At 44.8% G+C, this 115,343-nt stretch carries 82 protein-coding genes, 1 tRNA gene and 2 pseudogenes (1 of these 85 only partly in view); 35 read left to right on the forward strand and 50 right to left on the reverse strand.

Annotated features, from left to right (window positions below; all coding sequences use genetic code 11):
- Both ZYMOP_RS04390 and ZYMOP_RS04395 read left to right on the forward strand, forming a co-directional pair.
- The gene (locus ZYMOP_RS04390) at positions 1–642 is read left to right on the forward strand and encodes an aminotransferase class IV (protein ID WP_041581974.1); all 642 of its coding nucleotides are present in this window, start codon (positions 1–3) and stop codon (positions 640–642) included.
- A 120-nt stretch (positions 643–762) separates the two neighbouring features.
- On the forward strand, positions 763–1,965 hold the full coding sequence (locus ZYMOP_RS04395) for a pyridoxal phosphate-dependent aminotransferase (RefSeq protein ID WP_013934151.1): 1,203 nt from the start codon (positions 763–765) through the stop codon (positions 1,963–1,965).
- A gap of 90 nt (positions 1,966–2,055) precedes the next feature.
- Here ZYMOP_RS04395 and pgmG read toward each other — a convergent pair whose 3' ends face one another.
- The 3 genes from pgmG to ZYMOP_RS04410 form a co-directional block, all read right to left on the reverse strand.
- Positions 2,056–3,435, reverse strand: a complete 1,380-nt coding sequence (gene pgmG, locus ZYMOP_RS04400; RefSeq protein ID WP_013934152.1) for a phosphoglucomutase/phosphomannomutase PgmG — start codon at positions 3,433–3,435, stop codon at positions 2,056–2,058.
- Between the two features lie 154 nt (positions 3,436–3,589).
- Entirely contained in the window at positions 3,590–4,270 is a 681-nt protein-coding gene (locus tag ZYMOP_RS04405; RefSeq protein WP_013934153.1) for a J domain-containing protein, read from the reverse strand.
- 116 nt (positions 4,271–4,386) lie between these two features.
- A complete protein-coding gene (locus ZYMOP_RS04410; RefSeq protein WP_041581976.1) occupies positions 4,387–5,169 on the reverse strand; it encodes a division plane positioning ATPase MipZ in 783 nt (260 codons plus the stop codon).
- Positions 5,170–5,648: 479 nt separating this feature from the next.
- Here ZYMOP_RS04410 and thiE point away from each other — a divergent pair, with 479 nt between their 5' ends.
- Positions 5,649–6,365: a thiamine phosphate synthase gene (gene thiE, locus ZYMOP_RS04415; protein WP_013934155.1), complete on the forward strand. Its 717-nt coding sequence runs from the start codon at positions 5,649–5,651 to the stop codon at positions 6,363–6,365.
- Between the two features lie 105 nt (positions 6,366–6,470).
- On the opposite strand, the gene ZYMOP_RS04420 is transcribed toward thiE, so the two are convergent.
- From ZYMOP_RS04420 to ZYMOP_RS09555, 5 genes and pseudogenes are all read right to left on the reverse strand, one after another.
- Positions 6,471–7,067, reverse strand: coding sequence for a YcbK family protein (locus tag ZYMOP_RS04420; protein WP_013934156.1), 597 nt, complete (start codon positions 7,065–7,067; stop codon positions 6,471–6,473).
- A gap of 440 nt (positions 7,068–7,507) precedes the next feature.
- Positions 7,508–8,323, reverse strand: coding sequence for an inositol monophosphatase family protein (locus ZYMOP_RS04425; protein WP_013934157.1), 816 nt, complete (start codon positions 8,321–8,323; stop codon positions 7,508–7,510).
- A complete protein-coding gene (gene efp / locus ZYMOP_RS04430) occupies positions 8,323–8,886 on the reverse strand; it encodes an elongation factor P (protein ID WP_013934158.1) in 564 nt (187 codons plus the stop codon). Before efp ends, ZYMOP_RS04425 begins: the two co-directional genes overlap by 1 nt.
- A 164-nt stretch (positions 8,887–9,050) precedes the next feature.
- Positions 9,051–10,253 (reverse strand): cystathionine beta-lyase, encoded by a 1,203-nt coding sequence (gene metC, locus ZYMOP_RS09550; RefSeq protein ID WP_049778882.1) that lies wholly within the window; start codon positions 10,251–10,253, stop codon positions 9,051–9,053.
- A 33-nt stretch (positions 10,254–10,286) separates the two neighbouring features.
- Positions 10,287–11,093 (reverse strand): annotated as a pseudogene (locus tag ZYMOP_RS09555) (sulfurtransferase); the annotation flags it as partial.
- A 185-nt stretch (positions 11,094–11,278) separates the two neighbouring features.
- Here ZYMOP_RS09555 and queF point away from each other — a divergent pair.
- Positions 11,279–11,722 carry a preQ(1) synthase gene (gene queF / locus ZYMOP_RS04440; protein WP_013934160.1) on the forward strand — a complete coding sequence of 148 codons (444 nt, stop codon included), beginning with the start codon at positions 11,279–11,281 and terminating at the stop codon, positions 11,720–11,722.
- 24 nt (positions 11,723–11,746) lie between these two features.
- Here the strand turns inward: queF and ZYMOP_RS04445 are convergent, their stop codons facing one another.
- From ZYMOP_RS04445 to ZYMOP_RS04465, 5 genes are all read right to left on the reverse strand, one after another.
- The gene (locus ZYMOP_RS04445) at positions 11,747–12,265 is read right to left on the reverse strand and encodes a DUF3035 domain-containing protein (RefSeq protein WP_013934161.1); all 519 of its coding nucleotides are present in this window, start codon (positions 12,263–12,265) and stop codon (positions 11,747–11,749) included.
- Positions 12,266–12,352: 87 nt separating this feature from the next.
- Positions 12,353–12,883 carry a signal peptidase II gene (gene lspA / locus ZYMOP_RS04450; RefSeq protein WP_013934162.1) on the reverse strand — a complete coding sequence of 177 codons (531 nt, stop codon included), beginning with the start codon at positions 12,881–12,883 and terminating at the stop codon, positions 12,353–12,355.
- Positions 12,880–15,711, reverse strand: coding sequence for an isoleucine--tRNA ligase (gene ileS, locus ZYMOP_RS04455; RefSeq protein ID WP_013934163.1), 2,832 nt, complete (start codon positions 15,709–15,711; stop codon positions 12,880–12,882). Before ileS ends, lspA begins: the two co-directional genes overlap by 4 nt.
- A gap of 96 nt (positions 15,712–15,807) precedes the next feature.
- Positions 15,808–16,743, reverse strand: coding sequence for a bifunctional riboflavin kinase/FAD synthetase (locus tag ZYMOP_RS04460; RefSeq protein ID WP_013934164.1), 936 nt, complete (start codon positions 16,741–16,743; stop codon positions 15,808–15,810).
- Positions 16,744–17,059: 316 nt separating this feature from the next.
- Positions 17,060–17,569, reverse strand: a complete 510-nt coding sequence (locus ZYMOP_RS04465; protein ID WP_013934165.1) for a dihydrofolate reductase — start codon at positions 17,567–17,569, stop codon at positions 17,060–17,062.
- Positions 17,570–17,702: 133 nt separating this feature from the next.
- On the opposite strand from ZYMOP_RS04465, the pseudogene ZYMOP_RS09720 reads away from it, so the two are divergent.
- The 3 genes and pseudogenes from ZYMOP_RS09720 to ZYMOP_RS04475 all read left to right on the forward strand — a co-directional run.
- Positions 17,703–17,828 (forward strand): annotated as a pseudogene (locus tag ZYMOP_RS09720) (carbamoyl phosphate synthase preATP-grasp domain-containing protein); the annotation flags it as partial.
- Between the two features lie 228 nt (positions 17,829–18,056).
- A tRNA-Pro gene (locus ZYMOP_RS04470) sits at positions 18,057–18,133 on the forward strand.
- A gap of 198 nt (positions 18,134–18,331) precedes the next feature.
- A complete protein-coding gene (locus ZYMOP_RS04475; RefSeq protein ID WP_013934166.1) occupies positions 18,332–18,595 on the forward strand; it encodes a WGR domain-containing protein in 264 nt (87 codons plus the stop codon).
- A 111-nt stretch (positions 18,596–18,706) separates the two neighbouring features.
- On the opposite strand, the gene budC is transcribed toward ZYMOP_RS04475, so the two are convergent.
- A complete protein-coding gene (gene budC / locus ZYMOP_RS04480; protein WP_013934167.1) occupies positions 18,707–19,462 on the reverse strand; it encodes a meso-2,3-butanediol dehydrogenase in 756 nt (251 codons plus the stop codon).
- A 486-nt stretch (positions 19,463–19,948) separates the two neighbouring features.
- Between budC and ZYMOP_RS04485 the strand changes: the two genes are divergently transcribed.
- Together ZYMOP_RS04485 and cls are read left to right on the forward strand one after the other, a co-directional pair.
- Positions 19,949–20,341, forward strand: a complete 393-nt coding sequence (locus tag ZYMOP_RS04485; RefSeq protein ID WP_013934168.1) for a hypothetical protein — start codon at positions 19,949–19,951, stop codon at positions 20,339–20,341.
- A gap of 74 nt (positions 20,342–20,415) precedes the next feature.
- Complete coding sequence (gene cls, locus ZYMOP_RS04490) at positions 20,416–21,825, forward strand: cardiolipin synthase (protein ID WP_013934169.1); 1,410 nt, start codon at positions 20,416–20,418, stop codon at positions 21,823–21,825.
- Positions 21,826–21,860: 35 nt separating this feature from the next.
- On the opposite strand, the gene ZYMOP_RS04495 is transcribed toward cls, so the two are convergent.
- Together ZYMOP_RS04495 and ZYMOP_RS04500 are read right to left on the reverse strand one after the other, a co-directional pair.
- Entirely contained in the window at positions 21,861–22,358 is a 498-nt protein-coding gene (locus tag ZYMOP_RS04495) for an L-2-amino-thiazoline-4-carboxylic acid hydrolase (protein WP_013934170.1), read from the reverse strand.
- A 38-nt stretch (positions 22,359–22,396) separates the two neighbouring features.
- Positions 22,397–23,539 (reverse strand): amidohydrolase, encoded by a 1,143-nt coding sequence (locus ZYMOP_RS04500; RefSeq protein WP_013934171.1) that lies wholly within the window; start codon positions 23,537–23,539, stop codon positions 22,397–22,399.
- Positions 23,540–23,771: 232 nt separating this feature from the next.
- Here ZYMOP_RS04500 and ZYMOP_RS04505 point away from each other — a divergent pair, with 232 nt between their 5' ends.
- The gene (locus ZYMOP_RS04505) at positions 23,772–24,584 is read left to right on the forward strand and encodes a pyrroline-5-carboxylate reductase family protein (protein WP_013934172.1); all 813 of its coding nucleotides are present in this window, start codon (positions 23,772–23,774) and stop codon (positions 24,582–24,584) included.
- Positions 24,585–24,653: 69 nt separating this feature from the next.
- Here the strand turns inward: ZYMOP_RS04505 and ZYMOP_RS04510 are convergent, their stop codons facing one another.
- Positions 24,654–25,670: an SDR family oxidoreductase gene (locus ZYMOP_RS04510; protein ID WP_013934173.1), complete on the reverse strand. Its 1,017-nt coding sequence runs from the start codon at positions 25,668–25,670 to the stop codon at positions 24,654–24,656.
- A 374-nt stretch (positions 25,671–26,044) separates the two neighbouring features.
- On the opposite strand from ZYMOP_RS04510, the gene ZYMOP_RS04515 reads away from it, so the two are divergent.
- The 3 genes from ZYMOP_RS04515 (at position 26,045) to ZYMOP_RS04525 (ending at position 29,927) form a co-directional block, all read left to right on the forward strand.
- Positions 26,045–27,796, forward strand: a complete 1,752-nt coding sequence (locus ZYMOP_RS04515) for a capsular polysaccharide export protein, LipB/KpsS family (protein WP_013934174.1) — start codon at positions 26,045–26,047, stop codon at positions 27,794–27,796.
- A gap of 70 nt (positions 27,797–27,866) precedes the next feature.
- Entirely contained in the window at positions 27,867–29,141 is a 1,275-nt protein-coding gene (locus ZYMOP_RS04520) for a glycosyltransferase family 4 protein (RefSeq protein ID WP_013934175.1), read from the forward strand.
- A 234-nt stretch (positions 29,142–29,375) separates the two neighbouring features.
- The gene (locus tag ZYMOP_RS04525; RefSeq protein ID WP_013934176.1) at positions 29,376–29,927 is read left to right on the forward strand and encodes a Dabb family protein; all 552 of its coding nucleotides are present in this window, start codon (positions 29,376–29,378) and stop codon (positions 29,925–29,927) included.
- 83 nt (positions 29,928–30,010) lie between these two features.
- On the opposite strand, the gene ZYMOP_RS04530 is transcribed toward ZYMOP_RS04525, so the two are convergent.
- A complete protein-coding gene (locus tag ZYMOP_RS04530) occupies positions 30,011–31,036 on the reverse strand; it encodes an aldo/keto reductase (RefSeq protein ID WP_013934177.1) in 1,026 nt (341 codons plus the stop codon).
- Between the two features lie 276 nt (positions 31,037–31,312).
- On the opposite strand from ZYMOP_RS04530, the gene ZYMOP_RS04535 reads away from it, so the two are divergent.
- The 3 genes from ZYMOP_RS04535 to ZYMOP_RS04545 all read left to right on the forward strand — a co-directional run bounded on the left by ZYMOP_RS04535 (position 31,313) and on the right by ZYMOP_RS04545 (position 33,670).
- Entirely contained in the window at positions 31,313–32,140 is an 828-nt protein-coding gene (locus tag ZYMOP_RS04535; RefSeq protein WP_162094006.1) for an AraC family transcriptional regulator, read from the forward strand.
- A gap of 183 nt (positions 32,141–32,323) precedes the next feature.
- Entirely contained in the window at positions 32,324–33,325 is a 1,002-nt protein-coding gene (gene hemH, locus ZYMOP_RS04540; RefSeq protein WP_013934179.1) for a ferrochelatase, read from the forward strand.
- Between the two features lie 39 nt (positions 33,326–33,364).
- Positions 33,365–33,670: a ribbon-helix-helix domain-containing protein gene (locus tag ZYMOP_RS04545; RefSeq protein WP_013934180.1), complete on the forward strand. Its 306-nt coding sequence runs from the start codon at positions 33,365–33,367 to the stop codon at positions 33,668–33,670.
- On the opposite strand, the gene ZYMOP_RS04550 is transcribed toward ZYMOP_RS04545, so the two are convergent.
- Positions 33,667–34,416, reverse strand: coding sequence for a PepSY-associated TM helix domain-containing protein (locus ZYMOP_RS04550; protein WP_013934181.1), 750 nt, complete (start codon positions 34,414–34,416; stop codon positions 33,667–33,669). The genes ZYMOP_RS04545 and ZYMOP_RS04550 overlap by 4 nt on opposite strands.
- Before the next feature lie 160 nt (positions 34,417–34,576).
- Positions 34,577–36,220 carry an exodeoxyribonuclease VII large subunit gene (xseA, locus tag ZYMOP_RS04555; protein WP_049778864.1) on the reverse strand — a complete coding sequence of 548 codons (1,644 nt, stop codon included), beginning with the start codon at positions 36,218–36,220 and terminating at the stop codon, positions 34,577–34,579.
- Here xseA and purD point away from each other — a divergent pair.
- Together purD and ZYMOP_RS04565 are read left to right on the forward strand one after the other, a co-directional pair.
- Entirely contained in the window at positions 36,219–37,472 is a 1,254-nt protein-coding gene (gene purD, locus ZYMOP_RS04560) for a phosphoribosylamine--glycine ligase (RefSeq protein WP_013934183.1), read from the forward strand. The genes xseA and purD overlap by 2 nt on opposite strands.
- A gap of 215 nt (positions 37,473–37,687) precedes the next feature.
- On the forward strand, positions 37,688–38,467 hold the full coding sequence (locus tag ZYMOP_RS04565; protein WP_013934184.1) for a hypothetical protein: 780 nt from the start codon (positions 37,688–37,690) through the stop codon (positions 38,465–38,467).
- 62 nt (positions 38,468–38,529) lie between these two features.
- On the opposite strand, the gene ZYMOP_RS04570 is transcribed toward ZYMOP_RS04565, so the two are convergent.
- Together ZYMOP_RS04570 and ZYMOP_RS04575 are read right to left on the reverse strand one after the other, a co-directional pair.
- Positions 38,530–39,864, reverse strand: coding sequence for a hemolysin family protein (locus ZYMOP_RS04570; RefSeq protein WP_013934185.1), 1,335 nt, complete (start codon positions 39,862–39,864; stop codon positions 38,530–38,532).
- Positions 39,865–40,206: 342 nt separating this feature from the next.
- Positions 40,207–40,698 (reverse strand): nucleoside deaminase, encoded by a 492-nt coding sequence (locus ZYMOP_RS04575; RefSeq protein WP_013934186.1) that lies wholly within the window; start codon positions 40,696–40,698, stop codon positions 40,207–40,209.
- A 234-nt stretch (positions 40,699–40,932) separates the two neighbouring features.
- On the opposite strand from ZYMOP_RS04575, the gene rpmB reads away from it, so the two are divergent.
- From rpmB to lgt, 3 genes are all read left to right on the forward strand, one after another.
- Positions 40,933–41,220, forward strand: a complete 288-nt coding sequence (gene rpmB / locus ZYMOP_RS04580) for a 50S ribosomal protein L28 (RefSeq protein ID WP_013934187.1) — start codon at positions 40,933–40,935, stop codon at positions 41,218–41,220.
- A 662-nt stretch (positions 41,221–41,882) separates the two neighbouring features.
- The gene (locus ZYMOP_RS04585; RefSeq protein ID WP_013934188.1) at positions 41,883–43,331 is read left to right on the forward strand and encodes a sugar porter family MFS transporter; all 1,449 of its coding nucleotides are present in this window, start codon (positions 41,883–41,885) and stop codon (positions 43,329–43,331) included.
- Between the two features lie 217 nt (positions 43,332–43,548).
- On the forward strand, positions 43,549–44,415 hold the full coding sequence (lgt, locus tag ZYMOP_RS04590; protein WP_013934189.1) for a prolipoprotein diacylglyceryl transferase: 867 nt from the start codon (positions 43,549–43,551) through the stop codon (positions 44,413–44,415).
- Here lgt and ZYMOP_RS04595 read toward each other — a convergent pair.
- Both ZYMOP_RS04595 and ZYMOP_RS04600 read right to left on the reverse strand, forming a co-directional pair.
- The gene (locus tag ZYMOP_RS04595) at positions 44,408–45,652 is read right to left on the reverse strand and encodes a DUF445 domain-containing protein (protein ID WP_252507397.1); all 1,245 of its coding nucleotides are present in this window, start codon (positions 45,650–45,652) and stop codon (positions 44,408–44,410) included. The genes lgt and ZYMOP_RS04595 overlap by 8 nt on opposite strands.
- Before the next feature lie 137 nt (positions 45,653–45,789).
- A complete protein-coding gene (locus ZYMOP_RS04600; protein ID WP_013934191.1) occupies positions 45,790–46,935 on the reverse strand; it encodes an efflux RND transporter periplasmic adaptor subunit in 1,146 nt (381 codons plus the stop codon).
- Positions 46,936–47,271: 336 nt separating this feature from the next.
- On the opposite strand from ZYMOP_RS04600, the gene ZYMOP_RS04605 reads away from it, so the two are divergent.
- Entirely contained in the window at positions 47,272–48,051 is a 780-nt protein-coding gene (locus tag ZYMOP_RS04605) for an SIMPL domain-containing protein (protein WP_013934192.1), read from the forward strand.
- 43 nt (positions 48,052–48,094) lie between these two features.
- On the opposite strand, the gene ZYMOP_RS04610 is transcribed toward ZYMOP_RS04605, so the two are convergent.
- From ZYMOP_RS04610 to ZYMOP_RS04620, 3 genes are read right to left on the reverse strand one after another with little or no spacing between them, the layout of a single operon-like run.
- Entirely contained in the window at positions 48,095–49,672 is a 1,578-nt protein-coding gene (locus tag ZYMOP_RS04610) for an efflux transporter outer membrane subunit (protein ID WP_013934193.1), read from the reverse strand.
- The gene (locus tag ZYMOP_RS04615) at positions 49,669–52,812 is read right to left on the reverse strand and encodes an efflux RND transporter permease subunit (RefSeq protein WP_013934194.1); all 3,144 of its coding nucleotides are present in this window, start codon (positions 52,810–52,812) and stop codon (positions 49,669–49,671) included. Before ZYMOP_RS04615 ends, ZYMOP_RS04610 begins: the two co-directional genes overlap by 4 nt.
- A 3-nt stretch (positions 52,813–52,815) precedes the next feature.
- Positions 52,816–53,979, reverse strand: coding sequence for an efflux RND transporter periplasmic adaptor subunit (locus ZYMOP_RS04620; protein WP_013934195.1), 1,164 nt, complete (start codon positions 53,977–53,979; stop codon positions 52,816–52,818).
- 229 nt (positions 53,980–54,208) lie between these two features.
- Between ZYMOP_RS04620 and ZYMOP_RS04625 the strand changes: the two genes are divergently transcribed.
- From ZYMOP_RS04625 to aroE, 3 genes are all read left to right on the forward strand, one after another.
- A complete protein-coding gene (locus ZYMOP_RS04625) occupies positions 54,209–54,841 on the forward strand; it encodes a TetR/AcrR family transcriptional regulator (protein ID WP_013934196.1) in 633 nt (210 codons plus the stop codon).
- Positions 54,842–54,943: 102 nt separating this feature from the next.
- Positions 54,944–56,884 carry an amidohydrolase family protein gene (locus ZYMOP_RS04630; protein ID WP_013934197.1) on the forward strand — a complete coding sequence of 647 codons (1,941 nt, stop codon included), beginning with the start codon at positions 54,944–54,946 and terminating at the stop codon, positions 56,882–56,884.
- Between the two features lie 115 nt (positions 56,885–56,999).
- Positions 57,000–57,851, forward strand: a complete 852-nt coding sequence (gene aroE / locus ZYMOP_RS04635; RefSeq protein ID WP_013934198.1) for a shikimate dehydrogenase — start codon at positions 57,000–57,002, stop codon at positions 57,849–57,851.
- A gap of 172 nt (positions 57,852–58,023) precedes the next feature.
- Here aroE and ZYMOP_RS09645 read toward each other — a convergent pair whose 3' ends face one another.
- Positions 58,024–58,803: a cold-shock protein gene (locus ZYMOP_RS09645; protein WP_041581708.1), complete on the reverse strand. Its 780-nt coding sequence runs from the start codon at positions 58,801–58,803 to the stop codon at positions 58,024–58,026.
- Between the two features lie 272 nt (positions 58,804–59,075).
- On the opposite strand from ZYMOP_RS09645, the gene ZYMOP_RS04645 reads away from it, so the two are divergent.
- The 5 genes from ZYMOP_RS04645 (at position 59,076) to rpoN (ending at position 63,522) form a co-directional block, all read left to right on the forward strand.
- Positions 59,076–59,693, forward strand: a complete 618-nt coding sequence (locus ZYMOP_RS04645) for a ribonuclease D (protein ID WP_041581993.1) — start codon at positions 59,076–59,078, stop codon at positions 59,691–59,693.
- A 48-nt stretch (positions 59,694–59,741) separates the two neighbouring features.
- Positions 59,742–60,374: an LPS export ABC transporter periplasmic protein LptC gene (gene lptC / locus ZYMOP_RS04650; protein ID WP_252507398.1), complete on the forward strand. Its 633-nt coding sequence runs from the start codon at positions 59,742–59,744 to the stop codon at positions 60,372–60,374.
- Positions 60,374–60,934 (forward strand): LptA/OstA family protein, encoded by a 561-nt coding sequence (locus tag ZYMOP_RS04655; RefSeq protein WP_013934202.1) that lies wholly within the window; start codon positions 60,374–60,376, stop codon positions 60,932–60,934. The genes lptC and ZYMOP_RS04655 overlap by 1 nt, the downstream gene beginning before the upstream one ends.
- Before the next feature lie 235 nt (positions 60,935–61,169).
- The gene (lptB, locus tag ZYMOP_RS04660; RefSeq protein ID WP_013934203.1) at positions 61,170–61,952 is read left to right on the forward strand and encodes an LPS export ABC transporter ATP-binding protein; all 783 of its coding nucleotides are present in this window, start codon (positions 61,170–61,172) and stop codon (positions 61,950–61,952) included.
- A gap of 46 nt (positions 61,953–61,998) precedes the next feature.
- A complete protein-coding gene (gene rpoN / locus ZYMOP_RS04665; protein ID WP_013934204.1) occupies positions 61,999–63,522 on the forward strand; it encodes an RNA polymerase factor sigma-54 in 1,524 nt (507 codons plus the stop codon).
- 91 nt (positions 63,523–63,613) lie between these two features.
- Here rpoN and metK read toward each other — a convergent pair whose 3' ends face one another.
- The 12 genes from metK to ZYMOP_RS04735 form a co-directional block, all read right to left on the reverse strand.
- Entirely contained in the window at positions 63,614–64,792 is a 1,179-nt protein-coding gene (metK, locus tag ZYMOP_RS04670; protein ID WP_013934205.1) for a methionine adenosyltransferase, read from the reverse strand.
- A gap of 187 nt (positions 64,793–64,979) precedes the next feature.
- Positions 64,980–66,563 (reverse strand): apolipoprotein N-acyltransferase, encoded by a 1,584-nt coding sequence (gene lnt / locus ZYMOP_RS04675; RefSeq protein ID WP_013934206.1) that lies wholly within the window; start codon positions 66,561–66,563, stop codon positions 64,980–64,982.
- A gap of 241 nt (positions 66,564–66,804) precedes the next feature.
- A complete protein-coding gene (locus ZYMOP_RS04680) occupies positions 66,805–67,449 on the reverse strand; it encodes a heme exporter protein CcmB (RefSeq protein ID WP_013934207.1) in 645 nt (214 codons plus the stop codon).
- The gene (ccmA, locus tag ZYMOP_RS04685) at positions 67,446–68,102 is read right to left on the reverse strand and encodes a heme ABC exporter ATP-binding protein CcmA (RefSeq protein ID WP_013934208.1); all 657 of its coding nucleotides are present in this window, start codon (positions 68,100–68,102) and stop codon (positions 67,446–67,448) included. Before ccmA ends, ZYMOP_RS04680 begins: the two co-directional genes overlap by 4 nt.
- A 59-nt stretch (positions 68,103–68,161) precedes the next feature.
- Positions 68,162–69,529, reverse strand: a complete 1,368-nt coding sequence (locus ZYMOP_RS04690; protein ID WP_080558582.1) for a sensor histidine kinase — start codon at positions 69,527–69,529, stop codon at positions 68,162–68,164.
- 89 nt (positions 69,530–69,618) lie between these two features.
- A complete protein-coding gene (locus tag ZYMOP_RS04695) occupies positions 69,619–70,296 on the reverse strand; it encodes a response regulator transcription factor (RefSeq protein WP_013934210.1) in 678 nt (225 codons plus the stop codon).
- Between the two features lie 233 nt (positions 70,297–70,529).
- A complete protein-coding gene (dld, locus tag ZYMOP_RS04700; protein WP_013934211.1) occupies positions 70,530–72,263 on the reverse strand; it encodes a D-lactate dehydrogenase in 1,734 nt (577 codons plus the stop codon).
- Positions 72,264–72,403: 140 nt separating this feature from the next.
- On the reverse strand, positions 72,404–73,588 hold the full coding sequence (locus ZYMOP_RS04705) for a beta-barrel domain-containing protein (RefSeq protein ID WP_013934212.1): 1,185 nt from the start codon (positions 73,586–73,588) through the stop codon (positions 72,404–72,406).
- Complete coding sequence (locus tag ZYMOP_RS04710) at positions 73,581–75,728, reverse strand: type I secretion system permease/ATPase (RefSeq protein WP_013934213.1); 2,148 nt, start codon at positions 75,726–75,728, stop codon at positions 73,581–73,583. Before ZYMOP_RS04710 ends, ZYMOP_RS04705 begins: the two co-directional genes overlap by 8 nt.
- Positions 75,725–77,134, reverse strand: coding sequence for a TolC family outer membrane protein (locus ZYMOP_RS04715; RefSeq protein WP_013934214.1), 1,410 nt, complete (start codon positions 77,132–77,134; stop codon positions 75,725–75,727). The genes ZYMOP_RS04710 and ZYMOP_RS04715 overlap by 4 nt, the downstream gene beginning before the upstream one ends.
- Positions 77,135–77,200: 66 nt before the next feature.
- Positions 77,201–100,003, reverse strand: a complete 22,803-nt coding sequence (locus ZYMOP_RS09210) for an Ig-like domain-containing protein (protein WP_013934215.1) — start codon at positions 100,001–100,003, stop codon at positions 77,201–77,203.
- Between the two features lie 376 nt (positions 100,004–100,379).
- Entirely contained in the window at positions 100,380–100,835 is a 456-nt protein-coding gene (locus ZYMOP_RS04735; RefSeq protein WP_013934216.1) for a RidA family protein, read from the reverse strand.
- A 202-nt stretch (positions 100,836–101,037) separates the two neighbouring features.
- Between ZYMOP_RS04735 and ZYMOP_RS04740 the strand changes: the two genes are divergently transcribed.
- Positions 101,038–101,400, forward strand: coding sequence for a response regulator (locus tag ZYMOP_RS04740; protein WP_013934217.1), 363 nt, complete (start codon positions 101,038–101,040; stop codon positions 101,398–101,400).
- A gap of 134 nt (positions 101,401–101,534) precedes the next feature.
- Here ZYMOP_RS04740 and rpmG read toward each other — a convergent pair whose 3' ends face one another.
- The gene (rpmG, locus tag ZYMOP_RS04745; protein WP_013934218.1) at positions 101,535–101,702 is read right to left on the reverse strand and encodes a 50S ribosomal protein L33; all 168 of its coding nucleotides are present in this window, start codon (positions 101,700–101,702) and stop codon (positions 101,535–101,537) included.
- A 346-nt stretch (positions 101,703–102,048) separates the two neighbouring features.
- On the opposite strand from rpmG, the gene ZYMOP_RS04750 reads away from it, so the two are divergent.
- Positions 102,049–102,540: a Dps family protein gene (locus ZYMOP_RS04750; protein ID WP_013934219.1), complete on the forward strand. Its 492-nt coding sequence runs from the start codon at positions 102,049–102,051 to the stop codon at positions 102,538–102,540.
- A gap of 69 nt (positions 102,541–102,609) precedes the next feature.
- On the opposite strand, the gene hslU is transcribed toward ZYMOP_RS04750, so the two are convergent.
- Positions 102,610–103,905 carry an ATP-dependent protease ATPase subunit HslU gene (gene hslU, locus ZYMOP_RS04755; protein WP_013934220.1) on the reverse strand — a complete coding sequence of 432 codons (1,296 nt, stop codon included), beginning with the start codon at positions 103,903–103,905 and terminating at the stop codon, positions 102,610–102,612.
- Between the two features lie 29 nt (positions 103,906–103,934).
- Complete coding sequence (gene hslV / locus ZYMOP_RS04760; protein ID WP_013934221.1) at positions 103,935–104,489, reverse strand: ATP-dependent protease subunit HslV; 555 nt, start codon at positions 104,487–104,489, stop codon at positions 103,935–103,937.
- A 533-nt stretch (positions 104,490–105,022) separates the two neighbouring features.
- Here hslV and ZYMOP_RS04765 point away from each other — a divergent pair.
- Entirely contained in the window at positions 105,023–105,298 is a 276-nt protein-coding gene (locus ZYMOP_RS04765) for an HU family DNA-binding protein (protein WP_013934222.1), read from the forward strand.
- A gap of 274 nt (positions 105,299–105,572) precedes the next feature.
- Entirely contained in the window at positions 105,573–106,409 is an 837-nt protein-coding gene (locus tag ZYMOP_RS04770; RefSeq protein ID WP_013934223.1) for a TorF family putative porin, read from the forward strand.
- Here the strand turns inward: ZYMOP_RS04770 and queG are convergent.
- From queG to ZYMOP_RS04805, 7 genes are all read right to left on the reverse strand, one after another.
- Positions 106,406–107,548 carry a tRNA epoxyqueuosine(34) reductase QueG gene (gene queG / locus ZYMOP_RS04775; protein WP_013934224.1) on the reverse strand — a complete coding sequence of 381 codons (1,143 nt, stop codon included), beginning with the start codon at positions 107,546–107,548 and terminating at the stop codon, positions 106,406–106,408. The two genes, ZYMOP_RS04770 and queG, sit on opposite strands and share 4 nt — an antisense overlap.
- A gap of 285 nt (positions 107,549–107,833) precedes the next feature.
- Positions 107,834–108,100, reverse strand: coding sequence for an ATP synthase F1 subunit epsilon (locus ZYMOP_RS04780; RefSeq protein WP_013934225.1), 267 nt, complete (start codon positions 108,098–108,100; stop codon positions 107,834–107,836).
- A 63-nt stretch (positions 108,101–108,163) separates the two neighbouring features.
- Positions 108,164–109,618: a F0F1 ATP synthase subunit beta gene (atpD, locus tag ZYMOP_RS04785; RefSeq protein WP_013934226.1), complete on the reverse strand. Its 1,455-nt coding sequence runs from the start codon at positions 109,616–109,618 to the stop codon at positions 108,164–108,166.
- 26 nt (positions 109,619–109,644) lie between these two features.
- Positions 109,645–110,541: a F0F1 ATP synthase subunit gamma gene (locus ZYMOP_RS04790; protein ID WP_013934227.1), complete on the reverse strand. Its 897-nt coding sequence runs from the start codon at positions 110,539–110,541 to the stop codon at positions 109,645–109,647.
- 34 nt (positions 110,542–110,575) lie between these two features.
- Complete coding sequence (gene atpA / locus ZYMOP_RS04795; protein WP_013934228.1) at positions 110,576–112,105, reverse strand: F0F1 ATP synthase subunit alpha; 1,530 nt, start codon at positions 112,103–112,105, stop codon at positions 110,576–110,578.
- Between the two features lie 2 nt (positions 112,106–112,107).
- Complete coding sequence (locus tag ZYMOP_RS04800) at positions 112,108–112,662, reverse strand: F0F1 ATP synthase subunit delta (RefSeq protein WP_013934229.1); 555 nt, start codon at positions 112,660–112,662, stop codon at positions 112,108–112,110.
- A gap of 452 nt (positions 112,663–113,114) precedes the next feature.
- A complete protein-coding gene (locus ZYMOP_RS04805; protein ID WP_013934230.1) occupies positions 113,115–114,146 on the reverse strand; it encodes an Mrp/NBP35 family ATP-binding protein in 1,032 nt (343 codons plus the stop codon).
- A gap of 482 nt (positions 114,147–114,628) precedes the next feature.
- Here ZYMOP_RS04805 and ZYMOP_RS04810 point away from each other — a divergent pair, with 482 nt between their 5' ends.
- Positions 114,629–115,343: the 5' end (the start) of a Do family serine endopeptidase gene (locus ZYMOP_RS04810; protein ID WP_013934231.1), read on the forward strand. 866 nt of this gene lie beyond the right edge of the window; only the first 715 of its 1,581 coding nucleotides appear in the window; the start codon lies at positions 114,629–114,631; its stop codon lies beyond the right edge, outside the window.

The following is a 115,343-nucleotide window of genomic DNA, read 5'->3' on the forward strand; positions in this document are numbered from 1 at the left end:
TTGATCGATTGGCAAAAATATAGTGCGCTCACAGAAGTGATGCGCTTTGAACCTCTTGCGGGCATTTCAGCCTTAGATCAACATTTGACCCGATTAGAAAATTCTGCCGAGCGGCTCGGTTTCATCTATAATCGACATGATGTGCGCAATCGCCTCCACATGGCATGTTTTCCGCTTACATCTCCTCAGTTTATACAATTGGCTATTAACTATACAGGACAAATTGTTATTGAGATAATGCCTCAGCAAACAGGCCCCACAAAAACCATCGGCTGTTACTCTATAAAAAGAGCTTTATCCTCTGATGATAAACGGCTGTATCATGCGCTTACGCCAAGACCTTTTTATTCAGAAAAAGCTTTTGAAAATTTAAATGAAAATAAAGCAGACGATACTGTCTGGTTAGCGGTGGATTCAAAAAATTATCCGACAGAAACCGCTTTCGGTAATATCTTTGTTACGCACAAAAATGAATTATTAACCCCGCCCCTCTCGCTTGGTTTAGTACCAGGCCTTCTTAGACAGGCTTTGCTAGACAGTCATCAGGCAAAAGAAGCCAAAATCACGATCAAGGATCTACAATCAGGTTTTCTTATCGGTCATGATCTGTTCGGACTAGTCAAGGCAAAATTACTTCGCTAAAAATCCGCCGCATGGCAAGCAATATAGAGGTTACACTCTAAATCTTACCTATCAACAAAGGATACTATTTCAAAAGACGGATAATTTTTCTGTCCGCCGCTTTTCCTGAGAGGAAAAAAGATGGTTCACGTTTCAGCCGCCCTTTCTCGTATTCAACCCTCTCCGACGATCCTGGTGACCAGTCGGGTGATTGAACTTAAATCAAAAGGGGTGGATATTATTACACTTGGAGCGGGTGAACCTGATTTTGAAACGCCAGAGTTCGTCAAACAAGCGGCGATTCAGGCCATTCATGACGGGAAAACGCGCTATACCAATGTTGATGGTACTGCAGAATTAAAAGAGGCCATCGCTGGAAAATTCAAACGAGATAATCATCTGACTTATAGTCATGATGAAATCTCGGTGGGTTCTGGTGGTAAACATGTCCTGTTTAATGCGTTAACAGCAACCCTTGATCAGGGTGATGAAGTCATCATTCCGGCCCCTTACTGGGTCAGCTATCCTGATATCGTGCGTTTTTGTGGGGCAAATCCCGTTTTTATTCAGGCGACCCTTCAACAAAACTATAAAATCACGCCGGAACAACTTGAAAAGGCGATTACAAAGAAAACGCGTTGGTTCGTTTTTAACTCTCCCAGCAATCCGACAGGCGCAGCCTATAGTGCAGAAGAGATAAAAGGATTGGCAGAAGTCTTACGCCGCCATCCTCATGTTTGGATTTTATCAGATGATATTTATGAACATATCATTTTTGATAATTTCCGTTTTGCTACGATAGCCGAGGTCGCACCTGATCTTTTCGATCGCACTTTAACGCTTAATGGCTGTTCAAAGGCCTACGCGATGACTGGGTGGCGGATTGGTTTTGCCGGTGGACCAAAAGCCCTTATCAAGGCAATGGCGAAACTTCAGTCCCAATCAACTTCCAACCCTTGCTCTATTTCACAAGCCGCCGCAGTAGCAGCTTTAAATGGGCCACAGGAATTTTTGAATGACTGGTCGTCAGACTTTGCCCGACGTCGCAATCTAGTTGTCGAAGGTTTAAACGCTATAGAAGGTATATCCTGCCCAAAACCACAAGGCGCTTTTTATGTGTATCCTGACATTTCGGCGCTTATTGGACGGAAAATGCCTTCTGGTAAAGTGATCGAAAAAGATCAAGACTTCACAACGTATCTCATTGATGAAGCCAATGTTGCCGTTGTCCATGGGGAAGCTTTTGGTCTCTCTCCGGCATTCCGAATCAGCTATGCAACCTCAACAGAAATGTTAAAAAAGGCGCTTGAACGTATTCAAACGGCAGTGTCACGGTTAAGCTGACCCTTAACACCTAACAGGCTTATCCCCTTCTATCAAAACAGCCGGAATTTCCGGCTGTTTTGACATCATCCTTAGGGATACCGCCTTATATCAATGTGTTGTTGTGACAGGCTCAATGCCCGACTTTTTCAATTGATCATTTAACTGGGCAATCAGACGATCAAGGGCAGCTTGATCTCGTCCTTCAGCCCGCGCAACCAATACATCTTGCGTATTGGAAGCCCGTAACAACCACCATCCATCTTTAGTAGTCACGCGCACCCCATCAATGGTGTTTACGTCAGCATTTTCTGCTGTTAACCGCCCTAGAACCTCACCGATTACGGCAAATTTACGCGTTTCAGAAGCTTGGAAACGTAATTCAGGCGTATTAACCATTTTAGGCATTGCCTTGCGGATTTTAGTCAATGAACCGCCCATATCATTGATAGCACTAATCAATCGAATAGCCGCATAGATACCGTCATCAAAACCAAACCACTGATCGGCAAAAAAGATATGGCCACTCATTTCACCAGCCAAAGGTGAATTTGTCTCTTTCATCAAAGTCTTGATCAAGGAATGGCCAGTACGTCCCATCAAAGGCTTGCCGCCTAATTCCTTTACGCGATCAAATAAAGCCTGACTGGCCTTAACATCGGCGATGATAGTCGCATTCGGATGACGCTTTAAAACCGGTGCAGCTAAAATAGCTAGAATCTGATCACCCCAAATTACGTGCCCTTCACTGTCAACGGCACCGATACGATCAGCATCACCATCAAAAGCAAAACCAAAGTCCAGCTTTTCTTCTTTTACAAGATTTTTTAGATCTTCGAGATTAGCCTCGACGGTGGGGTCAGGATGATGATTAGGAAAACTGCCATCAACATCTGTATAGATAACATGATGTTCACCGGGTAATTTTTTAATCAGTTTTTCAATAACGGGGCCACCTGCACCATTACCCGCATCCCAACCAATCCGGAAAACACCCCCTTCATATCCCTGAAGAAGACGATTGACATAAGGCTCTATGATGTCAGCCGTTTCTACACCACCACGGCCTTTTTCCCAGTCGCTTTTTTCAGCTAAGATACCAATGTCACGGATATCTTTTCCAAAAAAAGAATTATGCTTCAATACCATCTTGAAGCCATTATATTCCGCCGGATTATGACTGCCAGTGATCTGAACACCGCCATCAACCTTCAAGGTAGCCTCAGCAAAATACAGCATGGGTGTAGAAGCCATACCGATATTGACAACATTGACCCCAGATTCTGTTAAGCCTTTAATCAAGGCACGCGCAAGCGTCGGGGAAGAGGTGCGCCCATCATATCCTACGGCGACCCGATGGCCACCAGCACGAAGAAGGCGTGTGGCAAAGCCTCGGCCAATCGCATAGGCATCATCAGGGCCAAGGGTTTCACCTACAATGCCGCGAATATCATATTCGCGCAGTATGGTCGGATCAAATTTATGGGACATAAAAACTCCTATCGGAACGCATCGCGTTTAGAGATCACCCTTATAATCATAAAAATCAAGAAAAGCCGTATTGAAAAACACTGTTAAATAAGGCTTCTCTTAAATCATCGGATTATCAGATAAGCATTCTTACGCCGAGTTGTAGGTAAACAGCTTAACGTGGATTGAATTTTAATAAAATATCGCGCGCAACATTCACATAGCGCGCCAATTCTTCGGTTCCGCCTGCATCGGGATGGACCAAGGCTATTAATTGATGATAAGATTTTTTTATGGTCACCTTATCGGCTTTTTCGCTCAGTTCAAATAAATGCAAGGCCTCGGTTCTATTCTTAGGCACACCTAAACGGTGAATACGCGCAAGGACATCTGCGCGCTTATTTATCTTTAAATCTGGTTTCTGCGGAGCAGAAGAAGGAGAAGCCGGTTGTTTTTTCTCCGGCTGTTTTGCATAAGATGGATTATTTCTCGGGGGAACATACGACGATTTTTGCTGGTAATTTTTTTCGTTTACGCCAGACTTAGGTTTTCTAGCTTGATAAGGCTGATAAGAGCCATTCTTACTAAATTCGGCATAAGCAGAAGAAAATGAAGCTCGAAATGAATTTTTTTTCGTTTTCTTCCGTATAGAACCATGCTGACGACGTTTTATTATCCAAAGAGAAGCCCCTGCTATAGCTAAAAAAGCGGGTAATACTTCCCCTCGAACCAGTAAAGAAAAGCCTCCCAAGCCTGCAATCAAGGCAGCAAGATCTCCGATACGAAGCGCCGCCGGTACAGGGCGGCACCAACTCCATACCGCTAAAGCTAAAGCTAATAGCGTTAAAATCTGCATGCGCTTAAAGCCATCCTCCAGTGCCGCTTTAAAAGAGGCCCTATCCGACCCTAAATGATTATTATAACCCTATTTATTAAAATTACCTTTATTTTAAATAATGGGTTTTCTGGGTCTTAAGATACCATCGCACGCACAGGTAAATTAAGGCCTGAAACAAGTTCTCTTAGCTCTTGTCTGGCTGCAACATGCGCCAATCCGGTATTTCCTAAAGCCTTCATATCCAATAGCGTGAGCCCTTGCGGAAAAAGTTCACGATAAATTACCCGTTCGCTCAAACCAGGATTGATACGAAACCCTACTCTTTTTGATAATTCTGTCATGGCAGAAGCAACATGACGCATATTACGCGCTTCAAGATGCTGAAGTCGATTTCTCAAAACGACCCAATCAACGGTCACACCATCTCGTTTGCCCCGTGCCTTTCGCGCTTCCCAAACTAATTCAGCATAAAAACTAGGCCGCTTAATACGATAGGTTTCAGGATCGACCTGACCAATCAGATCAAGATCAACAAAGCTATCATTAATAGGTGTTACCAGACTATCTGCACGTTCAAGGGCATGACGAATATCAGACGAATTACGACCGGGCGTATCGACAATAATAAAATCATGCTCTTTAGCTAAATCATCCAAAAGGACGCCTAAATCCTCACCCTTGTCTGGATCAAAAACCTTGGTTGTCGGTATCAGTAGATCTAGGCCTAAACGCTTTACCGTTGCCGCACGATTTTCCATATAACGGGCAAAGGTGCGTTGTCGGGTATCAAGGTCAACCGCCGCAACTTTCTGTCCTTTTGTACTAAGGGCAATAGCGACATGTACAGCCGTAGTCGATTTTCCAGATCCCCCCTTTTCATTCGCAAAAACAATGAAATAAGCGTTATTCGCTGACATCTTTTCTTCGGCCTTTCTTGTACGCTTTTCCGTTTTGGGCTCTTGATTCATGCCGCAGGCTTTACTCTAAATATATTAAACTTATTTTTTAGGATGCCTATGATGCTTGGGTAGCGTTATACGTAATCATACGAAAATAATTATAAACAGTTCATGCCTTCATTATCTGTGACTATAAATGAGGATAGAGCAGAAGAGAAGGCAAGAAAAAATCCTATAAAGCAATTAAATCACATAATTTTTATAGGATTAGAATTACCTAAGCCCAGTTTAAAACCCATAATATAACATCCCGATAGTAAGGTAAGGCCATCCTGGAAAATTATAGAAATAACAATTTTAAAATTGATTATCTTTTATACAGAAACACTTAAATCCCTTACAACCTTAGAAAATCTAGCAAGCCTTATGATGATAGTTCTTGGAGATAACATCATATTTGCCCGATACTCTAAAATCAGGATTGAAGGAAAAGATTAATGCCAGAAAATAACATTCTCAACGAAGATCAGGATGAAGGTTTAGAGGCGTTTAAAGAAAATTATCAACGCCCGAAAGACAATCCTTGTGGCCTTTATCTTATATCTCCTCCCGAAATTGATGCCAGCTTTACAGACCGTTTAGCAAAAGCCTTTGATGGCGGACCAGTTTCAGCTTTTCAGCTTCGTTTAAAAGGGATTAATGAACATGCCATAGCCCGATTGGCAGAACCCTTACAAAAATTATGTGAAGAACGGGATGTGGCCTTTATCATCAATGATAGTGTTTCATTGGCTAAAAGATTAGGCGCTGATGGGGTCCATCTTGGGCAAGGTGATGGCGATGCTGCTGAAGCCAGAGTCATTCTCGGCCCCTCTGCCCAAATTGGAGTTACCTGCCATAATAGTCGCCATTTGGCGATGGAAGCTGGTGAAAAAGGCGCCGATTATGTAGCCTTTGGGGCCTTTTATCCCACGACGAGCAAAGAAGTTCGCCACTATGCCAAGCCCGAAATCCTTTCATGGTGGGCGACATTGTTTGAACTCCCTTCGGTTGCCATCGGAGGCATTACAACAGCCAATGCAGGTGTTTTAGTCAAAGCAGGGGCTGACTTTATCGCTACGTGCGCTGGTGTATGGAAAGCAGAAGAAGGCGAAACAAAGGCCGTAGAAAACTTTAATGCGCTTTTTACGGCTACTATGAGAGGGGATGCCTAAATTTCTAACCTATCGGGTTAGTATCCTCATTAAACCACGAAAAAAGCCTGCATTCAAAATATCAGGCCTTTTTCGTGGTATCTAAGAACGGTATTTTAAGCTTTTTTATCCTCTCCAGCTTCGAACAGGCCCTGTATCAACGTGAATAAAACCATCTTCAGGATAATAGCCCACGCCCCCTTGTTGGTTAAATTCCGCTGCCATCCGAAGGCGCGCCAAGGGGACACCTGGCATCGCAATATCGGTAGCCTTTCCTAATAAATGCTGGCTATGGGTTGCTACACCGCTATGTCGGCCTCGCCTTTCGTGAAGCATACGATTGGTAAGCGGAGAGCGATAACCGCAAATCAGATCAAAAGGTTGATTAGGCGATATATCAAGACGATCTCGAATACTTACCAACAAATTTAAAAGATCGGTATCAACCTCGGTAATATCTCCCGTACGCCAATCTCTTAAACCATGATTAATTTCAGCGAGCCCACGCTCATCATAGCCGTGTTTACCAAAAAAACGGGCATCAATACGTTCGTCCGTATGAACATTACGAAAAGCCAGCCGCTTCTCGCTGGAATTATCCCAGTGAAGAAAATCAGACCCCGGCCGATGCAAAGAAGCATGGGCCTTTTTTGCTGTAACCGCCGCCCCACCCAGAGCAACGAAGCCAGTTAATAACTGGCGACGATCAAGCTGTCTCTTCATTCGCCACCTCAATCCTTACAGTCATGCGATTTAAATCTTCATTCCGCTAACAAGGAAAGAATCTACACATCCTTTGGATTTGCCATAAAAAACTTGACAAAGTATTACACAAAAAAATTTTGGGAAAAATTTTTGAAAAAAACCAAAAAACTTTTTCGGTGATTGAGACTATCATAGGGTAAGTTATACTATTTCGGGAATAATCAATCTGTACCTTTTATCGTGAGATCGGCACGTTTTATCCCCTGCGAAGATAAAGACTTCACAAAGTTCCATAAATTTAAAAAAAAATATAAAATTTTGATTTTATTCAAAGTTAGCTAAAGCACTCAATTTCTATTGAGTCGTCTATTGAAACGTATTTTTATATTTTAACTAAACCAACAAAAAAGCGGCAACAAATTGACTTTGCTGCCGCTTTAAAAAGACATTTTTTAAATTTAGATATTTTTTAAAGCGGTTGCGACCAGACGGTGTAATTTAGAATGAAGCCCGCCATTAGCCGCTAAGAATTCGCGCCGTTCGACCGGCCTATCGCCTCCACGGAAATCGGTTACGAATCCGCCCGCTTCTCGTACCAACAGCATACCAGCGGCGACATCCCAAGGATAAATATCCGCTTCCCAGTAAGCATCGAAACGACCAGCGGCAACCCATGCCAAATCAAGCGCTGCAGCCCCAAAGCGTCGGGTGCCGGCAACTTCCGGGGCAATCTGGCGGAAAATAGCCTGCCACTGATCAAAATCACCATGACCGGCAAAAGGGATACCCGTTGCAATCAAAGCTTCGTTAAGGTTGCGGCGGGAAGAAACCCTTAAACGGCTGTCATGCAACCAAGCGCCGCGTCCCTTTTCAGCCCAAAAACTTTCATCAGTGATTGGCTGATAAACCAAAGCTTGGGTGATTTCACCCGTGCCATCAGCTTTTGGCTCTTCTACCGCGATAGAAATAGCAAAATGCGGAATAGCATGTAAAAAGTTAGAGGTTCCATCCAAAGGATCAACAATCCAGCGGGGTTTCGTCGGATCACCCGGAATAGAACCGCTTTCTTCTCCTAGAAATCCCCAATCAGGACGAGCATGTTTCAAGACTTCATAAAGCGTCTGCTCGGATCTTTTGTCAGCAATTGACACAAAATCCGCAGGGCCTTTACGACTAACCTGTAAATGCTGCACTTCACCGAAGTCACGACGCAGAAGTGGGCCTGCTTTTCGAGCAGCCCGTTCCATTACACTAATAAGACCAGAAGTAGCCATTAGTCAGCCCGCTTTACATATTCTTGGCTGTTGACATCTACAATGATACGGGTACCTGCCGTAATATGCGGCGGAACCATAACGCGCACCCCATTATCAAGAATAGCAGGTTTATAAGATGAAGAGGCCGTCTGCCCTTTAACAACAGCATCCGCTTCAACAATTTCAGCTTCAACCTGCTCGGGTAACTGCACTGAAATAGGTTTCTCGTCGTAAAGTTCCATGACAACATCCATACCATCTTGCAAGAAGGGTACGGAATCACCCAATAAATCCTTAGGTAAAGAAATCTGTTCGTAGGTTTCTTTGTCCATAAAGGTCAACATATCACCATCTGCGAACAGATACTGAAAATCTTTTGTGTCCAGTCGTACACGTTCAACGGTTTCAGCGGAACGAAAGCGAACATTATTTTTACGCCCGTCGATCAGGTTTTTCATTTCCACTTGCATATAAGCGCCGCCCTTACCGGGTTGCGTATGCTGAATTTTCGCAGCCCGCCACAAGCCACCTTCATATTCGAGGATATTGCCGGGCCGAATATCGACGCCACTGATTTTCATGTCGGTCTCGCGATTTTATAAAAGAATAAGGGTAAGCCATAAAATATGGCTCTGTTACCCTTTCTCTCTAGCGATCATAGGAATGATTGGAAAGTCTGTTTCCGGCCTGTTTTCATAGAATAACAAGCCGGAAAGTATATTTTCAGAAAGGGCTGCTTTTGAATTTAAGATTTATTCTTGGATATCTGAAAGCGCTTCAAGCCGAAATCAAGATCAGCAATCAGATCATCGGGATCCTCAAGACCAATATGCAAACGAACGGCTTGCCCCACGGCATGCCAACTTGTTGCTGTCCGAATAGGTGTAGGATCAATCGGCAAAGCTAAACTTTCGTAACCGCCCCAAGAGAAACCAATACCAAAATGTTCCAGACTATCAATTAAAGCGGTTCGATCTTTTTCTTTGCCACCATCAAGAATAAAACTAAAAAGTCCTGAAGATCCTTTGAAATCACGATGCCAGAATTCATGCCCAGGACAAGATGATAACGCGGGATGTAAAACCCATGCTATTTCAGGCTGCTCATCCAACCAATGGGCTACTTTTAAAGCATTTTTTTCATGGGCTTTTAAGCGGACCTCTAACGTCCGAAGACCTCGCAAGGCCAAGGATGCATCATCGGGGCTGACATATTGTCCAAACAATAAAGTAAGCCGCTTTAATTTTTCAAAATGGCTTGGGGCAGCGGTAACAGAGCCCATCATCACATCGGAATGACCTGTGATATATTTAGTGCACGCCATAACAGACAAATCAATACCATGCCGGATTGCTTGAAAAAATAAAGACGTTGCCCAGGTATTATCAAGGATAGTGGTAATAGAATGTTGATGGGCTACTTCACAAATGCCCGGAATATCCTGCACTTCAAAAGTCAGACTGCCTGGACTTTCCATGAAGATAGCTCGTGTATTTTTGGTAAATAAATCTTCAATATTTTTACCGATCAACGGATCGTAATAGATAACGTTGATACCCTTTGATTTCAAAACGGTATCACAGAAAACCCGTGTAGGCTCATAGCAACTATCAACCATCAACAACTCATCGCCAGGATCCAAGGCACTTAAAAGCGCCATAGCAAGAGCGGCAACACCTGATGGGTAAAGGAAGGTTGATTCTGCCCCGGGTTCCAGCTCAGTTAAAGCTTCAGATAATGCCCATTGGGTAGGCATCCCGCGACGGCCATAATAGAACTGCTTTTCGGGATGACGGCTTGCTTCTTGTAATTCGGCTACCGAATCAAAAAGAATAGTAGACGCACGCCATACGGGCAGATTAACGGCAGAACCACCCTTCCCTCTTACCCATTCACGGCGTCGACCTGCTGTTATTAAACGCGTTGAATCTCGTATTGCAGGGCCCAATTCTTTGGGGGTATCAGGATCAGCGCCCCACTCGTCCCATGCACCATCATAAAGCGAGACGTCACGCTTTCCTAAAAGACGTGCCGCAAAAAGGAGAACGGCGGCCGTTCTGCCTGCACCACAGGTAAATAATAAAGGCTGATCAAGATTTATCCGACTGCCTGCAAAAATCTGACTGATTTTATCAGGTGTCTTCCACAAGCCACGACTATCAAATAATATTTCATAAGGAAGATTCAAACTATGGGGAATATGGCCGGGTGCCAAACCGGGCTTTGGCATTTCTTCGCCACTAAAAAGCGCCGGAGAACGCGCATCCACTATTACTTCATGGCCTGCTGAAATATTCTCCATTACCTGATTACGGGTACGGATAAGCGCTTCATTACGATGCAACTGTAAAATAAGCGGTGAATTAGGTATAACAACGCCGGATTCAACAGGAAGACGCTCTTGCTCCCAGCGTGAAAATCCACCATCTAATATCATAACATGATGATAGTCATGTAAGGCAAAGAGCCACCATGCACGGGCAGAACAATGAAGCGAAGAATTATCATAAATAACAATAAGATCGTCAGGATCTAATCCAAGCCGCCCAAATTCATATTCAATTTTTTCGATGCTCGGCACCATTCGAGGTAGAGTCGATGTCTCTTCACTTAAAGCCGCATTATCAAGAAAAAGGGCGCCAGGGATATGGGCCTTACAATAGGCTTCATAGGCCGTCATATTAGAATCAGGTGGATAAACACCAGCATCAATAATGTGTAATCGGGGGTTGGCTAAATTACGATAAAGCCATTCTGGTGTTACCAAAAGCTTCATAGATCGACTCATCCTGATGGCTATTTCTGAAATAAAATTTCATTTCAAAAACTTTTTATTTGCATGTTAAAAATAATTAATTTGACTTTAAATAATAAAATTACATCAAAAACACTCTGCATTATTATCGATTATAGATTTAATTTCGCTCTTATTTTTTCTATTCTCCTCTTATTAATAAAAAGATAAAGAAAAATATGGAAACAACACATTTAGGTAAAACCAGTGCCCTTCCGGATTCTCCCGAAAAGGCCATTCTTGATTATGTCCCTAATCCACGACCGGGACAACGGTATCTTATTCGCTTTGCTGTTCCGGAATTTACGTCGCTTTGTCCCGTGACAAGCCAGCCAGATTTTGCCCATCTCGTTATTGATTATGTCCCCGACAAGCTGATTGTAGAATCTAAATCGCTTAAATTATTTCTGGGATCTTTTCGTAACCATAATGCTTTTCATGAAGATTGCACAGTATCAATCGGCGAAAGGTTATTTACGGAAATGAAGGCCGAATGGTTGCGTATCGGTGGCTATTGGTATCCACGCGGGGGCATTCCGATTGATGTTTTCTGGCAAAGCGGCCCCCCGCCTTCTGGTTTATGGCTACCAGATCAAGGGGTACCCCCTTATCGAGGGCGCTGATACTTCAAATCAAGAACAAGCCTACTATTCGGGTGGGCTGTTCTTATAAACGATGGTAGGCACATTGGGTCTGTCTTGGCCTCCGGCTTTTACAACTGCCAAATCATCCTCTTTTGCAGGTGAAGAAACAATATCGCTTGTCAGGCCACCCTTATTAACAGTCTCGGTTTGGGCATCACTGACAGAAGTACGGATACCGGGTTGAGCCAAACGCGCCGAAGCTTTTTCCAGTAAACCTCTTTCTGCTGCGGCTTTTACGGCAGGTTGACCAAACATCACCGCTAAAGCCTGCGTAGAGCTATCGGTGTCTTGAGGACGAGGCGTTCCCGGCTTGGGGGGAGATAGTGTAAAGTCTGGTGGAATAACCAAAGGTTGCTGGCGAGAAGCTTCTAACTCTCTGGCATTGGATGTCGCAAAAACGCCGGGCCTTGACTTATTACTATGTGTACAACCCGCCGTAATCACTGTCATCATCCCCATGATGATAATACCGGATATCCTTAAAAATGGGGTAACAGGATTATTCTTGGTCGTTTTTATCATCGCATTAAAAGCTCCAGCAAGGACAAACAGATAGCTAATCTATTTTATCAAGGCATCATGAACGGAAATAATATTTACTTCAAAAAATTAAAAAGTCTTATTATTCTTATCTTTTGGTGCGCATAGTGACTGTAAAATAAGCCAGACAACCCCACAGCTGATAGCAGCATCAGCTACATTAAAGACCAAAAACGGATGCCAGTTGCCAAAATGCAGATCCAGAAAATCAACCACTGCACCTGATCTTATCCGATCGCTGATATTACCTATAGCCCCACCTAATACAAGACCGAGCGCAAGAGCCACCGTAATTTTTCGCTCACGCAGAATGCCCATAGTCACGATACAAGCAATCGTAACCGTTAAAGCGACAAGAATCCAACGCCCCATATTGCTATCAGCCGTTAAGAATCCCATCGATATGCCATAATTCAAAACCCATTTCAGATCGAATATAGGTAAAATTCGAATTTGTAACCGCTCTGGCAAAGCCAAAGGCCCAGCAACATAATATTTGCTTAACTGATCAAGAAACAGGCTTATCAGAGCAACCAGAAAACCGGCTGCCCTGACTTTTGTCTTGCTTATCTTGTTAGAAAAATCGGGGCTATTTATCACGCATCCTCACCGACAACGGTCTGACAACGTTCACAAAGGGCACCCTCTTCATGAACTTCAGGAAGATGCTGCCAACAGCGGCCACATTTATGACTTTCCGTGCGTTCTACTTCAATAGCCTTATCGCCTTCCTCTACCAGTTTGATTTTAGCCGTAATGCATACTTCAGAAAAATCGACAGAAGACAAAATCTCGGCTGTATGGGCATCAACCGGCAAAATCACCTCGGCTTCAAGACTTGAACCGACGATTTTTTCACGCCGTAAAGGCTCGATTTTCTCCGTGACAATCTGACGTTGCTCACGAATAACATTCCACTTTTCGCCCAAATCGCCATTCTTCCAATGGCTATCAATATCCGGCCAAACGGATAAATGCACAGAACCGGCTTCTGGAAAACGATGCGACCAAACTTCTTCAGTCGTAAAGCATAAGATAGGCGCTGCATAACGCACTAAAGCATGGAACAGAATATCCAGTACGGTTCGATAACCCCGACGCGCTTCGCTACCTTCTGGTAAAGCGGGGCCAACATCACAATAAAGACGATCTTTCCGAATATCAAAGAAGAAGGCAGAAAGATCATTATTCACAAAATCTGATAACAGCCGGAGATAGCGATTAAAGGCAAAACTATCGACAGCTAGATGGAGTTCTTGATCTAACTCGGCCAATAAATGCAAGATATAACGTTCTAATTCTGGCAATTTTTCAACAGCGACGCGCTCTTCTTCCGAGAAATCTTCTAAAGCGCCTAAAAGATACCGGAAACTATTACGCAGCTTACGATAGCTATCAGAAGTACCTGATAAAACTTCCTTACCGATACGAACATCATCGGTATAATCAGTAGAAGCTACCCACATACGAAGAATATCAGCACCGCTTTCATTGATCACCTTTAAAGGATCAATAACATTACCCACCGATTTCGACATTTTCCGACCTTTACCATCAAGGGTAAATCCATGTGTCAAAACGGCTTCATAAGGGGCATATCCGCGGGAACCACAACATTCTAACAAAGAAGACTGGAACCAACCACGATGTTGATCCGATCCTTCCAAATAAAGCTGGGCACGCGTGCCTTTCCCATAACGGGCTTCTATAACAAAGGCATGGGTTGATCCAGAATCAAACCAGACGTCCAAAATGTCGGTAACAGGTTCATAATCTTCAACATTATATTGACTACCCAGAAAGGCCTGATGGTCGGCTTTAAACCAGACATCAGCGCCGTCTTCACGGAAAGCCGCCAAGATACGCGCATTCACTTCGGGATCACGCAGATAATCACCGCTTTTACGATGAACATAAAGCGCGATAGGCACCCCCCATGCTCGTTGACGAGAAATAACCCAATCTGGACGACCTTCAACCATCGCCTGAATTCGGTTTTTCCCCTTGGCCGGAAACCAGCTTACATCATCAATAGCTTTTAAAGCGGTATCCCGCAGAGTTTTGCCTGCGATTGCCCCTTTTTCTACCGGACGATCAAGCGCAATAAACCATTGCGGCGTACAACGATAAATTAACTTGGCTTTGGAACGCCAACTATGGGGATAGCTATGGTGCAGAACAGACGTTGCCAATAAAGCCCCAACGGCCGTTAAATCGCTACAAATAGGTCCATCCGCAGCATTGATTTTAGGGGAGATAACAAGGCCTTCGCCCCCCATCCATAACCAATCTTCACGATAGCGCCCGTTATCTTCAACAGCAAAGACGGGTTCAATGCCATGCGCTTTACAGAGCAAGAAATCATCTTCACCGTGATCAGGGGCCATATGGACAATGCCGGTACCCGCATCCGTGGTTACGAAATCACCAGCCAAAAAAGGACGAGGCTCTGCAAAAAAGCCTCCTTTTTCATACATAGGATGCTGAGCGATACTGCCTGCCAGCTGTGAGCCCAAACCCTGCCACAAGACAGGCGCATCCCCTTCAAAACCGATCCGCTTTAAACTGGCGGCTAACAACGGTTCTGCAAAAAGATAATGCCGACCGGCGACATCAACCAAAACATATTCAATATCGGGGCCATAAGCGAGCGCCCGATTAACCGGAATAGTCCAAGGGGTGGTCGTCCAGATAACTGCATAGCCGCCGACTAATTCCGGAATTTTACTGTCTGTTATTTTGAAAGCTAAATCAATGGTGGTAGAATCGACATCAGCATAGTCCACTTCCGCTTCTGCCAAGGCCGTTTTTTCGATCACTGACCACATAACAGGCTTGGCACCCCGGTAAATCTGACCACTTTCTGAAAAGCGCATCAGTTCACCAGCGATAATAGCCTCTGCATCGTAATTCATCGTCAAATAAGGGGTATCCCATTCCCCCATGACGCCTAAACGCTTAAATTCCTGCCGTTGCGTATCGACCCAATGCACCGCATATTTACGACATTCCTGACGGAACTGAACCGCATCGACATCCTTATCGACATTCATTTTTTTCTTGCGGTATTGTTCTTCCACCTTCCACTCGATGGGGAGGCCATGACAATCCCAGCCCGGAATATAAGGGGCATCTTTTCCTAAAAGAGTCTGACTACGCATGACTATATCTTTTAGAATTTTATTCAGAGCATGACCGATGTGAATATCACCATTGGCATAGGGAGGGCCGTCATGGAGAATAAAGCGTGGTGCGCCCTTACGTTGTTCACGCAACTGCTGGTAGAGATTTTCTTCCTGCCAACGCGCGAGGATAGCGGGTTCCTTTTGGGCAAGACCCGCCTTCATTGGAAAAGAAGTGCGTGGCAGAAAGACAGTAGGACGCCAGTCACGTGCCTTATCGGCATCGACAGATTTTTGATCGGACATAGATTAAGCTCTGATACGAAACGGAATAGAAAGGAGAGTTATCCTTAATGTAAAGCCTTCAAGGAAGAAACCAGCATTTTCTTTTATCTCTCATTATTATCCTGCATATTCCGTTAAACAGGCGCGCGCGACTTCACAATCTTCGGCAATTTGCTGTATTAACGCATCCATTCCATTAAATTTTTGTTCAGGCCGCAAGAAAGCTATTAAAGATACGGCAATATTCTGGCCATAAATATCGCCTTCCCAATCAAAAAAACAGGGTTCCAGCCATTCCGTTGGCGGCGAAAAACTGGGACGAATACCTAAATTGGCAGCCCCATTCAAACAACGGCCATCTGGCAACTGCCCCCTTACGGCATAAATACCATAAGCCGGTCGGACATAATCGCCCATTAAAAGATTAGCGGTCGGGAAACCTAACTGGCGACCCACCTGATTGCCATGTTGCACGACACCTTCAATAGTGAAAGGACGGCTTAATAACCGAGCGGCGGTTACCGGATCACCTTTTTTCAAAGCTTCCCGGATTCGGGTTGATGAAATGGGGCCATCTTGGTCACTAACCGGCATAATCGTATCAACAGAAATATCTAGGGCTTCACTCATGTCTTGTAATAGACGTGTCCCGCCCTTTCGCCCTTTTCCGAAAGTGAAATCATCACCTGTCACAACACCTGCCGCTTTTAGATGGCCGATCAGTTGCTGATTAACGAAGTCCTCAGGGCTCAATCCGGCCATTTCCTCGGAAAAACGAATGACAAAAGTCGCATCCGCTCCTGCTTTCTCAAAAAGGCGTGCCCGCTGAGGAATAGTCGTTAACGCAAAGGGCGGTGCATCAGGACAGAAAAAGCGGATAGGATGAGGATCAAAGGTCGCAACAATAGCGGGCCGACCTTCTGAATGGGCGCGCGCAACAGCGGCGGCTACAACAGCTTGATGACCGAGATGAAAACCATCAAAATTACCAAGGGCAACAATGGCTCCATGCAGATGGTCAGGAATCGGGGCATCACTAAAAAGACAGGTCATAGTCTCAATTACAGATAAAATACGGCGCTACCCATTATAGATTACTTACAAAAATAATCTTTAGGTAAAAATGGCATAGCAAAGCTATTCAAAAAGAAAAGCCCTGATACTCTCTTTACAGAATAATCTTTTGCAAAAAACATTCATAATAAAACAAAATATATAAAAATTAAAAATTGAATTAGATATTTTTTCAAAAAACTTCATTATCAATGATATTTTTTAATAAAATTAAAAGTACATCTCTAAATTTTCGTTAATTTTACATGATTCTTATTTTATTAATCAATAGATTCTTAATTTATTATTTAGCATTTTATGGCATTATTTTTCGTTTCATAAAACGCTTAAAACAAAAAGCAGGTTGCCCTGATTCCGCATCATAATCTTGCTGACTTTCTAAAGAAAAACCAGACATATCGGGTAAGTCCACATAGGTATCACCCGTATAGTCTTTTTCAATTTCAGTGAGTTCAATATAATCCGCTAAAGACCAACTTTGTTTAAAAATTTGGGCACCCCCAATGATCGCTATTCTAGAACTGTAACGGAGGGCTATTTCAATGGCCTGATCAAGATTATGAGCAACCTCACATCCTTCTGCTTGCCAATTCATATTATGGGTCAAAACAATATGAGGTCTATCGGGCAATAACCCGGGCAGACTTTCAAAAGTTTGCCGCCCCATAATCATAGGGTGATTGATTGTTAAACGTTTAAAATGCCTTAGATCTGCCGGAATATGCCATGGCATTTTATTTTGGTGTCCAATAACGCCGTTTCGAGCCCGGGCCAGAATAAGCATAATTTCAGGTTGAATGGTCATAGATATAAGGCTCATACAAAAAATAAATCCCTTTGAAAGAATAATTTCAAATAGGCATGATGTGTCCCTAACTTTTTCCCTTTTACCTTTATGCAGGCAATCTCCCTTTACACAGGCTTACAAAACCGTCTGAGAAGAGGACTATCGGGTCATTTTAGTTAATTCTAATCCGGTCATAATCATGACCGATCCCGATAAAGCGGTCGAGATCTATATCGAACCGATTACGCTAGAAATCATTGCCTACATTACTGAAAAAGGCATTCTAATAGGCGGTTACCTACTGTTAAGTGAATAGAACGCTTTAAATACCGAATTTAGCTTTGGTATGTGACGGTAGGTCAGAGAAACTCAGCCATGAAACAATGAGATGCATATATAGCGAATTTGATATTTTTTTGACAATTCTGCTTGCCAGACGATATTCTAGCCTATAAGAGAGCCTCCATCAGGATGCGATAGGCGAAATGCTTATCTTTTACTCCGTCGGGGAGTAGCTCAGCCTGGTAGAGCACTGCCTTCGGGAGGCAGGGGCCGGAGGTTCGAATCCTCTCTCCCCGACCACTACTTTATACCAAGCCTTAAAATTTCTCTTTAAAGCTATTTATCACCTTGCCCAATATAGCTTAGCTAGTCCTTGGTCTTTACGCCTCCACCGCATTTCGAGGCATCATCACAAGTAAGAATAATAATAACAAAAGCAATTTACAAATAGGTAATTTTATATTTTAATAAGATTAACTATTATTATAGATGTGAATAATGCCGATGGATGCATTAGCTACCATTTTTCATCTCGAATATATTGATCCTGACCGCAATATGTATCGGTACTATCATCTTTATCTAGCACCAAATCTCTTTAAAGAGTGGAGCCTTTTACAAGACTGGGGGCGTATTGGGCAACGTCAGAAACATAGCTTTCGGCAAATTAAAATTTTCTCACAGTATCAACAGGCTAAAAGACTGTTCGACACTATAATTCATAACAAAAAGAAACGTGGTTATACCCCGATTACTGTATAAACCTTAATAGGTTGGCATTTTTACAAGAAAATGCTCATTTTATACCATAAAAAATGGCGGTATTCTTAATACAACACCGCCATTTATAAATTAAATTCACAGAGTTTAAGATTAACCCAATCGAGGCTGCCCATCAGAGGCCGTTGCGCCTCCATCAACCGGCAAATTTACGCCGGTAATGAAACCAGCATCATCACTAGCCAGAAAAGCGATCACAGAAGCGATTTCTTCAGGCTGAGGAATACGGCCTAAAGTCACGCGATCAGTAAATTTAGCTTGTGCTGATTCTGGCCAGCTTGCAGCCATATTAGTCTTAACAAGACAAGGGCAAACCGAATTAACGCGAACACCCGCACTACCATGATCTAAAGCCAAAGCGCGGGTCAAATTGACGACAGCACCTTTGGTGGTACAGTAATAAACCATTCCCCAATCGGCTCCCAAACCAGAAACCGAAGCGGTATTAACAATACACCCCTTAGACTTTAACAAGTACGGCATGGCAAACTTTGCACAGTAAACAACGCCATCAATGTTAACACTGGATAATTTTTTCCAGTCTTCCACCGAAGAATCTATAATATTACCCGTAATAAGAATACCGGCATTATTGATAAGAACATCAATCTTACCGTATTTTTTGGCAACGGCTTCCATCATTTGCTTAACAGCTTCAGGGTCCGATACATCAATTTTATAAGAAATCGCGCGCCCACCCGGTAAAGATTGCGCCACCTTTTCGGCGTCTTCTACTTTCCAATCGGCCAAGACTACCGTAGCACCTTCCGAAGCAAAACGTTCTGCGGCAGCTTTCCCAATACCATTACCGCCACCGGTAATAATAATAATTTTATTCTGAAATTTCATTGTACACTCCTGACATAGTCAAAAGGTAAAATATTTTATTTAACGAAAATAATTATTTTTTAAATTTTACAAAAAATATTTTTATTCCCATTATTTAAAATATTAAACCTATCAAGTTATCTTATGTCAGGTAAAACGCCTATTTTTTAAAGCAGTTCCACTTTATAAAAAAAATTTTACATTTAAAAATATATATTATTGTAAAATTTAACTTAAAAATGATTAAAGAAATCATAGTAATAAACAAAATATAAAAATAAATATCCTAATTTTATAGAATAGGTATAGTTATCACCAATATTAATAATTTAGCATATCAACATAATAATATTAAATTTATTAAATATAAATAATTTATTAATTAAAAACTAATTTTTATAATTATATTTTAATAATGTAAAAATCGCTTTAAATTTATTAACAAAAATTATTTATAAAAGACAAAATCTCATAATATGCGTAAAACAACAAAAAAGGATGCGTGTTATGCGAATAAAAAATAATATAAAGGCAGGTACTTTAGCCAGTATTATCCTAATATTAGGCGGTTGTGCTTTAGCAGATGAACGAAAAGTCATGGCTAGTCATCATCGGGTTTACTACCGATGTGATGATGGGCGGGGTATGGATGCTTTATTTCGAGATCTTACCCACGATGTCCAGCTCACATTTATGCATGGCCCCGTTCTTACCTTAAAACAGGTGCAAACCAGTAATGATATTCGTTATGCAGATATGACGCATCGTTTGATTGTACAAAATAAACAAATTCTATGGACAAACGGACGCAATGCTAAACCTATGCCTTGTTATGCAGATGATACCATGCTTATGGATCAATCCATAGATCATCTTTCATCGCCTTTTTCAGAACCATAGGATAGGCTTCTGTTTATTTTTAGAAATGTACATTTTTATTTATTTCTTTGTTGTATGTCTGGCATTACCATCCGATGACTTTTGGAAGTTTAGTTGAATTACTGGCATGGGGAATTCGGCTGGTAATGCTGGTTGTGGTCCCCATGAGGCGGACTCCCCAAGCAGCCAGTAGTTGGTTATTATTAATTTTTTTCCAACCGGCATTAGGCCTTCTTCTCTACCTTTTAATCGGTCAGGCGCGATTTCCATCATGGCGCGCAGAGCGGTTTGCAAAACTTAAACCCTTTTTAGAAGAACAACGGGCAAAATTAAAGGATACCGTCGCCCTATTGCCTTCTTCCTCTGAAAATGCCGCTTCCCTTGCCGAACGTCTAGGTCATATGCCCGCGCTTAAGGGCAATCGGATGCTCTATATTTCTGATTATCAGGCGCTCTTTGATCACTTGGTAACCGATATCGATCAGGCCCAGAACCACGTCCATTTAGTTATCTATATTTTTGATACCGATAAATCGGGTCAACAAATCATCGCTGCCTTGGGACGGGCAGCGGCACGCGGCGTTAATTGCCAAGTATTAATTGACGCTTTGGGGTCACGGCGTTCCGGAAAACAGGTTATTGAACGCTTGAAAGCTCTGAATGTTGAAGCGCGGGAAGCGTTACCTTTTCGCTTATTAAGGGGGCGAACCCGTGGTGACATGAGAAATCACCGTAAGCTTTTCATTATCGATGGAAAAATCGGTTATGCGGGTTCTCAAAATATCATCAATCGTGACTGGCGGCCTAATGTTATCAATCAGGAGCTAACAATTAGAGTAGAAGGCCCCATTGTCTTCGAAATGGAGACACTTTTTGCAATTAACTGGTATTTAGAAAGTGGTGAGCTGCCCCACAAGATGCGTTCCATTCCGCATATAATCCCGCCTGAAGAAGGGCCTCATATTTTGCAGTTATTACCCAGCGGGGCGGATTATTCGCTCGCCGGTTTTGAAACCATGTTAGTCTCAGGCATCTACGTCGCCAGAGAAAAAGTTGTTATCGTAACGCCTTATCTTATTCCTGACAGTGATTTACTGGTAGCCTTGAAAACAGCGGCCTTACGGGGTGTGACTGTTAACATTATTGTCTCTAAAATTGCAGATCAGCTTTTAGTCAGCCTTGCACAAAAAAGTTATTATCAAGAATTATTAAATGCCGGTATTCACATTCATCGTTATCGAGACAAATTACTTCATGCCAAACATATTAGTGTTGATAAAAGATTGGCTATGGTGGGTTCTAGTAATGTAGATATTCGCTCTTTTCTCTTAAATGAAGAAGTTAGTCTTATTCTCTATGATGAAGATGCTATTTCCCAGCTAAGAGATATTGAAATAGACTACCTCAAAAATTCAGATGAGCTGGATAAAAATGCGTGGCGTCGCCGTCCACGTCACCATAAAATTATGGAAAATTTAGCCCGTCTTGTTAGCCCACTCTTATAAAGCGATTCTAATTAAATAGCTTAATCTTCAAAAATTTATACTTTCTCAGAACCCGTATTTGACTTTAAATGATAGCGAAAATTACAGAAAGCTGCGCCCTGCATGATAGTTTGGGTACGGCTCATTTCAATATCAGGATTATAACCTTCAATAAAATGGGCATCACGGGTGCAAGAGAGAATACTACCGATTTCTCCAAGTTCCATGGCCTGATACATTTCGGCATAGCGACAACGGGTGACATTATAGTCAAGTCGTTGATCATCACTCGTCAATAACTCGACCTTCAAAGCGTCATCGGCCTCCCAAAGATATTGCATAGCGGCAAAATTTTTAAGTGTAGCCCCACTCTTCTGTTTTTGAGCCATAGATTGGCCGGCCTTGATCGCATCCGAAGCAATCGCTTCTTCTAAAATGGCTTGTGCTTTTTCTTTTCCCACATGACGTTTCATAGCAGCATAGATGGGCTTAATAATCTCCGCCTCAATCCGACGACGCTCCAAAATACCCATTTTCTCTTTTGGCTTTGTCACGAGACATCCCTTTCGTTAAAAAAGTGTCTTTAATAGGATTAAGCCTCGCCGGCCTTCTCTTTCAAATCGGTTAAAGCCGCTATAGCCAACTTTGCATAATATTCAGCCGCTGGAAAAATAGCCTTTTCATCAATATTAAAGCCCGGATGATGGAGAGTTTCAGGACTACCGGTGCCGATATTAAAGAAAACACCCGGTCTATAATGCAAATAATAGGCAAAATCCTCACCGCCATTATTAGCTTTGACGTCATGGACTTTGTATCCGAAATCTTGGGCGATCTTTTTGGAGAAGTCGGCCCAATAAGGGGTATTAATGACGGCAGGCGGCCCTTCATGCCAGATAAATTCAGCTCCCACACCCATGGCTTTTGCCATATAATAAATGACATCCGTCATCCGGCTTTGAATTTCTTTGCGTAATTCTCGACTATGGGTTCTGACAGTGCCTTCTAAGGCTGCTTTTTCAGGCAAGATATTCCACCCACTTCCCGCATTGAAACGGGTTACACTAATAATAGCCGATTCATGACTGGAAACATTACGACTAACAATTGTCTGCAAGCTATTAATAATTTCTGCGGCGGCCACAATAACATCTGTCCCGTTTTCTGGATAAGCCGCATGGGCACCGGTACCTGCCAAATTGATCTCAAAACGATCGACATTGGCCATAATGGCCCCATGACACGTACCGAATTCGCCAACAGGCATAGACGGCGCATTATGAAAACCAAAAACAGCGGACACATTTTCTAAAACGCCCGCTTTGATAAGCTGTAAAGCACCGGAATAGTTTTCTTCCGCAGGCTGAAATAATAAACGTACAGTGCCGGTTAATTCAGCTTCCTGTTCTTTTAACAGTAAAGCCGCCCCTAACAGAACAGCTGTATGGAAATCATGTCCACAAGCGTGCATTTTGCCTTTTTCTTGTGATGGACAAACGGCCTCTGAATTTTCTTCAATCGGTAAAGCATCAATATCGGCCCTTAAGGCGATAATGGGCTTACCTGACCCGATTTCGGCCACGACGCCCGTTTTTAATCCATAGGATATAACCCGAATATCGGCTTCTTTCAGCCAATGGATCAATCTTTCGGTTGTCTTGAATTCTTCACCGGATAACTCAGGATGCTGATGTAATTCACGACGTAAAGAGATCAGTTTTTCTTCTAAGTTCACGTTTGACCTCACTATCTGAAAAACAATTCAGCTTTTTATAAAGATAGACCTATTCCCATGAAATTGAAAACCGAATATTTTTTCTAAGGATTAATGAAGGTAGTATTAGCCTATCTGTTTAATAATAAAATGTTTTTAGTAATAAAATAAGGATCATATACCCTTATTATAAAAATAACGTTAGAATCTTTACGATCAATTAAAGTATTCTTTTTTAAAAAGAGAAAAACAAATGAGCCAAATTCACTTTATTGGTAGCGGGCAAATGGTTGAGGCCATTATACGCGCGATGATTACCCATGAATCAGCTACCCCAAAAAATATCACGGCTTACGATATTCGTCCCGAACGAAAAATTGAATTGGCCAATCGCTATCGAATTCTAACGCTCGACAAAAAAGAAGATAATATTGAAGCTATCAAGCAAGCCGATATTATCGTTATCGGAGTGCGTCCACAGGATAATATAGCGGCAATTGGCAAGGACATCACTAAATATGCCCAAGAAAATGCCCTCATTATTTCTATTGTAGCCGGTGTTACGCTGGCACAGTTAGAAAAAATGGTCGCTGCTAAAAAAGCTATTGCACGGATTATTCCCAATACCCTGACTGATACAGGGCTTGGATATAGTGGCATTGCTATTAATAAACGCGCCGATAAAGAAAGCGTCGAAAAATTTGTGTCGGGTTTTGGGAAAGCCCTCTTTTTAGAAGAATCGCTCATTGATATATTTACAGGCTTTGGGGTCTGTGGCCCCAACTATATCTATTATTTCATCGAAGCGCTCGTGGATGCTGGCGTGCTGGCCGGTTTGCCACGTGAAATGGCATGGAAAACCACTATGGAAAATATGATCGGTGCCGTCAAAATGCTTGAATTATCAGGCAAACATCCGCGCCAATTATTAGATATTAATAACTCACCTGCTGGCGTGGGGATGCACAGTCTTTTTGCTCTAAATGAGAGTAATTTTACCGCTGGTTTACAAAAAAGTGTTCTGTCTGCTGTAAAAAGAACGACAGAATTAGGCCAAAAGAAATAAGCATAATCGTACATAGTCAAAGAAAGGCAGAGTGTGCGCTCTGCCTTTTTTCAATACAGATTACTTTAATTAAAAAATCTGAGCACAACCGGTTTCACCATAAACTTCACCAGTAACATAACTATTTTCGGCACAGGCCAAAAAAACATATACGGGAGAAATTTCAATAGGCTGCCCCGGACGTTTTAGCGGGGTTCCAGAGGCAAATTGAGTATAAGCAGAAGAAGGCTGCCCTCCCGAGACCTGAAGCGGTGTCCAGAATGGTCCCGGTGCTACAGCATTAACGCGAATACCATTAGGGGCGAGCTGAATAGCTAAAGCGCGCGTAAAGTTAGCTATGGCCGCTTTACTGGTGGCATAGTCTAAAAGAATGGCCGAAGGCTTATAGGCTTGCGTCGAAGCGGTATTAATAATAGCGGAACCCGCTGGCATAATGCGAAGGGCTTCTTTACACAGCCAGAACATAGCATAGACATTGGTTTTCAACGTTTCATCAAAGTCAGCAGTAGAAAGAGTCAAAATAGACTCATTATAATGCTGATGACCTGCAATATTGGCCAAAATGTCGAGACCGCCCAACCGTTTAGCGGCTTCTTGAACTAACTGAATACAGAAATTCTCATTCCGCAAATCACCCGGCAAGGCAAAAACTTTATGCCCTTCGCCTTGAAGTAAAGAGACGACTTCACGAGCATCTGATTCTTCTTGGGGAAGATAATTAATAACAATATCAGCACCTTCACGCGCATAAGCGATAGCGGTGGCTCGTCCAATGCCAGAATCGCCGCCGGTAATCAGCGCTTTGCGTCCCTGTAATTTACCAGAACCCCGATATGATTTTTCGCCATGATCTGGCCGCGGAATCATTTTATTAGCCAGACCTGGCCAAGGCTGATCCTGTACCGCAAAAGGAGCTCGAGGATAGGCTTCACGAGGATCAAAAAAGGTTTTACCTCCCGTAACGGCGGGATCTTTATCTCGGTTAGCCGCCGAAGCAGCCCCCCCTAGACCTGATGCTAAACCAGCTACAGCTAAACCTGTCATTACGCCCCGTCGTGCTTCCGAAATAGTTGTATCATTCGACATCAGAGGTATCTCCCTTTATTTATGCTGTTTTAACCCCAAGAAAAAACCTTATTTCCCCGCGAATAATCGCCCTCTTCTTTAAAGGATTTGCTCTTCTTCTGGTCTCAGATCCCATCAATTCGATAAAATCTAATTTATAAAAAAACAGGTCAACCAAGATATAGTTGCAAAGAAAAATACCCCCTATTGGAGAAAACAGAAGGAGATATTTGTCAAAAATTTATCTTAATCATTGAAAATAAGTATAAATTTTATAATTTATAATCATCAAATCTAAATAGATGACCGTCACAATTTCTTGAAATATTCCTTTGTTTTTTTTTGCTCTTAATGGCTAACAACAGGCTGTAATAAATCGGCTTCATGGAAAAAAAATGCCAGCACTTTTGCCTTTTTTGCGTCCCCCTCCCTTTCCTCATGCGAAAATTGTTATCCAAGACTTTGTAAAACAAAAAATAACAGTAGAAACCTTTCAGCAAACCGATTTTACATCTTCACTTTCAGCTGACGAAAAACAGCATATTCAGATTTTGAAGGAACAACTTTTAAAATCACAGGTAGGCGGTAATTTCTGGTCACCGTCCATGCCCTTTTCGTCTATTAAAAGGCGAGCCATTATGGTGCAGGATACAGTCGAGATAGCTTATTTTGAAGAGAACGTCCGTCCCATGGAGGGGGATATTTTCCTGTTGCCCGATCACCCGAAAATCAAACCTATTGCCCAAAAATTAAGAAAAAAAGATAGAACGATTCACATGGGCGACTTCAACCCGTGGAGCCTATTAAACCAGACCCATGAAATTTTTATCAGCAAGCAGCATAATCTCTACATTGATATTGGATTAATTGCCCTTTTAGGGAATATTCCCCTCACTGAATTTTCTGAGAAAACGAAAACACAAACCCCTTTTTCTAATCCCAACGGACAAATACTCGATCAGTGGATAAATCAGTTATTAATCCAACAAACGGAATATTATGATATTTTTACAAAACAATCGACATCCCCCCAAGAAGCCATCAAACAGCTTATCGATTGGCGAATAATAATAGAAAGTAACCGTCCTATTAAGGCGGCTTGCGGCATGGCATGGTGGAAAAAACAAGCTATTCGCAGCTTTCTATGGTCTGGAGAGACTACGCCCCTAGCCATGCCGAATAAAACGGCGAAGGCCTTATCTTATCTTGAAAAACCAAAAGATACTATTGCGCTATGGCCTTCGCGTGAACCGAAAGGATTGAGAGAACAAGTTTTAAAAAAAGAAGGTCATATTGACGAAGTAGAAGATGGTTTTATCCGATCCGTGGGATTGGGTAGTGGCTTGCATCCACCTCTTTCAATCGTAGTTGATAAACAAGGCATTTATTACGATCCCAATCATCCTTCTGATATTGAAACCTTATTCAATGAAACTGATTTTTCACCTTTACTCTTAGAGCGCGCCGAAAATTTGATAGCGCAGATTAAAGCGGCTGGCATCAGCAAATATATGGGAGATAGAACAAGGGGAAAACTCGATCTTCCCCAAGGGCGCCGCAAAATTTTAGTAACCGGACAGGTAGAAGATGACCGTTCCGTCAAGTTGGGCGGGGGCGATGTAAAAGGCAATCTGGATTTATTGTGTCGGGTAAGAAACGCCGAACCCGATAGCTATATTATTTTTAAACCGCATCCTGATGTAGAAGCAGGCCACCGGAAAGGGTTTGTCGCTCAAGAGGAAGTCGAGCAATATGCAGATGTAATCATCCGAAATTATCCTATTAATGCTTTTTTTGACCAGATAGATGCTATCCATGTTTGGACTTCGCTGGCTGGTTTTGAAGCCTTACTACGGGGCTGTGAAGTGGTTTGCCATGGGATACCATTTTATGCAGGATGGGGATTAACGCATGATCTTGGTGTTATCCCGAATAGGCGAAAACGCTGTCTGACTTTAACAGAGCTTGCAGCCGTGACACTTATTCTCTATCCGCGCTATCTCGATCCAGTAACGGGGATGCCCTGTTCACCGGAAATTCTGATAGAAAGACTGATAAAAACACCCAAGGCCAAAATGACATTGGTAACAAGACTACGTCAGCTTCAAGGCAGGATTTGCTCAATAATAGCTTGGTATCGGCATTAAACCCTTATAAATTTGAAATACTGGACAATATTAGATCATAGGTAAGCCTGGCAAGGTATAAGGATGATTGATGGCAGAAACGAGTTCTTCAGATCAGGCCTTGGACAGCAAAAATGATTCCCAAGATGGAGAGATTATTCTTGATCTCTCATGGTTAACACAACAGGCTCGGTGTGGATTTGTCCCTGATGGTATCAGCCGTATTGAAATCGCTTGGGCAAAGCTTCTTATAGGATGGTTTTCTGATAGAATATCCTTTGGGCGGTTAAATAATGTGGGGCATTATGGTCATTTATCACAAGGCGCTGTTCTTAAGCTGATAGAGCAGACTGAAAAAGAATGGCAGAAAGCCAACACCCAAAGTTTTCATCGTCCGTTAAAATTAGCCTTTAATCGGGTAGAGGCTTTATTTAAATTATGGCCGCATCGTTTCAATGCAACGAATGGCATCCGAATTCTTTTACAATGCTCACCCCATCACTTAGATGATGGAACGACTATCAAAAACATTATTCAAAAGGAACAAGCGCGTTTTGTTTGTCTTCTCCATGACACCGAAGCGCTGGATTATCCTGAATATATAAAACCACAACAATTTCAGCGTTTGCAACGCCGCTTAAAAAATATCGCGCAATATGCAGATTGTATTATTTCTGATAGCGAAGCGACGCGTAATCGCTTTTTGCCGTTCATGGCAGAAGCAGGCCGTACTATACCAATAACAACTGTTCCCCTCGGTGCTGATGGCATGGTAAGCGCGCCGACAAAGCAAAACCCGCCCATTCAGCCTAAAAGTGATAAGCCGGAAAGACCTTATTTTCTCTGTATAGGCCCTATTCATGATGGCACGAATTACGAAATGTTGTTTGCCATTTGGAAGCGATTAATCAGCCGGTGGGCAGAAAAAACCCCTGACTTATTGATTGTTGGTCAAGATAAAGGCGAAAATCTGCGTCTAAAGTCCATGCTTATGCGGAACCCCGTTCTTCAGAAACATATTCATTTTCTAGGCGCCTGTAACGATCAGATATTAAATCAGCTAATATTACAGGCAAGGGCCTTATTAAAACCATCAATATTTACCCATCAAGGCCTATCCATTGCCGAAGCTTTACGACATGGATTACCCGTCATTGCCAGCGATTTGCCCGTTTATCGTGAAATAAGCAGTAATATGGCGGACTATATTGATCCCCTTAATGGCAGTTCTTGGGAAGAAGCTATTACCGATTATATGGCGCCATTTTCGCCACGTCGTCAGACGCAAGTTATGCGTTTAAAAGGATGGCATCCTATTTTATGGCAAGACCATATGCGAAAAGTGCTTGCAGTCATCGCTGGTTAGCAGTCGGTTAGCAGTCGGTTAGCAGTCGGTTAGCAGTCGGTTAGCAGTCGGTTAGCAGTCGGTTAGCAGTCGGTTAGCAGTCGGTTAGCAGTCGGTTAGCAGTCGGTTAGCAGTCGGTTAGCAGTCGGTTAGCAGTCGGTTAGCAGTCGGTTAGCAGTCGGTTAGCAGTCGGTTAGCAGTCGGTTAGCAGTCGGTTAGCAGTCGGTTAGCATAAGTCTAAAAGATAAGGTATCAATGAAAATAATGCCAAAACATGCCTGTTTAGGCATAGTATTTATAACAGCCTGTATAACGCAAGGGGCAACGATGGCGCAGGGACAAGTCGAGCCAGTAAAATCATTAAGTCACGCCGCTGTAACAGCACAAAAACTATTAGACGAAGTCGGAAAAGCCCAATTTACGTCCCCTGATTTTAGACCGGGATTAGTCCGGCATGTCGTCATGTTCCGGTTCAATCAACAGACTACCGCTGTAGAACGGAAAAAAGTCACAGAACACTTTTTGGCATTAGCTACATTATCGCGTCGTCCTGATGGCCGATCCGTTGTCGTTTCGATTGAAACCGGCGCACAAAATAGCGGTGAGAATGCAGATTTAGGTTTAGAACAAGGGTATCTGGTTACCTTTAATTCTGAAGGTGACCGTAACTATTATGTCGGGCAACCGCTTGTCAAAGATCCCGCTTTCTTTGATGCTGCTCATGAAAAATTTAAACAATTTGCAGGCCCCTTCCTAGCAGAAGCGGTCGTCTTTGATTTTAGCGTAACAAGTAAGAAACCTGCTTAAAATTTTCTGGGAACAGCCCTATAGTATGGGTCTTTCCGTATGAAATTATACCTTATACGCAAAGACCCATTTTCCAGATAAGTTTAATCGAATTGTCGATATTGACCTTGTCGTTCAAGCATCCACCCCGGATATTCTGCGTCTAGCTGGCTTGCTTTATCCAGCATTTCAAGACTTTCTTCATCTAAAACTATCTTCGTCGAACCAATATTATCTTGAAGCTGATCAAGACGTTTAGCACCGATAATAATACTGGTTACAACTTTTTGATGAAGCAACCATGCCAAAGCTATTTCAGCAACAGAACAATCCTGTTTCTCAGCAACCTTTCGCATCACCTCTAATAAAGGGTAACCACGCGTTAAATTAACCGGCGGGAAATTAAAATCAGATCGGCGGCCTTCTTTCTCACCTTGCGCATGGGCCTTATATTTACCGGATAAAAAGCCTCCCGCCAGAGGGCTCCAAACCATTAACCCTACATTTTCAGAAAGAAGCATCGGGACGATTTCACGTTCCAAATCACGCCCAACAATAGTGTAATAGGCCTGCAAAGAAGCAATAGACGACAACCCACGATAACGGCTAATATCAACTGCCTTCATCACCTGCCATGCCGCCCAGTTAGAAAGACCAATATAACGAATATAGCCCTGTTTTACGAGATCATTCAAAGCTTCAAGCGTTTCTTCTATCGGTGTATGACTATCAAAACCATGTATCTGATAAAGATCAATATAATCCGTGCCAATTCGCTTTAAACTCGCCTGTATCGCAGTCATAATATGACCGCGCGAGGCACCCCTATCATTAGGGCCTTTTCCCATGATGCCAAACACTTTACTGGCGATTACGGTCTCTTCGCGGGCAATCCCCAGATTGCGTAAAGACTGTCCCAAGATTTGCTCGGATTGCCCACCACAATAAACATTGGCAGTATCTAAAAAATTTATGCCTGCATCAAAAGCTGTTTTAACCAAGAGATCCGCGCCTTCTTGATTAACGCCGGATATATCACCCCAGAATCCTTCTCCAGCGCCGAAAGTCATAGTACCAAGACACAGTTCAGATACCATCAGACCTGTATTACCCAAAGTTTTATAGTGCATGACAGTCCTCTTTTCGAATGACTCTTTTAATGTAAGGTAAGGTCTTCATGTCCCTCGCCTTTGATCTGGCTATCACTATAAATACTGTTCTAAAAAAAGGAGATCCGCGATCCTCGCATAGTCTTGCACGATTCTATCATAATGCAGGATTTCTCTCATTCTTAAAAAGGCGGTAATTTAAGGTGATGACAAGTGACCGATTGACGCTTTTAAAAAATCAGACCGAACGACAATGGCAAAAATATGGGCGAACACCCCCTATTGAGGGTCTTATTCTTGAAAAAACGGCTTATCCACCCCGCACGCTTAGTAAGCTATCCCGCATTTTGTGTTATCTTGCAGGGCGAAAAAACCGTTACTCTTGGAAGGGAAAGCTTCCACTATAAGGCAGGCGAATATCTGATTGCCTCAATGGAGCTTCCAACGATCGCTAAAGTTACCAAGGCAACCTCAAAAGATCCCTATATCGCCTTATGTCTTACGATTGAGCCTGCCTTCATCGCCGAATTATTAGTACAGTATCAACCTAAAATCTCTATAAAAGACCAAGCGGTCAGGGGTATAGTCGTTAGTGCATTAAAGGAAGAAATGATAGATGCGCTTCTTCGCCTCACGACTCTTTTAGATAAACCTGAAGATAGACCTGTCTTACTATCTTTGATTAAAAAAGAAATTACATGGCACCTTATTAAAGATGGACAACAAGCTATTCTACTGCGTCAAATCGGACTGAAAGATAGTAATATTACTCGCATTGCTCAGACTGTAGCATGGATAAGACAGCATTATACCGAAAAGCTCAATATTCCTACGTTAGCACAACAGATTAATATGAGTTCAGCCTCTTTTTATCGTCATTTTAAAATGGTTACGACCTTATCCCCAATACAATTCCAAAAACAAATCCGACTACAACAAGGGCGTTCTTTGTTAATCGCGCCAGAATCAGAGGTTGCCACAGTGGGGTATCAGGTCGGCTATGACAGTCCTTCCCAATTTAGCCGCGATTACCGTCATTTTTTTGGTGTTTCCCCGCGCAAAGATGCTGAAAATCTACGGGCAGCACTCGGCCTTTCAGAAGACGCTATAATAAAAAATGCTTGATTTTATATCTTACAAAACAACATCTATTTTCAATCAAGATTTTAATATTTTTAAGAAACATTGAATTATACCAAACGTTATACAGAATAATATTATGTGATATAAATCTTACTATCTAAATATAGCTCTCAATTTTAGAGAGATAATATTATTATTTTTTACTTTTTTAAAAGAAATTCATGAATGAATAAAATAGACGTATTGTCAGATAATCCTAAAAAAATAGGTGTATTACTTGTTAATCTGGGTACCCCCACTGCTCCAACGGCCAAAGCCCTTCGCCGTTATCTTGGACAATTTTTATCAGATCGGCGCGTTATCGAAATACCGCCCTTGTTATGGCAACCTATTTTGAGGGGCATTATCTTACCTTTTCGCGCCCCTAAATCAGCCCATGCCTATGCCAGTATCTGGACAGAAAAAGGGTCACCTCTTGCGGTTATCACGCAAAATCAAGCCCATATTTTACAGCAAAGAACGCCTAATTCTATCATCGTAGAGTATGCTATGCGTTATGGTGCACCTTCTATTAAGGATCAGATTAACCATTTAATAGAGCAAGGCTGTCGCCATCTGTTGCTAGCCCCCCTTTATCCGCAATATTCTGCCGCCAGCACAGCTACTGTTCAAGATGAAGCCTATCGCAGTTTACAAAAAATGCGTTGGCAACCTATATTCCGAAGCCTTGCGCCCTATTACAATCATCCCGATTATATTAACGCGCTCAAAGCTTCTATTGAAACGCAATTAGAAGCCTTGGACTTTGTGCCGGAGGCTTTATTGTTAAGCTATCACGGTATGCCAGTGAAAACGCGCGAGCAAGGTGATCCTTATTATGACCAATGCATCGCGACGAGCGCAGCGCTCAGCAAAGTTTTAAATCTAAAGGTGATTACTAGTTTTCAATCCCGTTTCGGTACCCAAAAATGGTTCAGTCCTGCGACGGCTACAATCTTAAAAGATTTTCCAGCACAGGGAATAAAAAAATTGGTGGTGGCGATGCCCGGATTTTCTGCAGATTGTCTGGAAACTTTGGAAGAAATTGCGATAAGAGGACAGCAAAATTTTATCGAATCCGGTGGCGAAAATTTTGCAACGCTTCAATGTCTTAATGATAGCGAAGAAGGTATAACTATGCTCGAAAGCCTTATAAAACAGGCATTATCTGGCTGGATAAAAGAATAATAGATTATGATTAACCTGTGATCTACAATAGGGGACACTATGGTTTCGCTTATATCCCCTTCAGACTCACCTATTGAAAAAATCCCTTATCAAGGGCCAATCAAGCGTTCCGTGATGATTGCAGGGCATTCAACCTCGGTTAGTTTGGAACCGATTTTTTGGCATGCATTGGAACAAGCCGCTTATCAAAAACAGTTACCGCTTAATGCACTTATTGCCCAAATTGATGCGGAAAGGATGCTTGCTGAAATTCCTCCGAATTTAGCAAGCGCCCTACGCGTGTGGTTATTCTTCTATTATCAGAAAAAAAATCTTCTCGAAGAATTTTCGGCTAAAACATTCTAGCTATGAAAAATCATCACAATAATGATGATAGGTATAACGACCCCAGCGATAACAAGCGGCCATGTTGAGGGACGTTTCTTGGCATGAACTTGTAAAAGCCACAAACCGCTGATGGAAAAAACGAGGCAGGCTATGGCTAATAAATCCATAAACAGTTTCCATACGGCATTAGTACCAGACCCCCGATGTAAATCGTCGGCAAAACCAATCCAGCCTCTGGACGTATATTCGTAATGAAGATGACCGTTATCACGCTCAATCAATAATTTTTCGCGGCCCCCTAATTTGGGTGCCATGAAATAAACAAAATCCTTGGTCCATGTTGCCTGTTTTCTTACAGGGAAATTATTCTCTTTTAACCATTTAGAGACATCATCCGGCAAAGCCTGATGAATTTCATTCGCGGTAAGACGGCTCCAATCAACGTCCCCATTGTCTTTTATAGGCTTGGATAGAGACATCTCTTTTAAGGGTTGTTGTAAAGACGCAAGCAATTGGGGTGGAATATTAGCTCGCCTTTGCGTGGTGGTCATGTGGGGGGCAAAAATGCCGTCATCATGATTAAGCATAAAGCCTGTCGCTGCAAAGAAGATCATTGCAACACAGAAAAGAGCAGCACTCACCCAATGCCATAAGCGAACCTGCTTTATTAAAGTATTATAAAAAGGAGGCTGTTTCTTTTTTTTAGCCTTATCAGGGCTAGGATACACTTTTGTAGCAGAAGAATTATGAAAGGATAAACTCATCAAAGCATCCCAATTGAAAGACAAAAAAACTATTTGGCAATAAATGTCATTATTATAATAAAATACTATTATAATTATATTAAGATCAACAATATGACATAAAAAAACAACATTTTTAAATAACTATATTCTAAAATATAGTAAAATTTAAAAATTATCTTTATAATAAATTGGGTTGATCGTCAGAAGGGCTACGCTTGGAAAGCTTGTTGGGGGATGGCTGCGGTCTAATAACAGACGGTATAACGGGCAAAGTCCCATCATGGAAAATCAGCGTTAACAGGGACTGCTGGCGCGCTTGTTCTGCATTACAAATAGTCTGGCCTTCTTTATTCTCGACGCGGGCATAACCCTTTGCCAAAATCTTATCGGGATGCGCTTGTTCTGCAATTCGCCATAATTGGTTTACTGTTTTCTCCATGGTATCAAGCCGTGCCGATATTCTATCAGGCTTAATAATACAGCTCGCCAGACGGTCATATTTTTGTTGCCAGCTCCGTTTCAGTAAAACAGGCTTCAGCTTGTTACGGATAAAATCCAACTGCATGGCTGTGCGGGCAAGCTTATGCTGATAAGCGCTTACTAAACGTTGATGCGCGATCACAACTTTTCGTTGCTCTTGCATAATCAAATGCTGTCTTGAAGGTAAACGACAGGCTGACAAGCGTGCCTGTTCACGGGCAATACGGGAAACTAATAGGGCGGGTCGCAAAGTTGCGGCACAAGCAGCCATTTTATGATAGGCTACCGCCAACCGATCCGTCATGCTTCGCTTGAAATGCTCCGTTTCATCATCAAAACGTTGCATAAAAGGGGCTAGTAATCGTTCTGAAGCTGGTAAGCGACGGCTGATGCCCTGCAATCGCTCATTTGATAAATGGTAATAGCGATTTACAGCATTATTCATCCGTAAATGAAGCGCCTTCAACTGGGATATTAATTCACTTTTGACAGGAACAGCTAATTCTGCAGCCGCTGTTGGCGTGGGGGCCCGTAAATCCGCAGCGAAATCGCAAAGTGTTGTATCGGTTTCATGCCCCACCGCCGAAATAATCGGAATTGAACATTCCGCAACCGCACGAACGACAACTTCTTCATTGAAGCCCCATAAATCTTCAAGCGAGCCGCCCCCACGCGCAACAATCAACAGATCAGGACGTGGAATTATAGACTTAGCTTCTAAGGCAGAAAAACTACGAATAGCCGCTGCAATTTTTTCCGCTGACTGCTCTCCTTGAACAGGGACAGGCCATAAAATCACATGAGAGGGACAGCGATCAGCCAGACGATGGAGAATATCACGAATAACGGCACCAGAAGGCGAACTTACAACCCCGATAACTTGCGGTAAGAAAGGTAAAGCTTTCTTTCGCTGTTGATCGAACAATCCCTCTTCTGCTAAAGCACGCCGCCGCCGATCAAGGAGCGCCATCAATGCCCCTTGCCCAGCAATTTCCAGTCGTTCAATGACTAATTGATAACGGGAACGTCCGGCATAAGTCGTAAGGCGACCTGTTGCGATAACTTCCATTCCGTTTTCAGGCAGGAAACCAATATGGGAAGCCACACCACGCCAGATAACAGAATCCAATACTGATTTGTCATCTTTCAAAGCCAGATAACAATGGCCTGATCCCGCTCTTGTAAAACCAGATATTTCGCCTCTAACCCGAATATGGCTAAAGGCGTTTTCTACTGTGCGTTTTAAAGCACCAGAAATTTCGGAAACAGAAAAAGCACGAACATTGTCTGTTTCACCGGAGTCGTCTATCAAATGCGTGCCATCAAAAGAGAAAGAGTTCATGAACGTCCTGCTTATCGGAACCGGAGGCCGCGAACATGCCTTAGCATGGAAAATCGCCCAGTCGCCTTCACTTGATACATTATACGCCACAACAGGCAATCCCGGTATTGCTAAACTGGCAAAACCAGCAGACCTTATCGTAACCGATCATAAGGCTGTCGTCGATTTTTGTAAAAACCATAAAGTCGATTTGGTGATTATCGGACCGGAAGCGCCCTTGGTCGATGGCCTTGGCGACAGTTTAAGAGCGGCAGATATAGCGGCTTTTGGGCCGGACAAAGCCGCCGCCCAGTTAGAAGGTTCAAAAGGATTTACGAAAGACCTTTGTGCCCGCTACGATATTCCAACAGCGCGCTATCAGCGTTGCCGTAATGCCCTTGAGGCAAAAGCGGCACTTAACGATTTTGGCTTACCCGTGGTTATCAAGGCAGACGGCCTTGCAGGGGGAAAAGGCGTTATTATCGCTGAAAGTCGGACAGCAGCGGAAACCGCGATTGACGAAATGACGGCCGGCTCTTTTGGAAAAGCAGGCTTAGAAATTGTCGTCGAAGAATTTATGCAAGGGGAAGAGGCTAGCTTTTTTGCGATTAGCGATGGTCAAAATGTCTATCCCTTTGGAACAGCGCGGGATCATAAACGTGTAGGGGATGGCGACACGGGTCCCAACACGGGCGGTATGGGGGCTTATAGTCCGGCGACCCGTCTTACAGCCGATATTGAACAGCAAGTGATGCAACGCATTATTGTGCCCACTGTTCAGGCCATGAAACAAGAAGGCGCGCCTTTTATTGGTATTCTTTATGCAGGCCTTATGCTCACAAAAGAAGGGCCAAAATTGATCGAGTATAATGCGCGTCTTGGCGATCCAGAATGCCAGTTACTGATGTTACGATTAGAAGACGACATTTTACCATTATTTTATGCCGCAGCTCAGGGGCAATTAGAAATACAACCTGCGCCCCGCTTCTCATCGGATCATGCGGTGACCGTTGTTATGGCAGCAAAAGGCTATCCGGCATCGCCTGTCAAAGGGGGCTCTATTCAAAAAATAGAAGATGCTGAAAAATTGGGCGCGATCGTCTTTCAGGCTGGGACAAAACTGGACGGAGAGATATTGAAAGCCAATGGTGGGCGGGTGTTAAATGTTACCGCCACGGCTAAAGACTTTAAATCTGCGCGGGCACTGGCCTATCAGGCAGTTGCGGCCATTGATTATCCTGATGGCTTCTGGCGGAAGGATATCGGATTATAAAAGTTGGTAATGGATAGCCTTTGTTTTTCCTAACAGAGGCTATCTTTCAATATCCCCTATCAAAAAATGACCCATAAAAACGACAAGACTAGTATTCTTGGTTTTCAGAAAAAGAATTAGGGCGCTTCACCCTTCTTATTCAACAGAATATCCCTAACTATGAAGCAGATATAGCAAACTTACCCTCTATTTTGATGTTCAAGGAGTAGAATAACGTGACCACAACCCAACTGATTGCGCTGGGGGCGCTGGTTGTCGTTCTCGCCATCGCTGTGATTGTCGCTTTTTTGGCAACCCGTCGCCAAAAACCGATAAAAGTCACAGAAGAAAAGCAAGATACCCAACCCCCTAAGCTTCAGCGAACCTTTGAGCCCGTTGTTCAACCCCCGGCCTATCAAAATTCACCCTTGGCAGAAAAAGAAAAGCAGCCTGTTGTTTCGGAAAAGGCTTCCCCATCAGAAGCTTATAAAACAAAGCCTTCTTCTAAAGAGGTTATTTCCGATAAAAAATTGACTTCTGCGACGCCTGTCTCAGAAGATACGGTCAAACCAGTCGAGCCAACACCGCCTTTAACGAAAACGCCTGTCAAAAAACCAGAGACAGAGTCTTCAGAAGAAAGCCCCAAAAAAGATGATATAAAATCCTCGCCCATAACGGACACGCAGGCGCCTAAAAAAGCAGTAGAAGCTAAAAAAGATATAAAGGCAGAGGTTCACACGCCCACTGTCCCGACAGACAGCAATAGTGCAACAGCCGATAAGTTAACGCTCATCAAAGGCCTAGGCCCCAAGGCAAACAAAATTTTGATAGGAATGGGGATCAACCGTTTTTCACAGATTGCGGCATGGAGCCAAGAAGATATTCTCCGTATTGATCCGCAAATGGGGGCTTTCAGCGGCCGTATCGAGCGCGAACATTGGGTAGAACAGGCTCAATTATTAGCCGACAATAATATCGAAGCTTTTGAAGCCAAGTTTGGTGCGCTTCATCGCTAAAAATGCAATTGGAAACGAAAATTATCTCTTCAAAAAGCCGGTATCCATTACCGGCTTTTTAGTTAAACATGTTCTAACGCGTGATCCGCAACGCGAGAAGCACCAATTTTTTCAATCTTATGACCCGTTATATCTAAAATTTCAAACTGCCAGTCATGGGCCGAAAAACGTTCCCCTACAGTTGGCAAATGACGCAGGACAGAAAGTGCAAAACCAGCCACGGTGGCATAATCCCGATCTTCATCCAGTTCAAAATTCAGCTTATCGGCCATCTGATCTGCCGATAATGAACCTGAAATGATATAATGACCATCTTTATCCTCAATAATGCTCGGATCGTTTTTACCCCCAGCATCAGAGACAAAATGACCACTCATGGCCGCTAATAAGTCAGCTGGGGCTACCACGCCTTCAAAATGGCCATATTCATCATGAACCATCCCCAAAGGCACTTCTGCCAGACGCAGGCTATCCAAAGCAGCCATAACGGTCGTTTGATCTGGGACAACCGGGGCCGAGCGCATCAAACGTTTCAGGTCTAATTTTTCGCCCCGCATTAAGGCGCGAACAATATCACGAGAATGAACCACCCCGATAATATTATCGACCGAACCAACAGCGACAGGCATCCGGCTATGAGGCATAGAAGCTAGATTTCTTGAAATAGTCGGAACATCGGCATTCATATCCAACCATCCGACTTCGGTTCGTGGTGTCATAATCTCACGAACAGGCCGATCAGCTAAACGGATAACGCCCGAAATAATCTGACGTTCATTTTCTTCAATAACACCCGCTTGAAAGGCTTCTGTAATGGTTAGTCGAACTTCTTCTGCGGTAACCTGATTATGGGTCTCTCGATCCATACCAGCCAAACGGAAAACAATCGCACTCGATTTATCAAGTAGCCAAACAGCCGGTGCCGTAATCCGAGAAAGCCATAAGACAGGAAGCGCAGTAACAGCCGCAATCTGTTCAGGGGCCCGTAACGCCACTTGTTTGGGTACTAACTCCCCGAAAATAAGGGAAAAATAGGTCGTTACGACAATAGCAACAGCAAAACCCCATACCGATGCATTAGGAACACCCAATAAAGCCAGTCGCTCCCCGATAGGGCCGCCTAGGGTTTCCCCCGAAACAGCACCGGCAAGGGTGCTAATCCCTGTAATGCCTACCTGCATCGTGGAAAGGAAACGTCCGGGATGGGCACTCAAAGCCAAGGCCGCCTTAGCGCCCCTGATCAGATTGCCCTTTTGGGTCATCGCTTCCAGTTTTGGCCGACGGGAAGAAATGATAGCCAATTCGGACATAGCGAATAGGCCGTTAAACGCAATCAGCGCTACAAGAAGCAGGCAATCATGCCACGGAAAAGCTGTTAGGGAGGGGTGTGGTGTCACGGTTCTAAAAATATATAAATGATGTTCTTCATGCCTTTTCTTTTATATCAAGACAATAGAAAATAAACAGCACAGGCCAAAAAAATTAATAAACAGTTTTTCCAGTTTTACTGGAACAATACTCAATTTATAATGGCCATTATAGAATCTGCAATAGAATTTATTTTACTAAAAATGAGATAATTTTATCTTAAAAACACCTAAAAACATTTATAATGCATTGTTTTATCAGCAAAGTATAACAATGCTATAAAGTTACCAATACAACCTATCTATAATTTTCTATTTTAAAGCAACAAACCCAATCGTTTTAAAATTTTTCAGTGTCTGTTATCTTCATAATCAAGAAGAAACGCTCTTTTTTTGTCTTTTTTTCTGAAAAAAATGTCGAAGTAATTCGGCTGCCTCTCGACCGCCTAAATCATTGTAAATCTCAGGGCGATGGTGACTAGTAGGCTGGAAGAATAACCGAGGACCATAAAGAACAGCGCCTCCCTTAGGGTCATCAGCCCCAAAATATAAGCGGCGAATACGGGCTATAGAGATAGCGCCTGCACACATCGCACAAGGCTCCAACGTCACCCATAAATCACATTGTTCAAGGCGACTATTACCCAAAATAGCCGCCGCCTGTCTTAATGCTCTTATCTCGGCATGCCCTGTGGGATCTGTAAAAGGTGGTTGCATGGCATTAGCAGCCGAAGTGATTATTTTCCCATACAGCGTAACAACAGCCCCGACAGGTACCTCCCCTTGTTCGCCTGCTTTTCGCGCTTCTAAAAGAGCAAGACACATCGGTTCAGGTAAAGGAAAAGGGTTAATACTTTTGTCCATCTTAGTCTTTTTAGAGCGTTAATATAAGATCAGTTGAAGAATGTCATAAAAAACCATAGCATCTGCTGATAAATTTGCTATATCAGCCCATTAAATAGCGCGGAAACGCCTTCCTTGCTTGACGAATCCGGCAAGGCAAGCTATCCGCCGATGCTTTCCATAGGGGAATGATCACGGGCTTAGGATGATATCTGTCTGTCTGTCGATCCTCCCGGCCATTCAGGATGAGAGAAAATGTCGCGCATTTGCGAACTGACCGGCAAAGGCCGCCAGGTAGGCAACAATGTGTCCCACGCCAATAATCGGACGAAGCGGACTTTCCTGCCAAACCTTCAGAATGTTACTCTGATTTCCGATACGCTTGGTACCGGTGTTAGCCTTCGGGTTTCTACCCACGGCCTGCGCTCGGTTGAACATGTCGGAGGTCTGGATAACTGGTTATTAAAGACCAAGGACGAAAAGCTTTCTACGCGTGCACGTAAAGTAAAGCGTGAAATCGCAAAGAAGCGTGCGGCTGCCTAAGCTTATTCCGTTGCGGCCAGAGCGGTAGAACTGATAAGGTTTTTACCTCACTCTGGCTCCGGATAAATTTTAAAATTTTTTACGCGTATGCTGCTTTCAGTATGCGCTTTTTTGTGTTGTCCTACCTCTTGAACAAGTTCTTTTGCTCTCATTAATGAGAAGCGCATTTCTTACTTTTTTAAAAAAAGAGCGCGCCTCTATTCTGGCTCGCTTAACCCCTCTTAATTGCACGTTTTTTTGCTACCCCACAGAAAAATTTAGAACAGGAATATGGTATAAAAATGGGCATTTAAAATGATTTATAATCTTCATTTTTATAATATAAAAAAAAGATATTTCTGCGCTATAAATTATCCTTGCCTTTAAGGTTTTTGGAACAAATTTGCTTTCCAAGATTTTTTATGTATAATGCTGACAAAATGGAAGGATTGCCCTTCTTCAATTTTCCTGTCCTTTTGTCTAAGCCATCTATCATTTTTACAATGCATAGGGTTTAAAATAAATAAATATATAAACATATTAGATGTTTAATTTTATTTATTCTTAACATTACTTGTTGTGGTAATATTAATTACTATTAAAAAAAGAGTTAAATAGTAGTTTATATTCTTAAAAGACAATATTTTGCGAAAGGACGCTAAAAACCAAGGATATATTTCTATATGAATAACAATTCAGGAGTAGAAACCAATGTCCAGAACAATGTTAGAAATACAGTATCCGATTATATAGGATCACAAATTTATTTATTGGGAACAGTTCTGGTTACAGCGATTGCTGGTTTTCTATATGGGTATGATACGGGTATTATTTCGGGTGCTTTAATTAATATTGCACGTGATTTTAGTCTTAATCCTCATCAACAAGAAATTATAACCAGTATTCTTCTATTTGGCGCTGTAATCGGGTCACTAGTCTGCGGCCGCCTTTCTGCCTATCTTGGCCGTCGTCATATGATCATGATAGTTACCGCAATATTTGGCGTCAGCGTCATTGCAGCCGGTCTTGCCCCTTCTGCTTTTTGGCTAGGCACCGCCCGTTTAATCTTGGGTTTTGCTGTTGGCGGGTCTTCACAGGTTGTACCAGTCTATATTGCCGAGTTAGCCCCGGCAGCAGAACGGGGACGGATGGTTACTTTTTATAATATTTCCATTGGTCTTGGTATTCTTGCCGCGGGCATGGTGGGGGCCTTTTTGCAAGAAGAATGGACATGGCGCACGATGTTTAGCGTTGCCGCTATTCCTGCTGCCGTTCTTCTTTGTTCTATGATGATGCTTCCGGAAAGTCCCCGCTGGTTAGTGCGTCAGGAACGGGTAGAAGAAGCCCGCGATATGCTCGATACTGTTAGAGAGACTTCCCATGAAGTGACGCGCGAATTGCGTTCTATTGAGAAAATCAGCAATCGCACCAAGGAAGAATCACAAGACGGCTGGAAAGCTTTGAGTGAACCTTGGGTTCGACCTGCTCTGATTGCAGGATTAGGGGTGGCTGCCTTTACCCAGCTGTCGGGTATTGAAATGATGATCTATTATACGCCGACTTTTTTACGGGATTCTGGATTTACCGAACAAATGGCCTATTATTCGGCTTTGGGGGTGGCTGCAATTTATGTAATCATGACAACCCTTGGTAAATTACTGGTCGATCATGTGGGTCGTCGTCGTCTTTCTCTTGTCATGATGCCCTTTGCCGCGCTTAGTCTTATCGCGCTTGGAATTGCCTTTAACTTACCAGGGGGCGCATCAGAACATCGTTGGCTAATTTTAAGCTGTCTCTTTGGCTTCATGATTTTCAATGCCGGCGGTATTCAGGTTATCGGTTGGTTAATTGGCGCAGAGGTCTATCCACTTTGTATTCGCGCGCGTGCAACGAGTTTACATGCTGCAACTTTATGGGGTTCCAATCTTATCCTTACCTCAACCGCTTTAACGATGACGGGTTGGCTTGGTATTGGGGGATCAATGTGGTTTTACGGCGCCTTAAATGCGTTAGGCTTTATATTCGTCTACTTCATGGTGCCAGAGACTAAAGGGCGCAGTCTTGAAGAAATCGAAACCAGCTTAAAAGAAGGCACCTTTTTACCTAAAAAACACATCGCTCTGTTCAAATAATATAATAATTTTGAAAAGCCGGTCCTTTTCCAAAGGAAGAGGGTCGGCTTTTTCTATTAAGAGCATACACCCATTTTCCGCTACAGACCTTCGATAAGGCTTAAGGCTAAGCATTTTGCTCTATTTTGAGAATAACCTTTAAAACATTAGCTTATTTTTCTGCTATTTTTCAGTAAAGTAAATTTTCTGATTTTATTCTCTTTCGAAAGGGTAATCTGTGCCATTCGCTTTTATCAACTGGATGAAAAGCGCTATCCATTTTGACTCATTAGGATTATCGCCTATCGCCCTTGACCTCGGCATCTGGCATCTTTTTGGATTAACCTTTCACCCTATGATCCATTGGTATGCTCTGGCTTATATAGGAGGCATCCTTCTAGCTTGGCGGTATGTGCTCCTCCTTTTAAAGCAACCGGGTGCTCCTATGACCCCCATACAAACCGAAGATCTCGTGTTTTGGGCAACATTAGGTATTTTAGTAGGGGGACGGTTAGCGTATGTCTTTTTTTATCAACCTTCAATGCTCAGCACGCCTTCCGAAATTCTAAAATTATGGGAAGGCGGTATGTCCTATCATGGAGGCATGGTAGGTGTTTTTCTGGCTATCTGGTGGGTTAAATGGAGAAATGGACTAAGCTGGCTTAGAATAGCAGATTATATTGGGTGTGCGACGCCTATTGGTCTTTTCTTGGGGCGCATAGCCAATTTTATTAATGGCGAATTATGGGGACGGCCTAGCACCCTGCCATGGGCTATTATTTTTCCACAAGCGGGCCCCCTTCCCCGTCATCCCAGCCAACTTTATGAAGCCGGATTAGAAGGCATTCTTCTTTTTATTTTTCTTAATTGTATGTTTTTTGCTACTAAAGCGCGCCTTCAACCGGGTAAACTCGCAGGATTTTTTCTAGTTGGGTATGGTCTATCACGTTTTATCGTTGAGTGGTTTCGCGAACCAGATGTCCAATTGGGCACCCTTTCTTGGGGGCTTACTATGGGACAAACGCTAACAATTCCTATGGTTTTAGCCGGTTTATGGCTCATTCTGACCGCTTCTAAACGACCTCCGGTCTTTGCAGCTAACTAATCAACTGATTAAAAGCATGTAATAGCAAACCGATACTCCCTCCGACAAAAGTTCCAGAAAGGCGGATGTAATGAAGTTCATTGCCGACCGCCTTTTCTATACGTCCCGCGACAATATCGCCGTCCCATCCTTCGACCGTATCTGTAATCAAGCGGGTAATCTGATGGCTATGGGGCACAATAACACCGACAATAATACGCCGAAAAGCGCGATTGATAGCGGTTTTTATCTGCTCATCCTCTGTAACGGCTCGTCCCCAAGCTGCGACTAAGGCTTTTAATTGTAAACTTCTTTTAGAAGCCGATGTATCTTCATGCTTATCCAAGAAAAATTCACGCGTCAGATTTTCTATTTTTTCTCTTAATCCCAGATAAAAGGTAGGATTATCAACCATTGTGTTTTTAATCTTATCAATTCTTCTTTGAACAATAGCGTCTTCTTGAATTTTCTCAGCCCATGAAAATAAAGTTTCATTGAAACGGAGCCGTAAAGGATGCTCTGGATTAACCATCATCTCATTAACAAGACGGGTGATTGCCTCATAAATACTGTCCGCTAGACGATTATCCAATCCAGTCCAACGCAGGAAACTGCCAGAACGTTCGCTAACCATTTCTCTAATCATGCTTTCGTGATGGGCCAACCAATCAGCAAAAGAACGAAGAATCCCAGAAATAAGGGTAATATGGGTACCCTTTTCTAAATAGGCTTGACAGGCATCCCCTATTATAGGGGCAGGTTTAGAGTGCCGCGCTATATCAATTATCCAAGAAGTTATTTCTTCACTCAAAGTCGGGTAATCAATATGAGCCCATAACTTGGGTAAAAGACGCTGCAATCTATTTTTTAAAGCATTATCGTGGGTAATCGTTGCATCCGTCAGCCGCAATAAAAAGCGACTGGCATCCACATTTTTCAAACGGCGGCTAAGAACGATAGAGCGCAAAAAATGCTGTTCAATGAAAAGTGCAAGATTAGCAGCAATACGATCTTTGGCTTGAGGAATAAGCGCAGTATGCGGAAAAGGTAACCCTAAAGGATGACGGAACAAAGCCGTAACCGCAAACCAATCCGCTAACCCGCCCACCATGGCCGCTTCAGCAAAAGCAACGACAAAGCCCGGGAAGATATGGCCGGGATAGAAACGATCATATTCAAGGGCGGCAATAAATAATACAACCATCACCCCTAAAATCAACGTGGCTGCTGTGCTTACTGTTATATGCTTTATTGCCACATTTAATTTCATCATGGCAGCTATATGGGAACTACTTCTAAATTTTCTATAAAAAGACTGGGTTAAAAGAACCATTATCAGGAAAAAAGCATTCCTTTTAATTGAGGAATACTTTTTTCCTTACCATTTTAATTTTTTTATTTGTTATCGACGATAACCCGATCTCCAGGGCTTACCATTGAGCCAGACGAAATAATAACTCTATCTTGATTTTGCAGACCGGATAACACCTCCCATTGTCCGTCAGGTGTTTTAACGCCCAGCGTTATATGGTGTCTTGCAACAACATCGCCTTCACTCAAAACGTAAACATAATTCCCCCCATCATCACTCATCACAGCTGAATCGGGTAGAACAAAAGCCTGTATTGGCATCGTACGAATACGCACCTCGGCAGAAGATCCCGCTTTTAGAATAGGATTGTAATCCAGCAAAATATTAACCACAGCCGAATGGGTTATGTTATCAATAACAGGTGAAATAGAAGAAATCCGCCCAGAGAAATAATTATCATTTCCAGCGATTTTTATATCAGCCGACGCCCCCCCTGAAATGGCAGGTAAATCTTTTTCCTTAACACTCGCCTGCATTTGCATTTCGCCTTTATCGGCGATACGGAACAGTTCAGTGGAATTCGGAATAACCACCATGCCTTTTTCAGCTGAATTAGAAATAATTAAGCCACTGACAGGCGCTACAACCCGTTGCACATTAGAAAGAGCCTGTTTTTTAAGGGTGGTACTTTGTGGATTACTTTTTAGGCGTTGTTGTGCGTCGTTATAATCCTTCTTCAAAATAGCGGCTAAATCTGTATCCCCAGCCGCTTGCGCCCTTTTATATTCGCTTTCAGCAATAGCAAGATCAGCTTGCTGCGATTCTAAGACAACCTGTTGTTCTAAAGCATTTTCATCAGATCGCGTCTGCATAATAATAGCTAAAGTCTGCCCAGACTGCACCATATCGCCCGCCGAAACCATTACCTTTAAAATTTTACCTTCGGTATTAGGGGCCATTACTATGGTTTCTTTGGCAGGTGCTAAATGACCATTAGCAATAATCATCCCTGTTACGGATTGTTGGGTCGGCGTTACAACCGATACATGGACAGGTTCTGCGATGATTTGAACCGGCGCGGTTACTTTGGCACGCCATGCAATAAGAGTAACCAAAAACGCTATGGCCAACGTGCCTAGAATGATAATGACTAGGCGATGCCGCCTTGCCCTTGCAATATCCTCTGCGGTTAAACCGAAATCGTCATCGCTATCATGATCATTTGTCATCGTCCCCCACTTCCTAAGCTCACTTGATGCTTTTTGGTAAAAAAGCCTTCTATCAAAAGTAGTTATATATCAAAATATATTTTGCTTTATTTTATAAAGAATAAAATGGATGTCATGAATAATCTATGAAAGTCATATTTATAAAAAGTTCATTTTTTATAGTATAAGGCTTCTTTAAAAATATATAATTTTTGATATTCAGAATATAAATTTAATATTTTTAATATAATCAAAAAAACATCCTGTTTTATAGAAAAAAACATTCTTTATCTTAAGAAACCATTCAGCATTCTTATCGTTTTTCTTATGTCACTTTAAAAAGAGAGATTTTTTATAATGCTGAAAGCCAGATACTTTTTTAAGGGTCAATATAAGGCACTAAAAATTGCGACTATCGGTGCTGTAACTGCGGCCTTTTCATCAATCATGGTACAATCGGCCATGGGTGCTAACTTCCTGCCACCCGAAATGATAACGGCTTCTGGCACAACCTTGATGATCGCTGCCACGGGTGAAGTAAAAGCGACCCCAGATTTAGCGACTATTACAGCCATGACAAGTGCAGAGGGTACTACAGCTGCAAATGCCACGGCCGATAATGCCAAAAAAATGACCGATTTACTGGCAAATATCCGTAATGCAGGCATCAGTAACGACGATATCGAAACACGCAATATCAATATCAGCCCACGCTATCGGTATGAACAGAACAAAACGCCACAGCGTATCGGCTATCAGGCGCAAAGTTCTATACAAATCCGTATTCATGATCTCAGTCGCGTTGGCTCAATTTTAGATAAAATGGTGCAGGCCAATGTAGAAGATCTGGAAGGGCCTAATTTTTCTCTTTCTAATTCAGCGAAAGCCGAAGATGAGGCAAGATTACAAGCCATTACCACGGCAAGAAGTCGGGCTGATCTTTATGCCCGTTCAGTCGGTCTACGGGTCAAGCGTATTATGATGATTTCAGAAGGCCAATTGGTCAGACCCATGCCCCTTCGCCCGATGCTGATGGCGGCTAAATCAAGAACCGCCGATTCAACCCCAGAAACACCTGTCATTTCTGGTCAGCAAACAGTTACCATTACGGTTAATGTGGCCTTTGAATTAGGTTAAAATAGGTAATCCATGTTTTCCGGATCGTAATGGTCCGGAAAATTTATCGTAATGATGGGGGTTTCGTCGCTGATACAGTTGTTGCCTTATGCCCGTTTTTATTAACAACAGGCACAGGGGGCGTTGTGTAGGTCTTCAGTCCTCCACCCAAAGCGGCATAGAGGGTTACCAAATTTTGGTACCGCGCCACCCGATTTTGTAAGGCCTGATATTCAGCCTGATAATAAGTCTGTTCATAGGTAATCGTTGTTAAGGCCGAATCGCTTCCTTGCTCCTGACGCAATTGCGTAAGATACCAATTATCCTCGGCTTTTGCCGCCGCCTTTCCCAACGCAATTTCTTCATTTAAATAGGTCTCTCGTCCAATAAGGGCATTGGATACATCTCGAAAAGCGCTTTGAATGGCTTTTTGGTAAGCCGCAATCTTTCTTTCGCGCTCGACTTTGGAGATACGTAAATTGGCCCGATTTTGTCCCCAATTAAAAATAGGAACAGAAATTTGTGGCTCAAACCCCCAAGTATTCGCAGCTGTCGTAATAATCTGACTAGCTTTAAGACTAGAATTACCTACCGTAGAGGATAGCATGACCCTTGGGAAAAAAGCCGCTTTTGCCGCACCAATATCAGCATTGGCAGCCTCAAGATCATGTTCAGCTGCTCTAATATCAGGCCTATTTTCCAAGAGATCAGAAGGTAAACCCGCCGATATATCCTCCATAATATTTTGCTCGCCAAAAGGCAAAGGAGGCGGCAAATTATCCGGTAAAGTCTGTCCAACCAATAAAGTTAGATTATTCTCTTCATCCCTTAATTGTCTTTTTATCTGCTCACAGGTATCGGCGGCTTGATGAAACTGAGTCTCGACCTGATTTACCGTTAAAAGGCTGGCCTCGCCATGTTCTAACAAGGCACGTGTTAATTCCAAATCCCGCCCCGCTGCGTGATAGCTTTTTTCAGCAAGATTTAAAGCTTCCCGATCCGCAAGCCACGCAAGATAACTATTCGCTACCTGAGCAATAAGACCAATAAGTGTAGCGCGCGCGTTTTCTTCCTGACTTAAGGCCTTCTCTGCCGCTTCCTTACTTAGACTACGAATCCGCCCAAAAATATCGATTTCATAAGAAGTAAAACCGATCCCCATTGTGTAATAATGAAAGCGAGGAATACTTTCGCCTACCCCCGGAGCAAAACTAAGACCCGATTGTCCAGAAGGTTGCTGGTACATCATTTCGCCCGTCCCACTAATGGCCGGTAATAATGCCGCACGCTGTATCCTATACTGGGCCTGTGCTTCACTAATTGCTAAAATAGCAGAGCGAAGATCACGGTTTTCACGGATAGCAATCGTAATTAGTGCCTTTAAGCGAGGATCTTTAAAAAAATCCTGCCATCCGAGATCGCGAGCGAGAGGGTTCGGTTTATTAAATGACGTACCAGTGGCCGGCTGTGAAATGGTTTTCGGCCAGTTTTCAGCAACTGAAGATACCGGTCGATGATATTTAGGCGCCATGGTGCAACCCGCTAGAAGGACACTCCCCACCAAAATAGGGGTTATACCATAACAATAGCTCTTTTTCATAAACCCTAAAACAGTCGAGGAGACAGACTGACATCCCATCATATAGCGGCCTTCTTCTCGATATTATTCGGCTTAACCCTAAACAGCTTCAGCACCAGCACGAAGAAAAGGGGGACAAAGAAAATTGTCAGCAAAGTTGCGGTAAGCATACCGCCCACGACCGCGGTACCAATGGCAATCCGGGCAGCCGAAGATGCCCCTGTTGCAATACTCAGGGGAATAACCCCTAGAACAAAAGCAATAGAGGTCATCAGAATTGGCCTTAACCGTTCCCGTCCCGCCTGCATGACGGCTTTACCAAGCGGTATACCATCATCAAAGAAGGCTTTGGCAAATTCAACGATGAGGATAGCATTCTTTACGGTTAACCCCACGGTGGTTAACAGCCCGATCTGAAAATATACATCGTTAGATAGGCCACGCATTAAGGTAGCGACAACCGCGCCCAGCACGCCTAAGGGCAAGACAAGAATGACAGAAATCGGGATCGCCCAACTTTCATAAAGAGCGGCCAGACAGAACAGAACTACTATCGCTGATAGCGCATAGAGAGAAGCCGTCGAAGAACCCGCAGCCTGCTCTTCAAAGGACAAACCTGTCCATTCATATCCCACCCCTTCGGGTAATTTATGCAGAATTTCGGTCATCGCCTGAATGGACTCACCCGAACTATGTCCAGAGGCCGCCGTTCCCATAATTTCAAAGGCATTATAACCGTTGTAATTCTCGACCTTTTGCGGGCCAGTCTGCCATTCGCCTGACATAAAGGTACTGAAAGGCACCATAGTGCCGATATTATTTCTCAGATACCATTTCGATAAATCAGAAGGTAACATGCGTGCCTCTGGAGCACCCATGATATAGACCTGCTTCACACGGTCATCACGCATAAACTGATTCACATAAATAGAGCCCAAAGAACCCTGAAGAGCAATATTCACATCATTCGGGGACAACCCCATAGTTGTCGCTTTGCCGTAATCGACTGTTAAATGATATTGGGGTGCATCCTCCATCCCATTAGGACGAACGGCACTTAAACGGGGGTCTTTAGAGGCCATACCTAATAACATATTGCGGGCAGCCAAAAATTTTTCATGCCCAATATGGCCACGGTCCTCTAACTCAAGATCAAAACCAGTCGCGTTTCCAAGATCACGGACAGCAGGCATATTGAAAGCAAAATACATTCCACTCGGATCATTCGCAAAATGCATCATTGTCCGTAGCGCAATCGCAGAAGCGCCTTGTGAAGCTTTTGGGCGTTCATCCCATGGCTTTAACCGGACAAAGAATGACCCTGCATTTTGCCCCTGACCACCAAAGTTGAAACCACTGACGGTAAGAATGGAAAGGACGCTATCTTTTTCTGCCTTCATTAAATAATTGGTAACTTTTTTAACCGCTTCGGCAGTCTGTTCCTGACTAGACCCCGGAGGCATCGTTACCTGACCAATAAATTCACCCTGATCCTCGTCGGGTAAAAAGCCGGTAGGAAGACGGCTAAAGAGAAAAACGACCCCCACGACGATCAATAAAAAGGCAACCACCCCTTTAACGGACCGACCTAGCAACCACGAAACACCGCCAAGATAGCCATTATTTAATCGATCAAAACCACGATTAAAACCATCTGCCAAACGGCCAATAAAGCCTGAACGGCGATGCTCTTTTTCAGGGTTGATAGGCTTTAACATCGTCGCACAAAGCGCCGGTGTCATAATCATAGCCACTAAGACGGAAAGCCCCATGGCAACAACAATGGTAATCGAAAACTGACGATAGATAACGCCCGTTGAACCTGAAAAGGCCGCCATTGGTAAAAACACAGCGCTTAATACCAGGACGATACCGATCAGTGCGCCAGAGATTTCATCCATAGAGCGCTTGGCCGCTTCTTTAGGGGACAGCTTTTCATCGGTCATCAAACGTTCAACATTTTCAACGACAACGATAGCATCATCAACCAACAGCCCAACGGCCAGCACCATAGCCAACATCGTTAGGGTATTGATTGAATAACCAAGGACAGAGAGCACGCCAAAGGTACCCAATAACACGACGGGAACAGCAATAGTCGGAATCAAAGTCGCACGAAAATTCTGTAAAAAGATTAACATTACGAAAAAAACGAGCGCAATAGCTTCCAGCAGTGTTTCTATCACCTCGTGAATAGAAGCCGTGATAAACGGCTTTGTATCGACGGGATATTCTATTTTTAGCCCATGCGGGAAAAAAGGTTCCAAATCAGCTAACCGTTTCCGTATCAGATTTTCTGTTTGCAGCTGATTAGCGCCAGGCGCCAATTTAACAGCAATGCCGGAAGCGGGTTGGTTGTCATAACGGATGTCAAAACTATAATTTTGAGCCCCCAGTTCAACTTTAGCAATATCGCCTAAACGTATCTGGGCTCCAGTGGGTTGTGCTTTAATAAGAATATTTTTGAATTCTTCGGCCGAGGTCAGACGTGTGGGGCCAATAATAGTCGCATCTAAACGCGTACCTTTAACAGCAGGCAAGCCCCCCAGTTCCCCAGAGGATAGCTGAATATTCTGGGTAGCAATAGCGCTTTGAACATCTGTTATTGTCAGATTATATTTATATAATTTGTCCGGATCCAGCCAAATACGCATCGCATATTCAGAACCGAACAACGTATAGTCACCAATTCCTGAAACGCGGCTCAACGGATCGGCAATATTGGAAGCCACATAGTCGTTAATATCCTGAAAGGACATACTACCATCAGTCGAAATGAACGACATAATCATCATAAAACTTTTGGCAGAACGATTAACGGTAATGCCCTGATTAACAACATCAGAAGGCAAACGGGGTTGGGCTAACTGTAATTTATTCTGAACCTGAACCTGCGCAATATCAGCATCTGTCCCTTGGGCGAAGGTCAGATCAATGGTCATCTGTCCCGAAGCAAAAGAAGAAGCAGAAATATATTCCAAATTATCCAGGCCGTGCATTTGCTGCAAAATGGGACGGACAACGGTATTATTGATAGTTTCAGCAGACGCCCCCGGATAAAAGACACCTATTTCAATCTGTGGCGGTGCTACGGTTGGGTATTGGGCAATAGGCATTCTCAGAATAGACAGGCCACCCAATAACATAATAATCAAGCCCACGACCCAAGCAAAGATAGGGCGATCGATAAAATAACGTGCCATAATTTACGCCTTATCGCCCTTTTTCGTAGCCGCAGAGTCTTCAGGAGAAGCTTTAATTGCATGAACTTTATCGCCGATATTGACTTTTTGAAGCCCCGTTATCAGCACGTGATCGCCATTATTTAAACCGCTGGTAACGGCCCAGTTATTTCCTACTGCCTCGCCGGTTTTAATCGGACGGACTTCAATTTGATCCTCTTTATTCACAATATAAACTAGAGGATCGCCATGGTTGTTTCGGAATAAAGCAACTTGTGGAATAAGGATAGAATGAGGATCAACCCCTTCATCAATACGACCATAAACAAACATACCGGGTAATAATAATTGCTCGGGATTAGGAAAAACGGCGCGAACAATAATAGTAGAAGTCTGTTGATCAGCATTGACCTCGCTTAAGGCGAGCCGTCCTTTATGATTATAGGTCGAACCATCATCCAAAATCAAAGAGACTTCGGCATCATTCCCATTCCGCTTTAAACTACCGGCTTTTAATTCTCGCCGTAGTCTTAAAAAATCAACGGTCGGTAAATTAACATCGACGTAAATAGGATCTAAACGGGTAACAATAGCCATATTAGAATTTTGAGTAGTCGTCACCAAGGCACCGACGGTCGTCAATACGCGCCCAATTCGCCCCGTGATAGGCGATGTAACCCGTGTATATCCCAAATCAACGGCAGATCTTTCGACATTGGCTTTCGCTTGGGCAATGTCTGCTTTTGCAGAACGTTGGGTTGCCAAGGCATCATCATAATCCTGACGACTGATAGCCTGAATAGGGGCCAAAGCTTTGTATCGTTCTAACTTAGCCGCCGCCGTTTTTTCCTGTGCTTCAGCGCGGGCTAATTGTGCTAGATTGGCATCATAGGTTGCTTTGTAAGGAGCCGGATTAATTAAAAATAAAGCCTGCCCCTTCTTAACATCGCGGCCTTCATTAAAATATCGCTCTGTGACGATACCATTTACTTGGGGCCTTACTTCTGCAATTTCATAGGCGGAGGTGCGTCCGGGCAAATCGCTATGCACCGTTAAACTTTGGGTTTTAACCTCAATAAAATTCACGTCCTGTAAAACAGGGGGTGCAGCCTTCGGTTTCTGGTGACAAGCCGCCAGTATCAACATTGATCCAGCTAAAACAGGCAGCAAGGCAATTATTTGTTTCAACCCAGACCCCTATCCCAATTTTCAGATTTATAATTTATAATTTTTTTAAGAGAAAAATATCGAATGCATTAAATAAGAAACTTGATAGTTTCTTATTTGTGAAGCTATCCTCCACTTATAATGTGGTCAAGACAAAAAATTCTTTTATGCGCTAGAATAAAGAAGATACATTTTCATTATGATTCCTTTCAAATTTTCCGATGCCTAAATTAAGGATCTATTCACTTTTATGTCTGATGCAGACCCTTCAACGCCTAGACGTCAAGTAGGACGCCCTCCACAGCTTGACGAAGAAGAGCGTAGCCAGCTTATTTTAAAAGCAGCTGCTTCTGTCTTACAGACTTATGGTTATGATGGTGCCTCTATGGACCGAGTGGCCCGACAATCAGGCATGTCAAAAAAAACCCTCTATCAAATGTTTCCTTCAAAACAGCGCCTCTTTAAAAAGCTTATTGAAGAGCGCCTATTCACTATTCAATGGCCAAAAGGCCCTTCTCCTTCAGATCCTGAAGAGCATCTCTGCCATCTATTGATGGCGATCGTCAGAACCATTTTACGTCCCGATCGCCTAAGCTTGTTTCGTATTCTCGCAATCGAACAGAAATCGGACGATATGCGGGATATCATGACAAGCCTTATGCAAGGTAAAAAAGATGATAATCTAAAACAATGGTTTATAGAACAACAAAAACGGAATAAGTATACTATCAAAGACCCTATCAAATACGCATGTATGATTTGCGGAATGACGGTAGGTGAAATTCTTTTAAGTACTCTTTTTCATAAAACACTTATGAAAGATGAAGATATTGAACCTTATATCCGCGAGGCAGTCCATATTTTTCTTAAAGGTTTATGCTAAAACAGCTACTTAACCGGTATCATAATTTTATTAGGTAGCGACAGGATAATATCTCCTATCTCGTTTACACTATAACAGACTGATCTAATATGGGAGAAATTTATGCCTGTCCGCTCTTCCAAACAGTCAGTATTTCGGCATAAATATTCAGGTTTAAAGACGTCTGAAATCTTAACTATCCCTATTCTATTTAGTCTAATTACAGGATTTCTATCTTCTCCCTGCTATGCTCAAAAAAAAGATAATGCTTTCTTAATAAAAAATGCTCGTATTTTCGATGGCACTGGAACCACGATAAAGGGCGATGTGCTTATTGAAGGGGCTCTTATTACGGCCATTGGCCCTCATTTGAAAAAAAAATCTCATAGCAAAATAATATATGCCCAAGGTCAGACCTTACTACCCGGTCTGCATGATTTGCACACTCATCTTAGTTCGTCAGCTAATGCTAATCCAGAGGATCTAGGCAAAACCTATGCGGCTTATCTTGTTCATGGTGTGACAACGGTCAATGATTTTTCTACCTATGGCGAAATGTTTGCGCCCTTAAGACTATTGATTACATCAGGACAGCAAATAGCGCCGCATATCTTATTCGCTTCCCGTTTCAGCACTAGTCATGGTCATGGCACAGAAGCCGGTTGGGGGGAAGATTTTACCTATGAGGTGAATGCGCCCCAGACGGCATTTTTCAAGACAAAAAAAACACTTACCTATCATCCAGATATGATTAAGGTTTTTACAGATGGTTGGCGGTATGGTCACATGCCTGACCTTTCTGATATGAATGGGCCGACCTTACAGGCTATTACAACAGTCAGCCATCAAGCCGGATTACCCGTTATGACGCATACCGTTACTTTACGGGGTGCAAAAATTGCAACTGCCGCCGATGTTGATGCCTTGGGACACGGGATCGGTGACACGCTCGTAGATGAAGAAGAAATTAAGCTTCTGAAAGAACATCACGTTGCCTATGTGCCGACTTTAAGTGTCTATGAGCCAGAGGATAGACCACGATTTGATGAAAATGAACTGATCGCCTTACAACCCGTAGAACAACAGGCAGAACAAGCCAAAATCATTAATCCGCCGTCAGTGCGGGACATGGATCGGCAGCGCTATACTATTATGGAAACGAATGTACAGCGTCTTGCTAAAGCAGGGATTCCTATAGCAATAGGGACGGATGCGGGTATGGAAGGCACATGGCATGGCGCCTCGACCCTCCATGAAATAAAACTTCTGACGAAATTAGGATTTTCTGCTGCACAGGCTCTAAAAGCAGCAACGGCTAATAGTGCTGACATTATTGATAAAAATCACAGACATGGGCGCATTGCTGTTGGGCAAATAGCGGATCTTATTTTGGTAAAGGGTGCCCCCGATCAAAATATCAATGACTTGGATCAGATAAATCAGCTCTGGCTTGCTGGTCGCGAAATTAAACTAAAAGCCTTGCGCGATCTTTTAGCTATGTCAGATATGACACCGCTACCTAGCCTTAAAATCCCAGAAATTATTTATTCCGGTAAAGCCCAAAACATTCGCTATCCAATTCTTACGGATTTCGGGACGCGACCTATTCGACGCACAGATGCTGGAGCCGATCGAAGTTTTCTTATCCTCACAAGAGATGAAGAAACAATCGGTCGCCCTTTGCTGTTAACAGCCCAATTTGCGGACAATCTAAACAGTCAGGGCGAACTACATCACGCAGCGTTAGAGATACCCCTGACCCCGGGCGGTGTTTTATGTGCAGATGTTTCAGAATTTACTGGAATCGCTTTTACTGTTCGCGGCCATAGCACAGGTAATTATCAATTAAAAACCGACCATTATGGCAGTAATTATCCTTTTACCATAAGCTTTAAAGCACAGGAACAAGAACAAGAAATCCATATTGCTTTTTCGCAGCTTACTAATCCCAATCTATATCGTATCTTTAATCCTAAAACGATCCGAACTGTCTCTTTTGAATTAAGCGGTATGGCAGGTGATACTGAATGGCTAGAATTAAAAAATATCCATTTTTATCATTAATGCCTGTTTGAAAAACCGCCGCCATAAAAATTATAGCAATCAAGGAACTTCCTTGAAACGGCCACCGTTTATCTAAAACAACGTAAAAACAATAATTTATAAAAAAGAGAATGCTATGAAAGACGAAAATTTTTTAAAAGCTTTGACGGGCTCATTTTCTTCACCCTCCGCTGATAATCCGACCGTTGAAATGATGGAAGCGGACTATCGCTCTCAAAAGCTCCATGCCCGCTATATTAATTGCGAGGTAACCAAGGACAATCTGAAGGCCGCAGTTGAAGGGGCAAAGGCCATGGGTTGGGTAGGCTTTAATTGCTCAACACCCCACAAAGTAGCCATTATCGATCTAATTGATGAAATAGGTGAATCGGCCTCTATTATTGGTGCGGTTAATTGCGTGACTATCCGCGATGGAAAAATGACGGGTGATAATAGTGATGGCAAAGGTTTTCTCCTTTCTTTAAAAAAGATCACGGATCCCACAGATAAAAAAATTGCCTTGTTAGGCGCAGGCGGCGCTGCCCGCGCGGTTGCAGTTGAACTCGCCCTTGCCGGGGCAACAGAAATCACCGTTATTAACCGGAACGCTGAACGAGGTGAGGCGCTTGCTAAATTGGTTAATGAAAAAACACCGGCTCAAGCTAAATTTACACTGTGGCAAGGTGATTATCAGCTGCCCGATGATATTGATATTCTCGTCAATGCAACCTCTATTGGTCTTGGGGATGAAAAAGCCCTCCCCCCTGTTAATATCGATAGTATTAAAGAGGGTCTAATTGTAGCGGATGTTATCCCAAATCCGCCCAAAACTGCCTTTTTAAAGGCTGCGGCTGAAAAAAAAGCTAAAACACTTGATGGTTTAGGCATGCTGGTTAATCAGGGTGCTGTTGCGATCAAATTATGGTTCAATATAGAAGCTGAAACACAAGTGATGGAAGATAGGCTCTTCGATATTTTTGGGGCTTAAGGCCTTATTATGAGAAGCGACTAGGTCAGATAAATTTCTAAAAATTGAAATAAAATTCTAAAATATAACCTCACTTAAAATAGGGTCATCTCAATTCCTGATCAAAGACAAAAAAAAGCCGGCGGGTAAAACCAGCCGGCTTTTATCGTTAGCTTTTAAGCAGGTGGGTTGCTTAGTCGTCTAACTGGCCAAGATTGACCGCAGCATACTTACCGCGACGATCTACTTCTAATTCGAAGGTAAGACGATCACCTTCGTTAAGGCTAGGAAGACCAGCACGTTCAACAGCAGAGATATGAACGAAAGCATCGGGCTGTCCATCATCGCGCTGAATGAAACCGAAGCCCTTCATCGCGTTGAAGAATTTTACAGTACCGCTGGATTTTTCACCCGTTAACTGGCGCTGTGGGCCACCGCTACGTGCGCCACCAAATTCACCACCGCTGCTACGAGGTGCAGAGGATTCCGTGATGGGTAAAGGTTCACCTTCAATACCCAGATTGGTAGCCGAAACACGACCACCACGATCAACCAAGGTAAAGCTTAAAGGCTGACCTTCTGCAAGACCAGTGAGGCCTGCCTGCTCCACAGCAGAGATATGAACAAAAACATCTTCACCGCCATCATCACGGACGATGAAACCGAAACCCTTCTGGGCATTAAAAAATTTTACAACGCCGGTGCCTTCACCCACGACCTGGGGAGGCATACCACCGCCACCACCGCCGCCGCCACGGCCGCCGCGGAAACCGCCGCCGCCACCTGCACCGCCGCCGAAGCGGTCACCACCGCCGAAACGATCACCACCACCAAAGCGGTCACCACCGCCAAAACCACCGCCGCCGAAACGGTCACCACCACCATAATTACTACTATAGGATTCATCGCCACCGAAACTGTCACGTTTATCACGGCCGCCACGCTGGCCACGTCTGCCTCTATCGAAACTCATGCCCTTAAATACTTTCTTGGTTCGTCCAACTTCAATTCCGGGCATGCATCGAACGAGAGACACATACCCTGCCGCACCGACCGCTCGGCACAACACACACTCTCTTTACCGATAAAACGTTATAACTGCGAGTAGTTTCCACACCAATCTATTAAATATATTAATAATTAAGACGAAAGGAGTGATTAAAGAGATTAAAATGCCTTCCACTATGGCCTAATACCCCCTGATATGGCTTGAGACAGGCGCCGCTTAGTTCTATGCCGCTTGTCATGACTGTTTATTTTCATGAAGAAGATTTACCGAAAGACGCGCTTTCTGAAGGTTCAGTAGCGGTCGATACGGAAACAATGGGACTTATTACACGCCGAGATCGGTTATGTGTTGTCCAGATTTCAGATGGTAAGGGTGATCAACATCTCGTGCGATTCGCACCGGATAGCGATTATAGCGCTCCTAATTTGAAAGCGGTATTAGGCGATCCTAATCGACTTAAAATTTATCATTTCGGTCGTTTTGATATCGCAGCGATTCTTTACTATCTCGGGGTGATGGCTGCCCCAGTTTATTGCACAAAAATTGCTTCAAAACTGGTCAGAACCTATACTGATCGTCACGGACTAAAAGAATTAGTCCGAGAATTATTAAGCCACGATATATCGAAACAACAGCAATGCTCTGATTGGGGTGGCCCTCATTTATCTGATCCGCAAAGAGAATATGCGGCTTCCGATGTGCGTTTTCTGCATGCTTTGAAAGAAAAACTTGATATTCGTCTGAAACGGGAAAAACGTGAAGCCTTAGCCCAAGCGTGTTTTGATTTTCTACCAACACGGGCTGAACTTGATATTGCGGGTTGGGCAGACGCTGATATTTTCGCCCATATGTAGAATTAATCCCATTTTAGGATGGTCGCTTTAGGATTACGTATATCGGTCATGGTTTCTTCAGACCAACTAATAGGACGTCGATGGGCGTTGGCAGGAAGCCACCATGACCGAATAATTCATATTCTTAGAATTATTCTGCCGATAGGTATATTTATTGTCATTGTTTTGATGGTGATCACGCCTTTGATTGGCAGAAAAGATTTAAGCTTTGTGTTATCTCGAGACCATATAGCAGCGACTAAAGAGCGGATGAATCTTAGAAAAGCTATCTATCGTGGGCATGATGATCGCAAACGGGCTTTTGAACTAAGGGCCGAATCCGCTATTCAACCTGATTCCAGTAACCCTCAATTGTGGCTTACAGATCTTATTGCTGAAATTCAGCTAGATAGTGGACCAGCCACGGTAAAAGCGCCCCACGGACGCTATAATATGGATACCAATATCCTAATCATAGATGGACCAACTGAATTAGTTATGGCTAATGGCTATCATGTCAATGGACGAGATGTGACTATCGATCTTGATAAAAGACTTATAACGAGTAATCGTCCTGTTACAGGACGGACACCCACAGGTAGTTTTCAAGGTGAAAATATTAACGTTGATCTGATCAATGGCACAGCTACATTAGAAGGTCGGACACATACTCATTTTGACCGCCGGTCAGGAGATAAATAATGCCCGCTGGCCCAAGGTCTTTTTTTTCACTTTGTGCTTTTATTATTTCTTTAATTGGTACTAATCTTCTGATTAGCCCTTTATCCGCCCAAGGCTTTCGTCATCACGATACCAATGCCCCCATTGATATTGATGCAGATCATAATGAAGTACTTTATAAAGCCAATCGGGCTATTTACTCTGGGCATGTTCGGGCAAAACAAGCCGATATGACGATTACAGCGGAGTATGTTCGTATTGCTTATACGATGCCGCCAGCCAAATCAGGCGGCGAAAGCTCACCCCAAATTCAAAGGCTAGATGCGTCTGGTGGGGTTACTATCCAAACCCCTGACGAGATGGCTAAAGGCGACATCGGCATTTATGATGTTGTACGCCGGTTAATAACCTTAATCGGAAAGGTAGAAATGGTAAGAGGTGATTCTGTTGTCCATGGTGGACGTTTGATCATTGACCTTAATACCGGGAAAGGTACCGTAGATGGTAGTGCAGTGGGACCTTCCAATAGTCAAAACAAAGGTCGTGTGACAGGACATTTTGTTGTGCCGCCCGCAAAATAACGTAATCGAAATTCGATAAATGAAGATAAAAGGTAAATATAAAGTAAAATATTCAAAGACATAATATATCTTATTTAAATAATATTAATTTTTAATAAAAATATTAATATAAATTATTTTAATATTAAATTTATAAATTTAATATTTTTTAGTTATATTTATATAATAATGTGTAAAGTAATAACGGCACCATAATTATATTATTTTTATTTTTTTCCTTAATATGGATTTCAAGATGAACCCTGATCATAGACCTAAGGACACCCTTTCCTCAGAAATATATGAGGTCGGTACATCTCAGGGTTTGTCGATTATTTCGATTGCGAAATCGTATGATCACCGTCAGGTTTTAGCAGATGTGTCCTTAAATGTAGGACGTGGTGAGGTAGTGGGCCTATTAGGCCCCAATGGTGCAGGTAAAACGACCTGTTTTTATTCTGTGATGGGGTTGGTCAAACCTGATGCGGGACGCATTTTACTGGATGGCCATGATATTACAGGTTTGGCAATGTATCGGAGGGCAATTTTAGGTCTTGGCTATCTACCCCAGGAAACCTCTATTTTCCGCGGCCTCTCTGTCGCGCAAAATATTGATTGTGTGCTGGAACTTCATTATCCTGATAAAAAAGCCCGTAAAGAAAGATTAGATCAGCTTTTATCCGAATTTCATCTAACTAAACTTTACGATTCTCCGGCAATGGCTCTTTCGGGTGGTGAAAGGCGACGCTGCGAGATTGCACGCGCTTTGGCAGCGAATCCCTCTATTATGCTACTGGACGAACCTTTTGCTGGTATTGATCCCATCTCAATATCCGATATCCGAGATTTGATTGAAGATCTTTCTAATCGGGGTATTGGGGTTTTGATTACCGATCATAATGTCCGAGAAATGCTTGATATCGTTAATCGGGCTTGTATTATCTACGATGGTAGGGTGTTATTCCAAGGCAATCCAGAAGCGCTTGTCGCTGATGAAAATGTGCGACGGCTCTATCTTGGTGAAGATTTTACGCTTTAGCATCTGTGTCTAAAACCCGATAAGCTAACAGGAGCGAGATTAAAGGTTGCTGAGTCCAAGACTCGACATTCGACAAAGCCAGTCTCTGGTAATGACGCCGCAGCTACAGCAGGCGATCCGTTTGCTCGCGCTATCCAATCTTGAAATAGAAACCTTCATCGCGGAAGAATTAAACAGTAATCCCTTGCTTGAAACTAACAGCGAGGGTGACAGCGATGGCGGGGGCAACAGCACAGAAAATGAAGGCAGAGAAGAACAACTTTCATCCATAGACACCCCTTCTGATAATAGCCTGACAGACTATAATCTTCAGGAAACGGCTCTGGATGCCGATTATACACAAGATGTTTTCCATCACGACAGTGTAGCAGATAGTCCTGAACCTTCCGGCAACCCAAGCGGGCTTGATGGTAGTTTAGGGCTTAATACAGGTAGCGGTAGTTCTAGCTACGAAGGTGCGGATAAAGAACTTCCCGATAACCATCAAGAAAGCTTGGCTGACCATCTCGAACATCAGGCAAGATTATGTTTTTCTGGTGATGCCTTAGCCGTAGCCTGCCATATGATCGACCTTATTGATGAGGCCGGCTATCTGACAGAACCGATAAAGGCCATTGCCGAACATCTCAATGCTTCAGAAGAAGAAATTCTGGGCATCTTGAAGGTCATTCAAAGTTTTGATCCGACTGGGGTAGGTGCAAGAAATCTGGCAGAATGTCTGATGCTACAGGCACAAGAAGCAGATCGTCTTGATCCTGCGATGAAAAAATTAATTGCCAATCTGGAATGGCTATCACGTGGGGCTTTCACACGTTTAAAAAAACTATGTCAGGTAGATGATGAAGATTTTGCCGACATGGTGCAGGAATTACAAAATTATAACCCCAAGCCCGGTCTAAAATTCGGCTCTTCCCCAATTCAGTCGGTCGTACCTGATATATTTATCAAACGCGTCAAAGATGGTTGGGCCATTGAACTGAATAATGCCACGCTCCCTAAATTATTAGTGAACAGAGATTATTATACAGAATTAAAAGCTCATCAAAATGATCGTTCGGAACGTGAATGGCTGGATGAAAAGCTTGCAAGCGCTAATTGGTTAATCCGAGCCTTGGATCAGCGGGCGCGTACCATTATCAAAGTAACTAAGGCTATTGTCCAATATCAAGAAGGCTTCTTTCTGCATGGTATTGAACAATTAAAACCCTTAACTTTACGTCAAGTTGCGGAAACTATTGATATGCATGAATCAACGGTCAGCCGCGTCACAAACAATAAGTATTTTTCAAGTGCGCAAGGTATGTTTGAACTGAAATATCTCTTTTCAAGTGGTATTCAGTCAAATGGTTCCGAAGAAGGCGCGGCGGCTGAAGCCGTTAAAAGCCACATCGCCCGCTTTATTGCGCAAGAAGGGGAAAAAGTTCTCTCTGATGATAAGCTGGTAGAGCTGTTAAAAGAGAAAGGATTTGCCATTGCACGGCGGACTGTCGCTAAATATCGGGAGGCGATCGGTCTGGGCTCATCCGTACAAAGACGGCGGCAAAAAGCTATTAATCCTTCTAAAAAATAGCCGTTTTACGAAGAAATTGCTTAAAAAATAACCGAGCGATAAAAAGCCCGACCTAATAAAAGGCCGGGCTCTCTTCATTGTTTTTTAAAGCTTACTCAGCGAGTTCTTTTTTCAAAGCCTCTACTAAATCGAGTTTTTCCCAAGGGAAAAAATCACCTTCAGATTTACGACCAAAATGGCCATAAGCGGCTGAAGGTTTATAAATCGGTTTATTCAAGCCCAAATGCGTCCGAATACCTTTGGGGGTTAGACGAACCAGTTTTGGTAGAACGGCTTCAATTTTGGCTTCATCGACCTTACCCGTTCCATGTGTATCCACATAAAGAGATAAAGGCTCGGCAACACCGATGGCATAAGAAAGCTGAATGGTTACCTTTTTCGCAAGACCAGCCGCCACTATATTTTTAGCCAGATAGCGGGAAATATAAGCAGCCGAACGGTCAACCTTTGTGGGATCTTTACCCGAAAAAGCACCGCCACCATGAGGGGCAGCACCACCATATGTATCCACAATAATTTTACGACCGGTTAAACCTGCATCACCATCAGGGCCACCAATTTCAAATAAACCCGTCGGGTTGACAAAAATGGCCTTATCTTCAGGCATCCAACCTGCCGGAAGAACGTCAGCATAAACGGACTTTACATATTCACGAAGCTTGGCCTGACCTTCTTTCGAACTCAAGGCAGGGCTGTGTTGAGTCGATAAGACCAACGCCGCTGCTTTAACAGGAACCCCATTTTCATAGACTAAGGTAACCTGACTTTTGGCATCAGGTTCTAAAAAATCTACCTTTTTCTGGTGGCGATCCTGAGCCAGTCGTTCTAAAATGCGATGGGCATAATAAAGCGTAGCAGGCATTAAATCGGGGGTTTCATCGGTAGCAAAACCGAACATAATACCCTGATCGCCAGCGCCTTCGTCTTTATCTTGGCCTTCATCGACACCTTGGGCAATATCCGCAGACTGTTCATGAAGATGATTAGAAAAAGAAGCCGTTCGCCAATCGAAACCGGTTTGTTCATATCCAATCGCACGGACAGTATCACGAACTACTTTTTCGATTTCTGCTTCACTGACAGGGACAGACGAACGAACTTCACCGCCCAGAATAATGCGCTGTGTGGTGACTAACGTCTCACAGGCAACACGGGCTTCTGGATCGCGCGACAGATATAAATCAACGATAGCATCGGAAATCTGATCCGCAACTTTATCGGGATGGCCTTCGGACACACTCTCAGAGGTGAACAGGTAGTTGCTACGCATAGAAAAAGGATTTTCCTTATCTGTTAGTATAAAAATGAAGCCAGCCTGATGGTTTCCCGATCAGAAAGACAGAAAAAATATTCACAGCTAATGTGATTTTTTTCTGTCGCAGAGGCAAGCCCCATTCCTCAACCACAACTTACAAAACAATGGCGTATAAAGATATAAAGCTTTCCTTATATCTAACTTAGCGGGCCTTAATACGCCCTAATAGCGTAATGAGCAACAGACTCATCGCAAAAATCAAGGAAATGCGATTCCCGTAACGGGCAAAAAAAGTGGGTTGCATGGCGGGGGGGACGACAACAGATAACCGCCCTGCTCTATTAACGGGTAACTGGTCGATAATATGTCCTTCCGCATCTATTAGAGCAGAAATGCCTGTCGAAGTCGCTCGGGCTATGGGTAACCCTTCCTCAATAGCACGTAATCTAGCTTGGGCCAGATGCTGGGGCGGACCAGAAACACCAAACCAACTATCATTGGATAAATTGAAGATAAAATCAGGGCGATGAAATCGGTCAACAACGCGCCCCGAAAAAACAATTTCGTAGCAAATCTGGATACCGACTGAACCAAAATCCTTAAAATTAAAGCTTTCTGCCCCCGGTCCAGGAATGAAATCAAGGTCGCCGGGGACTAAACGCGCTAATCCTAAATAAGAGGCCCAATGCCGAAATGGCATAAATTCTCCAAAAGGCACCAGATTAGCCTTATCATAGCGTTTTACTAATATCCCTTTTGCATTCAGGACAAATAAACTATTACGAACCGCTATAATTCGGCCTTCATCATTGCTAACAAGGGCGTCTCCCCCCAGCAATAACAAGTCACGCGGGGCTAGAATTTCACTCAGATGCGTGCGCGTAAAAGGGTCTTCTTCTAAATAGGTTTGAACAGCATCTTCAGGCCATAAAATCATTCTGGGATAAGGCTCGGCTTTTCCCGAAAGGCGGGTGAAAATCGCCGCATGGCGTGCCTGATACCGTGTATCGGCTTTTTCATCCTGAGGTATATTAGGTTGAACAATAACGAGATGTATCAGCTTTTTATCCGACCATAACCAGCGAACATCGTAACCCGCGATAAGCGTCCAAGCAACAATTGGCATTATTATTAATATAGCAGGCAGAAATCGTGACCATCCTTGTGCTGGAAAAAGCCGCTTCGTACGGTTTGGAAATATAATCTCGTATAAGGAAAGCAGTGCACCGGCCACAAGAATGGCCATTGCCGACAAAGCATAGCTACCAATCCAACGGGCTATTTCCGCTACAGGTAAAAGATTGAGCCAAATAACCCCTAAAGGATTCCATGGAAATCCGGCAAAAAGCCAAGATTTTATCCATTCACTTATCGTCCAGCATCCAGCGACCACAAGCGTCCAGCGCCAAATGGGTATGGTGGAGAGATTAGCTCTTTTCCACGCTGAAAAAGGCGAATGTACTGCGGCTATAAAATATCGGGCAGCTAATGTTCCCAAAGCCAGATAGCAGGATAAATAACAGGAGAGTAAAGGAACAGCGATGAAGCCAAGCCATGAAGGCATATTGGCTTGATGCGTGAAAGCCTGCGCAATCCAATCCAATCCTAACCAAAAATAGCCAAAGGCAAAGAACCAACCGAGAAAAAATACTTGTCGGTTCGTTTTAGATTGCCGCAATAAGGCGAGCCATAAAGCCAGTGCTACGAAGGACAAGGGCCATAAATTATAAGGCTGTAATCCGAAAGCAGCCCCAAGACCAGAAAGAAAAGCAAGAATCCATATCACAAATTCAGCCTATCTCAACAGTGCAAGAAAAAGGCAAGGAAGATTATATCTTATATCAAATCCATCTTCTCTTTCTCACTTTATAGACTGGATATTCTATTTTCAGGCCATGTGGAAAAAAAGATTCTCAATCAGGCCAGCCACATCCTGATTATATTTTCTATTTTGTTTTCAAGTTGTCAGTATTTTCCAAGTTGTCAGTAAAAGCGACTATTCATCAGACACATCATCCTATTAGAGATTATTCCCGCGTTACCCGTAAAGCTATCCCCACTACAAAGGGTGCCAATGCCAATAAAAAAAGCGAACACGCTCCCAATAGTAAAAAAGCCCCCGGCTGATGACCATCAATGGAGCCTGCACCAAAAATTAACAAAGGGACGGCTAAGGGTAATAATAATAAAGCAGTTAAAGCATTTCCGCTTTTTATACGCGCCGTCAAAGCCGCAATCATAACGCCTAAAGCCGCTAACCCCGGTGTCCCTAACAAAAATCCGGCTTCAAGATTCCAAAATACTGGCCAATCAAGCCGCAATAAAGCCGAAGCGGGTAGCAAAGCGGCCATTAAAGGTAATCCAAAACCTAACCAATGGGCTGTTATGCGAGCGACGGCGATCCATTCTTCACTGATCTGACGTACTGTATAATGATCGAAAAAACCATTGTCACAATCAGGGATAATCAACCGATCAATGGGCAGCAAAGAGGCCAATAAAGCGGCGATCCACAACACGCCACCACCTGCCTTCATTAACAGAGATTTGTCACTACCCACGGCAAAAGGAAATAATACCGCGACTAGTAAGAAAAAGAGGATAGGCAGCGTGCCCCCTGCTCCTATTAAAACACGACAATCTCGCCCAATTAATTGTCCAAGCTGTTTCATGAAGGTGAGATTTCCGGTTCTAAATCCCAAAATATAGATTGAGATTCAAGGCTAGGTCTAAAATCTTCTATAGATAGCTCAGGATACGGGTCTAAATCCAAGGCTTGATGGCTCGCTATCAAGGCGATGCCGCCTTTTTCTAGATGATCTTGGATAACATGAAGCAAACGCTTGACGGATAGTCTATCCAACCCATTCGCAGGTTCATCCAATAACCAAATCGGCGCATGGGCGGTTATCAAGCGTGCAAGAACTGCGCGCTTACGCTGACCTGTTGATAATAACCGTACTGGTAACTGGGCTAAAGGCAAAAGCGCCATTTTATCCATAGCCTCTTTTTCAGCACCCCTTTGACCATCCAAAGCAGCCCAATAAGCCAAAGCCTTTTCCAAAGAAATATCACGATCCAAAGCAAGGGCTTCGTCGGTAAAAGCAATATTGCCTTGACGGGTAATCTTGCCTGAAAACGGATTCAAAAATCCTGCTAATAAACGCAATAAACTGGTTTTACCGGTACCATTCGATCCCTTTATCATCAGGACTTCACCCGATTTTAACTGAAAGGATAAATGGGTAAACAGTAATCTATCCCCGCGTAAACAGGCGATATTGTCACAAGTAAGAACCGTATTTTGAAAACTAATGGGTGCCACCCGCCTTTTCTCGCTTTAAAATTATTGAATTGTTCTTGATAAAAATGTTTCAATGTCTGTTATTTTACCATGGGTAACGTCAAGCGGACAAATAGCCCCCCTAAATCTTCGCTTTCTTCCAACACGACTTGTCCACCGTAAATTTCTACCACATCACGAACAATCGCTAAACCTAGGCCCGTGCCCGGTTTTCCGGTATCAAGTCTTGCCCCTCTCTTGAAAAGCTGACCACGCATGTTCTCGGGGATGCCTGTCCCATCATCCTCAATCAAAATTTCGATCTGATTATTATTGCGTTCTACGGTAACAAAGACCCGTCCTTGACCGTATTTAGCCGCATTTTCAATCAAGTTGCCGAGTATTTCATCTAAATCTTGGCGCTCTATCCGGACAACCGCATCCTTTACACCCGCAAGATCAATCGTGGCATGAGGGTATAATCGCGTTACGGCACGTTCTACCGCTAATAAAGAGGGCCAAACTTCGGCCTGACTCTGGGCATTACCGCGCCGTCCAATCGCACGGGCGCGGGCCAAATGATGATCGACATGACGGCGCATCGTCATCACTTCCCGCAAGACAACGGCCTTTAATTCGGCACTATCTGCATTCGCTTCATTGGTGATAACTGTAAGAGGTGTTTTTAAAGCATGGGCTAAATTACCGGCATGTCGTCGTGCTTCCTCAGCTTGGCGCTCGTTATGCCGCAATAAAGCATTAAGCTCTTCAATAAGGGGGGCGACTTCATTGGGCATTCTATCTCGAATACGGGATGCCTGGCCATTTCTGATAGCACTGATTTCTACACGTAACTTACGTAACGGCCATAAACCAATAGTAACCTGTAAAACCGTGATAACGATCAATCCTGACCCTAAAATTAAAAAAGCTTTAAATAGGGTATGGCGTAGTTTTTTGATTTGATTATCAAGTGCAGTCCGAATTTCTGCCACTTGAAACCGCCATAAAACAGGTGATCCGGGTAAACGCACATCGCGTTCCATAATTCGCAAAGTGCCATCAGAAAATTCGTTGCTATCGTAAATACGGACCAGTTGGCCTTTGGGCATAGGGCTCACATGTAAAAAACGATCCCATAAAGAAGGCGAAGGAAATCGCTCATAACCATTACCGCTAATTTGGAAATAAAGACCGCTATAAGCCTCCAAGAAACGCTGATCGCCGAGAGGCCGATTAAGACGAACAGCCCCTTCGGGGTCAATTTCCGAAGAGGCAATCATCGCCGCTAGAACATAATCAAGTTGGCTATCAAAATTATCGGTAACGGTCTGAGTCAGCACCCGATCCAAAGTCAAACCACCACCCAACAACAAGACAAAAATCCAGAAAGCGGAAATTGCAATTAAACGTTGAGTTAAAGAGCCCGTTGGTTTTAAAGGTAGATCATCTTCTACAGGGGCCGCCATAATCAGTTCTTTTTCTGATGCCACCTCCCGAGAAGAAAACACAGAAAAACGATTCCACTTATTATAAAAGAACCGGCCTAACGCCATAATTAGCTATTATTCCGTTCCTCGGGATCATTCAGAGCATAACCAAGTCCACGGATAGTAGTAATAACATCCTGACCTAATTTTTTACGAATACGGGTTACAAAAACTTCAATAGTATTAGAATCCCGATCAAAATCCTGATCGTAAATATGCTCGATCATTTCGGTGCGGCTGACCACTTTTCCTTTATGGTGCATTAAATAAGATAATAACTTATATTCCTGTGCTGTCAGCTTTACCGGTTCACCCGCCAAAGTAACCTTGCCCGATCGGGTATCCAACCGCACATCACCAGCCGTTAATTCAGAAGATGCATTGCCAGAGGCGCGACGGATCAGAGCCCTCAAGCGTGCGATTAACTCTTCAGTCTGAAAGGGTTTCGTTAAATAATCATCGGCACCCGCATCAAGCCCAGCGACCTTATCAGACCAACTGTCACGGGCGGTCAAAACCAAAACAGGCATTTCCCGTCCCTCTTTCCGCCAACGATCCAAAACCGTTAAGCCATCCACTTCTGGCAAGCCAAGATCAAGCACTACCGCATCATAATTTTCGCTTGAGCCTAGAAAATGACCATCTTCGCCATCTGTAGCAAGATCGACAGCATAACCAGCGCCTTCCAACGTAGTCCGTAACTGGCGACAAAGCGTCGGCTCATCTTCAACGACTAAAACGCGCATACCGCTCTCTTCTCTCTCATTCTTCTATTTATCTCGCCATACCGCTAACCCGCAGAATTATCCATTCTTGTACTGCATAGAGATAAAACACTTTAACCCTATGTTGTTCCTCATCTTTTTAAAAAGATCTGCTTTTTTATACAATCATCGGATAATAGCGGTTTTTGCGAAAGCCTATTGTTTATATAAAATTTCTCCCTGCTCTAGAAAGCGCCATATTTATAATAGCTTAATTATTTCCAGTAAGCCGCTTTACTGGTATGCCCAATACCGGGATTGAAATAGTTTGTCGGATCAAGGGTATGGTAATGCTGTTTTAAACTATCTTTTGCATAATAAAGATGACCGACATTATGTTCAGCCGGATATTCAGCATGACGTTTATCTAAAATTTTCCACATCTGATGTTCAATTTCAGAGCAGTTCTCCCCTTTTTTAATAATATAATCTTGATGAAAAACTTGGCAGAAAAAATGACCATAATAGAGAATATGGCTTATTTTTTTCGTGATTTCAGGGGGTAAATGTTCCTGCCATGCCTTGTTATTACGGGGCAGTGCAATATCTAAGGCAACAATATCTTCCACTTCTTCGGGGTGAACATCCCTATAACGAATGGCAGCACCGGCGGCGGCAAAACGATGCAGAAAAGCTTTTTTGCCTTCTTCTGCAGTGCACTCAAAATAAGAACCCGTCGCTTTTTTGAAAAAAGACTCCAAAAAATTACGGGCTTCGCTGATACCATCGGCTGATATTTTCAAGATCAGATGATGTTCATAACGATCACGAAATTCATCCATCCTTTTGGGAAGATGATGAGGAAACAAGGTCGAAGAAAATTGCATCAGATGATCACTAAGATGCCGCGGTATCAAATGGCTGACACGATCATTTAAACCGTCCATCCAACTCTTCAGTGCAAAGAGTTTGGGCAACCGATCGGTGCCGAGATATTCAATCGCCAAGAAAGTATCTTTACCGTATTGGGCAGCAATATCATAGGCATGTCGATGCAAATATTCTCCAGCAATGGGTAAACATTGAAAATCTTTTAAAATATGACGCCGTAATTCGGTAAATTCATCGGGATCATTCGTGCCAATATAAAAAACCTTGGCATCTTTTTGCTGGGGAAAGGTATCAAGGCGCACTGCAAAAAGGGCTATTTTCCCTGCACTTCCCGATGATTCATATAAACGCGTAGAATCTGCATTAAAGCGCGCAGGTGTTTCGGCTTCAATTTCTCTGACATGATGCTGATAATCATGGTCTGAGGCCGATTTACTATCGTCATTAATAATATCAGCCTGTGTATATTGACCCTTTTCTACACGACTTAAAATAGTCTCAGGGTCATCGCCTAAACGAATGCCCAGATGGTTAACTAATTCTAATGTGCCTTGCTCATTGATGCGGGCATAAAGGGTTAACTGCGTAAAGGCAGGGCCTCGCTGAACTAGAGCGCCGCCGGAATTATTACAAACACCGCCAAAAACGGATGCCCCGATACAAGAAGAACCAATGACGGAATGCGGTTCACGGCCCAAGGGTCTTAAGACATTTTCTAATTCATAAAGGGTTGCACCCGGAAGGCAGATCACCTGATGCCCGTTATTAATCGGCTTTATACCAGTAAGGCGCAGACCACTTATTAAAACAATATCACGATCATAATCGTCCCCATCGGGAGTCGATCCTCCAGTCAAACCGGTATTAGCAGCCTGCATGATGATGATTTTTCCAGCTTCCACACAAGCCGCAACTACTTTCCACATTTCTACCAATGAAGAAGGACGAACAACCGCTAGCAATTTTCCCATGCCAAAACGGAAACCCTTACAATAATGATGCATCTTTTCAGCAGAAGTCAGCACATGACTGTGACCAACAATGGTATGAAGACGAGATAAAAATTGCTGATTTTCGGCTTCATTGCCATGACCCACAGAAGAGGGAAGCTGAACCATTATCTGCTACCTTTTATTAGAAAATTTAAATATTTTTTATAAAAAATATAGTAATTTTATTTTATAAATTTTAATCAATATACAATATTGACAATAGATTTCTACTAAACAATATTGATAATATTTAAGGATGTTCAATTTCATCTTTCACGAAGGGCTTCTTTCGCCCGATTTAAAGGCTTAATCAAATACTGTAATATTGTTTTTGAACCGGTATGAATATCAATTGTTGCCACCATACCCGGAACAATTGGGAAGCTATGCCCTGATTTATTAGTTAAATGATCAGAATCTGTACGAACCCAAACCCGATAATAATAAGTATCCCGACGGACATCATCTTGGACAGTATCGGGAGAAATAACCGTTACCTTAGCCGGAAGCCCTCCATAGATAGAATAATCATAAGCGCTCAATTTGACCATGGCGCTCTGTCCCGGGTGAATAAAAGCAATATCTCGCGGTGAAATACGGGCTTCGACCAAAAGTTGTTCATCCATAGGGACAATAGTCATCAATCGACCATTAGGAGGAATAACGCCCCCCTTAGTAGTAACCTCAATATCTTTCACGATGCCGCGCATGGGAGAAGAAAAGGTTAAACGGTCTAACATATCAGACCGCCCCCGAGTGACTGATTCTTGCGCTTTGGCCTCGGCTTCCGCCTTTTCCAAATCTTCACGCGCTTTCACCATATACTGACTTTGCATATCATCAGCACGCGTTTGGATTTCACTGATTTGCCGTTGCAATCGCAACACTTCAACATCACTGGCAGCCCCTTTGGCCACCAGAGGTTCGGTCATAGCCAGCTCATTTTTGATTAAAGTAAGCTGACGATGAAGATCAGAAAGACCTGTTGCAAGGCTAGTGCGACGCGAATTATAGAGCGCTGTTTCTGAACGAATTAAGGCCGGATAAGCCTTAACTTCTACTGGGAAAGATAAAGGCATATTGTTGACTTCTGCACGTAGCCGTGCCGCCGTTGCTTCGGCAGCAATGGCCCGTGCGGCGGTCTCATCAACAGAAGATTGCGTGCGCGTACGATCCAGCTGAGCCAACATTTGTCCAGCTTTGACAATGTCGCCTTCTTTTACTTTTAAATCAACAAGGATTCCCCCTTCCAAAGACTGGATGGTTTGTTCATGAGAGGAAGGGACTACTTTTCCTGTACCGGTTGAAACCTCGTCTAAAGTCGAAAAAGCGGCCCATAGAAAAAAACTTACTAATAGAGCCGCAATAATCCAAATAATCCGTGTCGGCATTCTAAGCAGACTATGATGGGCAAGGGGTTCTATACCTGTGTAAGAAGGGGAATCAGCCATGACGCAACCTTTTCAATACAGCATCACGCTCGCCATCCACGACGATGTGGCCATTATCTAAAATGATAATGCGATTGACCCACCGCAAAACAGCTTGACGGTGCGTGGCAACAACCAAGGTACGGGTCTTTATCCATGTTTCCAAACCGGTCAGTAAGCGATGCTCTGTCATGTCATCAAAATGAGCAGTGGGTTCATCCAGTAAGACAATAGAAGGTTCGGATAAAATCAAACGAGCAAGAATAATGGATTGACGTTGCCCCCGTGATAATTCACCGCCTCCTTCACGTAACAGCATATCCAAACCATCTGCCCGCTGATCAAGAATGCCTTTAAGGCCGACCTGATCCAAAGCGCACATAATTTGATTATCGGTGGCTAAGGGCGCACCCATAGTCAAATTATCACGCAAACTGCCATAAAATATTTTAGCTTCCTGTGTCAGAAGCCCGATGTCTCGCCGAAGATCAGAAGGGTCGATGGCAGCAAGCGCCAAACCATCGAGCGTAATTCTTCCGGTCACAGGTTGGTGAAGACCTGCTAACATACGTAATAAGGTTGATTTACCGGCCCCGTTTTTTCCTAATAATGCTATTTTATCGCCGGGTTGGATGGCTAATTTGGCAACATCAATATCTGGACGACCTCTTTCCAAATCGTGCAGAAAGCGGACTTCTTCAAATTGATATTGTCCCCGAATAACGGGGGCTTGTAATAACTGTACTTGATCTGCCCGATCGGCGGGGCGGTTCATCAAAGAGTCTAACCCTTCACGAGCAACGCGGGCTTGCTGAAAGCGAAGAAAAAATCCGGCTAATTGTGCTAAAGGCGCAATCATACGAGAGGTAAGAATAGAACAACCCACCAAAGCACCCGTTGTCATCGTCCCTTTCATCACCTGAAAACAACCGACTAATAAAATTAGAGCATAAACAACGGTTTGTATTTCCTGACTCCAAGTGACAATCATGCCGGTAAAAAAGCGCTGTTGCATAGCAATGGAAGCCGCCACCGAGTGGACATGATTCCACCGTCGTTCAAAGCGAGGCTCCGCCCGCATCAGTTTAATATCTTCAAATCCATCCACGGCTTCGATCAGTAAAGCATTACGTAAAGCGGATTCACGCATCCCTTGTTGTGACAAGCGTGCCAAAGGATATTGTACCAAAATACCGGGAATAACTAATAAAGGTATGGCGGCTAGGGCGACCCAGATCAGGTTTCCGCCGACCATCCACAAAATAGCCAAAAATAGACAGAAAAACGGTAAATCTGTAATCATGGCAATGCTGGTCGCAGTCAATAATTCGCGTACATGTTCCAACTCTCGTAATTGGGCAATAAAGCTGCCAGCGACCTTAGGACGTGCATCGTACATTAAACGGATAGCATGGCCAAAAACATGCTCTGAAATCCGCAAATCTGCCTTTTTACCAATAATATCTAATAATCGGGTGCGGGCTACTTTTAATATCAGACCGAAAAAAACGGCCATAATCACCCCTAGAAACAAAACCCAAAGCGTTGGTTGGGACTGTGCCGGAACAACGCGATCATATATCTGCATAGAAAAAAGGGTAGAAGAAAGGGCTAGGGTATTAATAAATAAGGAAGCAAGAATGACATCTCCGTAACGACGCCAATCGGCCAAGGCTAAACGACGAAACCAATCAGAACGATAAGGGCGGATATAATCATCGACACGCCCATCAGGAATAGCCCGTAAAGGCCGTAAATAAGCGATTTCTACTACATGATCAGCTAACCAATCACTAGCCGTCGGTGTTTCCAAATCCCCTTCACCGGAAAAGCGCACGGCTAGATGGCCATCACCGTCGTTAGCCATAATGCAACCAACACGCCCATCATCCCAGCGGGCAATTAACGGTAAGGCGACCCCCAACCTTACAGCAGATTCAGCCTTTTCGCCCGTTTCCAACCGAAAGCCTAACCCTAAATGACGCGCCATAACAGATAAACGACCTTCCCCTGATCGCGCATCATCCCAAGACATAATATTACGAATATGTTCAATAGAGACCGGCAAATTATAATGGCGGGCAATCGCAATCATGGCCTCTAGCCATGATTCCAACGTATCCCCTGCGCCTTCTGCGGTTTTGCCCCCCTGCTCACTCACGGTAATATCTCCAATCCCTGAACGACACTGTGATCAATGCCGTAAACAGCGCGCGTGCGACCGGATGCCGCGACCTGATCGGCTTCACTCAACCAAAGATCATGATGGGCATTGACGTTCTCTACACGGGCTTGATAAATTTCTTGTTCACTGTTCAAAAGGTCGATTAAAGAGCGCGATCCCAAACGATATTGATCCCGATAAAGATCACGCGCTTCTATAATGGTTTCCAATCTATCTTGAAGAATACCTAAACGGCTGATCGACCCCATAGCCGCCGCATGGATAGAGCGGAGCTTATTATGTGCCTCTAATAAAGCCGTTTGTTGTCGTGCATGGGCCGCTTCTACGGCATGACTGGCCGCTTTTAACTGACTTAAGATACCGGTACCCTGAAACATCTGGGTCGATACATTCAGAATAATGCTGCCGTAATCTTGTCTTCTATCCGGTGCTGCCGGATAGATAGACCCCCGTAAGGAACGGCCATAATTACCATCTAGCGAAATAGTGGGAAAACGACCGGCTTTGACGATACCTAACTGGGCTTCGGCAGCTTTCGCTTCGGCCTTAGCTTCCAGTGCTGCGGGTAATAAATCCGCATCAAGCGCTGCATCAACCGGCGCATCAGGTTTAAAAGGCGGCAAATCATGGGGTTCTGCAATACATATATTAGAAGGTAACGGTCGGGTTTCATTCATTAAGGTACGTAAGTTTTCCTTTGACTGTTCCAACATGGCACGGGCTTCAATCAGATTAGAGCGGGCTTGATCAAGACGGGATGAGGCTTGAATAGGATCAGATCGGGTAGAAATCCCTGCCTTAGCCCGCAATTCAGCCATCTCTTTTACAGAGGAGACCGCCTGTAATAAATCCGATGCTGCGATCGTTAGCTGTTGGTAACGATGCACATTAACAATCGCCTCGGCCACATCACGTGAAACATCATCAATTGCCCCTAAAACCTTGGCTTGTTGGCGGGCAGCCAAGGCATGGGCCTGCATGACCTGATGAGATACTTTTCCAAAATCATAAAGCATTTGTGAAGCAGAAGCCGAAATGTAAGGACCGAGCCCCCGTGCTGAAGTCCACGGGCCACCGCTAGTCCCCGCTTTGAATTGAGGATAATACCCTGCCCGCGCGACCCCGATACCACTTTGCTGCTGACTTAAGGTGGCGATTGCATCCGTAATCGAGGGATGCGCATCAATAGCGCGATGAATTGCCTGATTTAAAGTTAACCAACCATCAACATTAGCATTACGTGCTACCTCGTCACGCACATAGGCAGGTTCTTCATTACAGGCCAAAGCATCCGCTAAAGTGGGTAAGCTATCTAATCCCGGCATTTTGGGGGCAAAAGCATGAGAGGAGGCAAGAGCCGGAATAGGGGCTATCGCTATCATGAGAGGCAAAAAGCCTCTCATGCAGCGATGCCATTGGGCTCGCATGGACAATTTTTTCATATAATATCAGGCGATAATAAGTTGGTGATTACCGATTAAGGTAGCCAAATCAGTCTGGGTATTATTCAAAGTGACCAAGGACGTCATTTCATGGCTGCCATTTGTGCCATCTCGATCGACAGAGACAGTAGTATTACCATTATTAACGCTGACATTAACGAACTGATCTAGCCCGCTAGAGGCTTTATCAAGAACATATTTGTTATCGGTTACATCGTAATAGACATTGGCCGTGCCTTGATAATCGGCCAACAAATCTTTGATATTAATAACATCGGCATTAGCGTCGGTTGTTATGTTGCCCAAATGGAAGTCATTGACAGTATCAGAGCCATTCCCCCCCGTATTGTCACTGTCACTCAGTAACTTATACATTAAGGTATCATGGCCACCTTTGGAAAGGTTATAGGTGTCATCACCGCCGCCACCAACAAAGTAATCGCCTTTGCCGTCATTATTAAAGGTATCATCATACTGGGTGCCGATAATGCCCTGAATACCTTTCAAGGTATCATTGCTGCCATCGCTTTTATTGACAGAAACGTCACCGATACCGACGGCATTCCCCATATTGGCGGTGATACCAGCCGTTTCACTGCTATAGTCAACGATATTATTACCGCCAGCAGACATCCAGGCATAGTCGCCAGAGCTGTCATTTCCCCAGCCACCACCGCCAATATAGGTATTGTTTCCAGGGCCAGCAAAGAAGGTATCATTATAACCGGTACCTGTAAAAGTACCGCCTATAGTATGCGTTGTGGTCGTATCACCTTCTAACACATATCCATGATTGGCGGCACCAGGGGTCAGATTGTTCCAACTTTGCTCGATATTTTCAATCGTATCCAAAGCAGAGGCAACACCCGTCCCGCTATAGCTGGATTGCCCACCAATATCATTGGATTGTCCATCAGTTGCCCGTACTAAGGCAACCGAATAATGCTGGGTAGGATCAAGATTGTAGAAATTGACAATAGCGGTCGAATCATTATCCCAGACACCTTCTTGCGGATTGATGATCTGGGTTGAAACAAGATGCCCTGTGGAATCGAATAATTGAACCGTATTACCGAAATAGCTGTTAATACCGTTCTGATCCAAAATCTTCAGATGAAGACTGGTGCCATCGTCAACAGTATTCGTATTCTCTATTGAGTAAACATTGGCCTGTATCGGTGTACCGGTACCATCCGCTTGCGTATCACTACCTGATGTCGTTGAATAAAGCAGATCAACAGCCCCATCCCAATTGACATCTACCGCAGCAATACCGGTGATATTAGCCTTGGCAACAGTGGTCATATTAGTAGCAGTAAACGGATTAAGATTACCGTTAGCATCTAAGCCGTTATTGGTTAACAAGGTAATAGGAATATTTTGGACGTCAGTATTGACGGTAGTTCGAATTTCTATAACATCCATTTTCCCATCGTGATTCCAATCAACAGCGGTCGCGGCGCCTCCATAGATATTATCATCGGCAATAATAGTAGGGGTAGCGTTCAAAACCCCATTATTATTCATATAAACACGGCTGTCATCATAGGTGCTGCCAGTGGGCGTATTATTCCCTTGGCTTAGGTAAAGGTCCATTTGACCATTATTGGCAAAATCGGCCCAGACCATTGACTGGGCATTCCACATCGTTGGTAATGCCGCTTGTCCTGACGTCCCTAAAGCTGTGCCACGGGTATCGAAGACATTATCAATATTCTGACCAAGAGACAGTGTACCGCCATTATTTTGAATAAGCGCCAAGGCATATTGATTGGTAGAAAGGCTATTAGAAATAGTATGGGCGGCAATATCGATATTACCGTCTCCCTTCAAATCAACGCCTGACACTTCGCGTTCTAATTGAAGATTGGTTAATCCTGCCAATCCATCATTGCCATCTTCAGATAAAACACCCTGCGTATTTTTAACAAAAACACCATTGCTGCTACCATCCGCAGCGCCCCAATTTCCTAGAACGAAATCGACATACCCATCCCCCTCTTTGTCATAGGCCATGACACCACCCACTGAATTGGTGCTGTCTCCTACCCTCGTAAGGCTGTAACCCGAGAGAGATCCTGTCCAAACGGCAATACCCAAAGTATTCGCGTTAATATAATCGGATGCGACGACATCACTGTAGCCATCGCGATTATAATCCACTTGGGTGGTCGCATTGATCGTACTCCGATCACTGCTACTCTGTCCTTGATAACGGACAAAATAAGGTAATTGCTGAACATCCGTCAAAGCATAGCTTGTCGCTGTTGTCTGGGTAATCATGCTAGAACGTTGAAGAACGGTCAGATTACCAGAACTATCAAAGCCAACGGACATCCCTGCCGTATCACGAGCTTCTTGTGGGGGCGCCACTGTAGCCTGAAAAGCTGTATTCAGGGCTGTATCAGGGGGTATTTCATAAGCAAGGGTGGAGGAAAGGCGGGAATAATTACCCGCTGTATCGTATTGAACAACCCCCAAAGAATACATTTTTCCGAAAAAGACACTACCGGATGTACCATCAGAGGTCGAGATAACCGTATCAACCCCTTGCTCGTAAACACCATCACGATTGGTATCATCAATTATCGCATATACCGTCCCTGCTTCGGTATTCAATACATTGAGACCCCCATCTACGACTGTCAATTTAGGCGTAATCGGGGCCGTAATATCGATAGTGACATCTTTAGTCGCTGTATAAAGAACATTCCCCGAACTATCGACCGTACGAATATAATAGGTAAAACTGCTATTATGCGTTGCAGGATCTTTCCAAGCCCAGTTACCCTTGGTGCCGATGGTGCTCGTTATATCGGTCCATGTGGAACCATCAGTCGAAATCTGTAAAATGTCACCACTAGCCAATAAAGACCCACCCGCAACGACAAGATCAGTATCGCGGGTCGTAAAGTCATTATCTTGTGTTGTGGAGACAGCGCTGGTCGGCAAAGTATCGGTATCGATACGGGAAATCGAAGCCTCATGCTCTGAGAGAGAGGTATCCTGATCGCGGTCATAGACAATATTTAAAGGACTACTCATCCCTACATTGGTCGCCGCATCTGTGGCTGTTGCCGTTAAAGAGGTGCCTTCAGGTAATATGCTAGGTAATGTCAGACTATAGTTACCGTTAGTTACATCGGCCGTACCAATAATATTTCCGGCCTGATCTGTAACCGTGACTGAAGTAACTGTGGAATTATTTACTGTTCCGGTTAACGTCTGATTATCTGTTGTGGCAAGGGTAACCGTGGGTATCACATTATCGACGGTGGTACTGACAGCACTAGAAACATTTCCAACCGGATCCGTTGATGTAACACTGATAGCCGTACCGTTGGCAAGGGCCGTATCAGGTCGAATCAACCATTGACCATCTACCCCCACAGTTTGCGTATAATCAGGGGTTCCATCGCCATTGACATCAACCTTAATAACCGATCCCGCCTCACTTGTACCGGAAAGGGTATCCCCGTTACTAGCGTTAACAGTAACGGCTGGAGGTGTCGCATCAACACGCGTGGTAACAGCACTGCTGACATTACCGGCGACATCCGTTGCTGTCACTTTTATAGGCGTATTGTTCGCTATATTGAGCCCGCTTATTGACCAATGATTGCTACTGTCAGCCGTCGTCGTTCCAAGAACGGTAGCCTTATCATTACTCAAGATATTTATAGTAGCGCCGGCTTCCCCTACACCGGAAACGGTCTGGCCATTAGTAGGATTAACGCTGATCAAGTCGGGCTTGGTTGTATCAACAGTAATAGCAATGCTATTGTTAGAAATAAGCGTTCCATCTATACCCTCGGTTACCGAACGATAAAGATAATGGCCATCGGGTACCGCATTTTGAGCAGCCGTTGTATTAGTCCAAGTTACCCCGTTATCAGTTGAAAGCTGATAAGTCGGCGTAGAACCCTTCGCAGCGTTATCAAGGCTTAAGGTATAGGTGTTATCCTGACTGATATGGTCGCTAGAAGATAGCCCTGTATCTGTATAATCCTGTAAACTTAGCTGACGCGTATCAAAGTCAACCGAGCCACTTAAGGTCCCCAATAGCCCTGTAATACCCGGACTAATAGACAGGGTCGTCGTCCCAGCATTATCACTCTCAGGCGTTACAACAATCTGATAGCTATTGCCCGCCAGACCAAATATGCCATTGCTTACTTCTGTTATACTTCTGATCGTGCCATTTGTTACTTCCAAATTTTTGACAGTAAAGTCACTTACAAACCAGTTAAACGAAGCCGTATAAATAATATCTCCGGTGGCCGTGACACCGACATGATCGCTGGTGATATTAGCGGTTGGTGGAAGCGTATTATAAGAAACACTATCCGAACTATCGACCGCTGTAGTATTCCCACCTGTATCAGCTACTTTACCGGCTGGAACAGTAACGGTCATACTCCCTTGGGTATCGCTATCAGGGGTAACGGTCATGTGATAGATTAATGGATCACTACTATCTTGTACTAAGTTGCCTTTCGTCCCACCGGTCACGGTTACATCATCATCAGTAAAGTTGTTGAGCGCTTCCGAAGCTGTAAAGGTATAATTTACAGCACCCGATGCCACTGAACCATCAGAATCGCTGGTTATAACAATAGCAGGTATGATTGTATCATAAGCAACAGTATCACCAGAGGCAGCAGCCGTGGGATTGCCCGCTACATCCTGAACGGCACCGGCAGGAATCGATACTGTAAGATTGCCTTCGCTAGAAGCATCTGGTGTTACTACCATCGTATAGACCAAGGGATTAGTACTATCTTGAACTAACTCGCCCTTGGTACCCCCAGAAACCTTAATCTTATCTGCTGTAAAGATTTCGAGAGGTTCTGAGGCCGTAAAGGTATAAGTAACGGGTCCATTAGCCGTTACGGCGTCTGAATTACTGGTCACCGTTACCGTCGGCGCTGCCGTATCAAAAATATTACTAGCTGTAACCTCTGTAGTGCTAGCATTTCCGGCCATATCATGGATAGCACCAGCGGCAATAGTGGCCGTTATAGTGCCGTTCTGATTAGCTAATGGCGTCACGGTCATGTGATAGATCAAAGGATTGGTGCTATCTTGTACCAGATTGCCTTTAGTACCGCCGCTTACTACGACATCATCCGCTGTAAAGTCACTGACAGGTTCAGAAAGTGTAAAGCTATAAGTAACGGGGTCATTCGTAACAGAGCTGTTATGATCGCTGGTTATGGTAATCGTAGGGCTACCGGCTGGTGTGGTGTCATAGGTGACCGTATCCGTTACATCCGTCGTTGACGGGTTACCGGCCATATCTTGAATAGCCCCCGCAGCAACCGTCGCACTCAATTGGCCACCTACGCCTTTACTAGGCGTTACCGTCATATGATAAACCAAGAGATTGCTACTATCTTGCACCAGATCACTCTTGGTGCCACCCGCTACCTTTACATTATCGGTCGTAAAGCTTTTGACCGGCTCGGACAGGGTAAAGCTATAGGTGAAAGGACCGGTTGCGGTCGTTCCGTCATAGTCGCTGCTAATGGCTACGGTTGGAGCACCCGCTGGTGTGGTGTCATAGGTAACCGTATTCGTAGCATCCGTTGTTGAAGCGTTACCAGCCATATCCTGAATAGTGCCAGCGGATATAGTGGCAGTTACCTGTCCACCCTTGTCGGTGGTTGGGGTTACCACCATCGTATAAACTAACGGATTGCTGCTATCTTGTACTAAGTCACCCTTACTACCGCCGCTTACCGTTATATCATTGGCCGTAAAGGCCGCGACCGGCTCGGAAAGCGTAAAGCTATAGGTGATCGGCCCTGTCGCCGTTTCGCCCTCTGAATTACTGGTTATAGCAACCGTTGGGGCACCCGCTGGTGTCGTATCATAAGCGACCTTATCTTTGGCCTCGGCCTCGGTCGGGTTATTCGCCAAGTCATGAACTAATCCCGCTGGAACCGTCGCTGTTAGGCTTCCCCCCTTATCCGCTGTAGGCGTTATCACCATCCTATAGACTAAGGGGTTAGTGCTATCTTGCACCAACTCGCCTTTACTACCCCCCATCACCATCACATCGTCAGATGTAAAGTCATTGACGGGCTCAGATAGGGTAAAGGTATAGGTAACCGGACCCGTGGCAGTCGTCCCATCCGCATCACTTGTGACTGTTATGACAGGATTGCCTGCGGGCGTCGTATCATAGGCAACCCTATCTTGGGTGTCAGAAGCGGACGGGTTATTCGCCTCATCTTGAACCACACCCGCTGGCACTGTAACGATTAAATTACCCCCAACACCTGCGTTAGGCGTCACGATCATGTGATAAACCAACGGATTAGTGCTATCTTGTACTAAGTCGCCCTTGGTGCCACCACTCACCGTCACATCATCAGCCGTAAAACCATTAAGCGGTTCTGAGGCGGTAAAGCTGTAGGTAACCGGACCCGTTGCGGTCGTCCCATCCGCATCACTTGTGACTGTTATGACAGGATTGCCCGCTGGCGTCGCATCATAGGCAACCGTATCCGTTACATCTGATGTCGAAGGATTGTTGGCCTTATCTTGGATAGCGCTCGCTGGCACGGTGACGGTTAAGGTACCTCCAATACCGGCATCAGGCGTCACGGTCATGTGATAGACTAGGGGATTATCCGGATCCTGTACCAGATTGCCTTTCGTGCCACCACTCACCGTCACATTATCCGCTGTGAAACTATTAAGCGGTTCTGAGGCGGTAAAACTATAGGTAACCGGACCCGTTGCGGTTTTACCGTCAGAATCGCTGGTTATGGTAATCGTAGGGCTACCGGCTGGTGTGGTGTCATAGGTGACTGTATCCGTTACATCCGTCGTTGACGGGTTACCGGCCATATCTTGAATAGCCCCCGCAGCAACCGTCGCACTCAATTGGCCACCTACGCCTTTACTAGGCGTTACCGTCATATGATAAACCAAGGGATTGCTACTATCTTGCACCAGATCGCTCTTGGTGCCACCCGCTACCTTTACATTATCGGTCGTAAAGCTTTTGACCGGCTCGGACAGGGTAAAGCTATAGGTGAAAGGACCGGTTGCGGTCGTTCCGTCATAGTCGCTGCTAATGGCTACGGTTGGAGCACCCGCTGGTGTGGTGTCATAGGTAACCGTATTCGTAGCATCCGTTGTTGAAGCGTTACCAGCCATATCCTGAATAGTGCCAGCGGATATAGTGGCAGTTACCTGTCCACCCTTGTCGGTGGTTGGGGTTACCACCATCGTATAAACTAACGGATTGCTGCTATCCTGTACTAAGTCACCCTTACTACCGCCGCTTACCGTTATATCATTGGCCGTAAAGGCCGCGACCGGCTCGGAAAGCGTAAAGCTATAGGTGATCGGCCCTGTCGCCGTTTCGCCCTCTGAATTACTGGTTATAGCAACCGTTGGGGCACCCGCTGGTGTCGTATCATAAGCGACCTTATCTTTGGCCTCGGCCTCGGTCGGGTTATTCGCCAAGTCATGAACTAATCCCGCTGGAACCGTCGCTGTTAGGCTTCCCCCCTTATCCGCTGTAGGCGTTATCACCATCCTATAGACTAAGGGGTTAGTGCTATCTTGCACCAACTCGCCTTTACTACCCCCCATCACCATCACATCATCAGATGTAAAGTCATTGACGGGCTCAGATAGGGTAAAGGTATAGGTAACCGGACCCGTGGCAGTCGTCCCATCCGCATCACTTGTGACTGTTATGACAGGATTGCCTGCGGGCGTCGTATCATAGGCAACCCTATCTTGGGCGTCAGAAGCGGACGGGTTATTCGCCTCATCTTGAACCGCACCCGCTGGCACTGTAACGATTAAATTACCCCCAACACCTGCGTTAGGCGTCACGATCATGTGATAAACCAACGGATTAGTGCTATCTTGTACTAAGTCGCCCTTGGTGCCACCACTCACCGTCACATCATCAGCCGTAAAACCATTAAGCGGTTCTGAGGCGGTAAAGCTGTAGGTAACCGGACCCGTTGCGGTCGTCCCATCCGCATCACTTGTGACTGTTATGACAGGATTGCCCGCGGGCGTCGCATCATAGGCAACCGTATCCGTTACATCTGATGTCGAAGGATTGTTGGCCTTATCTTGGATAGCGCTCGCTGGCACGGTGACGGTTAAGGTACCTCCAATACCGGCATCAGGCGTCACGGTCATGTGATAGACTAAAGGATTATCTGGATCCTGCACCAGATTGCCTTTCGTGCCACCACTGACCGTCACATTATCCGCTGTGAAACTATTAAGCGGTTCTGAGGCGGTAAAACTATAGGTAACCGGACCCGTTGCGGTTTTACCGTCAGAATCGCTGGTTATGGTAATCGTAGGGCTACCGGCTGGTGTGGTGTCATAGGTGACCGTATCCGTTACATCCGTCGTTGACGGGTTACCGGCCATATCTTGAATAGCCCCCGCAGCAACCGTCGCACTCAATTGACCACCTACGCCTTTACTAGGCGTTACCGTCATATGATAAACCAAGGGATTGCTACTATCTTGCACCAGATCACTCTTGGTGCCACCCGCTACCTTTACATTATCGGTCGTAAAACTTTTGACCGGCTCGGACAGGGTAAAGCTATAGGTGAAAGGACCGGTTGCGGTCGTTCCGTCATAGTCGCTGCTAATGGCTACAGTCGGAGCACCCGCTGGTGTGGTGTCATAGGTAACCGTATTCGTAGCATCCGTTGTTGAAGCGTTACCAGCCATATCCTGAATAGTGCCAGCGGATATAGTGGCAGTTACCTGTCCACCCTTGTCGGTGGTTGGGGTTACCACCATCGTATAAACTAACGGATTGCTGCTATCTTGTACTAAGTCACCCTTACTACCGCCACTTACCGTTATATCATTGGCCGTAAAGGCCGCGACCGGCTCGGAAAGCGTAAAGCTATAGGTGATCGGCCCTGTCGCCGTTTCGCCCTCTGAATTACTGGTTATAGCAACCGTTGGGGCACCTGCTGGTGTCGTGTCATAAGCGACTTTATCTTTGGCCTCGGCCTCGGTCGGGTTATTCGCCAAGTCATGAACTAATCCCGCTGGAACCGTCGCTGTTAGGCTTCCCCCCTTATCCGCTGTAGGCGTTATCACCATCCTATAGACTAAGGGGTTAGTGCTATCTTGCACCAACTCGCCTTTACTACCCCCCATCACCATCACATCGTCAGATGTAAAGTCATTGACGGGCTCAGATAGGGTAAAGGTATAGGTAACCGGACCCGTGGCAGTCGTCCCATCCGCATCACTTGTGACTGTTATGACAGGATTGCCTGCGGGCGTCGTATCATAGGCAACTCTATCTTGGGTGTCAGAAGCGGACGGGTTATTCGCCTCATCTTGAACCGCACCCGCTGGCACTGTAACGATTAAATTACCCCCAACACCTGCGTTAGGCGTCACGGTCATGTGATAAACCAACGGGTTAGTGCTATCTTGTACTAAGTCGCCCTTGGTGCCACCACTCACCGTCACATCATCAGCCGTAAAACCATTAAGCGGTTCTGAGGCGGTAAAGCTGTAGGTAACCGGACCCGTTGCGGTCGTCCCATCCGCATCACTTGTGACTGTTATGACAGGATTGCCCACGGGCGTCGCATCATAGGCAACCGTATCCGTTACATCTGATGTCGAAGGATTGTTGGCCTTATCTTGGATAGCGCTCGCTGGCACGGTGACGGTTAAGGTACCTCCAATACCGACATCAGGCGTTACGGTCATGTGATAGACTAGGGGATTATCTGGATCCTGTACCAGATTGCCTTTCGTGCCACCACTGACCGTCACATTATCCGCTGTAAAACTATTAAGCGGTTCTGAGGCGGTAAAACTATAGGTAACCGGACCCGTTGCGGTTTTACCGTCAGAATCGCTGGTTATGGTAATCGTAGGGCTACCGGCTGGTGTGGTGTCATAGGTGACCGTATCCGTTACATCCGTCGTTGACGGGTTACCGGCCATATCTTGAATAGCCCCCGCAGCAACCGTCGCACTCAATTGGCCACCTACGCCTTTACTAGGCGTTACCGTCATATGATAAACCAAGGGATTGCTACTATCTTGCACCAGATCACTCTTGGTGCCACCCGCTACCTTTACATTATCGGTCGTAAAGCTTTTGACCGGCTCGGACAGGGTAAAGCTATAGGTGAAAGGACCGGTTGCGGTCGTTCCGTCATAGTCGCTGCTAATGGCTACGGTTGGAGCACCCGCTGGTGTGGTGTCATAGGTAACCGTATTCGTAGCATCCGTTGTTGAAGCGTTACCAGCCATATCCTGAATAGTGCCAGCGGATATAGTGGCAGTTACCTGTCCACCCTTGTCGGTGGTTGGGGTTACCACCATCGTATAAACTAACGGATTGCTGCTATCTTGCACTAAGTCACCCTTACTACCGCCGCTTACCGTTATATCATTGGCCGTAAAGGCCGCGACCGGCTCGGAAAGCGTAAAGCTATAGGTGATCGGCCCTGTCGCCGTTTCGCCCTCTGAATTACTGGTTATAGCAACCGTTGGGGCACCCGCTGGTGTCGTATCATAAGCGACCTTATCTTTGGCCTCGGCCTCGGTCGGGTTATTCGCCAAGTCATGAACTAATCCCGCTGGAACCGTCGCTGTTAGGCTGCCCCCCTTATCCGCTGTAGGCGTTATCACCATCCTATAGACTAAGGGGTTAGTGCTATCTTGCACCAACTCGCCTTTACTACCCCCCATCACCATCACATCATCAGATGTAAAGTCATTGACGGGCTCAGATAGGGTAAAGGTATAGGTAACCGGACCCGTGGCAGTCGTCCCATCCGCATCACTTGTGACTGTTATGACAGGATTGCCTGCGGGCGTCGTATCATAGGCAACTCTATCTTTGGTGTCAGAAGCGGACGGGTTATTCGCCTCATCTTGAACCGCACCCGCTGGCACTGTAACGATTAAATTACCCCCAACACCTGCGTTAGGCGTCACGGTCATGTGATAAACCAACGGGTTAGTGCTATCTTGTACTAAGTCGCCCTTGGTGCCACCACTCACCGTCACATCATCAGCCGTAAAACCATTAAGCGGTTCTGAGGCGGTAAAGCTGTAGGTAACCGGACCCGTTGCGGTCGTCCCATCCGCATCACTTGTGACTGTTATGACAGGATTGCCCGCGGGCGTCGCATCATAGGCAACCGTATCCGTTACATCTGATGTCGAAGGATTGTTGGCCTTATCTTGGATAGCGCTCGCTGGCACGGTGACGGTTAAGGTACCTCCAATACCGGCATCAGGCGTTACGGTCATGTGATAGACTAGGGGATTATCCGGATCCTGTACCAGATTGCCTTTCGTGCCACCACTGACCGTCACATTATCCGCTGTAAAACTATTAAGCGGTTCTGAGGCGGTAAAACTATAGGTAACCGGACCCGTTGCGGTTTTACCGTCAGAATCGCTGGTTATGGTAATCGTAGGGCTACCGGCTGGTGTGGTGTCATAGGTGACCGTATCCGTTACATCCGTCGTTGACGGGTTACCGGCCATATCTTGAATAGCCCCCGCAGCAACCGTCGCACTCAATTGGCCACCTACGCCTTTACTAGGCGTTACCGTCATATGATAAACCAAGGGATTGCTACTATCTTGCACCAGATCACTCTTGGTGCCACCCGCTACCTTTACATTATCGGTCGTAAAGCTTTTGACCGGCTCGGACAGGGTAAAGCTATAGGTGAAAGGACCGGTTGCGGTCGTTCCGTCATAGTCGCTGCTAATGGCTACGGTTGGAGCACCCGCTGGTGTGGTGTCATAGGTAACCGTATTCGTAGCATCCGTTGTTGAAGCGTTACCAGCCATATCCTGAATAGTGCCAGCGGATATAGTGGCAGTTACCTGTCCACCCTTGTCGGTGGTTGGGGTTACCACCATCGTATAAACTAACGGATTGCTGCTATCTTGTACTAAGTCACCCTTACTACCGCCGCTTACCGTTATATCATTGGCCGTAAAGGCCGCGACCGGCTCGGAAAGCGTAAAGCTATAGGTGATCGGCCCTGTCGCCGTTTCGCCCTCTGAATTACTGGTTATAGCAACCGTTGGGGCACCCGCTGGTGTCGTATCATAAGCGACCTTATCTTTGGCCTCGGCCTCGGTCGGGTTATTCGCCAAGTCATGAACTAATCCCGCTGGAACCGTCGCTGTTAGGCTTCCCCCCTTATCCGCTGTAGGCGTTATCACCATCCTATAGACTAAGGGGTTAGTGCTATCTTGCACCAACTCGCCTTTACTACCCCCCATCACCATCACATCGTCAGATGTAAAGTCATTGACGGGCTCAGATAGGGTAAAGGTATAGGTAACCGGACCCGTGGCAGTCGTCCCATCCGCATCACTTGTGACTGTTATGACAGGATTGCCTGCGGGCGTCGTATCATAGGCAACCCTATCTTGGGTGTCAGAAGCGGACGGGTTATTCGCCTCATCTTGAACCGCACCCGCTGGCACTGTAACGATTAAATTACCCCCAACACCTGCGTTAGGCGTCACGATCATGTGATAAACCAACGGGTTAGTGCTATCTTGTACTAAGTCGCCCTTGGTGCCACCACTCACCGTCACATCATCAGCCGTAAAACCATTAAGCGGTTCTGAGGCGGTAAAGCTGTAGGTAACCGGACCCGTTGCGGTCGTCCCATCCGCATCACTTGTGACTGTTATGACAGGATTGCCCGCGGGCGTCGCATCATAGGCAACCGTATCCGTTACATCTGATGTCGAAGGATTGTTGGCCTTATCTTGGATAACGCCCGCTGGCATGGTGACGGTTAAGGTGCCTCCAATACCGGCATCAGGCGTTACGGTCATGTGATAGACTAGGGGATTGTCTGGATCCTGTACCAGATTGCCTTTCGTGCCACCACTGACCGTCACATTATCCGCTGTAAAACTATTAAGCGGTTCTGAGGCGGTAAAACTATAGGTAACCGGACCCGTTGCGGTTTTACCGTCAGAATCGCTGGTTATGGTAATCGTAGGGCTATCGGCTGGTGTGGTGTCATAGGTGACCGTATCCGTTACATCCGTCGTTGACGGGTTACCGGCCATATCTTGAATAGCCCCCGCAGCAACCGTCGCACTCAATTGGCCACCTACGCCTTTACTAGGCGTTACCGTCATATGATAAACCAAGGGATTGCTACTATCTTGCACCAGATCGCTCTTGGTGCCACCCGCTACCTTTACATTATCGGTCGTAAAGCTTTTGACCGGCTCGGACAGGGTAAAGCTATAGGTGAAAGGACCGGTTGCGGTCGTTCCGTCATAGTCGCTGCTAATGGCTACGGTTGGAGCACCCGCTGGTGTGGTGTCATAGGTAACCGTATTCGTAGCATCCGTTGTTGAAGCGTTACCAGCCATATCCTGAATAGTGCCAGCGGATATAGTGGCAGTTACCTGTCCACCCTTGTCGGTGGTTGGGGTTACCACCATCGTATAAACTAACGGATTGCTGCTATCCTGTACTAAGTCACCCTTACTACCGCCGCTTACCGTTATATCATTGGCCGTAAAGGCCGCGACCGGCTCGGAAAGCGTAAAGCTATAGGTGATCGGCCCTGTCGCCGTTTCGCCCTCTGAATTACTGGTTATAGCAACCGTTGGGGCACCCGCTGGTGTCGTATCATAAGCGACCTTATCTTTGGCCTCGGCCTCGGTCGGGTTATTCGCCAAGTCATGAACTAATCCCGCTGGAACCGTCGCTGTTAGGCTTCCCCCCTTATCCGCTGTAGGCGTTATCACCATCCTATAGACTAAGGGGTTAGTGCTATCTTGCACCAACTCGCCTTTACTACCCCCCATCACCATCACATCATCAGATGTAAAGTCATTGACGGGCTCAGATAGGGTAAAGGTATAGGTAACCGGACCCGTGGCAGTCGTCCCATCCGCATCACTTGTGACTGTTATGACAGGATTGCCTGCGGGCGTCGTATCATAGGCAACCCTATCTTGGGCGTCAGAAGCGGACGGGTTATTCGCCTCATCTTGAACCGCACCCGCTGGCACTGTAACGATTAAATTACCCCCAACACCTGCGTTAGGCGTCACGATCATGTGATAAACCAACGGATTAGTGCTATCTTGTACTAAGTCGCCCTTGGTGCCACCACTCACCGTCACATCATCAGCCGTAAAACCATTAAGCGGTTCTGAGGCGGTAAAGCTGTAGGTAACCGGACCCGTTGCGGTCGTCCCATCCGCATCACTTGTGACTGTTATGACAGGATTGCCCGCGGGCGTCGCATCATAGGCAACCGTATCCGTTACATCTGATGTCGAAGGATTGTTGGCCTTATCTTGGATAGCGCTCGCTGGCACGGTGACGGTTAAGGTACCTCCAATACCGGCATCAGGCGTCACGGTCATGTGATAGACTAAAGGATTATCTGGATCCTGCACCAGATTGCCTTTCGTGCCACCACTGACCGTCACATTATCCGCTGTGAAACTATTAAGCGGTTCTGAGGCGGTAAAACTATAGGTAACCGGACCCGTTGCGGTTTTACCGTCAGAATCGCTGGTTATGGTAATCGTAGGGCTACCGGCTGGTGTGGTGTCATAGGTGACCGTATCCGTTACATCCGTCGTTGACGGGTTACCGGCCATATCTTGAATAGCCCCCGCAGCAACCGTCGCACTCAATTGACCACCTACGCCTTTACTAGGCGTTACCGTCATATGATAAACCAAGGGATTGCTACTATCTTGCACCAGATCACTCTTGGTGCCACCCGCTACCTTTACATTATCGGTCGTAAAACTTTTGACCGGCTCGGACAGGGTAAAGCTATAGGTGAAAGGACCGGTTGCGGTCGTTCCGTCATAGTCGCTGCTAATGGCTACAGTCGGAGCACCCGCTGGTGTGGTGTCATAGGTAACCGTATTCGTAGCATCCGTTGTTGAAGCGTTACCAGCCATATCCTGAATAGTGCCAGCGGATATAGTGGCAGTTACCTGTCCACCCTTGTCGGTGGTTGGGGTTACCACCATCGTATAAACTAACGGATTGCTGCTATCTTGTACTAAGTCACCCTTACTACCGCCACTTACCGTTATATCATTGGCCGTAAAGGCCGCGACCGGCTCGGAAAGCGTAAAGCTATAGGTGATCGGCCCTGTCGCCGTTTCGCCCTCTGAATTACTGGTTATAGCAACCGTTGGGGCACCTGCTGGTGTCGTGTCATAAGCGACTTTATCTTTGGCCTCGGCCTCGGTCGGGTTATTCGCCAAGTCATGAACTAATCCCGCTGGAACCGTCGCTGTTAGGCTTCCCCCCTTATCCGCTGTAGGCGTTATCACCATCCTATAGACTAAGGGGTTAGTGCTATCTTGCACCAACTCGCCTTTACTACCCCCCATCACCATCACATCGTCAGATGTAAAGTCATTGACGGGCTCAGATAGGGTAAAGGTATAGGTAACCGGACCCGTGGCAGTCGTCCCATCCGCATCACTTGTGACTGTTATGACAGGATTGCCTGCGGGCGTCGTATCATAGGCAACTCTATCTTGGGTGTCAGAAGCGGACGGGTTATTCGCCTCATCTTGAACCGCACCCGCTGGCACTGTAACGATTAAATTACCCCCAACACCTGCGTTAGGCGTCACGGTCATGTGATAAACCAACGGGTTAGTGCTATCTTGTACTAAGTCGCCCTTGGTGCCACCACTCACCGTCACATCATCAGCCGTAAAACCATTAAGCGGTTCTGAGGCGGTAAAGCTGTAGGTAACCGGACCCGTTGCGGTCGTCCCATCCGCATCACTTGTGACTGTTATGACAGGATTGCCCACGGGCGTCGCATCATAGGCAACCGTATCCGTTACATCTGATGTCGAAGGATTGTTGGCCTTATCTTGGATAGCGCTCGCTGGCACGGTGACGGTTAAGGTACCTCCAATACCGACATCAGGCGTTACGGTCATGTGATAGACTAGGGGATTATCTGGATCCTGTACCAGATTGCCTTTCGTGCCACCACTGACCGTCACATTATCCGCTGTAAAACTATTAAGCGGTTCTGAGGCGGTAAAACTATAGGTAACCGGACCCGTTGCGGTTTTACCGTCAGAATCGCTGGTTATGGTAATCGTAGGGCTATCGGCTGGTGTGGTGTCATAGGTGACCGTATCCGTTACATCCGTCGTTGACGGGTTACCGGCCATATCTTGAATAGCCCCCGCAGCAACCGTCGCACTCAATTGGCCACCTACGCCTTTACTAGGCGTTACCGTCATATGATAAACCAAGGGATTGCTACTATCTTGCACCAGATCACTCTTGGTGCCACCCGCTACCTTTACATTATCGGTCGTAAAGCTTTTGACCGGCTCGGACAGGGTAAAGCTATAGGTGAAAGGACCGGTTGCGGTCGTTCCGTCATAGTCGCTGCTAATGGCTACAGTCGGAGCACCCGCTGGTGTGGTGTCATAGGTAACCGTATTCGTAGCATCCGTTGTTGAAGCGTTACCAGCCATATCCTGAATAGTGCCAGCGGATATAGTGGCAGTTACCTGTCCACCCTTGTCGGTGGTTGGGGTTACCACCATCGTATAAACTAACGGATTGCTGCTATCTTGTACTAAGTCACCCTTACTACCGCCGCTTACCGTTATATCATTGGCCGTAAAGGCCGCGACCGGCTCGGAAAGCGTAAAGCTATAGGTGATCGGCCCTGTCGCCGTTTCGCCCTCTGAATTACTGGTTATAGCAACCGTTGGGGCACCCGCTGGTGTCGTATCATAAGCGACCTTATCTTTGGCCTCGGCCTCGGTCGGGTTATTCGCCAAGTCATGAACTAATCCCGCTGGAACCGTCGCTGTTAGGCTTCCCCCCTTATCCGCTGTAGGCGTTATCACCATCCTATAGACTAAGGGGTTAGTGCTATCTTGCACCAACTCGCCTTTACTACCCCCCATCACCATCACATCGTCAGATGTAAAGTCATTGACGGGCTCAGATAGGGTAAAGGTATAGGTAACCGGACCCGTGGCAGTCGTCCCATCCGCATCACTTGTGACTGTTATGACAGGATTGCCTGCGGGCGTCGTATCATAGGCAACCCTATCTTGGGTGTCAGAAGCGGACGGGTTATTCGCCTCATCTTGAACCGCACCCGCTGGCACTGTAACGATTAAATTACCCCCAACACCTGCGTTAGGCGTCACGATCATGTGATAAACCAACGGATTAGTGCTATCTTGTACTAAGTCGCCCTTGGTGCCACCACTCACCGTCACATCATCAGCCGTAAAACCATTAAGCGGTTCTGAGGCGGTAAAGCTGTAGGTAACCGGACCCGTTGCGGTCGTCCCATCCGCATCACTTGTGACTGTTATGACAGGATTGCCCGCGGGCGTCGCATCATAGGCAACCGTATCCGTTACATCTGATGTCGAAGGATTGTTGGCCTTATCTTGGATAGCGCTCGCTGGCACGGTGACGGTTAAGGTACCTCCAATACCGGCATCAGGCGTTACGGTCATGTGATAGACTAGGGGATTATCCGGATCCTGTACCAGATTGCCTTTCGTGCCACCACTGACCGTCACATTATCCGCTGTGAAACTATTAAGCGGTTCTGAGGCGGTAAAACTATAGGTAACCGGACCCGTTGCGGTTTTACCGTCAGAATCATCAGTAATCTTTATTGAAGGCGCACCGCTAGGAGTAGTATCGTAGCTAACTATATCAGATATATCTGATACAGTAGAATTACCTGCATTATCCTGAAAGGCACCTGCGGCGACAGAAGCTATAAGTTGTCCGCCTTTATCCTCATCAGGTGTCACACGCATAGTATAAACTAATGGGTTATTCGCATCCTGTACCAGATTGCCTTTCGTGCCACCATTCACCGTCACATCATCAGCGGTAAAATTATTGCTAATTTTAGACAAGGTAAAGGTATAGAGGACAGGACTAGTTGCGGTCTTCCCATCCGCATCACTCGTGATCGCTACGGTTAGTGGCTGGGTATCAAAGTTAACCTGATGAGGATCCTCTATAGTAGAAGAAGGATTACCCGCCATGTCATGAAGCGAACCAGCCAGAACAGTGGCCGAGAGTGCACCTGTACTGTTCGCATCAGGGGTTACTACCATATGATACACTAAAGGATTGGTCGCATCCTGCACCAGATCGCCTTTGGTTCCACCGCTCACCGTCACATCATCAGCGGTGAAGTCACTTACGGGCTCAGATAGGGTAAAGCTATAAGTGACAGGCTGGTCCGTAGCATCCGTCATATCATCATGGCTGCTGGTAACCGTGACAGAAGGATTACCTGCGGGTGTCGTGTCATAAGGAACGCTGGCTGAACTGTCGGCCGAAATGGGGTTGCCCGCCCTATCGTGAACCGCGCCCGCTGGAATAGTCGCAACCAGACTTCCACCCTTATCTGCATCGGGCGTTACCACCATGTGATAAACCAACGGATTAGTGCTATCTTGTACTAAGTCGCCCTTAGTACCACCGCTCACCATCACATCATCAACGGTGAAGCCATCAAGCGGTTCTGAGGCCGTAAAGCTATAGGTAACCGGACCCGTTGCGGTCTTCCCATCCGCATCACTCGTGATCGCTACTGTTAGTGGCTGGGTATCAAAGTTAACCTGATGAGGATCCTCTATAGTAGAAGAAGGATTACCCGCCATGTCATGAAGCGAACCAGCCAGAACAGTGGCCGAGAGTGCACCTGTACTGTTCGCATCAGGGGTTACCACCATATGATACACTAAAGGATTGGTCGCATCCTGCACCAGATCGCCTTTGGTTCCACCGCTCACCGTCACATCATCAGCGGTGAAGTCACTTACGGGCTCAGATAGGGTAAAGCTATAAGTGACAGGCTGGTCCGTAGCATCCGTCATATCATCATGGCTGCTGGTAACCGTGACAGAAGGATTACCTGCGGGTGTCGTGTCATAAGGAACGCTGGCTGAACTGTCGGCCGAAATGGGGTTGCCCGCCCTATCGTGAACCGCGCCCGCTGGAATAGTCGCAACCAGACTTCCACCCTTATCTGCATCGGGCGTTACCACCATGTGATAAACCAACGGATTAGTGCTATCTTGTACTAAGTCGCCCTTAGTACCACCGCTCACCATCACATCATCAACGGTGAAGCCATCAAGCGGTTCTGAGGCCGTAAAGCTGTAGGTAACCGGACCCGTTGCGGTCTTCCCATCCGCATCACTCGTGATCGCTACTGTTAGTGGCTGGGTATCAAAGTTAACCTGATGAGGATCCTCTATAGTAGAAGAAGGATTACCCGCCATGTCATGAAGCGAACCAGCCAGAACAGTGGCCGAGAGTGCACCTGTACTGTTCGCATCAGGGGTTACCACCATATGATACACTAAAGGATTGGTCGCATCCTGCACCAGATCGCCTTTGGTTCCACCGCTCACCGTCACATCATCAGCGGTGAAGTCACTTACGGGCTCAGATAGGGTAAAGCTATAAGTGACAGGCTGGTCCGTAGCATCCGTCATATCATCATGGCTGCTGGTAACCGTGACAGAAGGATTACCTGCGGGTGTCGTGTCATAAGGAACGCTGGCTGAACTGTCGGCCGAAATGGGGTTGCCCGCCCTATCGTGAACCGCGCCCGCTGGAATAGTCGCAACCAGACTTCCACCCTTATCTGCATCGGGCGTTATCACCATGTGGTACACTAACGGGTTATTCGCATCCTGTACCAGATCACCCTTGGTACCACCGCTCACCATCACATCATCAGCGGTGAAGCCATCAAGCGGTTCTGAGGCCGTAAAGCTGTAGGTAACCGGACCCGTTGCGGTCCCATCCGCATCATTCGTGATCGCTACTGTTAGTGGCTGGGTATCAAAGTTAACCTGATGAGGATCCTCTATAGTAGAAGAAGAATTACCCGCCATGTCATGAAGCGAACCAGCCAGAACAGTGGCCGAGAGTGCACCTGTACTGTTCGCATCAGGGGTTACCACCATATGATACACTAAAGGATTGGTCGCATCCTGCACCAGATCGCCTTTGGTTCCACCGCTCACCGTCACATCATCAGCGGTGAAGTCACTTACGGGCTCAGATAGGGTAAAGCTATAAGTGACAGGCTGGTCCGTAGCATCCGTCATATCATCATGGCTGCTGGTAACCGTGACAGAAGGATTACCTGCGGGTGTCGTGTCATAAGGAACGCTGGCTGAACTGTCGGCCGAAATGGGGTTGCCCGCCCTATCGTGAACCGCGCCCGCTGGAATAGTCGCAACCAGACTTCCACCCTTATCTGCATCGGGCGTTATCACCATGTGGTACACTAACGGGTTAGTGCTATCTTGTACTAAGTCGCCCTTGGTACCACCGCTCACCATCACATCATCAGCGGTGAAGCCATCAAGCGGTTCTGAGACCGTAAAGCTGTAGGTAACCGGACCCGTTGCGGTCTTCCCATCCGCATCATTCGTGATCGCTACTGTTAGTGGCTGGGTATCAAAGTTAACCTGATGAGGATCCTCTATAGTAGAAGAAGGATTACCCGCCATGTCATGAAGCGAACCAGCCAGAACAGTGGCCGAGAGTACACCTGTACTGTTCGCATCAGGGGTTACCACCATATGATACACTAAAGGATTGGTCGCATCCTGCACCAGATCGCCTTTGGTTCCACCGCTCACCGTCACATCATCAGCGGTGAAGTCACTTACGGGCTCAGATAGGGTAAAGCTATAAGTGACAGGCTGGTCCGTAGCATCCGTCATATCATCATGGCTGCTGGTAACCGTGACAGAAGGATTACCTGCGGGTGTCGTGTCATAAGGAACGCTGGCTGAACTGTCGGCCGAAATGGGGTTGCCCGCCCTATCGTGAACCGCGCCCGCTGGAATAGTCGCAACCAGACTTCCACCCTTATCTGCATCGGGCGTTATCACCATGTGGTACACTAACGGGTTAGTGCTATCTTGTACTAAGTCGCCCTTAGTACCACCGCTCACCATCACATCATCAGCGGTGAAGCCATCAAGCGGTTCTGAGACCGTAAAGCTGTAGGTAACCGGACCCGTTGCGGTCTTCCCATCCGCATCACTCGTGATCGCTACTGTTAGTGGCTGGGTATCAAAGTTAACCTGATGAGGATCCTCTATAGTAGAAGAAGGATTACCCGCCATGTCATGAAGCGAACCAGCCAGAACAGTGGCCGAGAGTGCACCTGTACTGTTCGCATCAGGGGTTACCACCATATGATACACTAAAGGATTGGTCGCATCCTGTACCAGATCGCCTTTAGTTCCACCGCTCACCGTCACATCATCAGCGGTGAAGTCACTTACGGGCTCAGATAGGGTAAAGCTATAAGTGACAGGCTGGTCCGTAGCATCCGTCATATCATCATGGCTGCTGGTAACCGTGACAGAAGGATTACCTGCGGGTGTCGTGTCATAAGGAACGCTGGCTGAACTGTCGGCCGAAATGGGGTTGCCCGCCCTATCGTGAACCGCGCCCGCTGGAATAGTCGCAACCAGACTTCCACCCTTATCTGCATCGGGCGTTATCACCATGTGGTACACTAACGGGTTATTCGCATCCTGTACCAGATCACCCTTGGTACCACCGCTCACCATCACATCATCAGCGGTGAAGCCATCAAGCGGTTCTGAGACCGTAAAGCTGTAGGTAACCGGACCCGTTGCGGTCGTCCCATCTGCATCACTCGTGATCGCTATTGTTGATAGTATTGTATCATAAGAAATCGTATTATTGACGTCGGTTGAAGAGGGATCACCTGCTAAGTCGTGGATAGAGCCTGCAGGTATGCTAACAGATAATGTTCCCATGTTATTCGCATCAGGCGTTACCACCATATGGTAAATAAGCGGATTCGTACTGTCCTGAACTAGATCACCTTTGGTACCACCAGTAACATGCACACTATCTGCATTAAAATCTTTCGCGGCTTCAGAAAGTATAAATGTATAAATAACAGCGCCATGAGCTGTAGCGGCTTCAGAGTTATTACTAATAGCGACTGAAGGTGCACTAGTACTATAGTCTTCATTAACAATTCTGCTAGAAATATTTGGATTTTCACTATCAGAATCAACAATTTTGATATGACCACTTTCTTGTGGTGTAGAGGAAGTGGCTCGATAGATACCTGTTTTACTGTCTGCAACTACCTTTGAAGTAGTGCCATCTGGGAAAGTAATATCAACACTACTACCGAGTTGAGCTATCCCTTGGACACTTACATCACCCGTAACAGGATTAGTCGTTATACTACTCACAGAGGGATCGTTTAGGGTAGAATTATCATCTTTATGACTATGCCCCCCCGTTAAAGCAGCGGCTGCACCGCCACCAGCGCCTGCTGCCAATAGACCTGCCAAAAGAGGGACTAAGAGACCATTATCGTGATAAATCAATAAAGGTTTGATAGTATCAACTTGACTATATCCGATGTCAGGACCTTCCAGAGTAGGATGCGCGGCATCTGGCGTTTCGGCATGCCACCACGCCTCTTTTTGATCTTCGTCTTTTAAGATAAGGTCGCTGTGAACATGCTTTGAATCCTCAACAAAAAAGTTGTCGAATTGCAATTGTTGCCCGTCATTCATCTGAACGATCAGATTATCGCCCTGTCGCACTAAGGCGTGTAGCTGAGAGCGATAGGCTTTTAATTGAACCACCGAGGGTTGCTGTAGGGAGATATGATTTTCTTCAGTCTCAAAAGCTTTATGATTGCCACGCTTTTTAGTGATCGTCAGATTGGAAACCATATAGGGATACCTACCTCAAATACTATGAGTACAAGAAAATCATGCCGCAAATAAAAAACACCAACTACAGAGTGTTCTGTTAATTCGAGCTGATATTATTGAGGTAAGTTAAAGAAATAATAATGTAAAAAAATTAAATATCTAATTTGGATATTAATAATATTATATTCACTATGAATTTAAAATAGAATAATTTTTTATTAATTTTCTATATGTTAAATAATTAGTATTCATAATGGTTTATTTTAAAAAGATCAAAATAGACTGATTAATATTAATCTATAAATTCTATAGCTATTATAGCCTAAATTGATTTAGGCAGATAATCCCTAGAAAGGGATATATCTGCCTGATTATTTTTAATTTTAGTGCGAGCTTAAAGAATAGAAACGAGCGCATCTATCTCAACAGGTGCATTCAAAGGCAAAACAGCGACGCCCACTGCACTACGGGCATGAATACCGGCATCACCAAAAACTTTTACTAATAATTCAGAAGCCCCATTAACTACCTGTGCCTGCCGAGTAAAAGAAGGTGCTGAATTGACAAAAGCATTAAGCTTTACAACGCGTTCTACTCGGTCAAGATTGGTCAAAGCGGCTTTCATTTGCGCCATTAACATAATGGCACACCGTTCAGCAGCCTTAAAGCCATAGGCTTCATCTCGGTCTTCACCTAGACGTCCAGTCATTAATTGACCTTCAAGAAAAGGGAGCTGCCCTGAAATATGGAGTAGGTTACCCGCTAAAACAGTGGGCGTATAAGCAGCAACTGGCGCAGCCGCTTCAGGAAGCAGAATGCCCAGTTCGGCAAGTCGTTTATCAATAGTCATAGTATAGATTTTTGACCTGAGCGCCTAAAAGGTCAAGCCCTCAAAAACGGCTTGATCTTAATAAAATGCTAGACCTTAATTTTGTGATACTGTGCAATACGCTAAGGAGGAAATTGTCCTTTATCGATTCGATATTATCAAAAATCTTGAAAGTTAAGTGTATACCCTAATTCCTTAATACAACTAAAAGATTGCATTTAGAATGGCTTCACGCATCTTAATCGTCGAAGATAATGAGCTTAATCTTAAGCTGTTTTGTGATCTTCTTCGGGCGCATAATTTCGAAGTCGAGCCCGTAAGAGATGGGCGTGGCATGCTAGAGCGCGCACAAAATTTTATGCCAGAGCTGATTATTATGGATATTCAGCTGCCCCATGTCAGTGGTCTGGAGCTTATCACTCAGCTGAAAAAAACAGAGAGACTATGCCATATACCGGTTATGGCAGTTACCGCTTATGCTGCGCCAGAAGACGAGCAAAAAATACGTCAAGCAGGCGCAACCAGCTATATTGCAAAACCTATTTCGGTAATTCGTTTTCTAGAAGCTGTTAAAGCGCTGATTTGATAAAACGCAGCTTCAATCGAAATAATTCTTTATATAAAAGATGCCCTGCCCGCCTAAGCTGATTATTTAAAATCTATATGCTTTTCGGCAGGCATAGGTCATCAAAAGCGTACACAAGAATGTGTTGCTCAAAATTATTTGATTTTCGCTTCTTTAAACTCAACATGCTTGCGCACAACTGGGTCATATTTACGGAAGCTCATCTTTTCCGTCTGGTTACGCGGATTTTTCCGGGTAACATAGAAAAAGCCCGTGTCGGCAGAACTAACGAGACGAATTTTAACTGTAGTCGGCTTAGCCATAATGAAACCTTTTGCACCTAATTCTAGAAAAAATGCTTATCGCATCAGGCGCCAGACATAGCTGCCGATCACCTGTAAAGGTCGCTTACTGCCCCTAATAAAGGGGAAAAGTCAAGCATTATTGGCGTTTTTATAGGTTAACTGACGAAACATCCTCCTCCTATAAAATTTTTGTTAAAAAAATATGGATAAAATGGAACAAATTATCATTCCATTCGATCATCCCTATAAGAATAATTAGTGCAATATTTATTATAGTTACCTCTCGTAATATAAAAACAGCTACCTATTTATTCTTGGTGAACATCTATTGCATGTGAACAGTATTAGGGAAGGAATAGTAAAAATGAGCGTTATTGATATAAAAACGCCGAGTGATCTTGATTCTAATAAGGTTGGATCTGTAGCTGATGCTTTAAATCACGTGTTAGCTGATACTTTTGCTCTTTATTTAAAGACGAAGAACTTCCATTGGCATGTATCAGGGCCACATTTCCGTGATTATCACTTGTTATTTGAAGACCAAGCGAGCGAAATATTTTCGATCACAGATGAAGTAGCAGAGCGTGTCCGCAAAATTGGCAAGGCCACCCTTCATTCTATCGGAGAAATTTTTCAGCTTCAGTCAATTGAAGACAATGACAAAGAATTCGTTAAACCAGAAGAAATGCTAAAAGAGCTGGCTAGCGATAACCGCAAGCTGGTTACTTCTTTACGTGAAGCCAAAATTTTAGCAGATAAAGCAGGGGATAATGCCAGCAGCGCTATGATCGACAATTGGACAGATCAGGCCGAACGACGCGCATGGTTCCTGTTTGAAACCGGACGGGCTGCTTAATAATTTAGAATAGGAAAAGACCCATCTTTACAAAAGAGATGGGTCTTTTAATAAAAAATATAAAATATTTTAGAGTATATATTTACTTAAATCAGTATTCTTTGCGATATCAGAAAGACGCTCATTGACATAAGTTTTGTCAATCTTGATCTTTTGCCCAGTCATATCTTCAGCATTGAAACTAATATCTTCCAATAACTTTTCCATTACCGTTGATAAACGACGAGCGCCAATATTTTCGACTTCGCTATTTACCACAGCTGCAATATGCGCCAGTTCGCGAATACCATCTTCTTCAAAGTTAAGCACGACATTTTCAGTCCCAATCAAGGCACGATACTGCTCGACTAATGAAGCTCTGGTTGAAGAAAGAATATGAATAAAATCTTCTTCTGTTAAAGCGGATAATTCTACCCGAATAGGGAGACGCCCCTGTAATTCTGGTAACAAGTCAGACGGCTTGGCAACATGAAAAGCGCCGGAGGCAATAAACAAAACATGATCCGTTTTCATGGGGCCATATTTTGTGGTCACCGTTGTCCCTTCAATCAAGGGTAAAAGGTCACGCTGAACGCCTTCCCGCGAAACTGAGCCACCGCGAACATCACTGACCGCAATTTTATCGACCTCATCTAAAAAGACGATACCATTGGCTTCAGCATTGGCAAGAGCAACCCGACCGATTTCATCCTTATCTAAACGGCGATCAGCTTCTTCATCAACCAACCGTCTCCAAGCTTGCCGAACAGGTAAGCGCTGCCGCTTGGTACGCTGCCCCCCTTTTCCTAGCATGTCCCCGAGGCTGATCATACCGACCTGTCCGCCCATACCGGGAATTTCAACCGGCATAGAGGGCGCTTCTTCTAATTCGACTTCAACTTCGCGATCATCAAGATGACCATCGACAAAACGCTGCCTGAAGGTCTCACGGGTGGCCTCACTGGCATCTTTTCCAACCAAAGCTTCCAACAGCCGTTCCATCGCCGCTTGTTCAGCTTTTTCACGAACAGATAAGCGTTGGTTTTCTCGTTCCAATCGAACGGCTTCTTCAACCAGATCGCGTCCAATTTGTTCAACATCACGCCCGACATAGCCGACTTCAGTAAATTTCGTTGCCTCGACTTTAATAAAAGGCGCATTGGCTAGCTTGGCCAGACGACGACTAATTTCAGTTTTACCGCAGCCGGTAGGCCCAATCATCAGAATATTTTTGGGACTAACTTCGTCTTTCAAATGTTCGGGTAAACGCTGACGCCGCCAACGATTGCGCATAGCAACAGCAACTGCACGTTTAGCCTCTTTTTGTCCGACGATATGGGCATCTAAGGCTGCGACAATCGCTTTAGGAGTAAGATTCTCAGTCATAAATATTTTTTCCAGAAAAAACGAAAGAATTAAACTGCGCTGTCCAAAGTCTCGATCGTCACCTGATTATTGGTAAAGACACAGATATCCGCGGCGACAGCTAAAGCTTTACGGGCAATAACTTCGGCATCCTGCTCATATTCGACAAGCGCGCGGGCTGCTGAAAGGGCAAAATTTCCACCGGAACCAATAGCCGCTATTCCCCCTACGGGTTCTAAAACATCACCATTACCCGTTAAAACCAAAGTGACCTGATCATCTGCAACCACCATCAAAGCTTCAAGATTGCGGAGATATTTATCCGTACGCCAATCCTTAGCCAATTCAACAGCGGCTCTTAAAAGCTGTCCATTATGGCGATCTAATTTCGCTTCTAAACGCTCAAATAATGTAAAAGCATCAGCGGTTGCCCCAGCAAATCCACCGATAACAGAACCATCCCCTAACCGTCGCACTTTACGGGCATTGGGCTTCATTACCGTATTACCCATCGACACTTGGCCATCGCCTGCAATAACGACACGGCCATTTCGACGCACCGAAAGGATCGTTGTACCATGCCAGCCTATTTTATCTTCGCTCATCGCCCTATCCTTGAACCCTTATTCTCAAAAGGCAATATGGGAAGATAATAACAAATCGCAATCATCTAAAGCGCAGTTAAGCTATATTAACATTCACAAATTTTTCTAAAAACAATGCGGAATATTAATGAGGTCTTCCTATTTTTGTCATTTCACGCTCCCTTTACACCCAAATTTCTCTAGAATCACTTGTAATGATTGAAAGGGAAAATTGGCCTAAAAATCACGCTTTCCTATAAAAATATAAGAAAATAGCTCCAATATCCGACAAAAACTCTTTTTTTCTTGCAGCAAGCTATCAATATACGCTTTGGGCGATATTGCCATTTTTGTCAGGGAATATAAGAGTCTCCGGCTCAAGACGCAGCAACATCTGCTCGTCTGTCGTTGAAGGAAGTCAGATATGCCAGAATTAAGATTATAATAGACAAGGCCTCTTTCTTCCTTAATTTAGCGACCATCGCCGGGATTCATTTTTTGATTAAAATGGATCTTAAAAATTTTCTATCTTAATAATGCCATAGGATCACGACATGAACAGCAACGATCTGGTTGACCGGATTGCTTCCGGTCAGGGCCTCACCAAAACGGATGCCAAGAAGCTTGTTGACGCCGTTTTTTCCACCATTGTTGACGCTGCTGTCGCTGGGGAAGAAATCGCACTGAACGGCTTTGGAAAATTCAAGGTTAAGCACAGTGCAGCCCGTAAAGGCCATAATCCGGCTACTTTACAGGAAATTGAAATCCCAGCCTCTAACCGTTTAACGTTCACTTCTGCCAAGGCAGTTAAAGATCGTTTGAACGACTAGGCCTTTTTCTATTTCAAGCTATCAATTGGCGCGGCAATAAAAACCGCGCCAATTCTTTAAATCTGTATTCTCTTCAAATACCCTTATTAATTTAGGCTTCTTTCCCGCTTAACGTGGACAAAGCATTCCGTATTTTCTAAGATCATTTCAGCTTATTTGACAGATTAGTATTTTCTAACCGCTTTTCCGGTTATAATTTTTAACCTGAATCTTAGCGGCATTTTCTTTCGCTGGTTACTATTTCATTTTTTATTGTCTGATCTGGAAAAGATTGATGCGTTTTCTGATCTCTTCATCCTGTTTCATCCTTATGTGCACGGCGCCCTTTGCCGCGGCTAAAGCAGGTATTACGGATCCCCCATCATCCCCTTTTTCCCTTTCAGCTAATATAAGTTTATTTTCTGATTATCGCTTCCGTGGCATTTCACGCAGTAATAATAATCCTGCCGTCCAAGGTAGCTTCACTGTCAGCCACCAAAGCGGTTTCTATCTAGGCGCCTGGAGTTCCAGCCTTGCCGGTTGGGGTAAGATGGGCGATAGCAAAATGGAACTGGATATTTTCGGCGGATATCGTCACACGCTTGGCGCCTTTACGGTTGATGGCGGTGTTATGGGTTATATTTATCCCGCTGGTGGTGGCGGTACTAAAAATAACTTATTTGAACTCTACGGGAATGCCAGCACACTTATTGGGCCTTTCTCTGCCAAATTAGGCTTTAACTTTGCCCCGCCTCAATATGCATTAGGGCGTTATTATCCGGTAACCCTCGTTAAACATGGTGATCATAGCAATGTCTATGCTTATGGAGAGGCTGACTTTTCAATTCCCCGTACGGCGGCAGCGCTTCATGGTCATATCGGCCACACAAGCGGTCAGGCAGGTTTTGGGCCCAATTTTGTCAGCTTATCGCCTACAGGCGATTATTGGGATTGGCGGCTAGGAGCTGATTACACCTTTATAAAACATGTAAAAGTGGGTGTTTGGTGGTCAGATACCAATATTGATAGTAAATCTTTAAAGGCAATGTGGCCTTCAGCTGAAAAAGGGCTGGGACATAACGGCTCGATTGTAGGTAGCGCTGCTTTATTTTCGTTAACGTTGTCCCTTTAAACTTCTTGCCACTCCCGCTGTACAGTAACATCGTTTTCCTGAGGGGCGGCGGTTTTGGCCAATGCTCGAAATATCTGTATATCTAATTGCCGTAAGGCCCAAATAGCCATAGCGCGCACAATAGCTGCAGGATCTTCCAAGAGAGGCATAACCTGTTTTAATAATGATGATTGCCGGCTATTACCTGCGGCTATCAAACAATTGCGAATGAAACGGTCACGTCCAATACGCTTAATGGGTGAAGCGGAAAAAAATTGGCGAAAATCGCTGTCTTTTAAAGTGAGTAGATCCCTTAATTCAGGTGCCGCCAATTCTGCACGAGGCCAAAAAGCAGGATGGCTTGTTTCGGGGTGGGCGAATTTATTCCATGGACAAGAAGCCAAGCAATCATCACAACCATAAATATGGTTACCCAGCGCGCGCCTGAATTCTTGGGGAATAATGCCTTTATACTCAATGGTAAGGTAGGAAATACAGCGTCGGGCATCGACCACGCCCTCTCTCGGGAAAGCGTTGGTAGGACAGGCAATCTGACAACGGGAACAAGAACCACAACCCCCTTTGGCAGGCCTATTGGGTTCAAGATCAAGGGTGGTATAAATTGCGCCTAAGAAAAGCCAATTACCATACTGACGGCTGATGACGTTACTATGTTTTCCTTGCCACCCTAATCCTGCAGAAACAGCTAAAGATTTCTCCATAACCGGTGCAGTATCAACAAAGACCTTCACGTTGCAGTCAGCCTTTTGGACTAACCAACGTGCCAAATGTTTTAGCGCCTTTTTAATAGTATCATGATAATCTCGCCCTTGTGCATAGACTGAAATACGCCCAATTCCTGCATCATCTGCCAATGCCAAAGGATTTTTTGTAGGCGCATAATTCATCCCCAACATGATGACCGAGCGAACATCAGGCCAAAGATTTTGGGGATCAAGACGGTGTTCTAGCCGATCTCTCATCCACAGCATATCGCCATGCATACCCTCTTCCAACCATCTACAGAGTCTTTTTTGGGTAGAGGCTGAAATTTCCGCGCGGCTGATACCAAAAGTAGAGAAACCTAACGCATAAGCCTCTTTTTCTAAAGAAAGGCGAAAATCTTCTATCGAGCTAGATGTATTGCTCATGGTAAACATATCTATTTTAAGAGATAAAAATATTATTCAGGCATATAAAAATTTACATTTCCAATAATGAAAATTAAATTTTAAAAAATTTTATAATAAAATATGTAAATTTTAAGATTGGCCACCTGTAATTTGGCCAACTTATAATATAGCCACATTTCGAGACTGAAATTATCTTACTGCTACTAGAAAAAAACTACATTATTATCTATTCATAAAAATAAAGAGCGACTATCGATTTTTATCAAAAGTCGCTCAATATAATATCAGGTTAAATAAAAAATGCTGATAAAATCAGGATTCTTCTTTAACCTCTTCGGCCAAGATAATCAGGCCTTTTTCATTAATTTCAGCAAAACCACCAGAGATATGAAACTTCGTTTCGACCTGATGTTCACTGCTGTAAATAGCGACTTCGCCATCCCGGATAGCTGTCATGGTGGGCATATGCCCTGCCATAACACCAAGATCGCCTTCAGTTCCGGGAACAACGACCATGAAAGCATCGCCGGAACGGGCAAGCCGAGCAGGTGTTACCAGTTCATAATGAAGCTCAGCCATTCTTCCTCACTATCTCCGCCTCTTTCTCGTAAAAGAAAGAGACGGCTTTTTGTTTACAGCGAATTAGGCTGCTTCAGCTGACATCTTTTCAGCTTTAGCAACAGCCTCTTCGATAGTACCCACCATGTAAAAAGCATTTTCAGGTAAATCATCATATTTACCATCAATGATTTCACGGAAAGAACGAACTGTATCCTCAACCTGAACGAATTTACCCGGCATACCGGTGAAAACTTCAGCAACATGGAAAGGCTGAGATAGGAAGCGCTGAATACGACGCGCACGGCCAACGACCTTGCGATCTTCTTCGGACAATTCGTCCATACCCAAAATGGCAATAATATCCTGCAAGTTTTTATAGCGTTGCAGAATTTCCTGCACATCGCGTGCCGTCTGGTAATGATCATCACCAACGATACGGGGTTCAAGCGAACGGCTGGAAGAATCGAGCGGATCGACGGCGGGATAAATACCCATTTCCGAAATCGCACGGCTCAACACGGTCGTAGCATCCAAATGGGCGAAACTGGTAGCAGGTGCCGGATCGGTCAAATCGTCGGCAGGCACATAAATTGCCTGAACCGAAGTAATCGATCCTTTCTTGGTGGAGGTAATACGTTCTTGCAGCTGACCCATGTCAGTTGCCAACGTCGGTTGATAACCCACAGCAGAAGGAATACGACCCAAGAGAGCGGAGACCTCGGCACCGGCCTGAGTGAAGCGGAAGATGTTATCCACGAAGAACAACACATCCTGGCCTTCTTGATCACGGAAATATTCCGCCATCGTCAAACCTGAAAGCGCAACACGAGCACGGGCTCCAGGTGGTTCGTTCATCTGACCATAGACCAAGGCCACTTTGGAACCTTGGGAAATAGCATTACCATCTTTATCGCTAGCAATAACGCCAGCTTCTAAAAATTCATGATAAAGATCGTTTCCTTCACGGGTGCGTTCACCGACGCCCGCAAAAACCGAAAAACCACCATGGCCTTTAGCAATGTTGTTAATCAGTTCCTGAATTAACACCGTCTTGCCGACACCAGCACCGCCGAACAGACCGACCTTACCACCCTTTGCATAAGGTGCCAAAAGATCGATAACCTTAATACCAGTGGTCAGAATGTTGGTGTCCGTGCTCTGATCAACGAAGGCTGGTGCATCAGCATGAATAGGCATAGTCTGCTTGGCACCGATTGGGCCACGCTCATCAACAGGCTTACCCACAACATTCATAATACGGCCAAGCGTTTCAGGCCCAACCGGAACACGAATTTCACTGCCTGTATCAAGAACTTCCTGACCACGAACCAAACCATCCGTCGTATCCATAGCAATGGTACGAACGACATTTTCACCCAAATGTTGAGCGACTTCCAAAACCATGGTTTCGTTTTGGTTCTTGGTTTCAAGTGCCGTCAGAAGAGCAGGAAGCTTTTCTTCAAAAAGCACATCGACGACCGGACCAATGACCTGGCTTATCCGGCCAATATTCTTCTTACTAGAGGCTGTAGCCATAATATTTTCCTTGCCAGTAATCTTAATTACATCGCTTCTGCGCCCGAAATAATCTCGACTAACTCAGTCGTAATCGCAGCCTGACGCAAACGGTTATACTGAATAGAAAGCTTCGAAATCATTTCACCGGCATTACGGGTGGAATTCTCCATGGCCGACATACGACTCCCCTGCTCGGACGTACCATTTTCAAGCATAGCCTGATAAATAGCTACAGCGATACTACGGGGTAACAAGGTCGACAAAATCGTTTCTTCATCAGGTTCAAATTCGATTGATCCTGATGAATCTGCCTCATTTGTGTTGGCCGCGTCTTTTGAATTCGATTCAGGGGCCGCAGGAATAATCTGCATCTCAGTAGGTTGCTGAGAAAGGACCGAATGAAAATGCGAAAAGAAAAGATGCGCTACGTCGAATTCACCCGCATTAAAGCGCTGGATTACATCCTGGGCGATTTTCTGGGCATTTTCGAAAGTAATAGGTGTTGTCTCATCACGGGTTGTCTCGTGAATAGACTGACCTGGGAAATTATTACGAATTATCGGTGCTGCCTTCATACCGATAATATAGAAGCGAACGGTTTTACCCGCCGCTTCAAGCGCTTGAGCCCGTTCCCGAGCTAAACGGTAAATATTAGCATTAAAGCCGCCGCATAAACCGCTGTCAGAAGACATGACAATCAACAGATGCGTTTGGTCTTTGCCACGTCCATTAAGGAGCGGCAAAGCATTAGGCGTACCGGCTGCTCTTGCAGCCAGTATCGACATAACCTGCGCCATCCGCTTCGCGTAAGGTCTGGCTGCATTCAGACGACTTTCTGCCCGCCGAAGCTTGGCAGAAGCCACCATTTGCATAGCCCGAGTGATCTTACTGATCGACTTGATCGAACTGACGCGCGTTTTTAGACTTTTCAGGCTGGGCATAGTGTCCCCACTCCTGTCATTGACACATCAGAACTTAAGCGAAAATCTTAGCGAAGTTATCAAGCGCCGCCTTCAATTTCGTTTTGGTATCGTCAGTGAAATCCCCGGTGTCACGGATCGTTGCCAACAAATCATTGTGGCTCGACCGCACATAATTCAGCAAAGCTTCCTCATAGCGGTTAACGTCCGTCACTTCGATGCCATCAATATAGCCGTTGGTACCCGCAAAAAGGGAAACAACCTGCTCTTCAAAAGGCATCGGATGAAATTGCGGCTGCTTCAACAGCTCAGTCAGGCGCTTACCACGATTGAGCAACTTCTGGGTAGAAGCATCCAAATCAGAACCGAACTGCGCAAAAGCGGCCATTTCGCGATACTGAGCAAGTTCAAGCTTGATAGAACCAGCCACTTTTTTCATGGCTTTCGTCTGAGCAGCAGAACCCACACGGCTAACGGAAAGACCAACGTTAATAGCCGGACGAATACCTTGATAGAATAAATCCGTTTCAAGGAAGATCTGACCATCCGTAATCGAAATCACGTTCGTTGGAATATAGGCAGAAACGTCACCAGCTTGCGTTTCAATGATAGGCAGAGCGGTTAAAGAACCAGCACCATGCGCATCACTAAGCTTTGCAGCACGTTCCAAAAGGCGAGAATGCAAATAGAACACATCCCCGGGATAGGCTTCACGTCCTGGTGGGCGACGCAACAACAAGGACATCTGACGATAAGCCACAGCCTGTTTAGAAAGATCGTCATAAACGATCAAGGCATGCTGTTTGTTATCGCGGAAATATTCACCCATAGAACAGGCTGAATACGGTACCAAATACTGAAGAGGTGCGGGTTCAGAAGCCGTTGCAGCGACGACAATGGTGTACTCCATAGCACCCATTTCTTCAAGCTGACGAACAATCTGAGCTACCGTCGAGCGCTTCTGACCAATAGCAACATAGATGCAGAAGAGCTTCTTCGTGTCATCTTTACCGCCATTAGTGTGCTTTTGGTTGATAAAGGCATCAATCGCGATGGCCGTTTTACCAGTCTGACGGTCACCAATGATCAATTCACGTTGACCACGACCAACCGGAACCAAAGCGTCCAAAGCCTTAATACCGGTCTGAACCGCTTCATGCACAGATTTACGCGGGATAATACCCGGGGCCTTTTCTTCAGAACGACGACGTTCTTTCGCTTTGATCGGGCCTTTTCCGTCAATTGGATTACCAAGAGCGTCAACAACACGACCTAACAATTCCGGTCCTACCGGAACGTCAACGATCTCGCCCGTTCTGCGAACGGTGTCGCCTTCTCCGACTTCAAGGTCGGAGCCGAAAATCACGACGCCGACGTTGTCGGCCTCGAGGTTGAGGGCCATACCTTGTACGCCACTGGAGAAAGTGACCATTTCACCAGCCTCGACATTATCGAGACCATAAACACGGGCGATACCATCGCCCACGGAGACCACCCGACCAACTTCGCTAACTTCAGCATCAGCACCGAAGCCTTCGATCTGTTCACGGATGACTTTTGAAATTTCTGCGGCGCGGATTTCCATATTCACCCTTTCATCGCCTGTGCAAGCATATGCAGCTTGCTCCGAATCGATCCGTCAATCTGACGTGAACCAAGACGCACAATCATGCCGCCCAAAATAGACGGGTCAACCGTTGCTTCAATTTTCACATCAGCCTTAAGCTGTTCTTTAAGCCGAGCTGTAAGCGCCGACTTTTGTTCATCAGACAAAGGATGAGCCGTTGTAACATCGGCCACCTTTTCTGAACGAAGATCGGCTACATACTGACGATAAGCGCTTGTAATTTCAGGAATAGCGCCCAACCGCCCTTTAGCAGCCAACAGATTCAGAAATTTTGCCGTTAAATCATCAGTCTTCAGCACTGGAATCAGTGCTGCAATGACTTTTTCAACATGTTTGCGGGAAAATATTTGATTGTTTGCAACCAGACGGAGTTCTCTTGTCTGTGCAAAAGCCTCATCGAATTTGCCGAGACTGGCAGCGACCGTGTCAATCTGCCCTTTTTCCTGTGCAACCTCGAAAAGTGCCAGGGCATAACGGCCACCAAGGCTTGCTTGAATGCTGCCGGATATTTCCATGCGCCTGCCGTCCCCAGATTATATAATGCCTCACCCTGTATTCCGTCCCGGTCCGAAACAGCCGGGGCGCACATAGGGCCACACTGGATATGCCGCATAGGCATACAAAACCGGCATCAATGAAAGAGCCCCTATTCCAAAAGAGACTACGATCAATTTTTGCCGGTTATGATCCGCAGTTTAATTAGCAGGGGGACGAAGGGGATGCAAGGTAGCGCTAAGCGATCAGCACAAATCGAAAATTCAAAAAAACCGGCCTTAAAAATGGAAAAAACAAGCGCTGATTTCATAATTTTTATAAAATGAAAAAACGTATTTTGGGGGATGATAGCGGCAATTATTGGGCTTTTTCAGCAAAGTACCCCAAAAACAATTAACATAACACTGTCTATCTTGATTGATTTTCCAAATTCAGCCCGAAGCCTTTTAATCTATTCTTTAGACTGAGGGAATCATCGATGCTGATCAAGCCAAACACCGAGTCTTTTTGCAATTGCTATAAAGGAAGCTGCAGAGCCTTCTTCCGAGTCTTTCAAACACGCACTTAAACGGCCTGAATCGGTTGCTAAACGAATATCTAATCCCAAAGGTATATAGCCCCAAAAATCTATGCCCATATTCTCGGCTGCCAGTTCTGCACCCCCCGCTCCAAAAGGATCGGAAATTTCACCACAATGGGGGCATTGATAGCCAGCCATATTTTCAACTAATCCGATAATCGGCGTGCCCGTTTTACGAAACAAATCAACGGCGCGTGTCGCATCTATCAAAGCAATATCCTGAGGCGTAGAGATAATAAGGACCCCATCAGGTTTGTGTTCTCTTACCATTGAAAGCTGAATATCGCCCGTTCCGGGGGGCAGATCGACAATCAACACATCACAATCATGCCAATCAGCATCCATAAGCTGGGTAAAAGCACCCGCAATTTTTGGTCCACGCCACGCAATTGCTTGTTCAGGATCTGCAATTTGTCCCATAGACAGCATCGGAATCCCGTCTTCTGTTATAATAGGCCGCAAACGATCGCCGTCCGCCGTGACAGGTTGTTTTTTTGTATTCATCAATAAGGGTTGTGAAGGGCCATAAATATCGGCATCGACTAAGCCGACTTTGTATCCTAACTGCTTTAATACCAAAGCAAGACTAGCCGATAAGGTTGATTTACCCACGCCCCCCTTACCACTGGCTACCGCTATAATTTTTCGTTTAGGTTTACTCATGACGAAAGTAACACGCGTGGTATCTACTATGGGATCATGTACAAAAGCATCGGCAATCTGCTGTTTTAAATCGGATTGCTGTGTTTCTGACAATCCATTCGCCTGTATAATAAAACGCAGTTTTTTATCTTTTAGCTCCGCCGCTGTGATGCGTTTGGTTGTAACCAGACTCTTGCCAGTTGCCAAATCAAGAATATTCTCAATTTTACTGGCAATATAAGGATCTAAGGAAAGGGTAGAAATAGGTACAGCGCCAGACATATATCAACCTGATAATCAAAAACGGGATAAAATTTTATCCCCAGTACCTTAAGATAAGTTTCTAAAATTAGAAAAACACCCTGAATTTTGTCTTCACCTCATTAAAAAATGTAAAGACAGAAAACGAATATCTCGAGAACGGGTTACGTTATGCTATGATAGATTTCTAATCACTGACACCCATTTTGATCTTCAATATCCTGCCCGATTAAGCCGAAACCAGGAAATTCACTTTGATCTTTTACGTTATGGGGCTCTGTTCAAAAAGGGTTCAGCTATTATTTTTTTATCTTCTCTAGAGGTTTAATTAATATCTCTTATATTAGGAAGGCATTTCTATAATTGCGCTTCTAGATGTCCGATAACGGGTTAAGGTCAGGTTAGAATGGGCAGATATAGATAATGGGTTCCAAGAACAGATTATCATTAAAGACGAAGGAGTGACAGTGACACCCCCGAAGAAAATCAGGAGGTTTGCCAAAGTGCGCTACGCCTATGCCGTCACCGCCGCCTTGCTTATCGGCGGCGCCACTGCCACGATAATTACACAACAACCCGTTGGCGCTCAGGTCGCTCAGAATGCACCGGGGACTATTCATGCCCCTGTATCCGTCAATGGAACGATTCCGGGTTTTGCTGATCTGGTCGAAAGGCTTCAACCTGCGGTTGTTAATATTTCGACGACACAGCGGGTTAAAATTCAGGCCCCGACCAATCCTTTTGCAGGCACCCCCTTTGCTGATCTTTTCAGCGGCATGGGATCAGGTACGGATACTGGACGCCCGATAACACGGGAAGCCCAATCCTTGGGGTCTGGTTTTATCGTCTCCCCTGATGGATATGTCGTTACCAATAACCACGTCATTTCCGCCGGAGATCCCGACAAGCCCAGCGGTATGGGCAGTAGCAGCAGTGCCGTTGTTGAATCAATTACAGTTACTCTTCCCGACCATGCTGAATATAAAGCACGAATTATCGGACGTGATACCGCTTCTGATTTAGCGCTTCTTAAAATCGATTCTACTAAACCGCTACCCTTTGTCCAGTTTGGAGATTCGACCCGTACCCGTGTTGGGGATTGGGTATTGGCTATTGGTAACCCCTTTGGCTTTGGAGGATCGGTTACCGCCGGTATTGTTTCCGCCATGCATCGTGGTGTCGGTTCTGGCCCTTATAATCGTTATATCCAAACGGATG

Source organism: Zymomonas mobilis subsp. pomaceae ATCC 29192 (assembly GCF_000218875.1).
GTDB lineage: Bacteria > Pseudomonadota > Alphaproteobacteria > Sphingomonadales > Sphingomonadaceae > Zymomonas > Zymomonas pomaceae.

Bases quoted from the DNA above. Each gene is read 5' to 3' on its own strand.
- ZYMOP_RS04395 (WP_013934151.1), top strand. From the start codon at position 763: ATGGTTCACGTTTCAGCCGCCCTTTCTCGTATTCAACCCTCTCCGACG.
- pgmG (WP_013934152.1), bottom strand. From the start codon at position 3,435: ATGTCCCATAAATTTGATCCGACCATACTGCGCGAATATGATATTCGC.
- ZYMOP_RS04405 (WP_013934153.1), bottom strand. From the start codon at position 4,270: ATGCAGATTTTAACGCTATTAGCTTTAGCTTTAGCGGTATGGAGTTGG.
- ZYMOP_RS04410 (WP_041581976.1), bottom strand. From the start codon at position 5,169: ATGTCAGCGAATAACGCTTATTTCATTGTTTTTGCGAATGAAAAGGGG.
- thiE (WP_013934155.1), top strand. From the start codon at position 5,649: ATGCCAGAAAATAACATTCTCAACGAAGATCAGGATGAAGGTTTAGAG.
- ZYMOP_RS04420 (WP_013934156.1), bottom strand. From the start codon at position 7,067: ATGAAGAGACAGCTTGATCGTCGCCAGTTATTAACTGGCTTCGTTGCT.
- ZYMOP_RS04425 (WP_013934157.1), bottom strand. From the start codon at position 8,323: ATGGCTACTTCTGGTCTTATTAGTGTAATGGAACGGGCTGCTCGAAAA.
- efp (WP_013934158.1), bottom strand. From the start codon at position 8,886: ATGAAAATCAGTGGCGTCGATATTCGGCCCGGCAATATCCTCGAATAT.
- queF (WP_013934160.1), top strand. From the start codon at position 11,279: ATGGAAACAACACATTTAGGTAAAACCAGTGCCCTTCCGGATTCTCCC.
- ZYMOP_RS04445 (WP_013934161.1), bottom strand. From the start codon at position 12,265: ATGATAAAAACGACCAAGAATAATCCTGTTACCCCATTTTTAAGGATA.
- ileS (WP_013934163.1), bottom strand. From the start codon at position 15,711: ATGTCCGATCAAAAATCTGTCGATGCCGATAAGGCACGTGACTGGCGT.
- ZYMOP_RS04460 (WP_013934164.1), bottom strand. From the start codon at position 16,743: ATGACCTGTCTTTTTAGTGATGCCCCGATTCCTGACCATCTGCATGGA.
- ZYMOP_RS04465 (WP_013934165.1), bottom strand. From the start codon at position 17,569: ATGACCATTCAACCTGAAATTATGCTTATTCTGGCCCGGGCTCGAAAC.
- ZYMOP_RS04475 (WP_013934166.1), top strand. From the start codon at position 18,332: ATGCCGATGGATGCATTAGCTACCATTTTTCATCTCGAATATATTGAT.
- budC (WP_013934167.1), bottom strand. From the start codon at position 19,462: ATGAAATTTCAGAATAAAATTATTATTATTACCGGTGGCGGTAATGGT.
- ZYMOP_RS04485 (WP_013934168.1), top strand. From the start codon at position 19,949: ATGCGAATAAAAAATAATATAAAGGCAGGTACTTTAGCCAGTATTATC.
- cls (WP_013934169.1), top strand. From the start codon at position 20,416: ATGACTTTTGGAAGTTTAGTTGAATTACTGGCATGGGGAATTCGGCTG.
- ZYMOP_RS04505 (WP_013934172.1), top strand. From the start codon at position 23,772: ATGAGCCAAATTCACTTTATTGGTAGCGGGCAAATGGTTGAGGCCATT.
- ZYMOP_RS04510 (WP_013934173.1), bottom strand. From the start codon at position 25,670: ATGTCGAATGATACAACTATTTCGGAAGCACGACGGGGCGTAATGACA.
- ZYMOP_RS04515 (WP_013934174.1), top strand. From the start codon at position 26,045: ATGCCAGCACTTTTGCCTTTTTTGCGTCCCCCTCCCTTTCCTCATGCG.
- ZYMOP_RS04520 (WP_013934175.1), top strand. From the start codon at position 27,867: ATGGCAGAAACGAGTTCTTCAGATCAGGCCTTGGACAGCAAAAATGAT.
- ZYMOP_RS04525 (WP_013934176.1), top strand. From the start codon at position 29,376: ATGAAAATAATGCCAAAACATGCCTGTTTAGGCATAGTATTTATAACA.
- ZYMOP_RS04530 (WP_013934177.1), bottom strand. From the start codon at position 31,036: ATGCACTATAAAACTTTGGGTAATACAGGTCTGATGGTATCTGAACTG.
- hemH (WP_013934179.1), top strand. From the start codon at position 32,324: ATGAATAAAATAGACGTATTGTCAGATAATCCTAAAAAAATAGGTGTA.
- ZYMOP_RS04545 (WP_013934180.1), top strand. From the start codon at position 33,365: ATGGTTTCGCTTATATCCCCTTCAGACTCACCTATTGAAAAAATCCCT.
- ZYMOP_RS04550 (WP_013934181.1), bottom strand. From the start codon at position 34,416: ATGAGTTTATCCTTTCATAATTCTTCTGCTACAAAAGTGTATCCTAGC.
- purD (WP_013934183.1), top strand. From the start codon at position 36,219: ATGAACGTCCTGCTTATCGGAACCGGAGGCCGCGAACATGCCTTAGCA.
- xseA (WP_049778864.1), bottom strand. From the start codon at position 36,220: ATGAACTCTTTCTCTTTTGATGGCACGCATTTGATAGACGACTCCGGT.
- ZYMOP_RS04575 (WP_013934186.1), bottom strand. From the start codon at position 40,698: ATGGACAAAAGTATTAACCCTTTTCCTTTACCTGAACCGATGTGTCTT.
- rpmB (WP_013934187.1), top strand. From the start codon at position 40,933: ATGTCGCGCATTTGCGAACTGACCGGCAAAGGCCGCCAGGTAGGCAAC.
- ZYMOP_RS04585 (WP_013934188.1), top strand. From the start codon at position 41,883: ATGAATAACAATTCAGGAGTAGAAACCAATGTCCAGAACAATGTTAGA.
- ZYMOP_RS04600 (WP_013934191.1), bottom strand. From the start codon at position 46,935: ATGACAAATGATCATGATAGCGATGACGATTTCGGTTTAACCGCAGAG.
- ZYMOP_RS04605 (WP_013934192.1), top strand. From the start codon at position 47,272: ATGCTGAAAGCCAGATACTTTTTTAAGGGTCAATATAAGGCACTAAAA.
- ZYMOP_RS04610 (WP_013934193.1), bottom strand. From the start codon at position 49,672: ATGATGGGATGTCAGTCTGTCTCCTCGACTGTTTTAGGGTTTATGAAA.
- ZYMOP_RS04615 (WP_013934194.1), bottom strand. From the start codon at position 52,812: ATGGCACGTTATTTTATCGATCGCCCTATCTTTGCTTGGGTCGTGGGC.
- ZYMOP_RS04625 (WP_013934196.1), top strand. From the start codon at position 54,209: ATGTCTGATGCAGACCCTTCAACGCCTAGACGTCAAGTAGGACGCCCT.
- ZYMOP_RS04630 (WP_013934197.1), top strand. From the start codon at position 54,944: ATGCCTGTCCGCTCTTCCAAACAGTCAGTATTTCGGCATAAATATTCA.
- aroE (WP_013934198.1), top strand. From the start codon at position 57,000: ATGAAAGACGAAAATTTTTTAAAAGCTTTGACGGGCTCATTTTCTTCA.
- ZYMOP_RS09645 (WP_041581708.1), bottom strand. From the start codon at position 58,803: ATGAGTTTCGATAGAGGCAGACGTGGCCAGCGTGGCGGCCGTGATAAA.
- ZYMOP_RS04645 (WP_041581993.1), top strand. From the start codon at position 59,076: ATGACTGTTTATTTTCATGAAGAAGATTTACCGAAAGACGCGCTTTCT.
- lptC (WP_252507398.1), top strand. From the start codon at position 59,742: ATGGTTTCTTCAGACCAACTAATAGGACGTCGATGGGCGTTGGCAGGA.
- ZYMOP_RS04655 (WP_013934202.1), top strand. From the start codon at position 60,374: ATGCCCGCTGGCCCAAGGTCTTTTTTTTCACTTTGTGCTTTTATTATT.
- lptB (WP_013934203.1), top strand. From the start codon at position 61,170: ATGAACCCTGATCATAGACCTAAGGACACCCTTTCCTCAGAAATATAT.
- metK (WP_013934205.1), bottom strand. From the start codon at position 64,792: ATGCGTAGCAACTACCTGTTCACCTCTGAGAGTGTGTCCGAAGGCCAT.
- ZYMOP_RS04680 (WP_013934207.1), bottom strand. From the start codon at position 67,449: ATGAAACAGCTTGGACAATTAATTGGGCGAGATTGTCGTGTTTTAATA.
- ZYMOP_RS04690 (WP_080558582.1), bottom strand. From the start codon at position 69,529: ATGGCGGCCCCTGTAGAAGATGATCTACCTTTAAAACCAACGGGCTCT.
- ZYMOP_RS04695 (WP_013934210.1), bottom strand. From the start codon at position 70,296: ATGCGCGTTTTAGTCGTTGAAGATGAGCCGACGCTTTGTCGCCAGTTA.
- dld (WP_013934211.1), bottom strand. From the start codon at position 72,263: ATGGTTCAGCTTCCCTCTTCTGTGGGTCATGGCAATGAAGCCGAAAAT.
- ZYMOP_RS04705 (WP_013934212.1), bottom strand. From the start codon at position 73,588: ATGGCTGATTCCCCTTCTTACACAGGTATAGAACCCCTTGCCCATCAT.
- ZYMOP_RS04715 (WP_013934214.1), bottom strand. From the start codon at position 77,134: ATGATAGCGATAGCCCCTATTCCGGCTCTTGCCTCCTCTCATGCTTTT.
- ZYMOP_RS09210 (WP_013934215.1), bottom strand. From the start codon at position 100,003: ATGGTTTCCAATCTGACGATCACTAAAAAGCGTGGCAATCATAAAGCT.
- ZYMOP_RS04735 (WP_013934216.1), bottom strand. From the start codon at position 100,835: ATGACTATTGATAAACGACTTGCCGAACTGGGCATTCTGCTTCCTGAA.
- ZYMOP_RS04740 (WP_013934217.1), top strand. From the start codon at position 101,038: ATGGCTTCACGCATCTTAATCGTCGAAGATAATGAGCTTAATCTTAAG.
- rpmG (WP_013934218.1), bottom strand. From the start codon at position 101,702: ATGGCTAAGCCGACTACAGTTAAAATTCGTCTCGTTAGTTCTGCCGAC.
- ZYMOP_RS04750 (WP_013934219.1), top strand. From the start codon at position 102,049: ATGAGCGTTATTGATATAAAAACGCCGAGTGATCTTGATTCTAATAAG.
- hslU (WP_013934220.1), bottom strand. From the start codon at position 103,905: ATGACTGAGAATCTTACTCCTAAAGCGATTGTCGCAGCCTTAGATGCC.
- hslV (WP_013934221.1), bottom strand. From the start codon at position 104,489: ATGAGCGAAGATAAAATAGGCTGGCATGGTACAACGATCCTTTCGGTG.
- ZYMOP_RS04765 (WP_013934222.1), top strand. From the start codon at position 105,023: ATGAACAGCAACGATCTGGTTGACCGGATTGCTTCCGGTCAGGGCCTC.
- ZYMOP_RS04770 (WP_013934223.1), top strand. From the start codon at position 105,573: ATGCGTTTTCTGATCTCTTCATCCTGTTTCATCCTTATGTGCACGGCG.
- queG (WP_013934224.1), bottom strand. From the start codon at position 107,548: ATGTTTACCATGAGCAATACATCTAGCTCGATAGAAGATTTTCGCCTT.
- ZYMOP_RS04780 (WP_013934225.1), bottom strand. From the start codon at position 108,100: ATGGCTGAGCTTCATTATGAACTGGTAACACCTGCTCGGCTTGCCCGT.
- atpD (WP_013934226.1), bottom strand. From the start codon at position 109,618: ATGGCTACAGCCTCTAGTAAGAAGAATATTGGCCGGATAAGCCAGGTC.
- ZYMOP_RS04790 (WP_013934227.1), bottom strand. From the start codon at position 110,541: ATGCCCAGCCTGAAAAGTCTAAAAACGCGCGTCAGTTCGATCAAGTCG.
- atpA (WP_013934228.1), bottom strand. From the start codon at position 112,105: ATGGAAATCCGCGCCGCAGAAATTTCAAAAGTCATCCGTGAACAGATC.
- ZYMOP_RS04800 (WP_013934229.1), bottom strand. From the start codon at position 112,662: ATGGAAATATCCGGCAGCATTCAAGCAAGCCTTGGTGGCCGTTATGCC.
- ZYMOP_RS04805 (WP_013934230.1), bottom strand. From the start codon at position 114,146: ATGTCTGGCGCTGTACCTATTTCTACCCTTTCCTTAGATCCTTATATT.